At 68.8% G+C, this 113544-nt stretch carries 107 protein-coding genes, 1 pseudogene and 1 riboswitch (2 of these 109 running past the window's edge); of the genes and pseudogenes, 63 read left to right on the top strand and 45 right to left on the bottom strand.

Going from position 1 to position 113544, the window contains the following annotated elements; genetic code table 11:
• From JF543_RS00515 to JF543_RS00525, 3 genes are all read left to right on the top strand, one after another.
• Positions 1-119, top strand: partial view of a GntR family transcriptional regulator gene (locus JF543_RS00515; RefSeq protein ID WP_206551081.1) — the final stretch only. 658 nt of this gene lie to the left of the window's left edge; only the last 119 of its 777 coding nucleotides appear in the window; the start codon falls outside the window, past its left edge; its stop codon occupies positions 117-119.
• Positions 120-141: 22 nt separating this feature from the next.
• Positions 142-1194, top strand: coding sequence for a PLP-dependent cysteine synthase family protein (locus tag JF543_RS00520; protein WP_206822435.1), 1053 nt, complete (start codon positions 142-144; stop codon positions 1192-1194).
• 149 nt (positions 1195-1343) lie between these two features.
• On the top strand, positions 1344-1853 hold the full coding sequence (locus JF543_RS00525; RefSeq protein ID WP_179409816.1) for a glycine cleavage system protein R: 510 nt from the start codon (positions 1344-1346) through the stop codon (positions 1851-1853).
• A gap of 22 nt (positions 1854-1875) precedes the next feature.
• On the opposite strand, the gene JF543_RS00530 is transcribed toward JF543_RS00525, so the two are convergent.
• A complete protein-coding gene (locus tag JF543_RS00530) occupies positions 1876-2574 on the bottom strand; it encodes a FadR/GntR family transcriptional regulator (protein ID WP_179409815.1) in 699 nt (232 codons plus the stop codon).
• Positions 2575-2740: 166 nt separating this feature from the next.
• Between JF543_RS00530 and JF543_RS00535 the strand changes: the two genes are divergently transcribed.
• Genes JF543_RS00535 through JF543_RS00555 form a run of 5 tightly spaced genes read left to right on the top strand, consistent with a single transcriptional unit; the run spans position 2741 to position 8612 of the window.
• Positions 2741-3976: an aminotransferase class V-fold PLP-dependent enzyme gene (locus JF543_RS00535; protein ID WP_206822436.1), complete on the top strand. Its 1236-nt coding sequence runs from the start codon at positions 2741-2743 to the stop codon at positions 3974-3976.
• Positions 3977-4020: 44 nt separating this feature from the next.
• On the top strand, positions 4021-5328 hold the full coding sequence (locus tag JF543_RS00540; RefSeq protein ID WP_206822437.1) for an ABC transporter substrate-binding protein: 1308 nt from the start codon (positions 4021-4023) through the stop codon (positions 5326-5328).
• A gap of 5 nt (positions 5329-5333) precedes the next feature.
• Entirely contained in the window at positions 5334-6299 is a 966-nt protein-coding gene (locus tag JF543_RS00545) for a carbohydrate ABC transporter permease (RefSeq protein ID WP_206824357.1), read from the top strand.
• Positions 6296-7201, top strand: a complete 906-nt coding sequence (locus JF543_RS00550) for a carbohydrate ABC transporter permease (RefSeq protein ID WP_224818046.1) — start codon at positions 6296-6298, stop codon at positions 7199-7201. Before JF543_RS00545 ends, JF543_RS00550 begins: the two co-directional genes overlap by 4 nt.
• A 22-nt stretch (positions 7202-7223) precedes the next feature.
• Positions 7224-8612, top strand: coding sequence for an FAD-binding oxidoreductase (locus tag JF543_RS00555; RefSeq protein ID WP_206822438.1), 1389 nt, complete (start codon positions 7224-7226; stop codon positions 8610-8612).
• Positions 8613-8809: 197 nt separating this feature from the next.
• On the opposite strand, the gene JF543_RS00560 is transcribed toward JF543_RS00555, so the two are convergent.
• Complete coding sequence (locus tag JF543_RS00560; RefSeq protein ID WP_206821552.1) at positions 8810-9823, bottom strand: aldo/keto reductase family protein; 1014 nt, start codon at positions 9821-9823, stop codon at positions 8810-8812.
• Between the two features lie 53 nt (positions 9824-9876).
• Here JF543_RS00560 and JF543_RS00565 point away from each other — a divergent pair, with 53 nt between their 5' ends.
• The 6 genes from JF543_RS00565 to JF543_RS00590 all read left to right on the top strand — a co-directional run bounded on the left by JF543_RS00565 (position 9877) and on the right by JF543_RS00590 (position 15084).
• On the top strand, positions 9877-10548 hold the full coding sequence (locus JF543_RS00565; RefSeq protein WP_206822439.1) for a response regulator transcription factor: 672 nt from the start codon (positions 9877-9879) through the stop codon (positions 10546-10548).
• A complete protein-coding gene (locus JF543_RS00570; protein ID WP_206822440.1) occupies positions 10545-11540 on the top strand; it encodes a sensor histidine kinase in 996 nt (331 codons plus the stop codon). The genes JF543_RS00565 and JF543_RS00570 overlap by 4 nt, the downstream gene beginning before the upstream one ends.
• A 125-nt stretch (positions 11541-11665) precedes the next feature.
• On the top strand, positions 11666-12289 hold the full coding sequence (locus JF543_RS00575) for a hypothetical protein (protein ID WP_206822441.1): 624 nt from the start codon (positions 11666-11668) through the stop codon (positions 12287-12289).
• A gap of 57 nt (positions 12290-12346) precedes the next feature.
• On the top strand, positions 12347-13756 hold the full coding sequence (locus tag JF543_RS00580) for a ferredoxin reductase family protein (protein ID WP_206822442.1): 1410 nt from the start codon (positions 12347-12349) through the stop codon (positions 13754-13756).
• A 15-nt stretch (positions 13757-13771) separates the two neighbouring features.
• Entirely contained in the window at positions 13772-14278 is a 507-nt protein-coding gene (locus JF543_RS00585; RefSeq protein ID WP_206822443.1) for an FMN-binding protein, read from the top strand.
• On the top strand, positions 14275-15084 hold the full coding sequence (locus JF543_RS00590; protein WP_206822444.1) for an FAD:protein FMN transferase: 810 nt from the start codon (positions 14275-14277) through the stop codon (positions 15082-15084). The genes JF543_RS00585 and JF543_RS00590 overlap by 4 nt, the downstream gene beginning before the upstream one ends.
• Positions 15085-15116: 32 nt before the next feature.
• Here the strand turns inward: JF543_RS00590 and JF543_RS00595 are convergent, their stop codons facing one another.
• The 3 genes from JF543_RS00595 to JF543_RS00605 form a co-directional block, all read right to left on the bottom strand.
• Positions 15117-15599, bottom strand: coding sequence for a hypothetical protein (locus JF543_RS00595; RefSeq protein WP_206822445.1), 483 nt, complete (start codon positions 15597-15599; stop codon positions 15117-15119).
• 12 nt (positions 15600-15611) lie between these two features.
• Positions 15612-17288: a DUF4407 domain-containing protein gene (locus JF543_RS00600; RefSeq protein ID WP_206822446.1), complete on the bottom strand. Its 1677-nt coding sequence runs from the start codon at positions 17286-17288 to the stop codon at positions 15612-15614.
• 90 nt (positions 17289-17378) lie between these two features.
• Entirely contained in the window at positions 17379-17699 is a 321-nt protein-coding gene (locus JF543_RS00605; RefSeq protein ID WP_206822447.1) for a hypothetical protein, read from the bottom strand.
• Between the two features lie 19 nt (positions 17700-17718).
• Here JF543_RS00605 and JF543_RS00610 point away from each other — a divergent pair, with 19 nt between their 5' ends.
• Positions 17719-19167, top strand: a complete 1449-nt coding sequence (locus tag JF543_RS00610) for a PLP-dependent aminotransferase family protein (protein ID WP_206822448.1) — start codon at positions 17719-17721, stop codon at positions 19165-19167.
• Between the two features lie 15 nt (positions 19168-19182).
• On the opposite strand, the gene JF543_RS00615 is transcribed toward JF543_RS00610, so the two are convergent.
• Positions 19183-19788, bottom strand: coding sequence for an NAD(P)H-dependent oxidoreductase (locus tag JF543_RS00615; RefSeq protein ID WP_206822449.1), 606 nt, complete (start codon positions 19786-19788; stop codon positions 19183-19185).
• 64 nt (positions 19789-19852) lie between these two features.
• Between JF543_RS00615 and JF543_RS00620 the strand changes: the two genes are divergently transcribed.
• The gene (locus tag JF543_RS00620) at positions 19853-20419 is read left to right on the top strand and encodes a TetR/AcrR family transcriptional regulator (protein ID WP_179409799.1); all 567 of its coding nucleotides are present in this window, start codon (positions 19853-19855) and stop codon (positions 20417-20419) included.
• Here JF543_RS00620 and JF543_RS00625 read toward each other — a convergent pair.
• Together JF543_RS00625 and rlmN are read right to left on the bottom strand one after the other, a co-directional pair.
• A complete protein-coding gene (locus JF543_RS00625; RefSeq protein ID WP_206822450.1) occupies positions 20408-20896 on the bottom strand; it encodes a histidine phosphatase family protein in 489 nt (162 codons plus the stop codon). The two genes, JF543_RS00620 and JF543_RS00625, sit on opposite strands and share 12 nt — an antisense overlap.
• Before the next feature lie 80 nt (positions 20897-20976).
• Entirely contained in the window at positions 20977-22245 is a 1269-nt protein-coding gene (rlmN, locus tag JF543_RS00630) for a 23S rRNA (adenine(2503)-C(2))-methyltransferase RlmN (RefSeq protein ID WP_218847908.1), read from the bottom strand.
• 62 nt (positions 22246-22307) lie between these two features.
• Between rlmN and JF543_RS00635 the strand changes: the two genes are divergently transcribed.
• The gene (locus JF543_RS00635) at positions 22308-22970 is read left to right on the top strand and encodes a bifunctional 4-hydroxy-2-oxoglutarate aldolase/2-dehydro-3-deoxy-phosphogluconate aldolase (RefSeq protein ID WP_242519355.1); all 663 of its coding nucleotides are present in this window, start codon (positions 22308-22310) and stop codon (positions 22968-22970) included.
• 232 nt (positions 22971-23202) lie between these two features.
• Here JF543_RS00635 and JF543_RS00640 read toward each other — a convergent pair whose 3' ends face one another.
• Complete coding sequence (locus tag JF543_RS00640) at positions 23203-24033, bottom strand: SDR family oxidoreductase (RefSeq protein ID WP_179409797.1); 831 nt, start codon at positions 24031-24033, stop codon at positions 23203-23205.
• 32 nt (positions 24034-24065) lie between these two features.
• Positions 24066-24827 (bottom strand): SDR family NAD(P)-dependent oxidoreductase, encoded by a 762-nt coding sequence (locus tag JF543_RS00645; RefSeq protein ID WP_206822451.1) that lies wholly within the window; start codon positions 24825-24827, stop codon positions 24066-24068.
• Between the two features lie 124 nt (positions 24828-24951).
• On the opposite strand from JF543_RS00645, the pseudogene JF543_RS00650 reads away from it, so the two are divergent.
• Both JF543_RS00650 and JF543_RS00655 read left to right on the top strand, forming a co-directional pair.
• A pseudogene (locus JF543_RS00650) lies at positions 24952-25321 on the top strand (DUF488 domain-containing protein).
• A gap of 119 nt (positions 25322-25440) precedes the next feature.
• Positions 25441-26178, top strand: a complete 738-nt coding sequence (locus JF543_RS00655) for a phosphotransferase (protein WP_206822452.1) — start codon at positions 25441-25443, stop codon at positions 26176-26178.
• 134 nt (positions 26179-26312) lie between these two features.
• On the opposite strand, the gene JF543_RS00660 is transcribed toward JF543_RS00655, so the two are convergent.
• From JF543_RS00660 to JF543_RS00670, 3 genes are all read right to left on the bottom strand, one after another.
• Positions 26313-27101, bottom strand: a complete 789-nt coding sequence (locus JF543_RS00660; protein WP_206551061.1) for an energy-coupling factor transporter transmembrane component T family protein — start codon at positions 27099-27101, stop codon at positions 26313-26315.
• Complete coding sequence (locus tag JF543_RS00665; RefSeq protein ID WP_206822453.1) at positions 27098-28570, bottom strand: ABC transporter ATP-binding protein; 1473 nt, start codon at positions 28568-28570, stop codon at positions 27098-27100. Before JF543_RS00665 ends, JF543_RS00660 begins: the two co-directional genes overlap by 4 nt.
• Positions 28571-28586: 16 nt before the next feature.
• Positions 28587-29225 (bottom strand): ECF transporter S component, encoded by a 639-nt coding sequence (locus tag JF543_RS00670; protein WP_206821536.1) that lies wholly within the window; start codon positions 29223-29225, stop codon positions 28587-28589.
• Positions 29218-29327, bottom strand: a riboswitch (TPP riboswitch). It overlaps the preceding gene by 8 nt.
• A 49-nt stretch (positions 29328-29376) precedes the next feature.
• Here JF543_RS00670 and JF543_RS14310 point away from each other — a divergent pair.
• A complete protein-coding gene (locus JF543_RS14310) occupies positions 29377-31155 on the top strand; it encodes a D-alanyl-D-alanine carboxypeptidase (protein ID WP_206822454.1) in 1779 nt (592 codons plus the stop codon).
• Positions 31156-31224: 69 nt separating this feature from the next.
• Here JF543_RS14310 and JF543_RS00680 read toward each other — a convergent pair whose 3' ends face one another.
• Both JF543_RS00680 and JF543_RS00685 read right to left on the bottom strand, forming a co-directional pair.
• Entirely contained in the window at positions 31225-33360 is a 2136-nt protein-coding gene (locus JF543_RS00680) for an ABC transporter ATP-binding protein (RefSeq protein ID WP_242519357.1), read from the bottom strand.
• Positions 33357-35084: an ABC transporter transmembrane domain-containing protein gene (locus JF543_RS00685; RefSeq protein WP_206821534.1), complete on the bottom strand. Its 1728-nt coding sequence runs from the start codon at positions 35082-35084 to the stop codon at positions 33357-33359. The genes JF543_RS00680 and JF543_RS00685 overlap by 4 nt, the downstream gene beginning before the upstream one ends.
• Positions 35085-35220: 136 nt before the next feature.
• Between JF543_RS00685 and JF543_RS00690 the strand changes: the two genes are divergently transcribed.
• A complete protein-coding gene (locus tag JF543_RS00690; RefSeq protein ID WP_242519358.1) occupies positions 35221-36438 on the top strand; it encodes a glycosyltransferase family 4 protein in 1218 nt (405 codons plus the stop codon).
• A 118-nt stretch (positions 36439-36556) separates the two neighbouring features.
• Here the strand turns inward: JF543_RS00690 and JF543_RS00695 are convergent, their stop codons facing one another.
• Entirely contained in the window at positions 36557-37615 is a 1059-nt protein-coding gene (locus JF543_RS00695) for a 3-hydroxyisobutyryl-CoA hydrolase (protein ID WP_206822455.1), read from the bottom strand.
• Positions 37616-37751: 136 nt separating this feature from the next.
• Between JF543_RS00695 and JF543_RS00700 the strand changes: the two genes are divergently transcribed.
• Positions 37752-40043, top strand: coding sequence for an ATP-binding cassette domain-containing protein (locus JF543_RS00700; RefSeq protein ID WP_206822456.1), 2292 nt, complete (start codon positions 37752-37754; stop codon positions 40041-40043).
• 19 nt (positions 40044-40062) lie between these two features.
• On the opposite strand, the gene JF543_RS00705 is transcribed toward JF543_RS00700, so the two are convergent.
• The 11 genes from JF543_RS00705 to hemE all read right to left on the bottom strand — a co-directional run bounded on the left by JF543_RS00705 (position 40063) and on the right by hemE (position 49501).
• Complete coding sequence (locus JF543_RS00705) at positions 40063-40509, bottom strand: hypothetical protein (protein ID WP_179409788.1); 447 nt, start codon at positions 40507-40509, stop codon at positions 40063-40065.
• A 213-nt stretch (positions 40510-40722) separates the two neighbouring features.
• Positions 40723-42039, bottom strand: coding sequence for a glutamate-1-semialdehyde 2,1-aminomutase (gene hemL / locus JF543_RS00710; protein ID WP_206822457.1), 1317 nt, complete (start codon positions 42037-42039; stop codon positions 40723-40725).
• A gap of 60 nt (positions 42040-42099) precedes the next feature.
• Positions 42100-43086 carry a porphobilinogen synthase gene (hemB, locus tag JF543_RS00715; RefSeq protein ID WP_179409786.1) on the bottom strand — a complete coding sequence of 329 codons (987 nt, stop codon included), beginning with the start codon at positions 43084-43086 and terminating at the stop codon, positions 42100-42102.
• Positions 43083-43880 (bottom strand): uroporphyrinogen-III synthase, encoded by a 798-nt coding sequence (locus JF543_RS00720; protein ID WP_179409785.1) that lies wholly within the window; start codon positions 43878-43880, stop codon positions 43083-43085. Before JF543_RS00720 ends, hemB begins: the two co-directional genes overlap by 4 nt.
• Positions 43881-43885: 5 nt before the next feature.
• The gene (hemC, locus tag JF543_RS00725; RefSeq protein WP_206822458.1) at positions 43886-44878 is read right to left on the bottom strand and encodes a hydroxymethylbilane synthase; all 993 of its coding nucleotides are present in this window, start codon (positions 44876-44878) and stop codon (positions 43886-43888) included.
• Complete coding sequence (gene hemQ / locus JF543_RS00730) at positions 44875-45552, bottom strand: hydrogen peroxide-dependent heme synthase (RefSeq protein WP_206822459.1); 678 nt, start codon at positions 45550-45552, stop codon at positions 44875-44877. The genes hemC and hemQ overlap by 4 nt, the downstream gene beginning before the upstream one ends.
• A gap of 58 nt (positions 45553-45610) precedes the next feature.
• On the bottom strand, positions 45611-45898 hold the full coding sequence (locus JF543_RS00735; RefSeq protein ID WP_179409782.1) for a hypothetical protein: 288 nt from the start codon (positions 45896-45898) through the stop codon (positions 45611-45613).
• The gene (locus tag JF543_RS00740) at positions 45885-46292 is read right to left on the bottom strand and encodes a phage holin family protein (protein ID WP_206821528.1); all 408 of its coding nucleotides are present in this window, start codon (positions 46290-46292) and stop codon (positions 45885-45887) included. Before JF543_RS00740 ends, JF543_RS00735 begins: the two co-directional genes overlap by 14 nt.
• A gap of 1 nt (position 46293) precedes the next feature.
• Complete coding sequence (locus JF543_RS00745; RefSeq protein WP_179409780.1) at positions 46294-46671, bottom strand: hypothetical protein; 378 nt, start codon at positions 46669-46671, stop codon at positions 46294-46296.
• Positions 46672-46823: 152 nt separating this feature from the next.
• Entirely contained in the window at positions 46824-48353 is a 1530-nt protein-coding gene (locus JF543_RS00750; protein WP_206822460.1) for a protoporphyrinogen/coproporphyrinogen oxidase, read from the bottom strand.
• Between the two features lie 134 nt (positions 48354-48487).
• Positions 48488-49501 (bottom strand): uroporphyrinogen decarboxylase, encoded by a 1014-nt coding sequence (gene hemE, locus JF543_RS00755; RefSeq protein ID WP_179409778.1) that lies wholly within the window; start codon positions 49499-49501, stop codon positions 48488-48490.
• 79 nt (positions 49502-49580) lie between these two features.
• On the opposite strand from hemE, the gene JF543_RS00760 reads away from it, so the two are divergent.
• The 4 genes from JF543_RS00760 to JF543_RS00775 all read left to right on the top strand — a co-directional run bounded on the left by JF543_RS00760 (position 49581) and on the right by JF543_RS00775 (position 53913).
• The gene (locus tag JF543_RS00760) at positions 49581-50870 is read left to right on the top strand and encodes a glutamyl-tRNA reductase (protein ID WP_206822461.1); all 1290 of its coding nucleotides are present in this window, start codon (positions 49581-49583) and stop codon (positions 50868-50870) included.
• 360 nt (positions 50871-51230) lie between these two features.
• Positions 51231-52922 carry a TIR domain-containing protein gene (locus tag JF543_RS00765; protein WP_242519359.1) on the top strand — a complete coding sequence of 564 codons (1692 nt, stop codon included), beginning with the start codon at positions 51231-51233 and terminating at the stop codon, positions 52920-52922.
• Entirely contained in the window at positions 52919-53494 is a 576-nt protein-coding gene (locus JF543_RS00770) for an HhH-GPD-type base excision DNA repair protein (RefSeq protein WP_206822462.1), read from the top strand. The genes JF543_RS00765 and JF543_RS00770 overlap by 4 nt, the downstream gene beginning before the upstream one ends.
• The gene (locus JF543_RS00775) at positions 53491-53913 is read left to right on the top strand and encodes a DUF1801 domain-containing protein (protein ID WP_179409774.1); all 423 of its coding nucleotides are present in this window, start codon (positions 53491-53493) and stop codon (positions 53911-53913) included. Before JF543_RS00770 ends, JF543_RS00775 begins: the two co-directional genes overlap by 4 nt.
• Before the next feature lie 47 nt (positions 53914-53960).
• Here the strand turns inward: JF543_RS00775 and JF543_RS00780 are convergent, their stop codons facing one another.
• Both JF543_RS00780 and JF543_RS00785 read right to left on the bottom strand, forming a co-directional pair.
• On the bottom strand, positions 53961-55244 hold the full coding sequence (locus JF543_RS00780; protein WP_242519360.1) for an alpha-L-fucosidase: 1284 nt from the start codon (positions 55242-55244) through the stop codon (positions 53961-53963).
• A 38-nt stretch (positions 55245-55282) separates the two neighbouring features.
• A complete protein-coding gene (locus tag JF543_RS00785) occupies positions 55283-55759 on the bottom strand; it encodes an adenylyltransferase/cytidyltransferase family protein (protein ID WP_206822464.1) in 477 nt (158 codons plus the stop codon).
• Positions 55760-55851: 92 nt separating this feature from the next.
• On the opposite strand from JF543_RS00785, the gene JF543_RS00790 reads away from it, so the two are divergent.
• Both JF543_RS00790 and JF543_RS00795 read left to right on the top strand, forming a co-directional pair.
• Positions 55852-57153 (top strand): glycoside hydrolase 5 family protein, encoded by a 1302-nt coding sequence (locus JF543_RS00790; RefSeq protein ID WP_206822465.1) that lies wholly within the window; start codon positions 55852-55854, stop codon positions 57151-57153.
• Between the two features lie 37 nt (positions 57154-57190).
• On the top strand, positions 57191-60196 hold the full coding sequence (locus JF543_RS00795; protein WP_206822466.1) for an alpha-mannosidase: 3006 nt from the start codon (positions 57191-57193) through the stop codon (positions 60194-60196).
• A 549-nt stretch (positions 60197-60745) separates the two neighbouring features.
• On the opposite strand, the gene JF543_RS00800 is transcribed toward JF543_RS00795, so the two are convergent.
• The 3 genes from JF543_RS00800 to JF543_RS00810 form a co-directional block, all read right to left on the bottom strand.
• A complete protein-coding gene (locus JF543_RS00800; protein ID WP_179409769.1) occupies positions 60746-61396 on the bottom strand; it encodes a hypothetical protein in 651 nt (216 codons plus the stop codon).
• A 214-nt stretch (positions 61397-61610) separates the two neighbouring features.
• Complete coding sequence (locus JF543_RS00805; RefSeq protein ID WP_179409768.1) at positions 61611-62996, bottom strand: glycine--tRNA ligase; 1386 nt, start codon at positions 62994-62996, stop codon at positions 61611-61613.
• 123 nt (positions 62997-63119) lie between these two features.
• Positions 63120-63809 (bottom strand): GNAT family N-acetyltransferase, encoded by a 690-nt coding sequence (locus JF543_RS00810; protein WP_206822467.1) that lies wholly within the window; start codon positions 63807-63809, stop codon positions 63120-63122.
• A 94-nt stretch (positions 63810-63903) separates the two neighbouring features.
• Here JF543_RS00810 and JF543_RS00815 point away from each other — a divergent pair, with 94 nt between their 5' ends.
• On the top strand, positions 63904-64149 hold the full coding sequence (locus JF543_RS00815; RefSeq protein WP_206822468.1) for a hypothetical protein: 246 nt from the start codon (positions 63904-63906) through the stop codon (positions 64147-64149).
• The gene (locus JF543_RS00820; protein ID WP_206822469.1) at positions 64146-65132 is read left to right on the top strand and encodes an SRPBCC family protein; all 987 of its coding nucleotides are present in this window, start codon (positions 64146-64148) and stop codon (positions 65130-65132) included. Before JF543_RS00815 ends, JF543_RS00820 begins: the two co-directional genes overlap by 4 nt.
• 139 nt (positions 65133-65271) lie before the next feature.
• Here JF543_RS00820 and JF543_RS00825 read toward each other — a convergent pair whose 3' ends face one another.
• A complete protein-coding gene (locus JF543_RS00825) occupies positions 65272-66591 on the bottom strand; it encodes an alpha-hydroxy-acid oxidizing protein (protein WP_206822470.1) in 1320 nt (439 codons plus the stop codon).
• Positions 66592-66636: 45 nt separating this feature from the next.
• On the opposite strand from JF543_RS00825, the gene JF543_RS00830 reads away from it, so the two are divergent.
• The 3 genes from JF543_RS00830 (at position 66637) to JF543_RS00840 (ending at position 70688) form a co-directional block, all read left to right on the top strand.
• A complete protein-coding gene (locus tag JF543_RS00830) occupies positions 66637-67440 on the top strand; it encodes a TspO/MBR family protein (protein WP_179409764.1) in 804 nt (267 codons plus the stop codon).
• A gap of 239 nt (positions 67441-67679) precedes the next feature.
• A complete protein-coding gene (locus JF543_RS00835; protein ID WP_206822471.1) occupies positions 67680-69122 on the top strand; it encodes an MFS transporter in 1443 nt (480 codons plus the stop codon).
• Between the two features lie 96 nt (positions 69123-69218).
• Complete coding sequence (locus JF543_RS00840; RefSeq protein WP_179409762.1) at positions 69219-70688, top strand: peptide MFS transporter; 1470 nt, start codon at positions 69219-69221, stop codon at positions 70686-70688.
• Between the two features lie 81 nt (positions 70689-70769).
• Here JF543_RS00840 and JF543_RS00845 read toward each other — a convergent pair whose 3' ends face one another.
• From JF543_RS00845 to JF543_RS00855, 3 genes are all read right to left on the bottom strand, one after another.
• Positions 70770-71705 (bottom strand): serine hydrolase, encoded by a 936-nt coding sequence (locus tag JF543_RS00845; protein WP_179409761.1) that lies wholly within the window; start codon positions 71703-71705, stop codon positions 70770-70772.
• A 116-nt stretch (positions 71706-71821) separates the two neighbouring features.
• The gene (locus tag JF543_RS00850) at positions 71822-73786 is read right to left on the bottom strand and encodes a M13 family metallopeptidase (RefSeq protein ID WP_206822473.1); all 1965 of its coding nucleotides are present in this window, start codon (positions 73784-73786) and stop codon (positions 71822-71824) included.
• Positions 73787-73840: 54 nt separating this feature from the next.
• Positions 73841-74407: a DUF1992 domain-containing protein gene (locus JF543_RS00855; RefSeq protein WP_206822474.1), complete on the bottom strand. Its 567-nt coding sequence runs from the start codon at positions 74405-74407 to the stop codon at positions 73841-73843.
• Between the two features lie 93 nt (positions 74408-74500).
• Here JF543_RS00855 and JF543_RS00860 point away from each other — a divergent pair, with 93 nt between their 5' ends.
• Positions 74501-75835 carry an MATE family efflux transporter gene (locus tag JF543_RS00860; protein WP_179409758.1) on the top strand — a complete coding sequence of 445 codons (1335 nt, stop codon included), beginning with the start codon at positions 74501-74503 and terminating at the stop codon, positions 75833-75835.
• Between the two features lie 376 nt (positions 75836-76211).
• On the opposite strand, the gene JF543_RS00865 is transcribed toward JF543_RS00860, so the two are convergent.
• Positions 76212-77927: an acyl-CoA dehydrogenase gene (locus JF543_RS00865; RefSeq protein ID WP_206822475.1), complete on the bottom strand. Its 1716-nt coding sequence runs from the start codon at positions 77925-77927 to the stop codon at positions 76212-76214.
• A gap of 183 nt (positions 77928-78110) precedes the next feature.
• On the opposite strand from JF543_RS00865, the gene JF543_RS00870 reads away from it, so the two are divergent.
• Positions 78111-78356 carry a hypothetical protein gene (locus JF543_RS00870; RefSeq protein WP_206822476.1) on the top strand — a complete coding sequence of 82 codons (246 nt, stop codon included), beginning with the start codon at positions 78111-78113 and terminating at the stop codon, positions 78354-78356.
• Positions 78357-78372: 16 nt separating this feature from the next.
• Here the strand turns inward: JF543_RS00870 and JF543_RS00875 are convergent, their stop codons facing one another.
• Positions 78373-78999, bottom strand: coding sequence for a TrmH family RNA methyltransferase (locus tag JF543_RS00875; RefSeq protein WP_179409756.1), 627 nt, complete (start codon positions 78997-78999; stop codon positions 78373-78375).
• 80 nt (positions 79000-79079) lie between these two features.
• On the opposite strand from JF543_RS00875, the gene JF543_RS00880 reads away from it, so the two are divergent.
• Genes JF543_RS00880 through JF543_RS00915 form a run of 8 tightly spaced genes read left to right on the top strand, consistent with a single transcriptional unit; the run spans position 79080 to position 83931 of the window.
• The gene (locus JF543_RS00880) at positions 79080-80024 is read left to right on the top strand and encodes a metal ABC transporter solute-binding protein, Zn/Mn family (RefSeq protein WP_206822477.1); all 945 of its coding nucleotides are present in this window, start codon (positions 79080-79082) and stop codon (positions 80022-80024) included.
• Positions 80021-80776, top strand: coding sequence for a metal ABC transporter ATP-binding protein (locus tag JF543_RS00885; protein ID WP_206822478.1), 756 nt, complete (start codon positions 80021-80023; stop codon positions 80774-80776). Before JF543_RS00880 ends, JF543_RS00885 begins: the two co-directional genes overlap by 4 nt.
• On the top strand, positions 80773-81639 hold the full coding sequence (locus tag JF543_RS00890; RefSeq protein WP_206822479.1) for a metal ABC transporter permease: 867 nt from the start codon (positions 80773-80775) through the stop codon (positions 81637-81639). The genes JF543_RS00885 and JF543_RS00890 overlap by 4 nt, the downstream gene beginning before the upstream one ends.
• A gap of 50 nt (positions 81640-81689) precedes the next feature.
• Positions 81690-82049 carry a Cd(II)/Pb(II)-sensing metalloregulatory transcriptional regulator CmtR gene (gene cmtR, locus JF543_RS00895; RefSeq protein ID WP_179409752.1) on the top strand — a complete coding sequence of 120 codons (360 nt, stop codon included), beginning with the start codon at positions 81690-81692 and terminating at the stop codon, positions 82047-82049.
• Positions 82046-82741 carry a cation transporter gene (locus tag JF543_RS00900; RefSeq protein WP_179411747.1) on the top strand — a complete coding sequence of 232 codons (696 nt, stop codon included), beginning with the start codon at positions 82046-82048 and terminating at the stop codon, positions 82739-82741. Before cmtR ends, JF543_RS00900 begins: the two co-directional genes overlap by 4 nt.
• A 36-nt stretch (positions 82742-82777) precedes the next feature.
• Entirely contained in the window at positions 82778-83107 is a 330-nt protein-coding gene (locus JF543_RS00905; protein WP_206821501.1) for a hypothetical protein, read from the top strand.
• Positions 83108-83110: 3 nt separating this feature from the next.
• Positions 83111-83743 carry a metal-dependent transcriptional regulator gene (locus JF543_RS00910; protein ID WP_179409750.1) on the top strand — a complete coding sequence of 211 codons (633 nt, stop codon included), beginning with the start codon at positions 83111-83113 and terminating at the stop codon, positions 83741-83743.
• Between the two features lie 23 nt (positions 83744-83766).
• A complete protein-coding gene (locus tag JF543_RS00915; RefSeq protein ID WP_179409749.1) occupies positions 83767-83931 on the top strand; it encodes a hypothetical protein in 165 nt (54 codons plus the stop codon).
• A gap of 42 nt (positions 83932-83973) precedes the next feature.
• Here JF543_RS00915 and pyrE read toward each other — a convergent pair whose 3' ends face one another.
• Positions 83974-84534, bottom strand: coding sequence for an orotate phosphoribosyltransferase (gene pyrE / locus JF543_RS00920; protein WP_206551014.1), 561 nt, complete (start codon positions 84532-84534; stop codon positions 83974-83976).
• A 75-nt stretch (positions 84535-84609) separates the two neighbouring features.
• Here pyrE and JF543_RS00925 point away from each other — a divergent pair, with 75 nt between their 5' ends.
• From JF543_RS00925 to JF543_RS00990, 14 genes are all read left to right on the top strand, one after another.
• Positions 84610-85146 carry a YbhB/YbcL family Raf kinase inhibitor-like protein gene (locus JF543_RS00925; RefSeq protein ID WP_179409747.1) on the top strand — a complete coding sequence of 179 codons (537 nt, stop codon included), beginning with the start codon at positions 84610-84612 and terminating at the stop codon, positions 85144-85146.
• A gap of 148 nt (positions 85147-85294) precedes the next feature.
• Positions 85295-88744 (top strand): S8 family serine peptidase, encoded by a 3450-nt coding sequence (locus JF543_RS00930; RefSeq protein WP_206822480.1) that lies wholly within the window; start codon positions 85295-85297, stop codon positions 88742-88744.
• Between the two features lie 159 nt (positions 88745-88903).
• Complete coding sequence (locus JF543_RS00935; RefSeq protein WP_206821498.1) at positions 88904-89098, top strand: hypothetical protein; 195 nt, start codon at positions 88904-88906, stop codon at positions 89096-89098.
• Between the two features lie 99 nt (positions 89099-89197).
• Positions 89198-90040 carry an exodeoxyribonuclease III gene (locus JF543_RS00940; RefSeq protein ID WP_179409744.1) on the top strand — a complete coding sequence of 281 codons (843 nt, stop codon included), beginning with the start codon at positions 89198-89200 and terminating at the stop codon, positions 90038-90040.
• A gap of 8 nt (positions 90041-90048) precedes the next feature.
• Positions 90049-90858, top strand: coding sequence for a Cof-type HAD-IIB family hydrolase (locus JF543_RS00945; RefSeq protein ID WP_206822481.1), 810 nt, complete (start codon positions 90049-90051; stop codon positions 90856-90858).
• Positions 90859-90914: 56 nt separating this feature from the next.
• Complete coding sequence (locus JF543_RS00950; protein ID WP_206822482.1) at positions 90915-92501, top strand: N-acyl-D-amino-acid deacylase family protein; 1587 nt, start codon at positions 90915-90917, stop codon at positions 92499-92501.
• A complete protein-coding gene (locus JF543_RS00955) occupies positions 92498-93748 on the top strand; it encodes an alanine racemase (RefSeq protein WP_206822483.1) in 1251 nt (416 codons plus the stop codon). Before JF543_RS00950 ends, JF543_RS00955 begins: the two co-directional genes overlap by 4 nt.
• A 52-nt stretch (positions 93749-93800) precedes the next feature.
• On the top strand, positions 93801-94202 hold the full coding sequence (locus JF543_RS00960) for a RidA family protein (RefSeq protein ID WP_179409741.1): 402 nt from the start codon (positions 93801-93803) through the stop codon (positions 94200-94202).
• 29 nt (positions 94203-94231) lie between these two features.
• Positions 94232-95548, top strand: coding sequence for a sensor histidine kinase (locus tag JF543_RS00965; protein ID WP_347401058.1), 1317 nt, complete (start codon positions 94232-94234; stop codon positions 95546-95548).
• Between the two features lie 34 nt (positions 95549-95582).
• Positions 95583-96284 (top strand): response regulator, encoded by a 702-nt coding sequence (locus JF543_RS00970; protein ID WP_179409740.1) that lies wholly within the window; start codon positions 95583-95585, stop codon positions 96282-96284.
• 2 nt (positions 96285-96286) lie between these two features.
• Positions 96287-97477, top strand: coding sequence for a benzoate/H(+) symporter BenE family transporter (locus tag JF543_RS00975; RefSeq protein ID WP_347401059.1), 1191 nt, complete (start codon positions 96287-96289; stop codon positions 97475-97477).
• 148 nt (positions 97478-97625) lie between these two features.
• Positions 97626-98519 carry an ABC transporter ATP-binding protein gene (locus tag JF543_RS00980; protein WP_179409739.1) on the top strand — a complete coding sequence of 298 codons (894 nt, stop codon included), beginning with the start codon at positions 97626-97628 and terminating at the stop codon, positions 98517-98519.
• The gene (locus JF543_RS00985; protein ID WP_206822484.1) at positions 98516-99625 is read left to right on the top strand and encodes an ABC transporter permease; all 1110 of its coding nucleotides are present in this window, start codon (positions 98516-98518) and stop codon (positions 99623-99625) included. Before JF543_RS00980 ends, JF543_RS00985 begins: the two co-directional genes overlap by 4 nt.
• Positions 99626-99859: 234 nt before the next feature.
• Positions 99860-100447: a nitroreductase family protein gene (locus JF543_RS00990; protein WP_206822485.1), complete on the top strand. Its 588-nt coding sequence runs from the start codon at positions 99860-99862 to the stop codon at positions 100445-100447.
• A 10-nt stretch (positions 100448-100457) separates the two neighbouring features.
• Here JF543_RS00990 and JF543_RS00995 read toward each other — a convergent pair whose 3' ends face one another.
• Complete coding sequence (locus JF543_RS00995) at positions 100458-101117, bottom strand: TetR/AcrR family transcriptional regulator (protein WP_206822486.1); 660 nt, start codon at positions 101115-101117, stop codon at positions 100458-100460.
• 56 nt (positions 101118-101173) lie between these two features.
• Between JF543_RS00995 and JF543_RS01000 the strand changes: the two genes are divergently transcribed.
• Both JF543_RS01000 and JF543_RS01005 read left to right on the top strand, forming a co-directional pair.
• Positions 101174-101446, top strand: coding sequence for a DUF1905 domain-containing protein (locus tag JF543_RS01000; RefSeq protein ID WP_179409735.1), 273 nt, complete (start codon positions 101174-101176; stop codon positions 101444-101446).
• The gene (locus tag JF543_RS01005; RefSeq protein ID WP_206822487.1) at positions 101443-102210 is read left to right on the top strand and encodes an alpha/beta fold hydrolase; all 768 of its coding nucleotides are present in this window, start codon (positions 101443-101445) and stop codon (positions 102208-102210) included. The genes JF543_RS01000 and JF543_RS01005 overlap by 4 nt, the downstream gene beginning before the upstream one ends.
• A 111-nt stretch (positions 102211-102321) precedes the next feature.
• Here JF543_RS01005 and JF543_RS01010 read toward each other — a convergent pair whose 3' ends face one another.
• Both JF543_RS01010 and coaBC read right to left on the bottom strand, forming a co-directional pair.
• Positions 102322-104469, bottom strand: a complete 2148-nt coding sequence (locus JF543_RS01010) for an ATP-dependent Clp protease ATP-binding subunit (protein WP_179409733.1) — start codon at positions 104467-104469, stop codon at positions 102322-102324.
• 93 nt (positions 104470-104562) lie between these two features.
• Positions 104563-105765 (bottom strand): bifunctional phosphopantothenoylcysteine decarboxylase/phosphopantothenate--cysteine ligase CoaBC, encoded by a 1203-nt coding sequence (gene coaBC, locus JF543_RS01015; protein ID WP_206822488.1) that lies wholly within the window; start codon positions 105763-105765, stop codon positions 104563-104565.
• Positions 105766-105972: 207 nt separating this feature from the next.
• Here coaBC and JF543_RS01020 point away from each other — a divergent pair, with 207 nt between their 5' ends.
• On the top strand, positions 105973-106671 hold the full coding sequence (locus tag JF543_RS01020) for an NRDE family protein (RefSeq protein WP_206822489.1): 699 nt from the start codon (positions 105973-105975) through the stop codon (positions 106669-106671).
• A gap of 95 nt (positions 106672-106766) precedes the next feature.
• On the opposite strand, the gene JF543_RS01025 is transcribed toward JF543_RS01020, so the two are convergent.
• Both JF543_RS01025 and JF543_RS01030 read right to left on the bottom strand, forming a co-directional pair.
• A complete protein-coding gene (locus JF543_RS01025) occupies positions 106767-108389 on the bottom strand; it encodes a SulP family inorganic anion transporter (RefSeq protein WP_206822490.1) in 1623 nt (540 codons plus the stop codon).
• On the bottom strand, positions 108386-109318 hold the full coding sequence (locus tag JF543_RS01030; protein ID WP_206822491.1) for an HAD family hydrolase: 933 nt from the start codon (positions 109316-109318) through the stop codon (positions 108386-108388). The genes JF543_RS01025 and JF543_RS01030 overlap by 4 nt, the downstream gene beginning before the upstream one ends.
• A gap of 95 nt (positions 109319-109413) precedes the next feature.
• Here JF543_RS01030 and JF543_RS01035 point away from each other — a divergent pair, with 95 nt between their 5' ends.
• The 3 genes from JF543_RS01035 to JF543_RS01045 all read left to right on the top strand — a co-directional run bounded on the left by JF543_RS01035 (position 109414) and on the right by JF543_RS01045 (position 113235).
• Positions 109414-110304, top strand: a complete 891-nt coding sequence (locus JF543_RS01035) for a formylglycine-generating enzyme family protein (RefSeq protein ID WP_206824163.1) — start codon at positions 109414-109416, stop codon at positions 110302-110304.
• A 112-nt stretch (positions 110305-110416) separates the two neighbouring features.
• On the top strand, positions 110417-112738 hold the full coding sequence (locus JF543_RS01040) for an arylsulfatase (protein WP_206550998.1): 2322 nt from the start codon (positions 110417-110419) through the stop codon (positions 112736-112738).
• A 122-nt stretch (positions 112739-112860) separates the two neighbouring features.
• Entirely contained in the window at positions 112861-113235 is a 375-nt protein-coding gene (locus JF543_RS01045; RefSeq protein ID WP_179409727.1) for an SHOCT domain-containing protein, read from the top strand.
• 48 nt (positions 113236-113283) lie between these two features.
• Here JF543_RS01045 and JF543_RS01050 read toward each other — a convergent pair whose 3' ends face one another.
• Positions 113284-113544: the 3' portion of a glycosyltransferase gene (locus JF543_RS01050; protein ID WP_206822492.1), read on the bottom strand. The gene runs 954 nt beyond the window's last position; the window shows 261 of its 1215 coding nt (coding positions 955-1215); its start codon lies beyond the right edge, outside the window; the stop codon is at positions 113284-113286.

Below are 113544 nucleotides of genomic sequence, written 5' to 3' on the forward strand. Positions count from 1 at the left end.
GCGATGAGAGCGGGCGGCCGATCGAATTCTTCGTGGCCTACCACCGCGGCGACCGCTCCCGCTTCGAGTTCCAGCTCGACGCCGACAGCTCGCGGGGCGAGCTCATCCGCATCCCGTGACCGCGACGACTACCCTCGAATCATGAGTGAGTGGGTCAGTTCCGCCATCCGGGTGCTCGAGGCGGATGCCAACCGCTCAGCCGATACGCATCTGCACCTGTTCCCCCTCCCGGCGGAGTGGGGCATCGACCTGTATCTGAAAGACGAGTCGGTGCATCCGACCGGGTCGCTCAAGCACCGCCTGGCACGATCGCTGATCCTGTACGGGCTGGTCAACGGCCTGATTGACGAGAACACGACGCTGGTCGAGTCGTCCAGCGGGTCGACGGCGGTGTCGGAGGCGTACTTCGCCCGGATGCTGGGCCTGAAGTTCATCACGGTCGTCCCGCGCTCGACGAGCCAGGAGAAGATCGACCTCATCGAGTTCTACGGCGGGCACTGCCACCTGGTCGATCGAGCCGAGGACATCTCCCCCGAGGCGCGGCGTCTGGCGGCCGGATGCTACGGGCACTACCTCGACCAGTTCACGTTCGCCGAGCGGGCCACCGACTGGCGGGGCAACAACAACATCGCCGAGAGCGTGTTCAGCCAGTTGGCTCAGGAGCGGCATCCGATCCCCCGCTGGATCGTCGTCGGTGCCGGCACCGGCGGCACCAGCGCCACGTTCGGACGCTACGTGCGCTACCGGCGCCACGCCACACAGGTCGCGGTCGTCGACCCCGAGGGGTCGGCGTTCTACGCCGCCTGGAAGGGCGACACCGAGGCGACCGGGCAGCCGAGCCGCATCGAGGGCATCGGGCGTCCGCGCGTCGAGCCCTCGTTCGTCCCGAGCGTCATCGACGAGATGATCGCCGTGCCGGATGCGGCCTCGGTCGCTGCCATCCGCCTGCTGCGCGAGCGCACGCTGCACCTGGCGGGCGGCTCGACCGGCACCAACCTGTACGGCGCTTTCGAACTCATCGGGCGCATGCGCGATGCCGGCGAGACCGGCAGCGTCGTCACACTGATCTGCGACAGCGGCATCCGCTACACGCAGACCTACTACTCCGACGAATGGGTCACGGCGCAGGGCCTCGATCTGGCCCCGCACCGGCAGCGGATGATCGATTTCCTCGCCGGAAGCGCCTGGGGGTAAGCGCGCGTCGAGTCGTTGGGCGCGCGGTTGCGTTCACAACTCCGGAGATTCTCGCCGAATCCGGTCATCTGAGCCGTTTTGCCACCAGACCACTGGAGTTCTCCGGAGTTGTGAACCGACAGCGACCAGCACCGGGCTACCCTGGGGCCATGACTACGCTCATCCTCACCGTCGCGGGAGCGGATCGCCCCGGACTCGTCTCTGCCGTCGCCGATGTCGTCGATGCCCACGGCGGCAACTGGGAGAACAGCAGCCTCGCCGAGCTTGCCGGAATGTTCGCGGGCGTGATCCAGGTCTCGGTCGCTGCGGACCGCGTCGATGACCTGCGCGCAGCCCTCGACGCGCTCGATGGCCTGCTGACGGTGACGGTACACGCCGGGGCGGGCAGCGGGGCCGATGCCTCGCCGCAACGGGTCTCGCTGACCGTTCTGGGCAACGACCGCCCCGGAATCGTGCGCGAGGTCTCAGGCGCGCTGGGGTCACACGCCCTCAGTATCGAGAGCATGACCACCGAGACGCGCGACGCGGCGATGGCCGGCGGCCGACTGTTCGAGTCGTCCGTGACCGCTGTCGTCCCGGCCTCGGCCGACATGGATGCCCTGCGCGCGGCGCTCGAGCGGATCGCCAGCGAGATCCAGGTCGACATCACCGTCGACTGAACGACATCGTTCGGTGCGGGCGTCAGTCCCGCACCGGCTCCGCTTCTCCGGCGGAGTGCGTCCGCACCCACGCGGCCGTGTCGGCGACGTGCGCAGACGCCGCCGCGGACGCGGCGACCGGGTCGGCCGCGGCGAGGCCGCGCAGAATGGCGCGGTGCCCGATATCGGAGTTGCGCTTCAGCTCGGCGGCATCCGCCGGGTCGGAGAGACGGTACGCGCGCGACCGGGAGCGCAGAACGTCGAGCAGGCTGGTGAGTGCGTCCTGCCCGGCGACCTCGGCGATGGCCATGTGGAACTCGTGGTCCAGGCGCGAGTGCGCCTGGAAGTCGTCGTTGGACTCGATCTCGGTGAGCAGCGCATCGAGGCGGGCGATCTCGTCCTGATCGATGCGCGCGGCGGCGAGCGCGGCGACGTGCGGTTCGAGCGCACGGCGAAGCTCGGTGAGTTCGAGCACGCCCTCCATGGGCAGCAGCCCGACGGTCAGTGACAGGCTGCTGATCAGGTCGGCGGCGCGCAGCTCGCCGACGTAGCTGCCCGATCCGTGCCTGGTCTCGAGAACGCCCAGCGCCGCCAGCATCCGAATCGCCTCGCGCAGCGAGCCTCTCGACACACCGAGTTGCTCGCACAGCTCGCCTTCGCTGGGCAGGCGGTCGCCGGGGCGCAAGGCGCCATCGGCGATCAGCGATCGCAACCCGTGCAGGGCGGTGTCGAGTGCACTCATCGGTTCTCCCCGTGTCTCCGTCGTGCTTGCAGCGAGTCTGTCGGAAGGACACCTCGGAGACTATTTGTAGAACAACTTAGTCACTAAAAGCGGATTTCCCTCGACATATCCCCGGAGCCGTGGCATGGTTGTGCAACAAGTTCTCCCCCCACCGTTGCGAGGATGCATGACCACGGGCACCACCCCACCGCCGATCCGGCTGAAGTCCTTCGAGCGCGCACGCGACGCGTGGCCGCTCGATCCGAACATCATCCACCTCAACCACGGGTCGTTCGGAGCCGTGCCCACCAGCGTCGTCGCGCATCAGGACGCCCTGCGCCGCCGCGCCGACCTCAGCCCGGTCGAGTGGTTCCCGCGCATCGCCGAGCGCGTGCGCGAAGCCCGTGAGCGCACCGCCCCGTTCGTCGGAGCGCGGGCCGAAGACACCGCATTCGTGCCGAACGCCTCGGCCGCCGCGACCGTGGTGTTCAACGCACTCGTACTGTCTGCCGGCGACGAGATCCTCGTCACCGACCACGGCTACGGCGCCGTGACCATGGGCGCACAGCGCCTGGCCCGACGCTTCGGAGCAACCGTGCGCGTGGTGCGTCTGCCGTTGCTCGCCGATGACGACGAGGTGGTGCAGCGCTTCGCCGACGCGATCAGCGCGCGCACCCGGCTGATCGTCATCGACCAGATCACCTCCGCCACGGCGCGCCGATTCCCCACCGCGCGGATCGCCGCCCTCGCCGCCGAGCATGGCGTACGCACGCTCGTCGACGGCGCGCACGCCCCCGGCCTCATTCCCGACGCCGCCGTCGCCGGCGGCGGTGACTGGTGGTTCGGCAACATGCACAAGTGGCCGTGCGCCCCGCGCGGCTCCGCCCTGCTGGTGACCACGGCCGAAGACCGCCAAGACCTCTGGCCGCTGATCGACTCCTGGGGCGCACCCGACCCCTACCCGGTCCGATTCGACACCCAGGGCACGGTCGACGCCACCACCTACCTGAGCACACCGGCATCCATCGACTTCGTCGAGAGCGAGATCGGCTGGGACGCCGCTCGCGAGGCGATCGCAGCGATGGCCGACCATGGGGCGCGCGTCATCGCCGATGCCCTGCAGCCCTACACCGAGGCCGAGGCGCTCGCGCCGCTGCCGACACCCGTGCCGTCGATGCGCCTGATCCGCCTGCCCGACGCCCTCGGCCGCAATCGCGAGCAGGCCGACGACCTGCGGATGCAACTGATCGACGCCGTCGGCGTCGAGACGGCGTTCACCAGCTTCGAGGGCGTCGGCTACTTCCGACTCTCGGCCCACCTGTACACCGAAGCATCCGACTTCGAGGCCTTCGTGGACCGCTGCATTCCCGAGATCCTTCAGCGCGCCGGCATCCGCACCCCCGCGCCCGCACACGTCATCTGACTCCCACCCGAGAACACCCAACCCTGAAAGAGAAGAGGCACCTCATGAAGCACAAGCTTCTGACAGCCGCGAGCATCGGCACCGTCGCCGCGCTCGCCCTGACCGGCTGCTCGGCCAGCAGCGACGGCGGCTCGGCCGACGGCGACGTCACCCTGCAGATGGTCGAGAGCCTGACCAACCCCGCACGCACCGACCTGCTGCGCGGACTGCTCGACGAGTTCGAGGCCGAGAACCCCGGTATCACCGTCAAGCTGGTCTCGCCGCCCACCGAGCAGGCCGACCAGAAGATCCAGCAGATGCTGCAGTCCGGCAAGGGCGTCGACGTGCTCGAGGTACGCGACCTCACCGTCGGCCCCTTCTCGAACAACGGCTGGCTCTACGACATGAAGAGCGACCTGGCCGACTGGGACGGCTGGAACGAGCTCACCGAGAACGCACAGGCCGCCGCCGACACCGACGGCAAGAGCTACTTCGTGCCCTACGGCTTCTACGGCCTGTCGCTGTTCTACCGCACCGATCTGGTGGCGGATGCCGGATTCGACGGCCCGCCGCAGAGCTGGGAAGACCTGCTCGAGCAGGCATCGGCCATCCAGGACCCGTCCAGCAACGTCTACGGCTACGCCTTCCGCGGCGGCCCCAACGCGAACAGCAACGTCGTCGCGGCCATCGAGGCGTACGTCATCGACGACCTGAACGTCGAGGACGCCTTCCTACTCAACGACGGCACCACGATATTCGCCGCCCCCGAGGCGCAGGACGCCGTGGACACCTACTTCGAGCTGTTCACCCAGGCATCGCCGCCGTCGGCCGTCTCGTGGGGCTACCCCGAGATGGTGGCCGGCTTCACCAACGGCACCACCGCGTTCCTGCTGCAGGACCCCGAGGTCATCGCCACCGTGCAGGAATCGTCGCTGAGCGAGGACCAGTGGGACACCGCTCCCCTGCTCGTCGGCCCGACCGGCAAGGCCGCGCAGCCGCTTGCCACCGCCGGATGGGGCGTGACCGAGGCCAGCGAGCACAAGGAAGAGGCGGTCAAGCTCGTCGAGTTCCTGTCGTCGTCGGGCCCGGCCACCACCTTCGCGCAGAAGAACAGCCTGGTGCCGATCATCGCCGGCGCCGCAGAGGATGACTTCTACAAGACCGGCCCGTGGACCAGCTACGTCACGATGACCGAGAACCCCGACACCTACATCAACGTCGTGCAGCCGCGCGGCGTGAGCTGGTGGACCGAATGGATCCAGAAGTCCGACCAGGACGTGCAGAAGGTGCTGCTGGGCGACATGTCCACGCAGGAGCTGCTGGCGTCGTGGGACGAGTACTGGACGGAGAAGTACGCCACGGAGAAGGGTTGACCCCGTTGGCTGCTCGCACTGTGAAGGGAGGCCCCGTCGGCGCAGCCGGCGGGGCCTCCCCCGCCCGCACGCCGGCATCCGGCTCCCGGCACCGCGTCTTCCGAGCGAAGCACGCGCTCACCCTGCTCGCCTTCATGGCGCCCGCGATCGTCTTCGTCGTCTGGTTCACCTACGTACCGATGCTGCAGGGCGCCCGCATGGCCTTCCACGACTGGAACCTCTGGGACCTCACCTCGACGCCGTTCGTCGGCTTCGACAACTTCGTCACCATGTTCACCGATCCGGTGTTCCCCACCGTCGCCTGGAACTCGGTGCTCTGGGTGGTCGGGTCGCTCGTCCCCCAGCTGGTGATCGGCTTTCTCATCGCCCTCGCGCTGCGCAAGCGGTTCCGGTTCCGCGGTGTCTACCAGGCACTGGTGTTCTTCCCCTGGGCGGTCTCGGGCTTCCTGATCGGCATGCTGTTCCGCTGGATGTTCAATGCCGAGTTCGGCGTGATCAACGACCTGCTCATGAAGGCCGGTCTGATCGCACAGCCGCTGCCGTGGCTTGCCGACCCGAAGCTGGCGATGTTCGCCGTGATCGCCGCGAACATCTGGTACGGCGTGACCTTCTTCGCGATCATGATCCTCGCGGCACTGCAGTCGGTGCCCGACGAGATGCTTGAGGCTGCGAGCATCGACGGCGCCGGCAAGGTGCGCCAGCTGTTCTCGATCATCATCCCGTACATCTCGATGACGCTGCTGCTGACCGTGCTGCTGCGCATCATCTGGATCTTCAACTTCCCTGACATCATCTGGGCGATGACCGGCGGCGGCCCCGCCAACCAGACCGACATCGTCACCACGTGGATGATCGACTTCACCCAGCAGGGCAACTACGGCATCGCCAGCGCCATCGGTCTGATCGTCGTGGCCTTCCTGCTGGTGTTCTGCGGGTTCTACCTGATGGCGATGAGGAGGATGCAACGATGAGCGCGACCATGGCCATCACGACCGCCGAGGCGACCAAGCGCTCCGGCCGCGCGCCGCAGGCACCGCGCCCGCGCCGCCGGCTCACCGTCGGCGGGGTCGTGCGCTTCACCGGGTTGGCGATCTGGCTGATCATCACCCTGTTCCCGCTGTACTGGATCGCACTGACGTCGTTCAAGTCACCGGGAACGATCAACGCGTTCCCCATCGAGTACTGGCCGAGCGAGCCGTCGCTGCAGAACTACTCGAGCCTGTTCGAGAAGAGCAGCTTCGGGGTGTTCCTGATGAACTCCGCCATCGTGGCGCTGGCAGCCGGAGCCGTGGCGACCCTGATCGCCCTGCTGAGCGCCTATGTGCTCGCACGGTTCGAGTTCCGCGGCAAGGGCCCGGTGCTGGTGGCGTTCCTGCTGACGCAGATGATCCCCGCGTTCATCGCGCTCGGACCGCTGTACTCGATGATGACCGACCTGGGGCTGGTCGACACCCGCCCCGGACTCGTGCTGGTGTACGTCGCGGTGTGCATCCCGTTCTCGACGGTGATGCTTCGGGGCTTCTTCGAGAACGTCCCGGCCGCGCTCGAAGAAGCCGCGATGATCGATGGATGCTCGCGCCTGACCGCGCTGTTCCGTGTGCTCGTCCCGGTGATGACGCCCGGCATCATCGCCGCGTTCATCTTCAACTTCGTGAACTGCTGGAACGAGCTCTTCCTGTCGGTGGTGCTGATCAACTCCGAGGAGAAGCGGACGGTGCCGTCGGCGCTGAACGGCTTCATCTCGACGTTCAACATCGACTGGGGTTCGATGTCGGCCGCCGCGGTGCTGACGATCCTGCCGACGATGGTGCTGTTCGCTCTCGCCAGTCGCTGGATCGTGGCGGGACTCACCTCGGGTGCCGTCAAGGAGTGACCTGCGGCGATAGCCTCGGATGATGGACACCGATCGTCGCGCGAGCGTTCTCGCCGCGCTCACGGCAGCGCTCCCCGAGGGAGCGCTCATCACCCACGAGGACTCCCTGCAGGCCTACCGCCGCGACCGTGCGGACGACCCGCGAGCCGGCATGCCGCTCGCGGTCGTCCGCGCCGAGTCGACCGAGGATGTGCAGGCCGCGGTGCGCATCGCGGCCCGCGAGAATCTCGCCGTCATCCCACGCGGCGCGGGCTCGGGCCTGTCGGGCGGCACGTCGGCCGTCGACGGCGCAATCGTCATCTCGCTGGAGCGGATGCGGGCGATCACCATCGACCCGGCCGTGCAGATGGCGGTCGTGCAGCCGGGGGCGTTCAACGCCGAGGTCAAGTCCGCAGCATCCGAGCACGGCCTCTGGTACCCGCCCGACCCGTCGTCGCAGGACTTCTGCTCGATCGGCGGCAACGTCGCCACCAATGCCGGCGGGCTGTGCTGCGTGAAGTACGGCGTCACCAGCGACTACGTGCTGGGCTTGACGGTGGTGCTCGCCGATGGACGTGCGGTGAAGCTCGGCGGCCCGCGTCTGAAGGATGTGGCGGGGCTGTCGTTGACGAAGCTGTTCGTCGGCAGCGAGGGGACTCTCGGAATCGTCACCGAGGTGGTGCTGCGGCTGGTGCCCGCGCAGAGCACACCGACCACGCTGGTGGCGATGTTCCCCACTCTCTCGGGCGCGGTGCAGGCCGTGGTCGATATCAAGGCCACGATGCGCCCGTCGATGCTGGAGTTCATGGACCAGGTGGCCATCAACGCCGTCGAGGACATGACGCGCATGGAGCTCGATCGCACGTCGGCGGCGATGCTGCTGGTGCAGTCCGACGAGTCAGGCGCGGTGGCAGCGGCCCAGGCCGAGGCGATCGAGCAGCTGTGCACGGAGGCCGGCGCCACCGAGGTGTACGCGACCGATGATGCTGACGAGAGCGAGGCGCTGATCGCCGCCCGCCGGATGGCCGTGCCGGCGGTGGAGCGTCGCGGAGCGCTGCTGCTGGAAGACGTCGGCGTGCCCCTGCCGCGACTCGCCGATCTGGTCGAGGGCGTGCAGGTGATCGCCGAGCGCAACGGCATCGAGATCTCGATCATCGCGCACGCCGGCGACGGCAATACGCACCCGCTGCTGGTGTTCGATCGCGAGGATGCCGATCAGAGCGCCCGTGCCGATCGCGCCTTCGGCGAGGTGATGGATCTGGCGCTCGCGCTGGACGGCACGATCACCGGTGAGCACGGAGTGGGCCGGCTCAAGCAGCCCTGGCTGGCCGCGTACCTCGGCGACGACGTGTTCGAGCTGAACCAGCGCATCAAACAGGCGCTTGACCCGCAGAACATCCTCAACCCCGGCGTGATGTTCGACGCCCCGTAGCGCCCTCCCCTCACGCGCCCCTTTCCGCCCGCGCCTCCCTCACGAGGGGTCAATAATCGTCGTGTGCAGCCCTCTGAACCCGACAGATTTTGACCCCTCGTGGATGGGAATGGGTGCGCGGGGGCGGGGCGGGGGAAGGTGTGCGGGGGCGGGGGCGGGGGAAGGCGGAGAGGGGCAGGCGGGGCGCGGCGGATGCCTCAGACGAGGCGCTGCGCGGGAGAGACGCCGTATGTGTGCTCCGGGTCGTCGTTGACGACGCCGGCGAGCGCGGAATCGATCGCGGCCATCGTGTCGGCATCCAACCGCACTCCGGACGCCTTCACCGTGTCGGCAAGCTGCTCGGGACGCGACGCGCCCACGAGCGCGGCGGCGACGTTCGGGTTCTGCAGCACCCAGGCGATCGCGAGCTGCGGCATCGTCAGACCCGCCTCGGCCGCGATCGGCTTCAGCCGTTGCACCGCTTCGAGGATCTCGTCGCGCAGGAAGCTCTGGATGAAGTGCGCCCCCGAGTGCGGATCGGTCGCCCGCGATCCCTCGGGCACCGGCTGACCGGGCAGGTACTTGCCGCTCAGCACGCCCTGGGCCATCGGCGACCAGACGATCTGCGAGATGCCGAGCTCTTCCGAGGTCGGCACGACCTTGCCCTCGATCACGCGGTGCAGCATCGAGTACTGCGGCTGGTTCGAGATCAGCTGGAACCCCAGCTGCTTCGACAGGGCGTGGCCTGCGCGCAACTGCTCGGCGGTCCACTCGGAGACGCCGATGTACAGCGCCTTGCCCTGGCGCACGACGTCGGCGAAGGCCTGCATCGTCTCTTCCAGCGGAGTCTCGTGATCGTAGCGGTGCGCCTGGTACAGGTCGACGTAGTCGGTGCCGAGGCGCGTGAGCGATCCGTCGATCGACTCGAAGATGTGCTTGCGGCTGAGTCCGGTGTCGTTCGGTCCCTTCGGCCCCGTGGGGAAGTACACCTTGGTGAAGATCTCGAGGCTCGCGCGCCGCTGACCTTCCAGAGCCTTGCCGAGCACGACCTCGGCGGCCGTGTTGGCATAGGTGTCTGCGGTGTCGAAGGTGGTGATGCCGGCATCCAACGCCGCGTGCACGGTCGCGACGGCGGCGTCGTCGCCGACCTGCGATGCGTGCGTCACCCAGTTGCCGTAGGTGATCTCCGAGACCTTGAGTCCGCTGTTGCCCAGATAGCGATAGTTGACCATGTGCCCACGCTAGTGGCGTTCCGCACCGCGTGGGGCGGTGCGACACTGGGAGCATGTCCGCCCCCGCCGATGCGCTCCCCCGACTGCTGTACGTCGAGGATGAGGTCGAGACCGCCGCGATGGTCGCCGAGGTGCTCTCCGACGAGTACGCGGTCGATCATGCCGGCACCGGTGAGGCGGGCCTCGAGCTGGCGCTCGGTCGACGCTACGACGTGATGGTGGTCGATCGGCGTCTGCCGGGCATGAGCGGCACCGATCTGCTCACCGCGGTGCGCACGGCGCACATCACCACTCCGGCGATCATGCTCACCGCGCTCGGCACGGTCGACGACCGGGTGAGCGGCCTCGATGCGGGTGCCGATGACTACCTGCTCAAACCCTTCGACTTCGATGAGCTGCGCGCCCGCCTGCGCGCTCTGCGCCGCGGCCGAGGACCTGGGATGCGGCGCGAGATGGGCGACTGGCTGTTCTCGGCATCGGCGCTTGCGCTGTACGCGCCCGACGGCGCGCGCATTCCGCTGACACAGGCCGAGGGCGATCTGCTCGAACTGCTGACCTCCAGCCCGGAGCACGTCTTCTCGCGCGACGAGATCGTCGCCAGCGCCTTTCCCGGAGGGTCGGCCAGCAGTGTCGACGCGCTGGTGCACTACGTGCGGCGCAAGTCGACACCGGAACTGATCGAGACGGTACGCGCCCGTGGGTACCGCAGCGGGATGCCACGATGAGCCGCCGAGCAGATCATGCCGTCGCCGCCGATCGCGCCCGCGTGCAGCGCTCCGCGGTGCGTTCCGGTCTCTGGGTGGGCCTCGCCTCGGCGGCGGTGGTCACTGCGGTGACCGCGACGATCATCGCGACGCTCGTCACCGCCAGTCGCCCCGACGGTCGTCCGCGGCGCGACGACGATCCCGGCGGTGGACGCCCGCGCATCCTCGATCTCGACGATGTGCTGCCGGTCGTGATCGTGATGGGCGTCATCGGCGTCCTGCTGCTGGCGGTCATCGCCTGGTACGCGTCGCGTCGGGCATCCGAGCCGCTAGCCGAAGCGCTGGGCGTGCAGCGCGCGTTCGTCGCCGACGCCAGCCACGAACTGCGCACTCCGCTGACGACGCTGAACAGCCGCATCCAGCTCGCCGAGCACCGACTGCGCGGGGGTGAGGATGTCCGGCCCGTCCTGCACGACATGCGCCGGGATGCCGAGGTGATGGACGCCGTGCTGACCGACCTGCTGCTCGCCGCCGAGACCGCGGGGGTGCGCTCCGACGACGCCGACGCCGCGGCGCCAGTGGCGGATGCCCTCGCCGACGCCGCCGCGGTGCTGGAACCGCGAGCCGCTGAACGCGACGTGCGCATCGTCAGCGATGTGCCACCCGGACTGCACGTCGCCGCCGAACCGACCGCACTGCTGAGGGCGGTGATCGCGCTGCTCGACAATGCCGTGCGGCACAGCCGCGACGGCGGAGCAGTGCAGCTGAGCGCGCGTGCAGAAGGCCGCCATGTGCAGATCCGTGTGGCTGATGAGGGCACGGGCCTGTCTGGCATCGACCCGTCGCGGGTGTTCGAGCGGTTCACCCGCTCGAACACATCGGCTCAGCGCACGGGCTTCGGGCTCGGCCTCGCGCTCGTGCGTGATGTCGCCAACCGCTTCGGTGGCTCGATCGAGGTGGAGGACACGTCACCGCAGGGCACGACCTTCTTGTTGACGCTGCCGCGCCGGTAAGTACGGGTGAGCGCCGGCAAGTGCCGGCGAGCGCCGGCTGAGAGTCGCCGATCGGTCGGCTATGAGGTCGCCGTGAGAGTCGGATTCTTGGCGTTCTCTTGGTGCGCGCGCGGGACAGTTCCCTCATGACAGAGAACAACGACACACCCGCCACTCCCGCTTCGGACGACGCTGCGACCGCGGATGCTACGCAGACCCAGAACGACGGTGCGACGCTGCCGCTGACTCCGCCTGCGGATACGGCGCAGCAGACACCCCCGGCCGCCGGCGCGGCGGCAGCCGATGCCGCACCACAGGCATCCGCACCACAAGCATCTGCGGAGTCCCGGCCGTTCTGGAGCCGTACCGGCGTGCGCATCGCCGCGGCCGGCGTCGCCGGGGTCGCGCTCCTCGGCATCGGAGCCGGCGCGGGCTGGGCCGCCCACGGTGAGCTGCAGCCTGCCGGGCAGCAGATCCAGAGCTGGGGCCCCGGCGGCCAGCCGGGCGGCGGTCAGAACGGCGAGCAGGGCGATGGCGACGGCCCCGGCCGCGGCGCATCCGGCCCGGGTGAGAACCGCGGCCCGCACGGTGATCGTGACGGGGACGGCGACCAGCGCGGTCCTGGCGATCGCGACGCCGACGGCGACGGCGACGGCACGTCGCAGGACAACGGCACCGAGCAGGACAACGACACCGAGCAGGACAACGGCACCCAGCAGGACGACGACACCGAGCAGACGCCGACCCCGCAGGAGTCCTCCGCGTCCTGACCGGCGCCATCGGACGACCTCGCAGGACTCGACAGCGACCAGAACCGGAGCACGATCATGGTGGCTTCCCCTCACGCACCAGCCTTCACAGCCCCTCGTGCGCAGAACGCGCTCCGCCGTCTCGAGGCGTGGCGGCTGGGTGCCGTCATCGTCGTCTGGTCGACGAGTCTCTTCGTCGTCGCCCTCTGGGTCGGCGGCGGAGGTGTCGATGCCCTGCTCGGCGGCGGGGCCGAGACCCTCAACGCCCTCGGACGCCTCACCGGACTGGTCTCGTCCAATCTGTTGCTGCTGCTCGTGCTGCTGATGGCGCGGATCCCGCTGTTCGAGCGGGGCTTCGGCAAGGACGGCATGACCAGGATGCACCGGCTCACGGGCTTTTGGTCGTTCGCTCTCATGCTGGCGCATCTGGCTCTGCAGACGCTCGGGTACGCCGTGGCCGCAGGTGTCGACCCGATCGCGCAGTTCGTCGGGTTCGTCGTCGACTACCCCGGCATGCTGCTGGCGCTCGCCGGCACCGTGCTGGTGGTGCTCGTCACGCTGACTTCCATTCGCCGGACCCGTCGGCGCCTGCGGTACGAATCGTGGCATCTGCTGCACCTGTACGCCTACCTCGGAGCGGGGCTCGCCCTGCCCCACCAGCTCTGGACGGGTGCCGACTTCACGGCTTCCACGGCGGCGACCTGGTACTGGTGGGGCCTGTGGATCGCCGCGGCGATCGCCGTGGTCGTCTACCGCGTGATCGTTCCGCTGGCGCGGTCGTCCCGGCTCCGGCTGCGGGTGTCCGAGGTGTCTCCGGACGGCTCCGATGGTGTCACGGTCCGCATGCGCGGCGGCGCCGTGCACCGCCTGGGCGCCCGGCCGGGGCAGTTCTTCGTCTGGCGCTTCCTCGACGGCCCCGGCTGGACGCGGGGGCACCCGTTCTCGCTGTCGGCAGCGCCGACGCGCGACGAGTTGACGATCTCGGCGCGCGTGGTCGGGGACGGCACCGAGCGCCTGACGGCGCTGACCCCGGGAACCCGGGTGCTCATCGAGGGCCCGTACGGTGCGATGACCGGCGAGCGGCGAAGCGGGCGGCGGATGCTGCTGATCGGCGCCGGCGCAGGAGTCGCGCCGCTGGTGGCCCTGCTCGAAGGCGAACAGTACGGCCCTGGCGAGGCGACCATCATCACCCGGGATTCCACTCCGGCGGTCGCCCTGCGCACGGAGGCGCTCGCGGTGCTCGAGCGCGAGCGCGGCGTGCGGCACGTCGCGCTCTTCGGAGCTCGCGCCCGGTCGGGCGCCGCCTGGCTGCCGGATAGCCACGCGGGATGGAACGGAGCAGACGCCCTGCGCTTCCTCGCGGCGGATCCCCTCGACTACGACGTGTACGTCTGCGGGCCCCCGCAGTGGATGGCTGCGGTCCTGCGCGACGTGCGCGCGGCCGGCTTCCCGTCATCGCAGGTGCACCACGAGTCCTTCACCGTCTGAGACCGAGGAGAGAACATGAAGACCAGCCCGCTCCTGCGGATCGGCTATGCCGCTCTCGCCACGATCAGCGGCCTGGTGCTGCTGTTCGGATACCGCACCTCGCACGTCGTGACCACCCCCGCGCAGGCGCTGCCGGCGTCGTCATCGTCGTCATCATCATCCGTGCCATCCGACACGAGCACGACCGCCTCCGACGGCACGGACTCTTCGTCCGAGGCGGGCGCATCATCATCCTCAGCACTTCGGGACGGCACCTATACCGGCGATGCGGCGTCGACACGCTACGGACCCGTGCAGGTGCAGATCAGCGTGAGCGGCGGCAGCATCGCATCCGTCGACGTGATCGACTATCCCGATTCCAACCACCGCGATCAGCAGATCAACAGCCGAGCCATCCCGCTGTTGGTGTCCGAGACGACCGCATCGCAGTCCTCGAGCATCGATCTGGTCTCGGGTGCCACCTACACCAGCCGCGGGTACGTGGAGTCGCTGCAGAGCGCGATCGACCAGGCACGCGCATGACCAGGCGCGCACGGCACGTCGACACGTGCGAGGTGATGGGCACGGTCGCGAGCGTGCACGTCATCGGCGCCGACCGGGCCACGGCCGCTGCGGCTGCACGCGACTGTTTCGCGGTGCTGCGCCGCGCCGACCGCGTGTTCAGCACGTACGACGACGGATCGGACGTCCGCAGGATCGCACGCACCGAGCTCGACCCCGCAGACGCGGATCCGTGGGTCGCCGATGTGCGGGCGGCGTGCCTCACGATGGCCGACGAGACCGGCGGGCTGTTCGACGCCTGGCGACACGGCTGGTTCGACCCCACCGGCCTGGTCAAGGGCTGGGCGGCCGAACGCGCCGCACGCCAGATTCTGGGCCCGCTGGTGCGACCCGGCGGAGCGGTCGCCGCCGCCCTCGACGTGGGCGGCGACATGCAGGTGTTCAGCGCGGACGATGCGGAGCACACCTGGAACGTCGGTATCGTCGACCCCTCGGACCGCCGTCGGGTCATCGCCACCGTACCGATCCGCAACGGTGCGATCGCGACCTCGGGCAGCGCGGAACGCGGTGCGCACATCATCGATCCGCGCACCGGTTCACCGGCGACCGGTATCGTCTCGGCCACCGTGCTCGCCGATGGTCTGACCCGAGCAGACGTCTGGGCCACGGCGGCCGTCGCCGCCGGGATCGATGGCTTCGCCGGTGTCCTGACGGCGCGAGAAACGTCAGGCATGACCGTGGATCGCGCCGGGCACGTGCGGCGATGGATCACCGGTACCGAAGCGGGTATCGAGGTGTGTGTCGAGACGGCCGGGAGCGGATGCTGAGATCCGCCCGGGCAGGACGCACCGTCAGCCGATCAGGCGACCGACACGGCGACCGGGCGGCTCCGCGCCAGGCGCACGACGAGCCAGACGATGCCCGCCGAGGCCAGCAAGCTCGTGATGTACAGCGGTGCGGCCCAGGGCGACGCATCCGCGCCGGAGATGAAGAACGTGTCGGCAAGGCTCATTCCCGGAGCGAACGAGGCGACGAAGAAGGCCGGAGCACCAAGCACCAAGACGATCAGGAAGAGCAGCATCAGCACCTCGGGGTCGAGGTCGGCGCGCATGCCGAGCACCGCGATGACGATCGCGATGACGACGCCGACCGCCAGCACTCCCAGCGCGAACCCGACGGGCATCGTCTCGCCGACGGCCGCCATCTCGGCATAGACCTCATCAAGTGAGAGCCCGGGGGCAGCGGCCAGCGGGTTCAGCACGAAGATCTGCACGGCCGCCCACACGGCGTACAGCGCCACCGCCACCACACCGGCCAGAGATACCATCGCGCGTCGGTTCATGGCGACAGCCTCTCAGACGCCCGCCGGTTCGCGCAGATCGGCACGCGTCATCGGCACAGTGGGCGGACCGGGATCGACGACAGGGGCGGATGCCCGGGCATCCGGCCCTCGGACAGCATCCGCCGCTCCAGTGAAGCCGACCGCAGGAGATGGCGAGGCGTTCTCGGCGACGATCGCGGCGCGATCGCGGAAGCCGTCGGCGGTCACGCGATCGAGATCGACCTGCTTGCGGATCGCTTTCGCCTTCTCGTACAGCGAGGGGTCTCCCCAGCTGGTGAGCACCTTCACGATCACCGGCAGCAGCTCGATCATGAAGAACAGCGCCGCGATCAGCACATGCGCCCACCAGATGGCGGGCTCCTTCGCGGCGAGGTTCTTCAGTCCGGTGATCTGGCTGAGCAGGCCGACGGCTTGCGCGTTGCCGGCGGCCACCGAATCGGCGCGGGCGTTGTAGGCCGCAAGGGCCTGCTCGTAGCTCTGCTGCGCGGCGGGCAACTGGTCCTGCGCCTGCTGGCGGTTGGTGGCCTCCGAGGCCGAGGTGTTCTGCTTGGCGGCGGTCTCGGCGGCGGCGAGGTCGTCGTTGGCGTCGCGCAGCTGCGCGGCGAGCGCATCGTAGGTCTGCTGGGCCTGAGCGAGCTGCGCCTTGGCGGCGTCCGAGCTGGAGCCCTCTCCGTTCACGCCCGTGCAGCCGGGCACCTCGCCGGCGCCCTCTCCGGTGAGCTCGCACTGGTACAGCGCGCGGGCGTCATCGATGACCTGCTGCTGCTCGGTCATCTTCGCGGTGACGTCGTCGACGGTCGAGGCCGCCGCGGCCGTCGACGCCGAGCCCGATTCGGTGCCGGCGACGATCCCCGTCGCGGCCTGGTTCTCGAGGGCGGCGACCCGGGCGGATGCCGCGTCGAGCGCGATCTTCTCGGGTCCCTCTTCGAGGGCGGCCTGATCGGACTGCGACTGGGTGATGTTGGTGGATGCCACCTCGCGCGCGATGTCGTTGTGAAACACCTGCAGCACGAGGGGTTCTGCCACGAGGAAGCCGATCAGTGCCGCCATGGCCACGCGCGGCACAGCGAGGGCGATCAGTTTCATGACGCTGCGCGTCGACGTCATGGTCGAGGTCAGGAACCGGTCGAGGTTGAAGATGATGCCGCCCCAGACGACGGCCAATGGCACGGCCACCCAGATCGCGACCTGCACGCCCGTGGTGAGGGCGAACATCATCGAGATCGCCGAGACGAGCGCTGTTCCCAGCAGCACGAAGAACATCTGCACGAACCGCGGGGTCTCGCCGGGCACCCGGTCGAGGATCTCCCCCTCGGCACCGCCGAGGATGGCCATGGTGCGCAGGCGCGAACCCTCGGCACGGGGCGCGCGCTCGGCACGGGGCGCACGCTGGCGACGTGGGGCGCGCTCGCGGCGGGGCGTGCGCGCGTTCGCCGGCGCGGAGTCCGGTTCGGTCTCGGGGAGCTCCGCGGGCGCGGGCTCGGCGCGCTCGGATGGGTCGGCCGGCTCGGACGGGTCGGCCGGCTCTGACGGGTCGACGGGAGTCGACGGGGCGGGCGCACCGGTCGGCTCGTAGTGTCGCAAGAAGTCGAGGTCCTCGTCGGTCACCGAGCCGTCAGACGCGTCGGTCTCCAACGAGATCCGCCCCTGGGAATCCATCCGACCAGGGCGATGTGCGGAATAGGACATCCCTCGAGGGTAGGAAACCGTGCCTGTGGGAGTCCCGGACGATCGCTGGGACGACTCCCAGGAACGCGCGTGGGTCCGCCACCCCATCGGTCAGGCGATGACCATCGTGTGATCGACCGCGGGCGCACGGCTGTCGTCGAGGGACCCGATCAGTTGCGCCACACGCAGCACGCCGGTCGGCGGATGCTGACGCACTCGCACCCCGAGAGAGCGGATGACCGCCACCGGGTGCGGCGGCCGACGCCACGGCTGCTGCGGGCTCAGGGCATCGTCGACCCGTTGCAGAGTGTCGGCGGTGAGACCGGAGGGCAGGGCATCGTGGGCCGCATAGTGGTCGAGGATCTCGTTGATAGTCCAATCAGACGTGAAATCCGCGGGATTGGCTGAAGGGCTGGTGCGTGACGGGCTCATTGGACCAGAATGTGTCGCTATGAGCACAACGAACAGTGCCAATCAGCGGCTGGTGGACCACCGCGCGGCCACGGTCGACTCGACGGCGCTGGCCGCACGTCTGGGTCGGTGGGCGCACGGCGACGGCACTCTGTCGGCGCGGCTCGCCGCCGGCATCCGTTCCCTGATCGACACGGGGGAACTGCGCCCGGGCGATCGCTTGCCGGCCGAGCGGGCGCTGGCGGCCGCCGCGGCCGTCTCGCGCGGCACAGTCGTCGCGGCTTACGGCGAACTCGCCGAGCGCGGTGCGGTCGAACGCCGCCAGGGCAGCGGCACGCGCATTGCCGGCTCGCAGCTGTCGGCTCCGGGGCGCGGCGGGCGCGGTGAGGTGCTCTTCTCGGCGCTGCCGAACTCGATCGATCTGCTGCGCACGGTGCCGCGAATCCCCGATCTGGGGGTGCAGGTGATCCGTGCGCACCACCCCGACCTCGCCACCGCCCTGCTACCCGAGACCGATCCGGCCGGCCTTCCGGCGCTGCGGGCGCTGATCGCCGACCTGTACACCTCTGAGGGCGCGGCGACATCACCCGAGCAGATCCTCGTGACCCACGGTGCGCAGCAGGCCATCAGCCTGCTGATCGACGCGCTCGTCTCTCCCGGTGATGTCGTGCTGGCCGAGGAGGTCACCTGGCCGGGCGTCACCGACAGTGTGCGCCAGCGCGGCGGCATCGTGCACGGCATCCCGATGGGAGACGACGGTCTCGACCCCGTGGCCCTCGAGGTGGCGATGGCGCGGATGCGGCCCGTGCTGGTCGCCCTGAACCCGCACCATCAGAACCCGACGGGCACGCGGCTGCCCCCGGCCGCACGACGGCGCGTCGCCGATCTGGCCGCACAGTACGGGGTGGTCGTCGTCGAGGACCGCGTGGTCGCCGGCATCGCCTTCGACGGCGTGATTCCCCCGCCGCTGGTGGCCGAGCGGGCGGATGCCCCCGTGGTGGTGGTCGAGTCACTTTCGAAATGGGCGTGGGCGGGGCTTCGGATCGGCTGGCTGCGCGCCGACCCCGTGCTCGTGCGACGCCTGCGTGGCGCCCGGCAGCTCGCCGACCAGTCCACGAGCATCCCCGGGCAGCTTCTCGCGATGGACCTGCTCGCGCACGCGGGTGAGTTGCGGCGCGAGGTGGCTCGCGAGCACTACGCCCGGCTCGGGCTGCTGCGTGAGCTCATGGCCCGCCACCTGCCCGAATGGAGCTTCGTCGAGCCGCGCGGCGGGCTCTCGCTGTGGGCGCGGCTTCCGATCGGATCGGCGGATGCCCTCGCCCGGGTCGCGGCGGTGCATGGCGTCTCGGTGGCGGGCAGTGGCGAGTTCGCCGCATCGACGTCGCCGGACGACCACATCCGCATTCCGTTCACCGCGCCCGATGACGTGCTGACCGAAGGGGTGCGCCGGCTGGGCGCCGCCTGGGCCCAGTACCGCGCGACGCTCTGACGCGCGAGGTTCCCGTCAGTGCGCGACGGCGGGTACGCGCGGGGCACCGTTCCGATCGTGCACGGCGTCGCGCTCGCCGAGCGCTGCGGCGCGGTCGAGCCAGCCCTCGATACGCGCGGGAGGTGCAGTCTTCACCCCCAGCATCCGATGCGTACGCACCGAGCGGATGCCGACCAGCTTCATCGTGTTGCGCACCACCTGGGTCTGTGCGGGCACGCCGGTGATGGGCGTGAAGAACCACGGGGTGTCGGCGAGCAACAACAGGCGGCCGCGGTTCGCGCCGACCAGACCGATCGGCAGACCCGCGGGGCTGTAGCGGTACTCCTGCTGCGGCAGGAGGGCCCGGTCGAAGAATCCCTTCAGCACCGCAGGCACACCGCCCCACCACAGCGGGGCGGCGATGACGACGTTGCTGGCCTCGTGCAGGGCGGCCTTCGCCTCGACGAGGTCGGGCTCGAGCGTCATGCGCTGCCGGTACCCGAAACGCAGGTGCGGGTCGAAGTCGAGGTCGCGCAGGGCGAGCAGGCGCGCGTCTCCGTGCGCTGCGACGTAGCGGCGGGAGAGCTCGGCGGTGAGCGAGCGGTCGTCGGGGTGGCCGTCGATGACGAGGGTGGAGGCCATGCGGATTCCAATCTTGACAGTGTCTATTTGATTGACAGTGTCAAGATAAGGAACAATGTTGCGCGTGTCAAGTTCTCGAGCGGCCTACCATCACGGAGATCTCGCGCACGCGCTGGAAGCCGCGGCGATGCAGTTGCTCGCCGACAAGCCCGCCACCGAGATCAGCCTGCGCGAGGTCGCGCGCGCGGCCGATGTCAGCCACAACGCGCCATACCACCACTTCTCCGACAGGCGCGGGCTGCTCAAGACCCTCGCCGAGCGCAGCATGGCCGAACTCGTCGACGACGTGCGGGCCACCCTCGCCGCCGCACCGGACGCGACGGCGGCACTGATCACTGGCGGACAGGCCTACATCCGCTTCGCCGTCGAACGCCCCCATGCGTTCGACGTGATCTACGACCCGACCGTGTGCATTCCCGGCGCCCCCACCGAGACCATGGCGCCGCTCATCGACGAGCTCGAGACGTTGCTCGGTGGCGCGGTTGTCAACGCCGGCCTGCACGAGAGTGCCCTCACCGCGTGCTGGGGACTCGTGCACGGACTCGGCACGCTCGCCGCGGCCGGGCACTTCCCCCTCGACGTGGCGACGACCTCGTTCGAATCCGCGGTGCGGGCGATGCTAGCGCGCTGACCGCCCCGCGGGCGTGCGCAGCTGCACCAGCCGACCCGACCCCTCGATCAGTTCGGCCCACGAGTCGACGTCGACGAGGCACTCCGCGACGGCACACGTCGGAAACTCGACGAACGCGCCGGTGAGCTCGGCGACAGCATCCTGCATGCCCGGGTTGTGCCCCACGAGCATCGCAACCTCGGCCTCATCGGGCAGGCGCGAGGCCGCCGCCAGGATCGAACGCGCCGACGCCGCGTACAGCAACGGTTCCTGCACGACCTCGACGCCCTGCGCGGCGGCGTACTCGGCCGCCGTGGTGCGTGCCCGCACGGCCGTGCTCGAAACGATGCGAGCCAGGTGGATACCCTCATCAAGCAGCCTGCGGGCCATCAGCGGCGCATCGCGCCGGCCACGGTCATTCAAGGGCCGGTCATGATCGGCCAGCGACGCATCGCCCCAGTCGGACTTCGCGTGGCGGGCCAGCAGCAGCGTCTTCACGCCACCATTGTCACACTCGACTGCCCTGGGTTCGGCAACCCTGGACTTGCCTTCCCGGGCGGTCGAGCGTCAGCATCCGATCAGGCCATCGCGGCCGCGGCGACCTCGTCCTCGCTGGTCGCGACCAACTGACCGCACGCACCGTCGATCTCCTTGCCGCGGGTGTCGCGCAGAGTCGTGGGAATGCCCGCATCGTTCAGGCGCCGCACGAACTCGTCCTGGACGGCCTTGTCGGATGCCGTCCAGATCGACCCCGGCGTGGGGTTCAACGGGATGGGGTTCACGTGCACCCAGCCGCGACCGCGCGAGTTGAGCTTGGACGCCAGCAGGTCGGCGCGCCACGGATGGTCGTTCATGTCCTTGATCAGCGCGTACTCGATCGACACACGGCGCCCGGTCTTGTCGAAGTACTCGCGGGCCGCGTCGAGCGCCTCGCCGACCTTCCAGCGCGAGTTCACCGGGATCAGCTCATCGCGCAGCTCATCGTCGGGCGCATGCAGCGAGAGGGCGAAGGTGACCGGGATGTCCTCATCGGCGAGCTTCTTGATCGCCGGCACCAGGCCGACGGTCGACACGGTGATGCCGCGGGCACTCATGCCGAGGCCATCCGGCTGCGGGCCGACCATGATGCGCACGGCATCCATCACCCGCTTGTAGTTGGCGAGCGGCTCACCCATGCCCATGAAGACGATGTTGCTGACACGCTCCATGCTGTGGTCGCTGGCCTTCTTGCCGCCCAGACCGCCCTCGGCGATCAAACGGTTCGCACGCACGATCTGCTCGATGATCTCGGCGGTCGACATGTTGCGGGTCAGTCCCGCCTGTCCGGTCGCGCAGAACGGACAGTTCATGCCGCAGCCGGCCTGGCTCGACACACACAGGGTGATCCGCCCCGGGTAGCGCATCAGCACCGACTCGACCAGGGCACCGTCGTGCAGGCGCCACAGGAACTTGATCGTGTCGCCACGGTCCGTCTCGAGGCGCTTGACCTCGGTCAGCAGCGGCGGCAGCATGCCCGCCACGAGCTCGTCGCGCTGCGCCGCAGGCAGGTCGGTCATCTGCGCGGGGTCGGACGTGTAGTGCGTGAAGTAATGCGTCGACAGCTGCTTGGCCCGGAACCCGGGCAGGCCCAGCTCCTTGACCTTCTCGACCCGCTCGGCGGGGGTCAGATCGGCCAGGTGCACGGGAGGCTTGCCGCGCTTGGGGCTGGCGAACTGCAGCAGCGGCCGACCTTCGGCATCCTTCTGCTGCGTCCATCCCTCGGTCTTGGGGCGCACCTGGGTGCGCGCAGATCCGGTGGCGCGCACCGGGGTGGAACGGGGGCGCGAGTTCTCATCGGATGCTGACATGTCTCCAGGGTACGGGAGCCACCTGCGTAAAGAACTTGTAATTACAAGTTAGGGCGGGGAGAATGGAACAGACGAACGGAGCCTTCATGACCGACCGCCTCGCCCGCACGCGCCAGACCGGCGTCCTCGCCGTCCTGCGCGCCCCCTCCCCCGAGAGCGCCCTCGACGCCGCCGAGGCGATCATCCGCGGAGGGATCACCGGCATCGAGGTGACCTACTCCACCCCCGACGCGCCCGCCGTCATCCGCGAGCTCATCGCCCGCCACGGCGAGCGCGCCCACATCGGCGCCGGCACCGTCACCACCCCCGCGCAGGCCGCGGCCGCCGCCGACGCCGGAGCAGAATTCCTCGTCAGCCCCGGCACACTGCCCGACCTCACCCGCGCGATGCTCGACACCGGCACCGTCGTCATGACCGGCGCACTGACGCCGACCGAGGTGATGACGGCGCTCGACCTGGGCGTCGACGTCGTCAAGATCTTCCCGGCATCCCTCGGCGGCCCCTCGTACCTCGGGGCGCTGCGCGGTCCGTTCCCGGACGCGCCACTCATGCCCACCGGCGGCGTGAAGCCCGACAATCTCGCCGATTGGTTCGGCGCGGGGGCCGTGGCCGTGGGCGCCGGAGGCGACCTCGCCAATGGCGCGTCGATCGCAGCATCCGACTGGGCCGATCTCGAGGCCCGCTCCGCCCGCTTCGCCGAGGCCCTCGCCGCCGTCCGCGCCTGACATCCGGCGCGGCGGCGCCACGGCGGCTGACTGGCTAGCCGGCGGGCCGCTCCGGTCGCACTTACTCCCGCATCCTCGTGCCGCCCACCCACTCCAGTCGCACTTTCTCCCGCATCCGGGCGCTCGAAGCGGGAGAAACTGCGACGGGAATGCCAGCGGCCAACGCAGACACCAGCGGCCGACGGCGCACGAAGCGCCGCCGGCCGCTGGGGTACCCGTCCGAGACGGAGCGTCAGTCCAGGAAGATGTCCGGGAACAGCCGATCGTCCGGGGTGCCGGGGACGGCCGCGTACTTCGAGAAGTCCGTGACGCCGTCGGCCTCGAGCACGTCCTCGACGATCAGCGTCTGGCCGGTGTACTCGCGCGACGGCTTGGTCAGCACGGCGTAGGCCGCGTCGGCGTAGACCTCGGGGGTGCGGCTGGCGGCCATCACCTTGTCACCACCGAGCAGGTTCTGCACCGCGGCGGTCGCGATCGTCGTGCGCGGCCACAGCGTGTTGGCGGCGATGCCGTCGGCGGCGAACTCCGCGGCCAATCCCAGCGTCGCCATCGTCATGCCGTACTTGGCCAGCGTGTAGCCGGTGTGCGCACCGAGCCACTTCGGCGAGATGTTCAGCGGCGGCGACAGCGAGAGGATGTGCGGGTTGCTCGCCTCACGCAGCACCGGCACCGCGGCGCGCGAGAGCATGAACGTTCCGCGCACGTTGACGTCCTGCATGAGGTCGTACTTCTTGGCGGCGAGATCGGTCGAACGCGACAGGTCGATGACGCTGGCATTGTTGATCACGATGTCGATGCCGCCGAACTCACCCTCGGTCTTGAGCACGGCACCGGTGATGTCGTCATCGTCGCGCACATCGCCGACGATCGGCAGCGCCTGGCCGCCGGCCGCACGGATCGCCTCGGCCGCCGTATGTACGGTTCCCTCGAGCTTCGGATGCGGGCTGTCGGTCTTCGCGAGCATCGCGATGTTCGCCCCGTCGGCCGCTGCCCGCAGCGCGATCGCGAGGCCGATGCCGCGGCTACCGCCCGACATGAGGATGGTCTTTCCTGCCAGAGACATGTTCACTCCTGTTCGTGTCGCGTGACGCGGGTTTACTTCGGGGCCATGCGGATGGCGCCGTCGAGACGGATGGTCTCGCCGTTGAGATAGCCGTTGGCGACGATGCTCTCGACGAGTGCGGCGTACTCGTCGGGCTTTCCGAGTCGCGCCGGGTACGGCACTTGCTGGCCCAGCGAGTCCTGCGCGGCCTGCGGAAGCCCCGCGAGCATCGGGGTCTCCATGATCCCGGGGGCGATCGTGCACACGCGGATGCCGTGGCGGGCGAGCTCGCGGGCGATGGGCAGGGTCATCGCGTGCACGCCGCCCTTCGAGGCCGAGTAGGCGGGCTGGCCGATCTGGCCGTCGAAGGCCGCGACGCTGGCGGTGTTGACGATGACGCCGCGGTCGCCGCCCTCGGTGGGCTCGTTCTGCGCGATGACGGCGGATGCCTGCGAGATGACGTTGAAGGTGCCGACGAGGTTGATGCGGACGACCCGCTCGAACGCATCGAGGTCGGTCGGGTTGGCGTCGCGATCGAGCACTTTGGCGGGCGGGGCGATGCCGGCGCAGTTGACGACGACGCGCAGCGGTGCGATCGCCTGGGCGGATGCCACGGCCGCAGCGATCTGGTCGGGATCGGTCACATCAGCCGGGGCGAAGATACCGCCCAGTTCGGCGGCGATCTCCTCACCGTTCGAGGTGGGCAAGTCAACGATCGTGACCTGCGCTCCGGCTGCGGCGAGCCGCCGCGCAGTGGCCAGACCGAGACCGCTGGCGCCGCCTGTGATGAGGGCGCCCTGTCCGGTGATCTGCATCGTGTTCTCCTTTGAAACGGCACGGCACCTGAGCCCGGCGTCGCGTGCGACTGAGTCTCAGCATACGTGGTTCCGAGTACCGCCACTACTGGCGGATCTCTCGCGAGGGGCGGATGCTGAGTGCATGGACCTGCGTCGCAAGCGAGCCTACGACACCCCCTCGACCGAAGACGGGTTCCGCGTGCTGGTCGACCGGCTGTGGCCGAGAGGGCTCTCGAAGCAGAACGCAGAGATCGACCTGTGGGCCAAGGACGTCACACCGACCGCCGAGTTGCGTCGGGAATGGCACGCGGCCCCGGCATCCGATTTCGAGATCTACGCAGCGCGCTATCGCGCACAGTTGGCCGCGCTCGTCCGCGAGCGCGCTGCGCGCGCTCGCGGACGAGCTGCGCGAGCATCCGGTCGTCACGCTCGTCTACGCCGCGCGTGACACCGAGCACAACCACGTCATCGTCCTGGAGCAGGCCCTGCTTTCCTCCTCTCCCTTCCGCTGAGAAACCACTTCCCGTATGAGAAATCACCTCAGACGTGGTTTCTCGAGCGGGATGTGGTTTCTTACAGCGGCGCAGGGCGCGCGGCGCAGGTGAGGGCGAGGGCGGGGAGAATGAGGGGTGTGTCGATCCCTGTGATGCCCGTCGTTGTTCCGCCGCGCGTGCGCGAGCTCGCCAGGGGTGCCGCGCTCGAATGCGTCTGGCAGAACGACCTCGGCGGCCTGACGCTGCGCGCGACGCCGCAATACGGTGAGCCGTTCTTCATCAAGTGGGGACCCCGTCACGACGAGTCGACCATGCGCGACGAGGCGGAGCGGATGCAGTGGGCGGGGCGATGGGCTCGGGTTCCGCAAGTGCTCAGTCACGGGGAGGATGCCACCGAGGAGTGGCTGGTGACGGCAGCCCTCGCCGGCGACAGCGCCGTATCGCCGTACTGGAGAGAGCGCCCCGAGACGGCGGTGCGCGCCGTCGGAGAAGCGCTGCGCGCCTGGCACGACGCGTTGCCCGTCGAAGAATGCCCGTGGGACTGGGGCGTAGCCGCCCGTATCGACGCCGCCGAGCAGCGCGGCATCCGCGTGCCCGAGAGCCTGCGCACGCCGCCGCCGGTCGACCAGCTCGTCGTCGCGCACGCCGACGCCTGCTGCCCCAACACGCTTCTCGACACGGACGGACGCTGGCTGGCACACGTCGACCTCGGCCAGATGGGCACCGCCGACCGCTGGGCAGATCTCGCCGTCGCCGCCATGAGCACCGAGTGGAACTACGGCCCCGGCTGGGACGACACGCTCATCGCCGCGTACGGCATCGCCCCCGATCCGGCCCGCCAGGCCTACTACCGCGCCCTCTGGAACGCCACCTGACCCCGCACTGCCCGACCCATTCCCCTACCCACTCCCGTGAGAAACCACTTCCCGTGTGAGACATCACGCTGGACGTGGTTTCTCAAACGGGAAGTGGTTTCTCAGCGGAAGGGAACGCGAGCGACGCGAGCGCGCTATGCGGGGCCGAGGATGAAGTTCCAGGCGCCGGTCGCGACGGCGGCGATGATGGCGGATGCTGAGATCGCCGCACCGGCGAGCAATAGCATCCACTCGCGGGCGCCGAAGCGCGCGGGGCGCGCCCACGTGCGCCGCACGTCCGCCCCGAATCCACGCGCTTCCATGGCCGTCGACAGCTTCGCCCCACGTCGGATCGACAGCACCAGCAGCGCGAACGCCATCCCCAGGAACCTGCGCACGCGCCCCCGGTCGGCGACCCCTCGGGCGCGACGCGCCAACTCGAGCGCACGCCAGTCATCGACGAACAGGCCGACCATGCGCAGGCCCGCCAGCGCCCCCAGCACGAAGCGCGCCGGGAGTCGCAGGGTCTGCGCCAGCCCATCAGCGAGGTCGGTCGGATCGACGGTGACGAAGAGCACCACCGAGGGCAGCGCGATCGCCAGCACCCGCAGCATGGTCGCTCCCGCCAACGCCAGCGAGCCGTCACTCACCCGCACCAGGAACCACTCGACATAGACCGTGCCGCTCGGCTCACCGTACAGCGCGATGGTCACACCGGTCAGCGGTGCGGCCAGCCACACCGGCCAGGTGCGCAGCCAGAACTCGCGCCAGCCGATTCCGGCGAAGAGGAAAAGCACGCACTCCAGCGCCAGGGCGACGGCGGCCGAGACCATGTCGAGCGTGAGGATCAGCGGCAGGGCGATCAGCGCACTCGCGCCCAACTTCGCCACCGGGTTGATCTGTGCCATCGCGCCCGTGCGTGCCCGGGTCTCCAGGAGCGTCATGCTCCCACCCCCAATGCGAAGCGCTCGGCATGCAGCGCGTCGACGACATCGAGGTCATGGGTGACCGTCACCAGCGCGGCGCCATCGTCGCGCAGATCGGCGAGCATGGCCACGAGTTCTTGCCAGGTGCGGGCGTCCTGCCCGAAGGTGGGCTCGTCGAGCACGAGCACCCGGGGCCGGGTGGCCAGCGCCGCAGCAACGGTGAGCCGCCGCTTCTCACCACCGGACAGCGTGTACGGGTTGGCCTTCGCGAGCCGTTCCAGCCGCAGCCGTTGCAGCAGCTCGTCGCTGCGGGCGGCGATCTCGCTCTCCGAGAGCCCGAGCGAGCGCGGCCCGACGGCGAGCTCGTCCTGCACCGTGGATGCCAGCAGTTGGTGCTCCGGCTCTTGGAACACGGTGCCGATGCGCGTCAGCAACTGCCGCGACGCCCACCGGATCGGATGCGGCCCGGCTCCGCCGGCGAGGGCATCCGAGGCCGTCACGGCGCCCGACACCGGCGGGAGGAGCCCCGCCAGGGTGAGCCCGAGCGTGGATTTTCCGGCGCCGTTCGGCCCGGTGATCGCGAGGGTGGAGCCGGCCCGCACGGCAACGTCGATACCGGATGCCACGGTCGTGCCGCGTACACGCGCCACCGCGAGGTGCTCGCCGCGCAGCAGCACGTCGCCGGGAGCGGATGCCGGTGGCGCGGGATGCTTCGGCGGAAAGCCCGGCACCCACACTCCGGCCCGCGCGAGCCGCTCACCATGCAGGTTCAGCACGGTGTCGGGATGCCCGTCGGCGATCACACCGGTGCCGCCCGACCCGTCGTCCCCGATGACGATGACCCGGTCGATCAGCGGCAACCAGACGTCGAGTCGGTGTTCGACGACGATCAGCGTGGTGCGCTGCGCTGCCAGCATCCGCTCCACGGCGTCGCGCACCTCAGCGATGCCGTCGGGGTCGAGGTTCGCCGTCGGCTCATCGAGCAGCAGCAGTCCCGGCCGCATCGCAAGCGACCCGGCGAGCGCGAGGCGCTGCTTCTGCCCACCCGAGAGCGCCTTCGTCGGGCGATCCCGCGGCACGTCGAGGCCCACGGCGTCGAGCGCGGCGTCGACGCGGCGCCAGATCTCGTCCCGGGGCAGGCCGAGGTTCTCGCATCCGAAGGCGACGTCGTCGCCGACGCGCGCAAGGATGACCTGCGAGTCGGGGTCCTGCAGCACAAGACCGGCCCGGCCCCGCGCAGCCGCGGCGGGCAGGCCATCGATGAGCAGCTCGCCCTCGGCCTCGCCCTCCTCATCGCCACCGAGCACACCGGCCAGGCCATGCATGAGCGTCGACTTACCGGCACCCGAGGCGCCGAGCAGCAGCACCCGCTCACCGGGATCGATGCGCAGCGTGACATCGCGCACCGCCCAGGCGAGGCGACTGGCGTGCCGCCAGCCCCATCCACGCGCCTCGACCGCGGCGGGCGCGATCCCTCCTGACACCATGGCGATCGCCGGTCGGTCAGACCCGCTTGCGCACCTCTCGGCCCGAGCCGAAGCGGTCGAGAGCACCGGTAGCCGCGAGGCCCCGGGCGAGCAGCCAGCCGAGCAGACCGGCGAGTACGGCGCCCGAGATGACGGTGCAGATCAGGTAGACGACGGTGAAGGCTGCGTCGGCACCCGCGAACCACAGGATCATGTTGTTGATCCCGCCCAGCAGGGCGGCGCCGGCGCCGGCGAGCATCGCCACGGGCAGCGACCAGACACGGTATGCGAAGAGCAGGAAGATCAGTTCGGCGCCGAGGCCCTGCACGAGTCCGGCCTCAATGGTGAGGAACCCGCCCCACTGCGCGCCGGCCAGGGCCGAGACGACGGCGGCGAGGGTCTCGACGTAGATCGCAGCGCCGGCCTTGCGGATGATGAGGCCACCCAGCACGCCGGCGATCAGCCACGGCCCGTCGAGCAGTCCCTGCACGCCGGGCAGCAGCGGGTCGAGCAGCGCCTTGGGGCCGAGGTAGCCAACGTTCCACAGCAGGAACAGAACACCGCAGGCGACGCCCAGCACGCTGGCGACGACGATGTCGACGATGCGCCAGCGCCAGATCTCGGGGCGCATACGCCCCGTGTTCGTGGACGCGGAACTGGACGTGGACGTGCTCATAGGAACTCCTCCCTGCGCCGGCATGATCCGGATCAGGTTCGACGGTCGAAGCGCTCTTCGCTTCCTCTCAGCCCGGCGGTCCGGACTCCCGTGGTGGTTCATCGATCATATCCCGCCGACCGCACACAGGGACGTTGGGTAGCGTGGACGGGTGACCACCTCCCCCGAGTCCACGCGCCCCGCCACGCGCCGTGAACTGCGCGAGCGTGCCCACCCGCAGACGACGGAGTCCTCTCGTGCTCCGTTGCCCGCATTCGGTGACACACTGCGCACTCCTGACAACACCGTCATTGATGACGTGCCCGCCCCGAACGACGACGCCGTCGACGACGCCGAACGCTTCTCAGACGCGCCACCCCTGGGCGACACGCGGGCTTCCGCCCCGTCGTGGGATACCGGTTTCGCCGCGTATGCCGTCGATACTGTCGCTGTGGACGCCGTCGAGAACGACCCGGAGCCGGCATTCCTCAGCGCCTTCGACGATAACGATGCTCCGACGCGCGAGAATCCGGTGCTCTCTCCGAACGCCAGCGAGCCCGACGGCACCGCCGTCGGTTCGGATGCTGCGGACGAGACCTCTGCGCCGCAAACGGCTTGGGCGGATGAGAAGCGGCCACCGACCGCACTGACCTGGCTCGATACCGCGACGTTGCAGGCTGAGTCGCTGCCGGAGCCCCTGAGCCCGCCCGACCTCTTCGACGGCGCACGTCTGGCGCCGAGCTGGCGACGCCCGGGAGTGCTGATCCCCCTCGGGATCGTCGGAACCCTGTGCGGCGCATACGTCGCCTCGACTCTGCTGTGGCCGCTCGACGCGGTCGCTCCTGCAGCGGCCGCCGTGAAGACGGAGATCGCGCCGGCAGAAGCGGCAGCGCTCACCTGGCCGGAGACCGGCAGCGCCGCCGTCGCGGTAGAGGGAATCGGGCCCGCCTCATCGACGACCGAGCGCGACGAGATCGCCAGCATCACGAAAGTCGCCACGGTGCTGATGATCCTCGACGAGCTGCCGCTGCAGCCCGGCGAGCAGGGGCCGAGCTTCGACTTCGACTACGGCGACACGCTGGAGTACTGGCAGTACCGCAACATGGACCAGTCGGCGCTCGATGTGCCGGTGGGCGGCACTCTGACCCAGTACCAGATGCTGCAGGGCATTCTGCTCGGCTCTGCCAACAACTACACCGACCGCCTGTCGGATGAGATCTGGGGTTCGGACTGGGCGTTCTCGCAGGCATCCAAGAAGTGGCTGAGTGATCACGGCCTCGGTGGGATCACTCTCGAGTCACCCTCCGGTTTCGACCGGGACAACACCGCCTCGCCCGCAGATCTGACCAAGCTGGGTCAGTTGGCCATGAAGAACCCGGTGGTCGCCGAGATCGTCGCGACGCGTTCGGCGGATATCCCTGGTGCGGGCACGGTCGAGAACACCAACGGCATGCTCGAGGATGCCGGTGTGGTGGGCATCAAGACCGGCACCCTGTCGCACTGGAACCTGCTGACGGCCAAGGACGTGCCCGTCGGCGGCACGACGGTGCGCGTCTACGCCTCGGTGCTCGGCCAGGACGACGATGACACCCGCCTCGCCGTGACGCGGCAGCTGTTCGCCGAGGTCGAGAAGTCGCTCGCCGAGCAGCCCGTCGCGGTACCGGCCGGCAGCGTGGTCGGACACGTCACCACCGAGTGGGGCGGTCGCGTCGAGATCGTGACGGATGCTGACGCCCAGGTCGTGCTCTGGAACGGCGCGACGGCCACCGCCGGCACCGAACTCGATCTCGGGGATGCCACGCAGCCCGGCACCGTGGTGGGCACGCTCACCGTCGATGGCCCGACCGGAACCGCCGAAACGTCGGTCTCGCTCGCCGATGAGGTCGCGCCGCCGAGCATCTGGTGGCGTCTGACGCACCCGATGGCGCTGTTCGGTATCGACGGAAACTGAGACTGCTCTGAGACGAGAGCGCCCGCCCCGACTTCCGGGGCGGGCGCTCTCGCGTTTAGGTTCGACGAGTCAGTCCTGGCGGGCCTCGGCGGCGCCGACCTCGACGTCCTCCGCGGCATCGCCGGTGACGATCACGGGGATCGATCCGGTCATGGCCTCTTCGGCGTCGATATCGGTCGCGGCCTGCTCGAACTGCGACTGGTACAGGCGCCAGTAGGCGCCCTGCTGCGCGATCAGCTGCTCGTGGTCACCCTGCTCGACGATGTCGCCGTGCTCCATCACCAGGATCAAGTCGGCATCGCGGATCGTCGACAGCCGGTGCGCGATCACGAACGAGGTGCGTCCCTCGCGCAGTGCCGCCATGGCGTGCTGCAGCAGCACCTCGGTGCGGGTGTCGACCGCGCTGGTCGCCTCGTCGAGGATGAGGATCGACGGCTGTGCGACGAAGGCCCGTGCGATCGTGATCAGCTGCCGCTCACCGGCCGACACGTTCGAGGCGTCCTCATCGAGCACGGTCTCGTATCCCTCGGGGAGCGAGTGCACGAAGCGGTCGACGTACGTCGCCTCGGCGGCCGCGACGATCTCGTCGTCGGACGCCGACGCGTTGCCGTAGCGGATGTTCTCGCGGATGCTGCCGCCGAACAGCCACGGATCCTGCAGCACCATGCCCGTGCGGCCGCGCAGGTCGTCACGCGTCATCTGTGCGATGTCCTGCCCGTCGAGCAGGATGCGTCCGGAGTCGAGCTCGTAGAACCGCATGATGAGGTTCACCAGCGTCGTCTTCCCGGCGCCGGTCGGGCCGACGATCGCGACGGTCTGCCCGGGTTCGACCCGGAACGACAGGTCGGTGATCAGCGGTCGGTCGGGGGTGTACGAGAACGCGACGTGCTCGAACTCGATCACGCCGTGCCCGTCGGCCACCGTCGGGGCGTCCTCGTCGTCGGGATCCTGCTCGTCCGCGTCGAGGAAGTTGAACACGCGCTCGGCAGAGGCGGTTCCCGACTGCACGACCGCGGCCATGCCGCCCAGTTCGCTCAGCGGCTGGCTGAACTGCTGCGAGTACTGGATGAACGCCTGCACGTCGCCCAGCCGCAGGTTTCCACTGGCGACCATCAGTCCGCCGAGCACTGCGATGCCGACGTAGGTGAGGTTTCCGACGAAGGTCATCGCGGGCATGATGATGCCCGACAGGAACTGCGCCTTGAAGCTCGCCTGGAACAGCTCTTCGTTCTCGGCTTGGAACTTGTCGAGGGCGTCCTGCTCGCGGCCGAACACCTTGACCAGTGCGTGGCCCGAGAACGACTCCTCGACCCGGGCGTTGAGCCTGCCGACCTTGCGCCACTGCATGCCGAAGGCCTTCTGCGAGCGCGGCCCGATGACACCGAAGATGATGCCCATCAGCGGCAGCGAGATCAGCGCGACCAGCGCCAGCTGCCACGAGATCGAGAACATCATGATCAGCACACCGATCACGGTCAGCACCGACGTGAGCGCCCCCGACAGCGACTGCTGCATCGTCTGGGTGATGTTGTCGATGTCGTTGGTGACGCGCGAGATCAGCTCGCCGCGTTGCACCTTGTCGAAGTACGACAGCGGCAGGCGGTTGATCTTCGCCTCGACGCTCTCACGCAGGCGCCACATGGTGCGCACCATGATCACGTTGATCACGTAGCCCTGGATCCAGCTCAACAGCGCGGCGACGATGTAGATCGCCATCACCGCGATGATGATCCAGCGCAGGCGCTCGAAGTCGACGCCGTCGCCGACCTGGAAGTCGGCCATCGCTCCGACCATGTTGGCGAAGTCGTCCTGGCCGGCGGCGCGCAGCGCCTCGACGACCTGATCCTTGCTGGTGCCCGGTGGGAAGCCGGGTGCGCCGCCCATTCCGGTGGCGAGCATGTTCGAGACGAAGCCCTCGTAGACGATGTTGGTCGCTTCGCCGAGCACCTTCGGGGCGATCACGGCGAGCACGACGCCGATCGCACCGAGGAATGAGACGAAGACGAACCAGACCGCCGACGGCTTGAGCAATCCGATCATGCGGGCGAAGCTCTTGCCGAAGTTGTCGGCCTTGCCCGCGGCCGGGCCGTCCCATCCGCCGCCGTCGAGGCGCGCCTGCTCGGCGAGTTCGGCCTCGTAGGCCTCGTCGCCGGTCGCGTCGGTTGCTTCGGTGGACGTCATCGTGGTGTCTTTCGCGTCGCTCATGCGTCCACCCCCAGCTGCGAATCGACGATCTCTCGATAGGTCTCGCTGCTGGCGAGCAACTCGTCGTGGGTGCCGACGCCGGCGAGTGCGCCGTCTTCGATCACGACGATGCGGTCGGCATCGGTGATGGTCGACACGCGCTGCGCGACGACGATCTTGGTCACGTCCGGCAGCTCGCGCCACAGCGCCTGGCGCAGCCGGGCATCCGTGGTCAGGTCGAGCGCCGAGAACGAGTCGTCGAACACGAGCACCTTCGGCTGATGCACGATCGCCCTGGCGATCGCGAGGCGCTGCCGCTGACCACCTGAGACGTTTGTGCCGCCCTGGGCGATGCGCGATTCGAGCCCCTCGGGCATCTCTTCGACGAAGTCACGCCCCTGAGCGATCTCAAGGGCCTTCCAGAGTTCCTCGTCGGTCGCGTCCTCGCGGCCGTAGCGCAGGTTGGATGCCACCGTGCCGGTGAACAGGAACGGACGCTGCGGCACCAGACCGATGTCCTGCCAGAGCGCGTCGACGTCGGCCTCTCGCACGTCGACACCGCCGACGCGCACGGCACCGCCGGTGACGTCGAACAGTCGCGGGATGAGCGAGACCAGGGTGGTCTTGCCCGAGCCGGTCGACCCGATGATCGCCACGGTCTCGCCGGGCGCCGCGCCGAAGCTGATGCCGCTGAGCACGGGCGCCTCGGCGCCGGGGTAGGTGAACTCGACGTCGTCGAAGACGACGGCCCCGGGCTCGGGGAACTCGGTGGTGCCGTTCTCGGGGCGGGTCATCGACGCCTCGGCGTCGAGCACCTCACCGACGCGCTCGGCCGAGACCGCAGCGCGCGGGATCATCATCGCCATGAAGCTCGACATGATCACGCCCATCATGATCTGGCCGATGTACTGCATGAACGCGAACAGGGTGCCGACCTCGACACCGCCCTGGTTGATCTCGATGCCGCCGAACCAGATCACCGCGACCACGGTGACGTTGAGGATCAGCATGAACAGCGGGAACAGCAGCACGAACAGCGAGCCGATCTTGCGGCCCAGCACCATCAGGTCGGTGTTCGCGAGACGGAACCGCTGTTCTTCGATGCGCTCGCGCACGAAGGCACGCACGACGCGCACACCCGTGAGTTGCTCGCGCATGATGCGGTTGACGGTGTCGAGCTTGCTCTGGTTCGCGCGGAACAGCGGCACCATGCGGCTGATGATCAGCACGGCGACGACGAGCAGCACGGGAACCGACACGGCGATCAGCCAGCTCAGGCCGACATCGGTCTGCACCGCCATGATGATGCCGCCGATGGCCAGCAGCGGCGCGGTCACGAACATCGTCGCGCCCATCATCGCCAGCATCTGCACCTGCTGCACGTCGTTGGTGTTGCGGGTGATCAGCGAGCCGGCGCCGAACTGCGAGACCTCACGCTCGGAGAACCCGCTCACACGCGAGAAGACGTCGGCGCGAATGTCACGGCCGACCGACATGGCGGCCTTCGCGGCGAAGTACGTCGCGATGATCGAGGCGAGGATCTGACCGAGCGAGACGGTCAGCATGAAGGCGCCGTGCGACCAGATGTAGCCGATGTCGGCACGGGCCACGCCCTTGTCGATGATGTCGGCGTTCAGGCGCGGCAGGTACAGCGATGCCATGGCGCTGGCGAACTGGAACACCAGCACGCCCAAGAGCAGCCATCGGTATCTGGAGAGATAGCGGACGAGGATTTTTCCCAGCACAGGCGGACTTCCTTGCGAGATTCAGTGGGGCCGAGAAGGGGCCACAGGTTAGCGTGCCACGATCCACCGACATTCGTATCCCCCTGGAGGATGACCTTCGCTGACAGCGAAACGCACGAATAGACTCGCTGAAGCGATGCGAAGGGAACACATGCGCGACGACGAGACGGCCGCACCCGCGGTTCTGATGGTGTGCGACTACTCGCTGCAGTACCTCGGCGGCGCGCAGACCGCGTTCCTGCGACAGGCCGAGGCGCTGGCAGATGAGGGCGTCCGCGTGGTGGTGCTCGCGCCCGATGCCGACTCCCTCGCCCTGCGCAGGGCGGACGCCGCGATGTCGGATGCCGTCCGGCATCCGATCGTCACGATCGCACCACCCCGGCGCGGGACCATCCCGGTGCTCGATCTGCCGCTGCTCGGCCGCGCCGGTGATCTCGAGCCGCTCGTGGCCGCCACCATTCGCCGGCACGGCGTCGGCGCCGTCGTCGTGCATTCGGAGTTCGCGCTGGCAGCCGCTGCGATCGCCGTCGCCGCGCGCACGGGCATCCCCTCTCTGCACACGGTGCACACGTTCTTCTGGCGCGCGCCCGCCGTTCTCGCGCCGTTCTCGCCGATCGTGACGAGGGTGCATGCGACACTCACCGGCATCCGCGAGGGCAAGCGCTTCACCGGCAGCCACCCGCTCAACAACGCGCTGCGCACGATGACCCTGCGCGTCGCCGAGCGCGCCGACATCGTCCTCTCCCCCTCCAAGCATCAGGCCGAAGCACTGCGCGAGGCCGGCGCCGGACGCGTTGAGGCGTTCTCGAACGTGGCGCAGCCGCTGCGCCTGGCATCCGCCCCCTCCGCAGACGGTCCGCTCCGGTTGCTGTGGGTCGCGCGGTTCGCGCCCGAGAAGCGCCTCGACGTCGCGCTCGACGCGATGCGTCTCGTGGTCGACCGGCTCGGCCCCGACCGTGTACGTCTCGACGTGGCCGGCGGCACGCACCGTGCCGTGCCGGGCGTCGAGTTCCACGGCCCCGTCCCGGGTGAGCGCGTGGGTGAGCTGATGGATGCCGCCGATGCCGCGCTGATCACCTCGCACGGGTTCGACAACCAGCCCATGGTCGCTCTGGAGGCCTTCGCGCACGGGCGCCCGGTCATCGTCAGCGATCCGGTGCTCGCGACAGAGTTCGGCGACGCCGCGCTGGGCACGCCGACCCCGGATGCCGCCGGGCTGGCCGATCTGATCCTGCGCCTGGAAGCGGACCGCGGTGTGCTCGCCGCGCACCGCGAGGCCGCCGTGGCCTATGCCGACGAGCGCCAGCCGGCCGCGCACGTCGCGCGTCTGCAGCAGCTCATCGCCTCGGTCTGACGCGACTCACGCCCCGCCGGCAGGTACGGATGGCGGGAGATTGAACGGTGGGCGGTGGATCCATCGGCTTCTCGCCCGCCAGTTGTGCATTCCTCCCGCCAACCGTGCGCGGCTCCGATCAGAACAGCGGCGTCTCGGGCACGAACTCGCGCGCCCCCGCGCCCGCGGCATCCGCCAGCTCGGCGATCGTCGCGGGCTGCCACTTCGGCTGACGATCCTTGTCGACGAGCTGCGCGCGGATGCCCTCGACCAGGTCGGGGTGGTGGTGGGCGAACCACATCACTCGGCGGTACTCGCCGACCAGTGCCTCACGCACGCCGCTCATCGTGCGTGCTTCGCGCACCGCGTCGAGCGTGACGGCGAGTCCGGTGGGCGAGAGCTCTTCGAGCGTCGCGAGGGCGGATGCCGCCCCCGGGGCATCCGATGCGCGCAGGCGCTCGACGATCTCACCGACAGTGTCGGCCGAGAACGCCTCGTCGACCCACGCCCGGTCATCGGGCAGCGACGACGGCTCCGGAGTCTCATCGAACAGCAGCACCAGCTCATTCGGTGTGCCGGGGTCGGCGCGGTGCGCAAGCGCGTCGCGCACGGCGTCGAGGTTCTCGGACGGCACGAAGTGATCCGCGAAGCCGAGGTGGATGGCATCCGCCCCGTTCATGCTGCGCCCGGTGAGCCCGAAGTACTCACCCATGCGTCCCGGAGCGCGACCCAGCAGCCACGTGCCGCCGACGTCGGGGGTGAAGCCGATGCGCGTCTCGGGCATCGCGAGGCGCGACCGTTCGGTGACGACCCGCACGGCGGCGTGGCCGGCCAAGCCGATGCCACCGCCCATCGTGATGCCGTCGGCGAAGACGACGACCGGCTTCGGGTACTCGGCGATGAGCGCGTTCATGGCGTACTCGGCACGGAAGAAGTCGGCCACCCGATCGGCGTGACCCGACACGATCTGGTCGTACAGCGCACGCACATCGCCGCCGGCGCACAGACCGCGATCACCCGAGCCGTCGATGAGAACGGTCTGCACATCGCTGTCGTCGATCCAGGCGATCAGGGCCGCCGTGATCTGCTCGATCATGCCCAGGTCGAGGGCGTTGATCGCCCGCGGACGGTTCAGGGTGATGCGTCCCAGGGAGTTCTCGGTGCGCACGAGGACGGTGGCTTCTTCGACGTCTGTCACGATCGTCAGGCTACTCGGCTTCGCGTTCCGCACGCATTTTCCGGTGCGGGATGGGCGTTTCCCGGCAGGTGAGCCGTCGATTCTGCAGGATTTCCGCGAAGATGGGATGAACTGGCAGACAACAGGGGGAATCACCATGCCTGAAGGACAGGTGCTTGAGTTCACCGGCGTCACCAAGCGTTTCAACACGGTGACCGCGGTCTCAGAGCTCTCCGTGCGCGTCGAACCGGGAGTTGTGACCGGGTTCCTCGGACCGAACGGTGCCGGCAAGACCACCTCGCTGCGGATCATGCTGGGCCAGATCAAACCGACCTCCGGCACGGCCACGATCGGCGGAGTCCCCTATTCCGACCTGCGCCAGCCGCTGCGCACCGTCGGCGCGGTCCTCGAAGAGTCCGCGTACCGTCCGCGCCGCTCGGCGATGCGCCACCTGCTGATCGCGGCCAAGGCCAACGGAATCCCCGTCGAACGCGTCGAAGAGGTGCTGCGCCTCGTCGGACTGCAGGATGACGCCGACACACGTCTGGGCAGCTACTCCCTGGGAATGCGCCAGCGCCTGGCCGTCGCGACCGCGCTGCTCGGCGACCCCGGCGTGCTGGTGCTCGACGAGCCCGCGAACGGACTCGACCCCGAGGGCATCCGCTGGATGCGCCTGCTGATGCGCCGGCTCGCCGACGAGGGACGCACCGTGCTCGTGTCTTCGCACGTGCTCAGCGAGATCGAACAGGTCGCCGACAACGTCGTGGTGCTCTCGCGCGGACGCGCGGTCTTCTCGGGCAGCATGGATGAACTCGCCGATCCTTCCGGCGGCGCCGTGGTCGTGGATGCCACCGACCGCGCCGCGCTGGTGACGGCGCTGACCACGGCCGGACTGAGCTTCGATCTGTTGCGCTCGGGCGTCACGGTGCGCGATTCGGATGCCGCCCGCGTCGGCGCCCTCGCCGCCGAGGCCGGCATCGCCTTGAGCACGCTCCAGCAGCGCGGCCCGAGCCTGGAAGAGGTCTTCCTCGACCTCGTCTACGGGCGCCGCGCCGACAGCCCGCGCCTGGATCAGGTCGCGAACCCCGTCGCGCACGCCCCCGAGAACTCCGCTGACCCGGTCGGCGACGCCGCACTGGTCGCGGGCGGGGTTCCGCTCGCAGGAGCGGCCGCCGTGATCGCCGACGGCGGCGTCGTCGCCGCAGCCGGCGTCGGATACGGCACCGCGCCGATCGACATCGTGCGCCCGGAGGACTCCGAATCGGATGCCGCTGAGCCAGCGGATGCTGCGGATGAGGCACCCGCCGAAGAGGCACCCGCCGAGGAGACCGAGACCGTCGGTGACGACGCCGCACCGATCGAGGGCACAGCCGCCGACGCTGGTGTGGCCGAGGACGCGTCCGAGGCCGAGGCAACCGGCACCGACGCCGCCGTACGCGAGGATGCCGCGACGCACAGCGACGACACAGAGCCGACCGGGCTCGAAACTCCTGTGATCGATGAGCAGCCGGTCACGGGCGAGACCACGGCCGTCGACGACGCAGCGCCGACTCCTACCGACGAATCGTCCCCTGCCGACGACATCTCCGCGACGGTCAGCGCGCTGTTCGGCGACGCGGCACCCGTTGCCGACGCTGCGCACCACGAGCCACTGCCGGCCGAGGGCTCTACCGCAGAAGACGCCGCCCCGAGCGACGACGCCACGTCTGACGAGTCCGCGCCCGAATCGCACGACGAGCATGATCCGGTCGACGAGACCGCCGCTGCCGACGAGAGCGACTCCACCGATGACGAGGTGCCGAGTGACGAGGCACCGGCTGACGAGGCGCCGGCTGACGAAGCAGAGCGCACCGACGAGCACGTGCAGGCAGACGGTGAGCCGAACGCCGACGCCGCACCGGTGGTCACCGAGATCATCGACGAGATCGACATCACGGAGGCGTGGGCTCCGCGTACGGCCGATGCGACAGCATCCGATGAAGCCGACGCTGAGGTTCCCGGCGTTCTGCCCCTGGCGACCGAAGCGGTCTCGCTGCCACCATCGCCCACGGTGACGTCGTTCACCGAGCTGATCACGGGAATCCCGGCCGATTCGGCCGACGAAGCCGCACCCGCGACCGAAGCGATCTCGGTCGAGGCTCTGTCGGTGCTGCACGACGACGATGACGACTCGACCGTTGATGACGACGAGGACGACCCGCGTCTCGCCGCGATGCGCACCTCACTGTCGTCGGCGGCCAGCCGGTTCTTCGATGGCCCGGCGCCGGATTACCCCTACACGCGGGCCGATATCCGCGCCAGTGCCCACGCGGCCGAGCAGGCCGCGGTCGCCGCTGAAGCCGCGCAGCCGGAACAGACCGACTCCGAGCAGACCGACTCCGCACAGGACGACTCCGCACAGGACGACCAGGCCGCAGACACGGACCGCGACGAGAACGCTCGCGACTGACAGCCGCCGCGTGCCCTGCTCAGGCGGGGCGCGGGCGGATGACCGGACGCTGGGGCTTCAGCGTGGGGATCGGCGCCGTCGAGGCGATGTCGACGACGTCCTCGGGATGCTCGGTGACGTCCAGGCGCAGGGCCTGGGTGAGCGCCAGCCCGTGTCGGGTGGTAAGGATCAGCCGCTGGTACTGCGGGTCACCGTCGAGATCGATCACGACACTCGGACGCCGGCGGCGGATCAGCACGAAATCGGTCGTCCCCGCGCCCTTCCAGGTTCCCGCGGCCAGGATGCCGGGAATGTACGTGCCCGGTCCCGGTACTCCGCGCATCCAGGTCCAGGCGTCCTCCGTCAGCTGCACCTTCGTGATGTGCTCGCGCTCGACGCGCACATTGTCGCGGTGGAACGTCGACGCCCGCTCGATCGGGGACAGCACGACTTCCAGTCGTGTCTGATCCAACAGCAACGTCACCATGTCTCCAGTGTGCCAGCGCAGTCCGGTCGGATGCTGGCGACTTGCTCACAGGACCGCAACGATACTTCTGTGGCCATCCACAACGTCGGAAATCCCAGATGATGTGATCGCCCGTCGGCGCGTCGCGCCATGACACGCCGCGTCACCGGCATCCGCTCTGGGATTTCCGACACCACCCGCACGGCGACACCACCCGCGCGGGCTGGACGACGCTCAGGCCGAAGCGGCCGCGGCAGCGGCGGCCGGCAGCGCAGCCTCGATCGCGGCGAGTTCCTGCTCGCCGTGCGCCGCGGTGAGGAACCACGCCTCGAACACGCTCGGCGGCAGCGCCACGCCCTGCTCGCGCATCGCGTGGAAGAACGGCGCATAGCGGAACGACTCCTGCGCCTGAGCCTGCGCGTAGTCACGCGGCACGTCGGCGGCGAAGGCGACACCGAACAGGTTTCCGGCGCGCGGCACGCTGTGCACGACGCCGGCGTCCGTCAGCGCGGCATCGAGAGCGGATGCCAGACGCTCGGCTGCCCGGTCGATACCGGCGTACACCTCGGGCGTCGCCAGTCGCAATGTGGTGAGCCCTGCGGCGACCGACAGCGGGTTCCCCGACAGCGTGCCCGCCTGATAGACGGGCCCCACCGGAGCGAGCAGATCCATCACCTCGGTGCGACCACCGAGCGCGGCGAGCGGCATACCCCCGCCGACGACCTTGCCGAAGGTGATGATGTCGGGCTGGTAGGTCTCGCCGGCCTCCTGCTGCAGACCCCAGAATCCAGCGGGGTGCACCCGGAAACCGGTGAGCACCTCATCGAGGATCATCAGGGCCCCGTGCGCATGCGCGGTCTCGGCGATCAGACGGTTGAAGCCCGGCAGCGGGGGCACGACGCCCATGTTGGCCGAGGCGGCCTCGACGATCACCGCGGCGATACGGTCGCCGTGCTCGGCGAAGACCGCCGCCAGCGCGTCAGGGTCGTTGTAGTCGATGACGAGGGTCTGCGCGGCGATCGGAGCCGGAACGCCCGCGGACCCGGGCAGCGCGAGCGTCGCGACGCCCGAACCGGCGGCGGCCAGCAGGCCGTCGGAGTGACCGTGGTAGTGGCCGGCGAACTTCACCAGCAGATCGCGGCCGGTGGCTCCGCGGGCGAGGCGGATGGCCGTCATCGTCGCCTCGGTGCCCGTTGACACCAGGCGCACGCGCTCGACCGAACGCGCGTCACCATGACGCACGCGCTCCGAGATCAGCTGGGCGAGTTCGACCTCACCTTCGGTGGGTGCGCCGAACGACAGCCCCCGCGTCGCGGCCTGCTGCACCGCGTCGACGACCTCGGGGTGCGCGTGGCCGAGCAGCGCGGGCCCCCATGAGGCGACGAGGTCGAGGTAGGTGCGGCCGGCGGCGTCGGTCACCGTCGCGCCGGAGGCGGATGCCAGGAATCGCGGCGTCCCGCCGACAGAGCCGTATGCGCGTACCGGCGAGTTCACGCCCCCGGGAATCACGGCACGGGCGGCGTCGAACAGGGAGTCATTGCGGTCGCTCATGATCTCCAGCGTAGGACCTGCCCCTATGCGCCCCGTCAAGGAAGCGCGGCGGGACTCGGCCTAGCGGGTACGCAGCCAGTGAGCCGCTTCGGCGGCCCAGTACGTGAGCACCGCGTCGGCTCCGGCACGGCGGATCGACGTCAGCGACTCCAGGATCGCGGCGCGGCGGTCGATCCAGCCGTTCGCGGCCGCGGCCTCGATCATCGCGTACTCACCGGATACCTGATACGCCCACACGGGCACGTCGACGGCGTCGCGCACCTCGCGCAGCACATCGAGGAACCCCATCGCGGGCTTGACCATCACGATGTCGGCGCCCTCGTCCTGATCGAACAGCGCTTCACGCACGCCCTCACGACGGTTGCCGGGATCCATCTGGTAGGTGCGTCGGTCGCCCTGCAACTGCGAATCGACGGCCTCGCGGAACGGCCCGTAGAACGCACTGGCGTACTTGGCCGAGTAGGCCAGCAGCAGCACATCGGTGAAGTCTTCTTCGTCCAGCGCCTGACGCACGGCTGCAACCTGGCCGTCCATCATGCCGCTCAGACCGAGCAGTTGAGACCCCGCTCTGGCCTGTGCGAGCGCCATGGCGGTGTAGCGCTCGAGAGTGGCGTCATTGTCGACGACGGTGCCCGATGCGCTCAGGACCCCGCAGTGCCCGTGATCGGTGAACTCATCCAGGCACAGGTCGGTCTGCACGACCAGCGCATCGCCCACCTCAGCGGCGAGGGCCTCCGTCGCGACGTTCAGGATGCCCTTCGGGTCGTCGGCGCCCGAGCCAGTGGCATCACGTCGGGCGGGCACACCGAACAGCATCACTCCGCCGAGGCCGAGAGCGGCAGCATCCGCCGCCGCCGCCTTCAGCGAGTCGAGCGTGTGCTGCACGACGCCGGGCATCGAACCGATCGCGGCGGGCTCGGTGAGCCCCTCTCGCACGAACATCGGCAGCACGAGCTGACGCGCCTCCAGCGAGGTCTCACGCACGAGCTCGCGCACGGGCGCGGACTGACGCAACCGGCGCAACCGCGCCTCAGGAAAACGGCTCACGGCGCGAACTCATCGGCGGCGTGCGGAAGCGTGAAGTGCGACACCGTCTCGATCAACGCGTCGACGGTCTGCTTGTCGGCGATGGCGGCGATGGTCAGGCCCGCACGGCGGGCGTCGTTCGCGGTGCGGGGGCCGATAGCCGCCAGCAACGTGCTGTCGGGGATCTCGGGGAACTGCTCGCGCACCTGCCCGGCGACCGAGCCACTGGTGATGAGGATCGCGTTGATCCGCCCGTTCTCGACGTCACGGCGGATGCGGTCGGTGACCGGCACGCCCACCGTGCGGTAGGCAACCACGCTGTCGACGTCGTGCCCGGCATCCTTGAGCATGACCGACAGCACCGGCTTGGCGATCTCACTGCGCAGCGACAGCACACGCCGGGGGTCGGGCTCCAGGGCGATCATCTGCTCGGCCATACCGGCCGCCGAATTGTCGAGATCGGGCACAAGCGCCACCTCGTAGCCGACGGCCTGCAGAGCGGCCGCGGTGGTCTCGCCGACGGCCGCGATCCTGGTGCTGCGCGGCACCTCCACGCGGTGTGCAAAGAGCACATCGACGGTGGTGGCGCTGGTGATGGTGAGCCAGTCGTACTCCCCCGCGGCCAGTCGCGCCAGGGCGGCGTCCAGCGCGTCCTGGTCGGTCGTGGGGGCGAAGTTGATCAGCGGTGCCACCACCGGCACGGCGCCTTGCGAGCGCAGGCTCGCAGCGACACTGTCACCCCACGGGCCACCACGGGGTACGAGAACTCGCCAGCCGTCCAGCGGCCGGGCCGTCTTTGTTTCGGAAGCAGTCATCAGGTTCACTCTCGCGGGAGAAGGTCGGCCGCTCCCTGTTCGAGCAGCCGATGGGCCGCAGATTCGCCGATGCTACGGGCTACGCGCATCGGGTCTGCACCATCGGCAGCATCCGCACCGTTGCCGCTGCCGTTTCGTCGAATATACCCCCGGTTCAGGGGCTCGGTGACATCAAGTCCGATCCGGCGGCCGCCGCCAGGTTCGTAGACCACGGCGCGCACACGGATGCTGTCGCCGGTCACCACCGCGTGGGCGGCCATCGGTGCCTGGCATCCGACGTCGAGTCCGGCGAGGATCGCCCGCTCGACCGTGACGGCGAGGCGGGTGTCTTCGTCATCGAGCTGTGCGAGCGCGGCCAACAGCTCCTGCGGGGCGTCGACGGTCGTCTCGACAGCGAGTGATCCTTGTCCGGGTGCGGTCGGCCACTCACTCAATCCGAGCTCTTCGCGGTGCAGCCGCATCTCGGGCCGCAGGCGGGAGAGCCCCGCGGCGGCGAGGATGACGGCATCCAGCTCGCCCGACGACACCCGCTCGAGGCGCGAATCGACGTTGCCGCGGATGTCGACGACGTCGGCGTGCGGTGCACGGCGACGTACCTGCGCGATGCGCCGTGGTGCGCCGGTGCCGACCTTGGCGCCGCGGCCCATCTCGTGCAACGGGGTGCCGTCGCGGGTGATGACGACGTCGCGGGCATCCGCCCTGGACGGGGTCGCCGCGATCGTCAACTCGGTCGGCATGGCGGTCGGCAGGTCCTTGAGGGAGTGCACCAGGATGTCGCACTCCCCGGCGACGAGCGCCTCACGCAGCCGGTTGGCGAAGATCCCCGTGCCGCCGATCAGTGACAGGGAAGCCCGGTTCGTGTCACCCTCCGACACGATCGGCACGAGCTCGACAGGGCGTCCCGCGACCTCGGCCAACGCGTCGGCGACATGACCGGACTGTGCCTGCGCGAGCGGGCTGCGGCGCGTGCCGAGACGGATCGGGGCCGCGGTGCTCACTGCAGCACGTCAGCGATCTCGTCGAGGCGCAGGCGACGCCCGGTGTAGAAGGGCACCTCTTCCTTCACATACTCACGAGCCTCGGTGTAGCGCAGGTCGCGCATCAGGTCGACGAGCTCGGTGGGGTCGTCGGCTTCGAGAGGCAGCAGCCATTCGTAGTCGCCCAGTGCGAAGGCAGCGACAGTGTTGGCGATCACGCCGGTGAAGGCGGCGCCGCGTCGACCGTGGTCTGCCAGCATGCGCCGGCGGTCGTCCTCGTCGATCAGGTACCACTCGGGCGTGCGCACGAAGGGGTACAGGCACAGCCAGCCCTTCGGCTCGATGCCCCGCAGGAAGCCGGGCACGTGTGTGCGGTTGAACTCGGCGTCACGGTGCACGCCCATCACGTTCCACACCGGCAGCAGCGTGCGCAGCAACTCGGTGCGACGCAGGCGCCGCAGCGCCTGCTGCAGCTCTTCGGCGGTGTCGCCGTGCAGCCACACCATCAGATCGGCGTCTGCCTTCAGCCCGCTGACGTCGTAGAACCCGCGCACGGCGACGCCGGAGTCCTCGATGTGGCCGACGATCGTCTCGAGCTCGGTCGCATCGGTCTCACGGACCGGTGCATCGGGGTTGCGGCGCCACACGGCCCACAGGGTGAATCCGGACGGGGAGTCAACACGAGGTTCCGACATGACTCCAGTGTGCCTCGTGAACGCCAGGACAGCGAACCGGGGCCGGTATCTCGGGGTTTCAGCGCGACGCGGCGCGGGCGATCAGCCAGACGATACCGCCGACGACGGCCGCGACACCGGCGACGGCCGCCGCTGCGCCCACCGGGTTGCGCTGCGCGAACGCGCGCGCCTGCACGATGCCGCGCTGCGAGGCCTTCTCGATGCGGCGTGGGAAGTTTCCGCGCACCTCGATCGCGGCGAGGGCCGCTTTGAGTTCCGCGCGAGCGGACTCCACCGGGTCGGTGATGCCGTCCGGCACTGCGGTGCGGGGAAGAGGCGTCGGATGCTGGGATTCAGAGTTCGTCATAGCCTGCCTCCTTCACCAGACGGACGTCGGTGGCGACGGCCTGCCCGGGGTTCTGTCGTTTCATGATCTTGCGGAAGCGCAGGACGCCGAGCAGCGCGAAGACGACCATCGCGAGCAGCAGGAACCCGAACACCGACAATGCGGCAACCCATGCGGGCCACCACGACGAGAGCCCGATGATCGCGAACGCGAGCAACACGGGGATCGCCCAGAACAGCAGGAACAGCGTGATGATGAACCACAGGCTGCCGAACATGCCGTCCTTGGCGGTGCGGCGCACCCAGGCCTTGGCGGCTTCGACCTCGGCGATGACGAGGTTGCGCACCAGTTCGGGCAGATCGCCGAGCAGCGTCAGCAGGCTGTCGTCGGCGCGGTCGCGGTATCCGCGGCGCATGTCAGGACCCGTTCTTCTTGGAGGTGCTCTTCTTCGCAGCGGACTTCTTCGCGTCCTCGACCGCGTCTTCGGCGGCGTCAGCGACCTCTTCGACGGCGTCCTTGGTCGCGTCGATCGCGCCGTCGAGCTTCTCACCGGGCGTGCCCGCCGACGAGACCGCCTTCACGACCTTGACGGCGCCGTTCCAGACGGCGCCGGGTACGGCCGCGGCCTGCGACTTGGCGAACTGCTGTACACGCTCGACCTGGTGCTGCACCGGATCGGTGTGCCACAGCTTCAGCCACTGCGTCTTGATCTGCTCGTAGCGCTCGCGTCCCGCGCGCGTGCCGAGCACGTATCCGACGCCGAGCCCGACGACGAGTCCGATCTTCCCCTTCATGGGAGCCTCCTGACTTCCTGTTACGGCGTCTCCACCGGGCCGGAACTCGCCGGACCCCGCGCGATCGGTCTCCAGCGTAGTCGCATATTCCTGATTCGGCATCTACGGTTGTGCGATGCCGCCCGGGGGTGTAATGCCGCGGGGTGCGGCGCTCATTCCTCCCAGAGCAGCGCGCTGCGCAACCGGTCGGTCTCGGCGATGGCATCCGGGATCACCTGCGCAAGCCCCGTTCCGGCCATCCACGCGCCGACCACGGCGAGACCCGGGATCTGCTGCACAGCCTCGCGCGCGGCGGCGCGGCGCTCGCCCGCCCCGATGAGCGAAACGGGCTGCGCCTGCACGAAGCGTGCCCGGTGCACGGCCAACAACTGCTCGGGCGCGAGATCGACCCCGAGCAGCGCGGATGCCTCAGACATCGCCAGCTCCGCTGCCGCGTCGTCATCCAGACCGGCGGTCGGCGCGGCCTCGCCCTGGGTGCCGAACGAGACGCGGACGACGTGGTGACCATCCGCGGCGTCGCGCAGCCAGCCCCACTTGGCAGTGGAGTGGGTCAGCGCCTTGGCGACGTGGCTTCCGGGTACGGTGAGCACTCCGCTCCCCCGCGGGGCGTCGTCGAGCGCGGGCGCCTGCAGCAGGAGCGTGACGAGTTCGATCTCGGGGGCGTCGCCCGAGTCGCCGAGCTGGGGCGCGTGGGCGCCGAGCAGGGAGCGCGCCGCAGGCTCGGGGGTGGCGATGATCACGCCCGTGGCGGCCAGCGACTTCTGCTCTGGCTTCGCGGTCCCGAGCGCCGCTTCTTCGTCAGCGGCGGCATCTGCAGCATCCTCGTCGGGGGCATCCGGCGTCGTCTCGTACGCGACCACCCACGCCGCGCCTTCGCGCACTACGCCGGTCACCCGCGCGCCGGTGCACACCTCGACGCCGTAGGTCACGAGGTCGTCGCGCAGCGCCTCGACCAGCCTGCCCATCCCCCCGATCAGGCCGAGCACCGCCGACCCCGGTGCCTTTCCGGGATCGCGGGCATCGCGCTGTGCGAGCAGCGTACCGACAGCACCGCTGAGCGACCCCGTGCGGGTGAGTGCGGCGTTGAGTCCCGGAGCGGCGACCTCGGTGTCGATGTCGCCGGGTAGCGCCGAATACACACCGGCGGTCACGGGCGCGACCAGTCGGTCGTGCACGCGATCGCCCATGCGGGTGCGCACCAGTTTGCCGAGACTGTGCTCGTGACCGATCGTCAGCGGGGGGCGCAGGCGATCCACGTAAGCGCGCCAGGCGCCGCGCCAGCCGATGATGCGGCGCACGTCGTCCTGGAACGGATTGGCCGGGATGCCGAGCAGACCGCCGACCGGGAGCGGAGCATCCGGGGCATCCGGAATCCCGCTCAGCCATGCCCCGCCGCCCTCGGGCGCCACCACCAGGTCGCTGAGCCCGAGCTCATCGACCAGCGCGCGCACGTGCCCGCCGCGGGTTGCGAAGCTCTCGGCTCCCGCGTCGACGACAAGGCCGTCGAGTTCAGCAGTGCGGATGCTGCCGCCGAGAGCCTCCGTTGCCTCGAGCACCGTCACACGCATGCCCACCTTGGCGCACTCGCGCGCCGCGACAAGACCACCGATGCCACCGCCGACGACGACGACGTGCTGTTCAGCGGCGCGGGCGGCCAGTGCGGGGGCGGCGTGTTCGGTCATGCTCTGATTCTTCCACCGCCGTCTATGCGAATTCCGCAGTGCGGGCCGGGCGAAAGCCCCTTTGCCCGCGCACCGAGAACAAGAAACCGCGTGGCGCCCTCGGGCACCACGCGGTTCTCAGAGAAGAGTGCGGGTCAGATCTCGCCGTGGGCGAGCCGCACGATGCGCGTCAGCTGGTCGGGGTCGGTCTCGGGCGGAACGCCGTGGCCGAGGTTGAGGATGTGCCCCTTGGCGCCGCGCCCGCGCGCGATGACGTCGCGCACGTGTGCTTCGAGCACCGGCCACGGCGCCTGCAACAGTGCCGGGTCGATGTTTCCCTGCACGGCCACGTCCGGGCCGACGATGCGGATCGCCTCATCCAAGGGCATCCGCCAGTCGACACCGACGCCGTCGACGATCCCACCGAGACGCATGTCGTCCAGGAACGGCCCCGTTCCGACACCGAAGTGGATGCTGGGCAGACCGATGCCGTCGAGCGCGGCGTGCGAGTGCGGGGCGATGTGCGCACGGTAGTCGGCGGGACTCAGAGAACCGGCCCACGAATCGAACAGCTGCACCACGGACGCGCCAGCGTCGCGCTGGATCTCAAGGAACCGGCGCGAGATGCGCGAGAGCCAGCCGGCCAGGGCGTTCCACGAGTCAGGGTCGGCGTGCATCATCGCGCGGGCACGCAGGTGCTCCTTCGACGGACCACCCTCGATCAGATAGGCGGCGAGGGTGAAGGGCGCGCCGGCGAAGCCGATCAGAGGCTTGTCGCCGAGCTCGGCCACCGTCAAGCGGACAGCTTCGGCGATGGCCGTGCCGTCGAGGTCAGCCGGGTCGATCTGTGTGATGCGCGCGACATCGTCGGCGGTGCGCACGGGGTTGGCGAACACCGGGCCGCGACCGGGCTCGATCACGACGTCGACACCGGCCAGACGCAGCGGGATGACGATGTCACTGAAGAACACGGCGGCGTCGACGTCGTGGCGGCGCACCGGCTGCAGTGTGATCTCGGCAGCCATATCGGGCGTGAGGCACGCATCCAGCATCCGCGTGCCGACGCGCAACTCGCGGTACTCGGGCAGGGACCGCCCCGCCTGACGCATGAACCAGACCGGGGTGCGCTCGGGCTTGTCTCCGGCGAGCGCGCGCAGCAGATCACTCATGCGCCTATCGTGGCATCCGCTCCTATGCGTCCGCCGGTCGCCAAGCTCGTTCAAAGATGAGAGGGGTACACTCCCCTTCGTGCTGTTCTGCGTCACGGCCAGTCACAAGACGGCCTCCTTCGATCTGCTCGAACGCCTCAGCCGCACCCCCGACACCGTCGCACCCAACCTGGTGGATGCCGGTGCGCAGGGCGCGGTCGTGCTGGCGACGTGCAACCGCTTCGAGGCGTACATCGAAGCCGACGGCTTCGAGCAGCACACCGTTGTCGAGGCGGTCGCGCTGGCCACGGGCATCCCGGCGACCGACCTGCACGGGTCGTCACGCGTCATCGGCGATCGCCACGTCGCCGAGCACCTGTTCGCCGTGGCGTCAGGACTGGAATCGGTCGTCTCGGGTGAGGGCGAGATCGCCGGTCAGGTGCGCCGTGCACTGACCGTCGCCCGCGAGGCCGGCACGACGTCGTCCGAGCTGGAGCGGCTGTTCCAGCGCGCAAGCCAGGCGCAGCGCAAGGTCAAGAACGTCACCGCCCTGCACCGCGCCGGCCGTTCGCTGGTGCGCCTCTCGCTGGAGCTCGCCGACAGCCGCATCGCCGATTGGTCCGCCGAGCGGGTGCTGCTGGTCGGCACGGGTGAATACGCGGCCGTCACGCTGGCGACGCTGCGCGAACGCGGCGCCGTCGACATCTCGGTGTACTCGCCGTCGGGCCGCGCCGAGCTGTTCGCGAAGAAGTACGGCATCACACCGGTGTTCGATGACGAGTACGCCGCTGTCGCCCAGCGGTCGACGCTGCTGATCACGTGCACCACCGCGACCGAGCCCGTGCTCGGCCCAGCGCAGTTCGCGCGCACCGCGAACGAGGCGGGCGCCGGTTGCCCGATGGGCCCGGTGACGGCGGATGCCCCGCATTCGCAGCTGGTGATCGACCTGGGCATGCCCCGCAACGTCGATCCCGCCGTCGCACAGCTCGAAGGCGTCGCGCTGCTCGATCTGGAGACCATCCGCCTGCACGCACCGCTGGAGGAGCTGCAGGCCACCGATGCCGCCCGCGTCGTGGTGCGCGAGGCCGCCGAGAGCTTCCACCTCGACGGGTCACGCCAAAGCGTCACCCCGTCAGTCGTCGCGTTCCGCACGCACATCTTCGGGCTGCTCGAAGCCGAGATCGATCGGGCACGCCGCCGCGGCGACGAAGACGGACTGGTCGAGCAGGCGATGCGCCACCTCGCCGGCGTGCTGCTGCACACTCCCACCACACGCGCGCACGAACTAGCCGCCGAGGGGCGCGGTGCCGAGTTCGCCGCGGCGATGCAGACGCTGTACGGCCTCGGGCCGGATGCTGGCGCCGACGCCACGGTGACCGCCATCGCCTGATCGACTGCGAGCTCTTCACGGATACTCGGGCGTGCGCTTCGCGCGGATTTGTGCGCTTGGCGCGGATGAACCCCCGGATTCTGTCCGCGCGAAGAGGACTTCTCCGCGACAGGCGTACGAGCGCCAGAGGCCACACCCCTGACAAAGGGAAGCACATGGCCCTCCACCTCACCGGAGACACCGCCGCCAACACCCTGCTCACTGAGAGCCCGCTCGCTCTGCTGGTGGGGACGCTGCTCGGCTGGTGGGGACGCTGCTCGACCAGCAGGTGCGGTAGGCAATGGCACCAACCGATCCGGTGCCAGGCTGACCAGAGGCGGAACGCCTGATCGTGCAACACCGAGTTCCTACCAGCCCGCTATGGTGGGTACGCGCAACGCCATCAAGGCAATCGGCACCAGTACGCTGACGCTCCACTCTTGCTGCTTTGCCTTCGATTTCGGCCACAGGCCCAACACCACCTGGAGAGCAATGACTCGGAAGCTGCATGAAGTGTTCAACGAGGCTGGGCTTCCGGAGATCACCTACGTCCCTCCGGCCGAAGCTCAGCAGTTGAAAGGCTCCCTCGCTACACCCGGCAAGCACGTCACTCTCGTCGGACCATCGGGCAGTGGAAAGTCGACAGTGGCGAACCGGGTCCTCGAGAGCCTGAGCTTGAGTTCCAACAAGGTTCATGGCTTCAGCGGTAGGAGCTACTCACAGGTCACAAGCATTCTTGAGATTCTCGGGGCAGAGTTCGACGTTGCGCCGAGTCTGGAAGAGATTGAGCCCTGGCTCAAGGCATTCGAGATCATCATGATCGATGATGTGCACCATCTCAACCTGGAAGCCCGGACAGAACTCGCTTCCCATCTGAAGCTGTGGCACGAGAAGGGCATCCGATTCTTCATGATCGGAATCGCCAAAACCAGTGAGGCAATCCTGGGACAAGACCCGGAGCTCGCTATTCGCAACGATGCCTGGAACATTGGTAAGCAAAGTCCGGAGTTTCTCGCGCGCATTGTGGCGAAGGGCGAGGATGCACTGAACGTTCGTTTCACCGAAACAGGTCGCGATTTAGCGATTGAAGCCGCTCAGGGCTCTCCGTCGATCCTGCAGGCGATCTGCAGAATAACGTGCGTCCAAGCAGACGTACTTGAAAAGGCCGAAAGCCAGGCGACCGAGATCGACGTGGACCTGCCACTCATCCGGACGGCGGTTGTTCGCCAATATGACGGCCGCTACTTGAACAAAATTGTCAGCCTCGCCCGGGGCCGCCGCCAAGCTCGCTCTGTCCACGATACGTACTTCAGAATAATTGAACAGGTCGCGGTTAGCGGCAAGGACCAAATCTCAAGAGATGAGCTTTATCACAAGATCGTTGGCAGCAAGGACGCTCGCCAAAAGTCTCAAGTGCGCAACTCTTTCTACCGCGCACTCACGAACCTGCCCACAGTTATCGAGGAAAATGGACTATCCGACATCCTGATCTACGAGAATGGCACGCTTACGATCGACGATCCGGTCTTCCGCTTCTACCTCGATCACCTCGATTTCTCTCGGGTTCGCTCGCAAGTCAATGTTCGACGCCTCGGTTATGAATTCGACGTCGCTGTTTCGTTCGCTGGGCCTGACAGGACAACTGTGGTGCGGCTCGTGGAGGCGTTGAAAGAGCGGGGCCTCGAAGTCTTCTATGACTTTGACCAGCAAGCGCTGCTCTGGGGCAAAGACCTCCGCGAAGAGCTCGGCAAGGTGTACGGACAAGAGGCGCAGTTCATGATTGTCTGTCTCTCCAAAGACTACCCGGAGCGCGATTGGACAAACTTCGAACTCGAGATCGGGCGACAGGCGGCATCGAAGCGCACGGAAGACTACCTGTTGCCATTGGTCGTCGGTGACTCCAGGCCCGCGATCGTCGGTTTGCCAGGCACTGTTGGTCACCTTTCACTCGCCGACCGCTCAATCGAAGACGTAGCTGACCTCGTGCTAGACAAGTTCCAAGCGCTACCCGCGCTCGTGCCCGAGTCGGAAGACAAGGGTGCTGAGCTGGCCAAGGCAGGGGCAAGCGAATGAGCATTCACATCACCGGAGACACCGCCGCCGACACCCTGCTCACCGAGAACCCGCTCGCTCTGCTGGTGGGAATGCTGCTCGACCAGCAGGTTCCCATGGAGACCGCGTTCGCTGGCCCGCTCAAGATCGAACAGCGCACCGGAGCGACGGATGCCGAAGCGATCGCCGGCATGGACCCGGATGCCTTCCTCGAAGCGTTCAAGCAGACGCCGGCCGTGCATCGCTTTCCCGGTTCGATGGCGGCACGGGTGCAGACGCTCTGCCAGACTCTCGTCGATGAATGGGGCGGCGACGCTGCCGCGCTGTGGACTCAGGGGAACCCCGACGGCGCCGAAGTTCTCAAGCGCCTGAAGAAGCTGCCGGGCTTCGGTGAGCAGAAGGCCAAGATCTTCCTTGCCCTGCTCGGCAAGCAGTACGGTTTCACCGGCGCGGGCTGGCGGGAGGCATCCGCCCCCTACGGCGAAGAGGGCGCCTACCGCAGCGTCGCCGACATCGTCTCGCCCGAGTCGCTCACCCAGGTGCGCGAGCACAAGAAGGCGATGAAGGCCGCCGCGAAGGCGGCGAAGCCATGAAGCCGACCGGGGGTGACGTCGCGGAGTTCATCGCGGAGGTGAGCCCTGCGAAACGGCAACGGGATGCTGAGACCCTGACGGCCATGCTGCAGGAGGTCTCGGGCCGCGAGCCCGTGCTGTGGGGAACGATCGTCGGGTTCGGCAGCTGCCACTATCGGTACCCGACCGGCAACGAGGGCAATATGCCGTTGCTGGCGTTCGCTCCGCGCAAGGCCGCCTCGACCATTTACCTGGAGTCGACGGCCGCGCACGCCGACGCGCTGGGCCGACTCGGCCCGCACACGACCGGCGTCGGCTGCCTCTACATCAAGGACCTCGAAACAGTGGATCTCGACGTCCTCCGCGGCATCCTCACCGCGTCGTTGCAGTGGTCCGAGAACGGCGGCGGCGAGTACGCGACGATCACTGTCACCGGCTGACGCCATCCACCGCCGCGTGCGGGATGCCGTCGCGCCCAACGCCCGGGTCACATCACGATGATGTCGGCCTCCGGCGCTCGATACTCCGCGACGGTCGGCATATCCGGCGCCGCAGCAACGCCGGTGCGGAACGCGCGCACGCTGCGCAGTACGGGATCGATGCCGTCGGTCTCGATCCGCAGTCTCCGCACCGCACGTTCGGTGAACGAGTGCATCCGCCGCACTCCGATGGTCCCGCCCTCGCACAGCACGTCACTATCCGCCAGCACCCGATGCGCCGCTACGCGCTGTCCGGCATCCAACGCCTCAGCCAGTTCGAGATGGTCGATCTCGACCTGGTCGGCGAACTCGGCGTCCCAGACACCGGCATCCCGTCGGATGATCCGCGCCTCCAGCGGCGCACCGAATCGCCTCGCCAGCTCGGTGGAGTACTCCTCAAGAACTGCCAGGTCGGTGCGGTCGATCAGGCCGTCGCGGTTCGGCGGTACGTTCAACAGCAGGTTCGCACCCAGCCCGACCGACCGGTAGTGGATTCCGAGCAGGTGCTCGACGGTCTTCGGTTCGTCGAACGGATGCCAGAACCAGCCGTGCCGCAGCGAGACATCGCACTCAGGCGGCAGGTAACGCGGCGCGAATCCGAGCACCGCATCGGTGTGCACGTCGTTCGGTGTCCAGTCCGCGACGTAGAGAACGGGATCCGAGGCCAGGCCGTCCTCATTGCCGACCCACCGGATGTCGGGGTCGCCCATGTTGAAGATCACCGCACCGGGCTGGTGCTCTCGCACGATCCCGGTGATGCGGGCCCAGTCGTACTCGCGGCCGGCCGATCCCGCGCCGTCGAACCACACCTCGACCAGGTCGCCGTAGCCCGTGCAGAGCTCGGTGAGTTGCGCGCAGTAGAAGTCGTCGTAGGCAGCGGCATCGGGGTAGCACGTGGCGTTGCGATCCCAGGGCGACAGGTACACCCCGAACCCCATTTCGGCTTCCGCGCACGCGTCGGCGAGCTCACGCACCACGTCGCCGTCGCCGCCTCGCCACGGGCTGGATGCCACGGAGTACTCGGTGGTGGCCGTCGGCCACAGGCAGAACCCGTCGTGGTGCTTCGCGGTCAACACGACATGCTGCGCGCCGGCGATCCTCGCGGCGGCGACCCACTGGCGGGCATCCAGAGCGGTCGGATCGAAAGACGCCGCCGGCAACGTCCCGTCGCTCCACTCCACCCCGGCGAAGGTGTTCAGCCCGAAGTGGAAGAACACCGCGACGCCGGCCTGCTGCCAGCGCAACTGCGCCGGGCTCGGATGCAACCCCACCGTGTCTTCGGAGATCGGCATGTCGGCCATGGTCAGGGCGTGCCGCTCGTGCTCGGTTGTCAGGCCCGCGAAAGGCGCTCGGCTTCTTTCGCGGCGACGATCTTGCGCAGCCCCGAGCTCGAGAAGCGGTGATTGCGGCTGTTGAAGTACAGCTCGATGCCGGCCTGCTCGCAGTACTCGCGACCGGTGAAGTCGCGGTCGATGTACTCATCGCCGACGATGCGCACGTCGAGCTTGAACGAGCGCAGGATGTCTTCGAGGTCCTGCTCGGTCGAATAGGGCACGATCTCATCGACGTACTCGCAGCCACGCAGCTGGATGTAACGCTCGACGACCGTCTGGGTCGGTGCGTTCTTCTCGGGACGATCGAGCGTCGGGTCCATCTGCAGACCGCAGATCAGATAATCGCACTGCCGCTTCGCCTCGGCGAGCATCATGATGTGCCCGGCGTGCAGCAGGTCGAAGGTAGAGAAGGTGATCCCCACCCGCGGTCCCGGGTTGTAGTCCTGGTGCTTGTTGGGTGCTGCGTCCGTCATCGTGGTCCTTTCAGGTCGTGCCGAGATGAGTCTATGCGGCCCGGACCGTAGCATTGCTGATGGATGCCTCCCAACGCCGAAAGGGTCACGCGATGTCAGCGACTCCCCCACCAGACGCGCCGCTGCGCTTCGGCGCCAACTACACCCCCTCGAAGGAGTGGATGCACTCCTGGCTCTCGCTCGATCTCGATGCCGTGCGTCGAGACTTCGCGGGCCTTGCCGAGCTCGGCCTCGATCATGTGCGTGTCTTTCCGCTGTGGCCGGTGCTGCAGCCCAACCGCACCCTGATCCGCGATGAGGCCGTCGCCGACGTGCGTGCCGTGGTCGACGTCGCCGCGGAGTTCGGGCTCGACGCCAGCGTCGACGTCATCCAGGGGCACCTGTCGAGCTTCGACTTCGTGCCGTCCTGGCTGTTCACCTGGCACGACAAGAACATGTTCACCCACCCTGACGCGCTCAGCGGACAGGTGGCGCTGGTCGAGCGCCTGGGCGCGGCAATCGGGGACGCGGGTAACTTCCTCGGGTTCACCCTCGGCAACGAGACCAACCAGTTCTCGGCGCGCAATCACCCGCATCCGTGGCCCGTGACCGAGGCCGACGCCGCCAACTGGATCACCACGCTGCTCGATGCCGCCGAGCGTTCCGCACCCGGCCAGCCGCACGTGCACAGCGAGTACGACGCCGCCTGGTACATGGACGGCCACGGCTTCACCCCCGCGCTCGCGTCGCGGTTGGGTGCCATGACGACCGTGCACTCGTGGATCTTCAACGGCACCGCTCAGCGCTACGGCGGCCGGTCGGTAGCATCCGATCGCCACGCCGAGTACATGATCGAGCTCTCACGCGCCTTCCAGACCGACGCGCGGCGACCGATCTGGTTGCAGGAGGTCGGTGCGCCGTCGAACTGCCTGAACACCGATGAAATGCCCGACTTTCTCGAAGCGACCGTGCGCAGCGCGGCGCGCACCGAGAACCTGTGGGGCGTCACCTGGTGGTGCTCACACGATGTCAGCCGCGCATTGGCCGACTACCCCGAGCTGGAATACTCGCTGGGGCTGATCGACAACGATGGCGCCGCCAAGCCCATCGGGCGCCGCTTCGCCGAGATCATCCCCGAACTGCGTGAGCGTCAGAGCACCCCGGCGCGGTCGCTGGGCATCGTCGTCGAGGTGGACGAGGGCGACGTGCCTGTCAGCCGCGCGGCGCTCAGCCCCGGCGGTGCCGTGTTCGAGGCGTGGGTGCAGGCCTGCGCATCGGGTGCGGATGCGACGTTCGTCACCTCGACCGATGCGGCGGATGCCGCCCTGCTCGCCCGCCGTGGCATCACCGAGCTGCTGGTCCCGGACTCCGCCGACGGCGTGGGCACCTACTCGTCGAACAACACCGTCGTCTGAGTAGGCTCGACCTCACACCCGCGACAAGGAGGACGCGATGCACGAAGAGACCTCGCTCACGGTCGGGCGGGTGACGCGGGTGCTCGCCGAGCGCGTGCGCCCGGCGATCCACTCGGCTCGTGTCCCGCTGCAGATCGCTTCTCATTCCCTGCCCGGTGAGCCAATCGCTCCGGCGGAGGGCCTCGCACTGGACTACGAGCCGTTCGCCGCGGGTGGCATGTGGGGGCCGGCGTGGGGCACGACGTGGTTCCGGGTGCGCGGCGAGGTCCCAGCGCGGTGGGCGGGCAAGAAGGTCGAAGCGCTGATCGACCTCGGATTCGACGTGAACATGACCGGGTTCCAGTGCGAGGCACTCGCCTACCGCCCAGACGCAACGCCGATCAAGAGCCTCAACCCGCGCAACCAGTGGTTGCCGGTGGATGCTGAGGCGGGCGGGTCGGTCGAGTTCTACCTGGAGGGTGCCTCGAACCCGGTGCTGCTCGACTACCACCCGTTCCTGCCGACGCAGGAGGGCGACGTCCTCACCTCGTCACCCGAGCCGCTGTACCGCGTGCGGCACATGGACCTCGCCGTGTTCGAGCCCGAGGTGTTCGAGCTCTCGCTCGACCTCGAGGTGCTGCTGGAGTTGCAAGGTGAGTTGCCCGAGACGTCTCCGCGGCGCATGCGCGTGTTGCAGGCGCTTGACGACGCGCTCGATGCGTTGGATCTGCAGCGCATCGTCGAGACAGCGTCGGATGCCCGTGCGCACCTGGCCGGGGTGTTGGCATCTCCTGCTGAGGCGAGTGCGCACCGCATCGCCGCCATCGGGCACGCGCATATCGATTCGGCCTGGCTGTGGCCAGTGCGCGAGACGATCCGGAAGGTTGCCCGCACCACCTCATCGATGACGGCGCTGCTCGAGGATGATCCGGATTTCCGGTACGGGATGTCGAGCGCACAGCAGTACGCCTGGATCAAGCAGCACCGCCCCGAGGTGTGGGAGCGGGTGCGTGCCGCCGTCGCCGAGGGCCGGTTTGTGCCGCTAGGCGGCATGTGGGTCGAGTCCGACACGGTGATGCCGAGCGGTGAGTCGCTGGTGCGCCAGTTCGCGTACGGCCAGCGTTTCTTCGAGCGCGAGTTCGGCATCCGCTCGAAGGGGGTCTGGTTGCCCGACAGCTTCGGGTACTCCCCCGCACTGCCGCAGCTGATGCGTCGGGCCGGGTTCGAGTGGTTCTTCACGCAGAAGATCTCGTGGAACCAGCGCAACGTCTTTCCGCATCACTCGTTCTTGTGGGAGGGCATCGACGGGTCGCGCATGTTCACGCATTTCCCGCCGATGGACACGTACAACGCGCAGCTGAGCGGCTCCGAGATCGCCAAGGCGTCCCGCCAGTTCAAAGAGAACCGGGTCGCGTCGATGTCGATCGCCCCGGTCGGTTGGGGTGACGGCGGCGGCGGAACGACCCGCGAGATGACGGGGAAGGCCGCCCGTCTGGCCGATCTGGAGGGCTCGGCGAAGGTCGAATGGAAGCACCCGGACGCGTTCTTCACCGAGGCGCGCGCCGAGCTGACCGACCCGGCCGTCTGGGTCGGCGAGCTCTACCTCGAACTGCACCGCGGCACGCTCACCAGCCAGCACGCCACCAAGGCGCTGCACCGCTGGGCCGAGCAGGCGCTGATCGAGGCGGAGCTGTGGGCGGCGACCGCCGCCGTGCAGCGCGGCACCGCGTACGACTACGACGCGTTCGACCGCCTGTGGCAGGTCGTGCTGCTGCACGAGTTCCATGACATCCTGCCCGGCACGTCGATCGCGTGGGTGCACCGCGAGGCCGTCGAGGCGCTGGGAGATGTGATCTCGGATGCCGAAGACCTGTCTGCTGCGGCGCTCGGCGCCCTGGCCGGCGAGGGTGATCGGCTGCTGCGATTCATCCCGTCGTCGGTGCGAGGGGCATCCGATGACCGCCCGCTCGGTGCGACCGCCGTCTCTGAGACGGACTCCGGTCATGCGCCCGCCACGCTGACCGAACAGGCCGACGGCTTCGTGCTCGCCAACGATCTCGTCACGGTCACCGTCTCGCACGACGGTCTGATCGTCTCGGCGATTGACAAGGCCACGGGCCGCGAGACGATCCCCGCAGGGTCGCCTGCGAACCTGTTCCAGCTGCACCAGGACTTCCCGAACATGTGGGACGCATGGGACATCGACCGGTACTACCGCAACCGCGTCGAGGACCTCACCGCGGTCTCGTCGATCTCAGCATCCGTCATCGACGGTGCGGCGACGGTTCTGATCAGGCACGAGTTCTCGCAGTCCTCGATCGAGCAGACCATCCTTCTGCGGCCTGGCTCACGCACCGTTCTGCTGCTCAACGACATCGACTGGAACGAGACCGAGAAGCTGCTCAAACTCGCCTTCCCCCTCGACCTGTTCGCCCGTGAGACTCTCGCCGAGACGCAGTTCGGCTTTCAGCGCCGCGTCACCCATGTGAACACCAGCTGGGAGGCGGCGAAATTCGAGACCTCGATGCACCGGTTCGTACTCGCACAGGAGGACGACGGGTTCGGCGCCGCGCTCGTGAACGACTCGATCTACGGCTACGACACCTCGCGCGACGTCGATGGTGACGATGTCACCACGACGATCCGGTTGTCGCTGCTGCGGGCGCCGCGCTTTCCCGATCCCGAGACCGACCACGGCGCGCACCAGATCGAGGTCGGGTTCGTGATCGGAGCGGATGCCGCCATCGCGACCGCCGAGGGCATCCGCCTCAACGCAATGCCGACACTGATGCGCGGGGCGCACGAGGTCACCCCCCTCGTGGCGGTATCGGGCGAGGGCATCATCGTGTCGTCGGTGAAGCTGGCCGACGACCGCTCGGGCGACGTCATCGTGCGGGTGTACGAGTCGCTCGGGCGCCGCGCGCGGGGTGAGCTGACGGTCGGGTTCGCGCACTCGGGCATCCGCGAGGTCTCGCTGATCGAGGACGACCTCGACGACGCGCGTGTCGGCGGCGAGCTCGCGCTGCGTCCGTTCGAGGTGCGCACGCTGCGCATCGTGCGCTGACGACGGCGCGCTTCGCGACCCCGCCTGTCACCGAGAACAGGCCGTTCACCGAGAACAGGCCGATTTCCGAGAAATCGTCCTGTTGCCACGAACGAGCCTGTTCTCAGACACTGGCGGATGCCGGCGACTGCGCGTCGATGCCAGTTATCCACAGATCTGCCGCACCCACCCCTCGACTTGCCCTTGACGAAACTTCGAATGTTCTTTCGCGCCATCCCCTGCACAAGAGCACGATTCTATGAGCGATCCTGAAATGGACCACTCGCGCAAAGGAGCCCATCGTGAACCGCAACGAGACCAACGAACTCTTCGACACCGATGCACACCTGTTCATCGGTCGCCCGCTCTGGTTCGACAAGCACCCCTCGCAGGCCGAGGGCGAAGACTACTGAGCCTGCACTGAGCGCCGCAGACCCCTCCCGAATAGCCGGGAGGGGTCTGCGGCGCTTGAGGACAGGATGGATGCCCGGCGCAGGACGGATGCCGGGAATTCACCCTGTTGTCGCGTGATCTCCTATTCCGGGCAACGGGACGGCGACGTCGAATCTGTCAGGCGTCACTCACGGGCACCGGACGCCGGGTGCGAGCGCGGATGCCGAGCACGATGGCCAGCACTCCGAGGAGGGCTGTGCTGATCACCGGCAGGTAGACGACGGTGAATCCGCCGAAGGCGGGCGCCGCCGTGAATGTCGCGGCGTAGAACGCGAAGGTGGCCCCCACCGCCCACAGCGGCGCCCAACTCCAAGGCGACGGCACCGCGCGGGCCCGGCCGATCAACGTCGCGGCGAGCAGCGTCAACACGCCGACGACCAGGAAGTACGGCAGGAAGATCGCTGACCAGGAGTCCTCCTGCGCGTACGGGTTCTGCGGGTCGTCGAGGACGAGGGTCGACAGCCACGTGGCGGCGACCGGCGCCGCGACGAAGACCTGCAGGATCACGACCAGCGTGCTGATCGGCCTGCGACCGGTGATGCTTCCCGCGCGGCCGAGTCCGATCACGAGGATCAGCACGCCGATCGCCCACAGCCAGTCCTTGACGTAATACGTCCAGTCCGGCATCGAGCCGATGATCCCGGCACGGAACAGCAGCATCCGCAGCACGACGAGCAGCGCCGACATCAGCAGCAGCGCGCCACCGATCACCCAGGTGCGCTGCCTCGCTCGGACATCGCAGTCACCGGCATCCGACGTCGCGTCCATCCGCCCACTCTAGCCAGCGGTCCCCCGCCACCCCGGCGCGCGGCGCGCAGCACGCAGGAGGACAGGACATTCGCTGAGAACAGGACGGATTACCGGCATCCGTACTGTCCTCGGCAACGAGCCTGTTCTCGACAGCCAACCACGCAGCATGAAAAGCCGAAGCCCCGATTCATACGGCATGAATCGGGGCTTCGGCGCGAGTGAAACGAGCCTGTCAGGCTCCGCGCAGGCGCTCGGCCAGGTACTGCTCGAGGGCGTCGAGCGGCACGCGCTCCTGGCCCATGGTGTCGCGGTCGCGCACGGTGACGGCGCGGTCGTCGAGCGAATCGAAGTCGACGGTGACGCAGAACGGCGTGCCGACCTCGTCTTGGCGGCGGTAGCGGCGGCCGATGGCGCCGGCGTCGTCGAAGTCGATGTTCCAGGTGCCGCGCAGGGTGTCGGCGACCTCACGCGCCAGCGGCGACAGGCGCTCGTTGCGCGACAGTGGCAGCACGGCGACCTTGATGGGCGCCAGGCGCGGGTCGAGCTTGAGCACGGTGCGCGTGTCGGTGCCGCCCTTGGCGTTGGGCACCTCTTCTTCTTCGTACGCGTCGACCAGGAAGGCCATCATCGAGCGGGTCAGACCGAACGAGGGCTCGATCACGTAGGGCGTGTACCGCTCGCCCGAGGCCTGGTCGAAGTAGGTCAGGCTCTGGCCCGATGCCTCGGAGTGGCTGGAGAGGTCGTAGTCGGTGCGGTTGGCGACACCCATCAGCTCGCCCCACTCCTTGCCGGGGAAGCCGAAGCGGTACTCGAAGTCGATCGTGCCCGCCGAGTAGTGCGCGCGCTCCTCTTCGGGAACGTCGAACTGACGCATGTTCTCGGGGTCGACCCCCAAGTCGATGAACCAGTCCCAGCAGGCCTTGACCCAGTGCTCGAACCACTCCTGCGCCTCGGCCGGAGGAACGAAGTACTCGATCTCCATCTGCTCGAACTCGCGGGTACGGAAGATGAAGTTTCCGGGCGTGATCTCGTTGCGGAACGCCTTGCCGACCTGGCCGATGCCGAACGGCGGCTTCTTGCGCGAGGCGGTGAGCACGTTCGAGAAGTTCACGAAGATGCCCTGCGCGGTCTCGGGGCGCATGAAGTGCAGGCCAGACTCGTCGTCGACGACACCCAGGTACGTCTTGATCAGGCCGGAGAACGACTTAGGCTCGGTCCAACGACCACGGGTCCCGCAATCGGGGCAGACGATGTCGGCCATGCCGTTCTCGGGCTGACGCCCCTTCTTCGCCTCGAACGCCTCGATGAGGTGGTCCTCACGGTGACGCTTGTGGCACTGCAGGCACTCGACCAGCGGGTCGGTGAAGGTCGCGACGTGGCCGGAGGCCTCCCACACGCGCTTGGGCAGGATGATCGACGAGTCGAGGCCGACCATGTCGCCACGGCCGCGCACGAAGGTCTGCCACCACTGCCGGCGGATGTTCTCTTTCAGCTCGGTACCGAGGGGACCGTAGTCCCATGCCGAGCGGGAACCGCCGTAGATCTCACCCGCTTGGAACACGAACCCGCGGTGGCGGGCGAGGGCGATGACCTTGTCAAGACGGGACTGTTCGGCCACGGTGGCTCCAATGGTCGGATGCTGCGGGGAATTCGCCCGAGAAGCGGGCATCCTCATCCTACCGGCGAGCCCCTCGCGCGGTGGCCCGCCCTCGGATGCCCTCCGAGGGTCGGAGGCCAGCGCCTACTCGCTGAAGAGGTAGCCCCGGCCGGTCTCGAACCCGGCCACGCGCAGTCCGCGCCCGAGCAACTGCTCGACCTCGCCGCGCAGGCGCAACCGCCACTCGTGCGCCGCGGCGGGGTCGGACTCCCGCATCGCCTCGACGTCGGCGGGGATCTCAAGCGTGGCGACGACCGCATCGGATGCCGGAGGCCTCGCGATATCGGCGAGCGCCCACTCGACGTCGAACCGGTCGCTCTCGTCACCGGCATCGCCGCCGCCGAAGATGCCGTACTGGTTGACGGCGTAGTCGGTGACGCGGGCGCCGAGCACGGTGAGGAAGAAGTGGGCGTTGCGCGCCACGAGCGGATCGAAGGTCCACGTGATGCGCCCGACCTCGCGCGAGAACGCCCACTGACGCTGGTGCTCCTTGAGCTCACGCCCCCAGCCGCGGCCACGGTAATCGGGAAGCAGCGCGGTGATGTGCGAGTGCATCGTGCGCCGGCCCGGCACACCGAAGAACGCCACCGAGGCGCCGACCATGCGCTCATCACCGTCGTCGCCGTCGAACAGGCCGACCACATAGTTTCCGGACTGCTGCAGAGCACGCAGTGTGCCCGCGTCGATCACCCGCTCGGGCCCGCGGATCGAATCCAGCAGCCCCTGGGCTTCGATGATCAGTTCAACAGTGTCGAGATCTCGGATGGTGCGCACGCCCCCAGTCTGCCCCTCGATGCCCCGATGCCGAAACCGGCGTGGTGAGCAACCCAGGTTGACACCGCAGTCTGTAGCAACCTAGGTTGACACCATGGAATCCACGCAGCTCGCAGCCGTAGCCGCAGACACCGCTGATCCGAAGCGGGGCCTTCGTGCCGTCGCGTCTCTGCGCGCACTGGCCGACACCCTGGAGCTGCGCCAGGTCGAAGCGGCACTGCGGTCGGGCATGACCTGGCAGGAGATCGCCGACGCCCTCGGCGTCACCCGCCAGGCCGCACACAAGAAGCACGCCAAGCGGGTCGACCCCACAATCCCCACCCCCAGGAGAAACGCATGAACAAGTTCGTCCGCGTCGCGCAGACAAGCCAATCGCTCTCACTCTCCGCCATGGAGGAGGCCTCACGAACCGGGCACCGTGAAGCCGACCTCGAACACCTCCTGCTCGCGCTGGTCATCACCGATCAGAACGCGGGGCAGGCACTGCGCGAGCTGGGCATCGACATCGAGACCGCACGCCGTGCCGTTCAAGAGCAGCATGAGATGCAGTTGGCCACCCTCGGCATCGAGACGCAACTCCCCGCTGCGGGGCCCATCGTGTTTCACGAGACCGATGGGTACACGTGGAGCAAGCGGGCCACCGACCTGCTCGCCCGTTCCAGCGGCAAAGGACGATCCGGGGATGCCGCAGCTGTTCTACGGGAACTCGTCGCAGAGCCAAGCGGCTTGATCAGTGACATCCTGCAGAGGCTCGGGACGACCCCCGCAGAAGTGACCTCGCGTCTCGACCGCATCGATGCGGCCCGTCGCACGCCCTCACCCCGTCCAAAGAAGAAGGGCCGCGCAACGATGGCATCCGAGACCTTCGTGCCTGCCCCTGTCGATGAGGTGTGGCGCTTCGTGTCCGACCCGGCGCGCGTGCCCTCCTGGGAGCCGAGCATCGGCGAGGTGGACACTACTGATCACGAGGCGCGAGTCGACTCCGTCTGGGAGGGGCGCGCCCCGGAACACCGCCCCGACGGGCGCCCCACGAAGGTCCGGCCGGACTTCAGACGACGAACCATCGAACTCGTCACCGCTCAGCGGCCCGAGCGCGCCGTCTGGCGCTTCGCCTATCCCGATGCGGCGAACGCGAGCCCGGTCACCACGACTTTCGACCTCTCCGCCACGACCGGCGGAACGCAGGTCACCATCACCCTCTCCTGGTCTCGCAGGCCGGGCTGGCGGCGCGTCGTCGGTATCGCGCTGCGCCCCGTACAGAAGTTCGTCATGTGGATAATGCTCTTCCAGATCGGCGGAGCCGTCAGCCGCGAGTTCCGTTGACGGCAGACTCGCACGCCGTTGCACCCAACTCCGGAGAAACCTCGCTGTGCAGGGCGTCAGGTGCCAGATCAGTTGCCCGCGCCCACGAATCTCCGGAGTTGTGAACCGTCGAAGGCGCCGAGGGGCCGCCGCCGCACTCTCACACGGCGCGCAACGCGTCGCGATCGAGGTCGGCCACCGAAGTCAGCCCGGCAAGGCCCAGGGTGATGTCGAGTTCGGCGAGCACGTTGCGGATCACCTCTCGCACGCCCCACTCCCCGGCGATGCCGAGCCCGTAGGCGTACGGGCGTCCGAGCGCGACCAGGTCGGCACCGAGCGCGAGGGCGATCACGGCGTCCGCACCGCCCCTCACCCCGGAGTCGAAGATCACCGGCATCCGCCCGCCGATGCGCTCGCTGATCTCGGGCAGCACGTCGAGCGTAGGCACCGAGCGGTCGATCTGCCGACCGCCGTGGTTCGAGATCCAGACGCCGTCGGCTCCGGCATCCGCCGCCCTCTCGGCATCGTCCGGATGCACGATGCCCTTCAAGATGATCGGCAGCGACGTCCATTCACGCGCTTTGGCGAGGTCGTCCCACGTGAGTGTCGGGGTCGAGAACACGTCGAGGAATGTCTCGACGGCAGCGCGCGGCAGCGGCGAGCGCAGGTTGTCGCGCAAGCTGCGGCTGCCGGTGAGAGCGGCGCCCCTGCGCGCGATCGACAGCCCGGCGGCGATCGTCTTGGGCGTCACCCTCACGGCCGGACTGTCACCGGAGGAAGCGGATGCCCGTTGCTGCACCAACTTCTGGAACACCGGGTCGGAGGTGTACTGGGCGATACCCATCCCCCTCGTGAACGGCAGGTAGGCCAGATCGAGGTCGCGTGTGCGCCACCCGAGCAGGTGCGTGTCGAGCGTGACGACGATCGCCTCGCATCCCGACGCTTCGGCGCGGGCGAGCAGTGACGCGTTGAGCTCATCGGAGGCCGACCAGTACAGCTGGAACAGTCGCGGAGCGCCCGGTGCGGACTGCGCGATCCGCTCGAGCGGGAACGACGCCTGGTTCGAGACGGTGTACGGCACACCCGCGGATGCTGCCGCCCGCGCCACGGCGAGATCGGCCTCGGGGTGCGCGAGTTCCATGACCCCCAAAGGCGCAAGCAGCAGGGGTGTGGGTCGGGTGCGCCCGAGGAACTCCACCGACAGGTCACGACTGCTCACATCGCGCAACGGACGCGGCCACACCTGCCAGCGGCCGAAGGCGGCGCGGTTCGCGGCCACGGTCGCCTCCGCGCCGGCGCCCCCGGCCACGTACGCATACGCTTCGGGCGTGAGCGCCGCCTGTGCGGCGGACTGGAGCGCGGTCGCATCGATCGGCACGGCCGGTCGTTCACCGCTGATGCCCGCACGGTAGATATCGGACTGCGTGCGGCGTGAGATGCCCCGCGCCGCCGCCGGATCGTTCGGAGCCACGTTGCTCATGCGGTCACCCTATCCTCACGGGCCGCACCCCAGTAGGGTCGTGCCATGACGAGCGCGGGCACAGCAGTACTCCGGCAGTCGACCGTCATCGCTGCGGCGGTCTTCATGCTCATTGGTGCGACCATTGGCGGCGGTGCGCTCGGGGGCACTCCGGTGCAGGATCTGCAGGACGGCGCTCTTTCCGCGCAGGGGTCATATCTTGCTCCGGCAGGACCGGCCTTCGCGATCTGGTCGGTCATCTACGTGGGCCTCATCGGGTACACGGTGTGGCAGGCGCTGCCCTCCCAGCGCGAAGACCCCCGGCAGATGCGCACCGGCTGGTGGGTGGCCCTGTCGATGCTGCTCAACGGCCTCTGGCTGGTCACCGCCCAGTTCCTCACACTGCCGCTGACCGTGCTGGTGATCGCAACCCTGCTGGCGGTGCTCGCCGTGATCATCGTGCGCCTCGACACGCCACCCGCACGCGGATGGGTGGACCGCCTGCTGCTCGATGGTGTGATGGGTCTGCACTTCGGGTGGGTGACGATCGCCACCGTTGCCAACACGGCCGCCTGGCTCACGCAGAGCGTCCCCGGCCAGTGGGCGCAGTCTGCCGATGCGTGGGGCATCGCGGTGCTGGTCGTCGTTCTCGTGATCGCCGCGCTCAGCGGGTTCGTCACCGGCAGGATCGCCCCGGCCCTGGCAACCTCGTGGGGCCTGGCTTGGCTGGCGGTGGGGCGCATCACCGATCAGCCGCACAGCGACGCGATCGGGATCACCGCGATCATCGTGGCCGGTGGCATTTTGGTGGCCGCCGTGGCCGGCAGCCTCCGGCGTCAGCGGCGCCGCGCAGCGGACGCCCCGAGCTGAGCTGCCGGCGAGCCCCGAAGGATCCGCGCCCCGAGGGGTCCGCGCCCCGAGACCCCGCCCGAGTCGATGATGATCAGCCAGCAGCGAGGTGGATTGCGTTCATAACTCCGGAGAACCCCGGCTGAAACGGCCGAGATCGGCGGTTCTGCCGGCTGTGGCATCCGATTCTCCGGAGTTGCGTGCACTCGTGGCTGTACACGACGCGGCCAGGCGTGCTCCAGTGGCGATAGCCTGTGCGAATGGATGATGCGGACGACAGAGCGAGAAAACGCCTGTCACGCGTTCCTCCCCGTGGCGCGATCGTCGCCGTGCTCGCCTTCGTCGGCCTGTGCTCGGCATTCATGTTCACGCTCGTCGTGCCGTTGCAGGCCGAGCTCCCTCGCATCCTGAATGCCTCCCGCGAGGACACCTCGTGGGTCGTCACCATCACCCTGCTCGTCGCCGCGGTCGCCACCCCGATCTCGGGGCGCCTGGGCGACATGTACGGCAAGCGCCGCGTGGTCATCGCGCTACTGATCCTGCTGATCTTCGGATCGGTGATCGCCGCCCTGTCGAACTCGATCATCGGCGTCATCATCGGCCGCGGCCTGCAGGGCGCCACCACCGGGGTCGTTCCCCTCGGCATCGCCATCATGCGTGACGTCCTGCCGCCCGAACGCCTCGGCACCTCGGTGGCACTGATGAGCGCGACCATGGGCGTCGGCGGCGCCGTCGGCATGCCCGTCGCCGCCTACCTGGCGCAGAACGCCGACTGGCACTCGCTGTTCTGGCTCGCCGCAGCCCTCGGAGTGATCAGCGCGATCCTGGTGATGCTGATCGTGCCCGATGACGTGCTGCTGTCACCGGGACGCCTCGACATCGTCGGAGCGATCGGCCTCGCCATCGGCCTGACGGGGCTGCTGCTCTACGTGTCGCGCGGCGCCGAGTGGGGCTGGACGGCTCCGGCATCACTGATCAGCCTGGTCGGCGGCATCCTCGTGCTGTTGATCTGGGGCTGGTACCAACTGCGCACCCGAGAGCCGCTGCTCGACTTGCGCGTGGCCGCCAGGCCCGCGGTGCTGTTCACCAACATCGCCGCCATCTGCATGGGCTTCGCGCTGTTCTCGTCGAACGTGACGTTCCCGCAGCTGCTCGAACTGCCCGTCGCGACCGGCTCGGGCCTGGGACTCGATATGTTCTCGGCCGCCCTGGTCGTGGCCACCTCGGGCGTGGTGATGATGATCATCTCGCCGCTGTCGGGCTTCCTCGAGCGCACGGTCGGCCCCCGCCCCCTGTTCACCGTGGGTACCGCGGCGATCGTGCTCGCCTACGTGTTCGTGTTGCTGTGGTCCACCGAGGTGTGGCACCTGCTGATCGCCAACCTCCTCATCGGCGTCGGCATCGGCTTCTCATTCGCCGCCATGCCGATGATCATCATGCGCGCCGTTCCCGCCCACGAGACCGGGGCATCGAACGGGCTGAACGCTTTGTTCCGCTCGGTGGGCACGTCGACGGCATCCGCAGTGATGGGCGGCGTCCTCGCCGCCATGAGCATCGACGTCAACGGCATGGCCGTGCCCACCCGCGAAGCCTTCGAGGTCTGCTTCTGGTTGGCGATCGCCGCGGGCATCATCGCCTTCGCGCTGACGTTCGTCATTCCGCGGCATCCGCACTCCGAGCAGCACCCCGCGCTGCCGGGCTGATTCCGCCGCGCGGCGGACGCGCCCGCGTCGGTATCGGATGCCCGGTTCGGATGCCCGGTTCGGATGCCCGGGGTCGGCGCGCGTACGCTGGAACCCATGACTTCTTCGCCGACTGAGGCCGAACCGGCCTCGCGCGACACCCGCTTCTTCGGCCAACCGCGCGCGCTCGTGCACCTGTTCGGCGTCGAGATGTGGGAGCGTTTCAGCTTCTACGGCATGCAGGGCATCCTGCTGATCTACCTGTACTTCTCGGTCGCCGACGGCGGCCTGGGTGTTCCCGAGGCGATCGCCGGTGGCATCCTCGGTGCCTACGGCGGATCGGTGTACCTGTCGACGATCCTCGGCGCCTGGCTTGCCGACCGGATGTTCGGCTCGGAGCGGGTGCTGTTCGTCAGCGCGATCGTGATCGTCGCCGGCCACCTGTCGCTGGCTCTGCTGCCGGGTCTGATCGGCGTCGGCGTCGGCCTGGTGCTGATCGCGCTCGGCTCGGGCGGGCTGAAGGCCAACGCCACCTCGGTGGTCGGCACCCTCTACTCCCCCGAGGACACCCGCCGGGATGCCGGGTTCTCGCTGTTCTACCTGGGCATCAATCTGGGCGCGTTCCTGGGTCCGATCCTGACGGGCCTGCTGCAGTCGACCGCCGGCTTCCACTGGGGCTTCGGCCTCGCCGCGGTGGGCATGACCCTGGGTCTGATCCAGTACTCCTTCGGGCGCAAGGAACTGCCTGCGAGCGCCCACGTCGTGCACAACCCCCTGCCGCGCAACCGCTACCCGCTGGTGGGCATCATCGCGATCGCCTCGATCGCCGTGCTCGCCGTGCTGGTGCTGATCGGCGTGATCCGCGCCGACAACCTGTCGGACATCGTGATCCTCGGCGCGCTGGTCGCCACGGTGGCGTACTTCGCCGTGATCCTCTCGAGCCGTCACGTCACCTCGCAGGAGCGCTCGCGCGTGTGGGCCTTTCTGCCGCTGTTCATCACGAGCGTGGCGTTCTGGTCGCTGTATCTGCAGCAGTTCACCGTACTCACGGTGTACTCCGACAAGCGCCTCGACCGTGAGATCTTCGGCTGGGAGATGCCCATCCCGTGGGTGCAGTCGATCAACCCGGTCTTCATCATCCTGCTCTCGGGCGTCTTCGCGGCCCTCTGGTCGCGCCTGGGCACACGGCAGCCGTCGACTCCGGTCAAGTTCGCGCTCGGCACCGCCATCATGGGCGGGGCGTTCCTGCTGTTCCTGCCCTTCGCGAACGGTGGCCCCGGCTCGACGCCGCTGCTGGCGATCGTCGGCATCCTGTTCATCTTCACCGTCGCCGAGTTGCTGATCTCGCCCATCGGGCTGTCGGCGGCGACCAAGCTGGCGCCGGCCCGTTACCAGACGCAGATGGTGGCGCTGTTCTTCCTCTCGATCGCGCTGGGATCGGCCATCTCGGGCTGGCTGGTGCAGTTCTACGACCCAGCCAATGAGGCACCGTACTTCTCGATCCTCGGCGGCATCGCCATCGTGGTCGGGGCGGGGCTGCTGCTCGCGGCGAAGCCGGTGCTGACGCTCATGCGCGGAGTGCGCTGAGCACACACACTCGACGATGAAAGGGGCCCGGTGGTGCGTTCAGCACCGCCGGGCCCCTTCGTCAGAGGACGCGCCCTCTGATCAGTGCGCGTACTCCATGAGGTCGGTGCCGAGAATGCGGAAGGCCTCATGCGCCCGCAGGCGGTGGCTGATCGAGAGGTCATCGAAGCAGACCGTGAGCGCATAGGCGACACCGGCGCGCGGACCACCCAGCACACCGGCCTCAGCGCGCACGCCGCGGTCACGTCCGGTCTTGTTGATGAACAGCAGCCCGTGGGCGTCCTGATCATGGGCGAACGGGTCGAGCCCCGTCGCCGAAGCGACCAGGCTCAGGTCGTGGTTCAAGCTCAGCCATTCCGAGACCTGTGCACTGACCGCGGCGTTGACGACCTTGGAGTTCACCAGGGCGGCCATGAGCCCGGCGAACTCACGCGTCGTTCCGACCGCGACGTGCGGGGCGTCGTCGGGGCCGCGCTTGTCGCGGAATCTGTCGAGAACGGCGCTACGCGGCATGCCGAGGCTCACCATACGGGCACGCACCTGGTCATGACCGACGACGTCGAGTAGCGCGTTGGCCGCGTTCGGATCGCCGGCGGCCGCCGCGAGCACCGCGAGGTCGACCATCGGCAACGCCGGTGCACGCAGACTGCGCCACAGGCCGGAGCCCGCGACGAACTGCGCACGGACACGGTCGATGATCTGCAACGGCTCGATCCGGCCGGTCTCCAGACCTGCCGCCGTCTCGACCAGCACGGGCACGACGCCGAGCCCGGCGATGGGCAGCGCGACGTGGTCGTCTCCAGAGAGCACAACGTCGCCGGTGTCGAGGTCGGCGACGTGCACTGACACCTGGGCGCCGGACTGAGCGAGCTCCTGCAGTGCGCGCAGACTCGACCCGAACGAACGACGACCGACCGCGGCGCGACGGGGCGCGCGACGCCCACGGTGCCGCGCACGGCGCAACGACGCGCGGGCGCCTTCGACGGGCTCGGGAACAGAAGAGGAGTGCGGGGACACGCAGTTCCTAACGGGGGATGGGGGAGGTCACGGCCTGTGGAACCGCCGTCCCCCCGGCGGCGGTTCCAGCCGTAGTGCTCATCGTAGTCCGCTCCCCCGTGCCCCTCTACAGCACGTCACCAGATCGTGACGCGCTGCTGTTCGGGCAGGTAGAGGGCGTCGCCCTCGGAGACCTCGAACGCCGTGTAGAACGCGTCGACATTGCTGAGGATCTGGTTGCAACGGAACTCGTTCGGCGAGTGCGGGTCGATCGTCAGCAGGCGGATCGTCTCGGCGTCGCGGCTCTTCTGCTGCCACACCTGCGCCCAACTCAACAGCAACCGCTGTACGCCGCTGTACCCGTCGATCACAACGTCTTCCCCACCCTGCAACGACAGCTCGTAGGCCTTCAGTGCGATGCCGAGCCCACCCAGATCGCCGATGTTCTCACCGATCGTGAGGGCGCCGTTGACCTTGTGCTCGTCATCGAGGCCCAGCGGGGTGAGAGCGTCGTACTGGGCGATCAGAGCCTTGGTGCGCTCCTCGAACGCCGCGCGATCCGCGTCGGTCCACCAGTCCTGCAGACGCCCGTCGCCGTCGTAGCGGCTGCCCTGGTCGTCGAAGCCGTGCCCGATCTCGTGACCGATCACCGAACCGATCCCGCCGTAGTTCGCGGCCGCATCGCGGTTGGGATCGAAGAACGGGTACTGCAGGATCGCCGCCGGGAACACGATCTCGTTCATCAGCGGGTTGTAGTAGGCGTTGACCATCTGCGGCGGCATGAACCACTCGTCGCGATCGATCGGCTTGCCGACCTTCGAGATCTGGCGGTCGTGCTCGAACCGGGTCGCTCGGCGCGCGTTGCCGATCAGGTCGTCGGCAGCGATTTCGACGGCGTCATAGTCGCGCCACACGTCGGGGTGGCCGATCTTCGGTCGGAAGGTCGCGAGCTTGGCGAGCGCCTTCTCACGCGTCTCAGGGCTCATCCACTCGAGCGTCTCGATGCTCTGGCGGTAGGCCTCGATGAGGTTGGCGACCAGCTCGTCCATCGCGGCCTTCGACTCGGCCGGGAAGTGCCGCTCGACGTAGATCCGCCCGACGGCATCGCCGAGAGCGCCCTCGACGAGTGACACGCCCCGCTTCCAGCGCTCACGGATGCTCGGGGTGCCGGTCAGCTCGGTGCCGTAGAACGAGAAGTTCTCGTCGACGAACTCGTCGGTCAGGTACGCGGCGACGCCGTGCACGACCTTCGCGCGCAGCCAGGCCTTCCAGTCCTCGAGTCGCGCGTCGGTGAGCAGCGCGCCGAGCCCCTCGAAGAAGCTGGGCTGGAAGACGACGAGCTCATCGAACGCCGCCGGGTTCACCTCGGCGACCGCGTCGCGCCACGGCGAGAGATCGACGCCGACGAGCTGTTCGAACTCGCCCCACGTCTTGAGGTTGTAGGTCTTCACGGCGTCGCGCGATGCGACGTTGTCCCAGTGGTGACCGGCGATCTCGTGCTCGAGCGCGAACGCCCGGTCTGCGGTACCCGCAGCATCGGCGACGGATGCCAGATTCAGCAGCCGCTCGAGGTGCGCCCGGTAGGCGGCCCGGGTTCCCTCGAAGTTCTCCAGGCGGTAGTAGCTCTCATCGGGCAACGACAGACCGGCCTGAACGGCAAACGGCACGTACCGCTCGGGGTTGCCGGGGTCGGGCTCGACGAAAACGCCGATCAGCGCGGCGACGCCGTCGCGATCGAAAGCCCCGACCGTGGCGAGGAATGCGGGAATGCTGTCGATCGCGTCGACCTTGGCCAGCTGCTCGGCAAGCGGTGCCGTACCGAGGGCCGCGATGCGCTCGGTGTCCATGAAGCTGGTGAACAGGTCGCCGACCTTGCGGGCAAGCGTGCCGGGCTCGGCCGACTGCGATTCCTCGACGATCGCGTGCACATCTTTCTCGGCCTGCTCGGCCAGCATGTGGAACGATCCCCAGCGTGCCTTGTCGGCGGGGATCTCGGCGGCCTCCAGCCACGTGCCGTTCACGTGACGGTAGAGGTCGTCCTGCGGACGGATGTCGTGGTTGAACTCGGAGACGGCGAGGCCGGAGGGCAGAACGTCTGTCATGGCATCCACCCTATGCGCCGGGGGCGACACGAGCGGCAGGTCCATTTCGGCTCGTCACCGGCGTCGGAAGAGTCGGCGTCGTCGTCGAGGCTCGTTCGCAGCATCCGCCCTCGCCGCCTGCGTCTCGGCGACCCGTGCGGCCTCACGACGCTCCCGCCAGGCCGAGATCTCGGCGTCGACGTCGCGCGTGCGCGTGACGACCGGCGGGCCGCCGTTGAGTTGCCGGCGCGCATCGATGACACGGCGGTTGAAGTCCTCGACAACGTCACGCACGTCCTGCTCGTTGGTGAGCCGATCGAGATCGTCGGCGAGCCCGCGGTCCTCCACGCGCAGCATCAGCGCGGGCGGCCCCAGACCCGACAGGTTCTCGGTCTCGATCTTGCGACGGATCCACCAGTCGGGATCATGATGCGTGCCCAGCCCCTCCAGCGGCTTGCCCGCACCGGGCAGGTCATCGAACTGCCCCTGTCGGATCGCGATCTGGATCGCCGTCTCGACGAACTCCGCCTTGTTCTGAGCGTTCAGCGTCATGGGCGGCGGCGTGTCGGCATCCGCCTCCGGCGCCTCACCGGCCGCCTGGTGGGCGCGGTACCGAGCCGCCTCTCCCATCGCGTCCGACATGGCCATCACCTCCGGTGCCACCAGGGTACGTCGTCAAGCGGCGAGCAGGCGCGGGTGGCATCAGAAGATGTCTGCACCACACCATAGGGTCGAATGGTGGCATCCACTCCCCCACCCGCGACGCTGAACCGCGAGATTCTGCGCCTCGCCGTGCCCGCGCTCGGCGCACTCGTCGCCGAGCCGCTGTTTCTCATCATCGACGCCGCGATGGTCGGGCACCTCGGCATCGTGCCGCTGGCGGGGCTCGGCATCGCCAGCGCCGTGCTGCAGACCATCGTCGGGCTGATGGTCTTCCTCGCCTACTCGACCACTCCCGCCGTCGCACGGCGATTCGGCGCCGGCAAGCCCGGAGACGCCGTGTCTGTCGGCATAGACGGCATGTGGCTCGCCCTGGCGCTCGGTGCGCTGCTCGCCATCGTCGGATCGCTGCTGACGCCGGGGGCGGTCGACCTGTTCGGCGCCACCGATGCGGTCGCCGCCGAAGCGCGCGCCTACCTCGGCATCTCGATGTGGGGCCTGCCCGCGATGCTCATCGTGTTCGCCGCGACCGGTCTGCTGCGCGGCATGCAAGACACCATGACCCCGCTGTGGATCGCCGGGCTCGGCTTCGCGGCCAACGCCGGCCTGAACTGGGTGTTCATCTACGGGCTCGGCTGGGGCATCGCCGGCTCGGCCTTCGGCACGGTCGTCGCGCAATGGGGCATGGTCGCCGCGTACGTCCTCGTCATCCGGCGCCTGGCCGTGCGGCACGGCGCATCTGTCCGGGCCCAACGCGGTGGCCTCGGCGTGACGGCCCGCTCCAGCGGCTGGCTGTTCCTGCGCACGGTCAGCCTGCGGGTGGCACTGTTGGTGACCGTCGGGGTCGCCACCGGCATCGGCACGCAGGAGCTCGCGGGGTGGCAGATCGCGTTCACCATCTTCTCGACCGCGGCCTTCGCGCTCGACGCGCTGGCGATCGCCGCGCAGGCGCTCGTCGGCAAGGGTCTCGGCGCCGGCGACCTCGACCAGGTGCACCGCGTACTGCGCCGCACCGTTGCGTGGGGCGCGTGGTTCGGAGTGCTCGTGGGCGTCATCATCGCCGCATCGTCGCCGGTGATCGGTCTGCTGTTCACGGGGGATGCAGAGGTGGCCGCACTCATACAGCCCGCCCTCATCGTGCTCGCCATCGCCCAGCCGATCGCCGGCGTCGTGTTCGTACTCGACGGGGTACTCATGGGGGCGAACGACGCCCGCTACCTGGCGATCGTCGGCGTGCTCAACCTCGTGCCCTTCCTGCCGGCGCTCTGGATCATCGCCGCCACCGGCGTCGACGGTGCCGCAGGGCTGGTCTGGCTCGCGGTCGCTTTCTTCGGCGTCTACCTGCTGGCCAGACTCGGCACCCTCAGCTGGCGCGTACGCACCGACGCCTGGACGAAAGTGGATGCCTGAATCGGGTCAGCCCCGCTGACCGGCTGCGGCCGGCGCCGAGACTCGGTCGAAACGCCGACTGAGTTATCCACCTGTGGATAACTAGGTGGATAACTTGTGCGAAACGCGCTGCCTGCCTGTGCACAGACCGGTGGAGAGCGGTGGAGAAGTGCGAAGTTCGAACGGAGCATCGAACAATCCACCCCACCGGCATGCCACGTGGGTACGCACCAGAGTGCCCGGCGCCGCAATCACTCACGCGCACCGTCGCCGACACCCCCACCTTGCGCCGAGACCCCTAGCTGTGGGCGTCCGCAGGTAGGGGTCTCGGCGAGAAGTAGGGGTGTCGGCGGGCGGGGAGCGGGAGGCAGCGCCGGGAGCGGGAGCGGGGCGGGAGTCAGGCGACCTCGCCCGCGGCGACCGTCTCGGCCAGCATGTGCACGCGCGGCAGGTGGTGTGCGCCGTAGAAGTCGGCGCTGACCAGGCGGGCCCGGTCGGTGGCATCCGCTGTCTCGTGCGCGAGCACGGCGACGACCGCGAGCGCGTGCATCCATCCGCCGGCGAGGGTGCCCAGCAGCATCAGATACGGCACGCTGACGCCGTAGGAGTCTCGCGTCATGCCGAAGCCGAGCAGCGAGCCCGTAGCAGCACGCGCCGCGGCGATCGCGCGGTCGAGGCGGTCGGCCGTGCGCGTCGCGACCGGGTCGCCCAGACCACGCAGTGTCTCGACGGTCGCGGCCATCTCGGCGAACAGCGCTTCGGCGGTCGCTCCACCGTTGCGGATCAGCTTGCGACCGATCAGGTCGTTCGACTGGATCGCCGTCGTGCCCTCGTAGATGGGCATGATGCGGGCATCCCGGTAGTGCTGGGCGACGCCGGTCTCTTCGATGAAGCCCATGCCGCCGTGCACCTGGATTGCGTCGCTGGTGATCGCCACGGCATCCTCAGTGGCCCAGCCCTTCAGGATCGGCACGAGGAACTCGGCGAGAGCGCCGGTGCCATCGGTCTCGGCACGGTCGAACAGGTCACCGAGGTACACGCCCAGGGCGCGCATCGCGAAGATGCGGCTCTGCATCGACAGCAGCAGGCGCCGCACGTCGGGGTGCTCGGCGATCTTCGTGCCCGCCGGTCGGTCCATCACGGCGCCCTGCAGGCGGTCCTCGGCGTAGGCGACGGCCTGCTGGTAGGCGCGGTCCGAGATGCCGGTGGCCTGGAAGCCCATGCCGGCGCGAGCGGAGTTCATCATCACGAACATGCCGGCCAGTCCCCCGCCGACCTCACCCACGAGGTACCCGGTGGCGTCCTCGTACGCGAGCACGCAGGTGGGGCTGCCGTGGATGCCGAGCTTGTGCTCGAGCGCGACTGTCGTGACGGTGTTGCGGGCGCCCGGCGTGCCATCGGCCTCGGGCAGGAACTTCGGCACGACGAACAGCGACAGACCCTTGGCGCCCGCGGGGGCGTCCGGGGTGCGGGCGAGCACGAGGTGCACGATGTTCTCGGCGACGTCGTGGTCGCCCCAGGTGATGAAGATCTTCTGCCCGCTGATGCCCCACGAGCCGTCGGCGCGCGGCGTCGCCATGGTGCGGATCGCGCCCAGGTCGGTACCGGCGTCGGGTTCGGTGAGGTTCATCGTGCCGGTCCACTCACCCGAGACGAGCTTGGTGAGGTACGTGGCGCGGATCTCATCGGATGCCACGGCGTCAAGCGCATGGATCTGACCCGCTGTCAGCAGCCAGCACAGTGCGAAGGCGGCGTTGGAGCCGTTCCACAGTTCGCCGAGCCCTGCGCGGATCGATCCGGGCAGCCCGTCGCCGCCGGCAGACTCGGGCGCTTCGGCGGTGATCCACCCGGCGTCGACGAACGCGCGGTACGCCTCGGCGAATCCGGCCGGGAGGGTCACCTGGCCATCTTCGAGGCGCGCGCCTTCGCGGTCTCCGACGGTCTCGAGGGGCGCGAGCACGGATGCGGCGAACTCACCGGCGCCCGCGATGATCTCGGCGGCGTCATCGGCGCTGAAGGCGCCGTCGGTCGCGCGTGCGGGCAGGTCGAGCCCGAAGGCCTCTCCGAAGAGGAAGGCGTAGTCGTCGACCGGCGGGGTGTAGTCGGATGCCATCGTGCACTCCAATCACTGAGACTGAGAGTCAGTGTACGCGAGACTGCGTCTCAGCGGCTAGTGACGCCCTACACATTCCGCCGATTGCGACCGTTTTCCCCAGACGGTGAGCCTTCGGGACTCCGAGGTCGGCGACCCCTGGCATCCTCGATCGAAACGGGTGATGATGGAGAGGTGCTGACGATGACGGAACCCCAGGTCTGGACGCTGATCGGCGTGTTCGCCGCCGGGCTGTTCGGCATGCTGACGCTCATGTCGACGATGTTCGTGCGCGTCGTACGCACCGAGATCGGCTCGGTCCGCACCGAGATCGGCTCTGTACGCACCGAGATACGATCCGGGTTTGACGGGGTGCATCAGCGCATCGACCGACTCGACAACGACGTCAACGCCCTGATGAAGCACACCTTCGGCATCCAGCGCGACTGACCGCGTCTCATGCAGTTCAGGCGTACCGCCGGCACCATTCGTACATCACGACCGCACCGGCCGCGCTGGCGTTGATCGAGCGCGTCGATCCGTACTGCGTGATCTCGATGTGCGCGGATGCTGCCGCGAGCGCCTCATCCGAGAGCCCCGGCCCCTCCTGCCCGAACAGCAGCACGCACCGCTCGGGCAGTTCAGCTTTGTCGACCGGAACGGCCTCGCCGACATTGTCGACGGCGAGGATCGGGATGCCTTCGGCGGCCGCCCAGTCGGCGAATGACGCCACATCCGGATGGTGGACGACATGCTGGTATCGGTCGGTGACCATCGCGCCGCGCTTGTTCCAGCGGCGACGGCCGATGATGTGCACGGTGTCGGCGAGGAACGCGTTAGCGCTGCGCACGATCGAGCCGATGTTCATATCGTGCTGCCAGTTCTCGATCGCGACGTGGAACGCGTGGCGCTTGGTGTCGAGGTCGGCGACGATCGCCTCCATGCGCCAGTAGCGGTAACGGTCGATCACATTGCGGGTGTCGCCGTTCTCGAGCAGCTCCGGGTCGAAGTGCTCTTCGGTGGGCCAGGCCTCGCGCCCGCCGGGATAGGGGCCGACCCCGTGTGTGGTGTGCTCGGGGGTCTGCTCGTCCATCCCGTCAGCGTATCCGGCGCACGCGCATCACCGAACGGCGCGGGCTTTTAGGTGCACCGAAAACCGGCTAATCTTTCGGTGTGCCTAAAACCAGTTCCCTCCTCCGCGCGGGCGCCACAGGTGCCGCCCTGGTACTCGCCGTGACACTGTCCGCGTGCGCCCCCGACTCCGGCGCCCCCGCAGGGCAAGAGCCTGCCGATGAGCGACCGACCGTGCTGACGACGTTCACCGTGCTCGCCGATATCGCACAGAACGTCGCCGGTGACCATCTCGCGGTCGAATCGATCACCAAGATCGGGGCCGAGATCCACGGCTACGAACCCACTCCGCGTGACGTCGCGAAGGCATCTGACGTCGGCCTCATCATCGACAACGGGTTGGGCCTGGAGGCCTGGTTCGCGCAGTTCGTCGACAACGTCGACGTGCCGCACGTGGTCGTCTCGGACGGTATCGAGCCGATCGACATCGCCGCCGACGCGTACGCCGGCAAGCCCAATCCGCACGCCTGGATGAGCCCACTCAACGTGCAGATCTATGTCGACAACATGGTCGAGGCCTTCAGCGACCTCTCACCCGAGCATGCGGCCGACTTCACCGCGAACGGCGAGGCCTACAAGAGCGAGCTGCAGCAGGTGCACGATCAGCTGGTCACCGAGCTGCAGACCATTCCCGAGCAGCAGCGGGCGCTGGTCACGTGCGAGGGCGCTTTCTCGTACCTCGCGCGCGACGCCGGCCTCACCGAGATCTACATCTGGCCCGTCAACGCCGAACAGCAGGCGACGCCGCAGCAGATCACCGCGGCGATCGAGGCAGTGCGACGCGATGACGTTCCCGCCGTGTTCTGCGAGTCGACCGTGTCTGACAAGCCGATGCAGCAGGTGGTCGAGGCGACGGATGCCACGTTCGGGGGCGTCCTCTACGTCGATTCGCTCTCCGAACCCGATGGGCCGGTGCCGACCTACCTCGACCTGCTGCGGCACGATGTCGACACGATCACCACGGCACTGCGCGGTGACACGCCATGAGCGCCGTTCCCGCCGAAGAAACCGCGATCGCGGTGCACGGTGTGTCGGTGCGCTACGGCGACGTGCGCGCCCTCGACGACGTCTCTCTGACGATCCCGGCCGGACGCGTGACGGGCCTGGTGGGCATGAACGGGGCTGGCAAGTCCACGCTGTTCAAGACGCTCACGGGGAGCATCCGCCCCTCGCACGGAACGGTGCGCGTCGGCGGACGCACCCCCGCCGAGGCGCGGCGGCGGCGCCTGATCGGATACATCCCGCAGAGCGAGGAGGTCGATTGGGCCTTTCCGGTGTCGGTGCGCGATGTCGTCATGATGGGGCGCTACGGCGGGCTCGGACTCACGCGTCGGCCGAGGCGCGTCGACCACGTGGCGGTCGACGAGGCGGTCGACCGCGTCGAGCTGGCGGATCTCGCCGACCGCCAGATCGGTCGACTCTCGGGTGGGCAGCGCAAGCGCGCGTTCGTGGCGCGCGGACTTGCGCAGGGCGCCGACATCCTGCTGCTCGACGAACCGTTCGCCGGCGTCGACAAGCGCTCCGAGGCCATGATCGTGCGCCTGCTGCGCGATGTCGCAGCCGAAGGGCGCACGGTACTGGTGTCGACGCACGATCTGCATGCTCTACCTGCGCTGGCCGACGAGGCGGTCCTGCTGCGCCACCGAGTGATCTTCCACGGCGACGTGCGCACGGCTCTCGCGCCGCAGAACCTCGCGAGCGCCTTCGGCCTCGACGTGTTGGAAAGGGACGACTCATGACCCCGATCGACCTGCTGCTGGAGCCCTTGCAGTACGAGTTCATGGTGCGCGCCCTGGCCACCACGGTGATCGCCGCCATCGTGTGCGCGATCCTGTCGTGCTGGCTGGTACTGATCGGCTGGTCGCTGATGGGCGATGCGGTCTCGCACGCCGTCCTGCCCGGTGTCGTGCTCGCCTACATCGTGGGGGCGCCGTTCGCCCTCGGGGCGCTGGTGTTCGGATTCCTCGCCGTCGGCCTGATCGGACTGCTGCGCGGCACCAGTCGCGTCAAGGAGGACGCCGCGATCGGCATCGTCTTCACCACCCTGTTCGCCCTCGGGTTGGTGCTGATCTCGGTCACACCGAGTCAGACCGACTTGAACCACATCATCTTCGGCAACATTCTCGGCGTCTCGGCGGATGACCTCGTGCAGGTGGGCGCGCTCGCGGCGATCGCGTTCGTCGTGCTTATGCTCAAGCGCCGCGATCTGACCCTGTTCGCTTTCGACCCCGCGCACGCGTTCGCGATCGGGCTGTCACCCCGCCTGCTCGGGGCCCTGCTGCTGGGCATGCTCGCCCTCACCGCGGTCGTCGCCCTGCAGGTGGTCGGTGTGATCCTGGTCGTGGCGATGCTGATCATCCCCGGCGCCACCGCTCATCTGCTGACCGACCGGTTCGGCACGATGCTGCTGATCGCCCCGATCCTGTCAGCCTCAGCCTCGGTCATCGGCATCTACCTCAGCTACTGGCTGGACGCCTCGCCCGGCGGCCTGGTCGTGCTGGTTCAGGGGGCGGTGTTCGCGCTCGTCTATCTGTTCAGCCCGAGGCAGGGAGTGATCGGCCGGTATGTCCAACGTCGGAGGGTGGCGACCTTCGCGGAGTGACTCGTTCCGCGGGGATCAAACTATTCAGCGCTCGCTGTACAATAAGTCATATGCGTGTACTTGCCTCGCGACTGGATGTCATGAACCGGCTCGGCCGCGCCATGGCGGATCCGACCCGCTCCCGAATCCTGCTGACCCTGCTGGACGGGCCGAACTATCCGGCGGTGCTGTCACGCAACCTCGAGCTGACGCCCTCGAATGTCTCGAACCACCTGGCCTGCCTGCGCGACTGCGGAATCGTCGTGACCGAGAAGGAAGGGCGGCAGAATCGCTACGCGATAGCGGACCCGCATCTCGTGGCAGCGCTCGCCGCGCTCGTTGACGTGACGCTGTCGGTCGACGAGAGCGCACCGTGTATCGACCCCGAATGCCCAGTCCCCGGCTGCTGCTCGACGGGGGAGCTCCGATGACTGCGGCCACCCTGGCGCCAGAGCGCAGAGACCTCCTCCGCCGCCGCATCAGGATCATCGTCGCGATCACCATCACCTGGAACGTCATCGAAGCGATCGTGGCGCTGACCGCAGGCGGCATTGCATCATCGGCGGCGCTCGTCGGATTCGGACTCGACTCAATCGTCGAGGTGCTTTCTGCCGCGGCAGTTGCATGGCAGTTCGCAGCCCCCGCCCCGGAGAGGCGAGAGAAGATCGCACTTCGCGTGATCGCGGTGTCGTTCTTCGCCCTCGCCGTGTATGTGACGATCGATGCCGCACTGTCGTTGCTCGGTCTGCGCGAACCCGAGCATTCGCCAGTCGGTATCGCAATCGCGGCTCTAAGCCTGGCGGTGATGCCTTTCCTGAGCTGGTTTGAACGGCGCACGGGGCGCGAGCTGGGTTCGGCTTCCGCCGTCGCCGACTCGAAACAGACACTGATCTGCACGTATCTGTCGGCGGCGTTGCTCGTCGGCCTGCTGCTGAACAGCCTGCTGGGTTGGGCGTGGGCGGACTCCGTGGCGGCATTGGTGATCGCCGTGTTCGCAGTCCGCGAGGGCGTCGAGGCGTGGAAGGGCGATGTGTGCTGCGCTACCCCCGTCGCAGCCCTCACGGGCGAACAGCAGACCGACACGTGCGAGGACAGCTGCTGTCGGACGAATGCCACTGCCTGACGCTTCGCCCGTGCAGCGGTTGAGTAGGCTCGACGTATGCCCTCAGCACGATCCAACAAGCCGTCGCGCGACGATTCCGAGGCCCGCCGGGCGATGCGTCTGAGCACCTGGTTCGCGCTGGGCGCCGGGGCACTCGGTGTCGTGCTGATCGCCTGGCCTCACCTGCTGCCGGCCGGTGGCCCCTGGGTGCAGTTGGCTCTCGGCGCGATGACACTGTTCCTCGCGTTCCGCGCCCGCGCAATCGGCACCCGCGGCGTCGAGGACTACGACGGCCGCCTGTCACTGCTGGCCGCGATGGCCGGCTTCGCCATTCTGTTCTTCGCCGGCGGCGAGGCGTTCCGCCTGTTGGCGGCACTGGGCGGCTGAGCCATGGCATCCCCCGCGTACGACGACTACCTGAAGACCGTCTACTCGCACACCGAGTGGCAGGATGCGCCGATCACGCCCTCGCAACTGGCGGCGAAACTGGGCATCGCCCCGTCGAGCGTGACCGAGATGGTCAAGAAGCTGGCCGCGGCCGACCTCGTCTCGCACGTTCCGTACGGCGCGGTACGACTGACGGATGCCGGACGCGCCCGCGCCCTGCAGATGCTGCGCCGCCATCGGCTGATCGAGACGTGGCTCGTGCGCGAGTTCGACTACGCCTGGCATGAGGTGCACGACGAAGCCGAGGTGCTTGAGCACACGATCAGTGATCGGATGCTGGATGCCATCGATCAGCGCCTCGGTCGCCCGCGGTTCGATCCGCACGGCGATGCGATCCCGGATGCTGAAGGGAACGTCGACCGCGAACCCTTCGTGCTGCTCGCCGACGCACCCGCCGGGCACCGCGGTCGGGTGTTGCGGGTCAGCGACCGCGACCCCGATCTGTTGCAGCGGCTCGAGGGGATCGGCGTCGCCGTCGGCGCAGTGGCCAGCGTTGATGCCGATGGGATCGTGCTCGACGGCATCCGCCATGCCCTGCCCGAGGGCGCGGCAGAGGCGATCTGGCTGAGCGCATAGGCACGGAACGTAGGCTGACCCACATGACTCAGGACGACCTGCTGTTCCTGGTGCTGATCAGCATCGGGCTGACCACGCTCGCGCTGTTCTCGTTCCGTCTGCTGCGCCGCGACAAGCGCGACAACCGCGGCGAGTGGTACGAGGGCCCCTGGGATGACGACGACCGTCACCGCGGGCCCCGCAGCTGACAGCATCCGATCGCGAGGCGGCACGCGCCACCGCGGCGCGGGCTACTGCGGGTCGAGCCCCAGGTCGTCCAGGTCGTAGGCGGCCAGCCACTGCAGACCCTCGGCCTCGATGGCGGCCTGCGCGCCGGTCTTGCGATCGACGATCACGGCGACCGCGACGACCTCGGCACCCTCGCGGCGCAGAACCTCAACGGCCTTCAGCGCCGACTGACCCGTGGTGGAGGTGTCTTCGAGCACCACGACGCGCTTACCGGCAACATCGGCGCCCTCGATCTGACGACCGCGGCCGTGGTCCTTGGGCTCCTTGCGCACGACGAACGCGTCGAGCGGACGTTCGGTGGCCACCGAGGCGTGCATCACCGAGTTCGCGATCGGATCGGCACCGAGCGTGAGCCCGCCGACCGCCTCGACGTCGAGGTCGGCGATGAGGTCGAGCATGATTCGACCGATGGCGGGAGCGGCCCGGTGGTCGAGGGTGAGCTTGCGCATGTCGACGTAGTACGTCGCCTTCTTGCCACTGGAGAGCGTGAAGTCACCGTGGAAAACGGCCTCGGCCGTGATCAGATCGAGCAGGGCCTGGCGGTCGGATGCGAGTTCGGTCACGGCATCCAGTCTATTCGGCGTGCGCCCGATCCCGGATGCCGGATGCTGTCCTACGGTGGAAGAAGGAGGCCACACATGTTCTCGTACGACCCCTACGCCGCCCTCGCCGAGCTGCGCCCCGTCGCGCCGCTCGAGCTGCACAGTCCGGACTTCGCGCCCGGCGGGGCGCTGCCCGGTTTCGCCTGGTCATCGGAGCGCGCCGGCGAAGACCGGCATCCGACGTTGGAGTGGTCGCAGCCGCCGGCCGGCACCCTCAGCTTCGCCATCTCGTGCTTCGACCCGGACGCCCCGACCGGTTCGGGCTTCTGGCACTGGGCGGCATACAACCTGCCCGCCGATCTGCGCTCGCTCGAGAGCGGCGACGGCACGGCGCAGAGTCTGCCCGCCGGCGCCGTCGTGCTGCCTAACGAAGCGCGCCTGGAGCGCTACATCGGCGCCGCTCCACCGGTCGGCACCGGTGTGCACCGCTACTTCTTCGTGGTGGATGCCCTCGATGTCGAGCACCTCGACCTCGAGGCGGGTTCGACACCGGGCGTGCTCGGCTTCAACCGTCACTTCCACACGCTGGCCCGCGGCATCCTGATCGGCACGGGCGACCCCGCCGAGCGCTGAACATGCGCCTCCGCTGAACGGCGCAGTCTATCGGCGCTCGAGCGGACGCGACAAGCCGTAGCGCATCCACCGTCTCTCCCTATACCGTTCGGGGCGAACGTGACGAACCCGACCGGGGCTCGCCACAGCAGCCTCACAAGGGAGTGAAATGCGCAGTTCGAACGGACGAAGTAATCGGATCTGGGCGGTGGCCGCGGCGACGACCGCCCTTCTGATGGCCGGTGGCGTCGCCCCGGCCGTCGCAGAGGATGGCGACGACGACACGGGACGCTTCAGCGCGACGCCGTTGACACCGGACAACAGCTTCAGCAACAACGCCAAGTCCGCCTCTGGTCGCCTGGCCACCAACGACGACGAGCTTCTCAAGCGCTCGGATGCCGACCAGGTCGCCGTCATGGTGAAGGTCGACGTCGACCCCGTCGCCTCGTACACCGGCTCGATCGACGGCTACGCCGCGACGAGCCCCGAGGTCACCGGTGTTCCGATCGCCGAGGGCAGCGCCGCCATCGACGCCTACACCGAGTACGTCACCAAGGCCATCGCCGATGCGAAGAAAGAAGTCACGGGGCTGATCGGCTCGGCAACGCTGATCTCGGACTATGTGACGGTGTACGGCGGCTTCTCGGCCATGATCCCCGCCAAGAGCGCCAAGGACGTGCTGACGCTGGGGTCGATCGCCGCGGTGCAGTCCAATGAACTGCGTCAGACGACTGGCTCGGTCGATGCATCATCGCTCACGACGGGGACGATCTCGGTTCCGTTGACGGTCACCTCGGACTTGGCGGATGCTGCCGAACTGCCCGAGACAACCCCGGCTGCCGACAACGACGCGACGACGTTCATCGGCGCCGACGCCGTATGGCCGAGCCTGGGTGGTCGCGATCGCGCCGGCGAGGGCGTGATCGTCGGCGTGATCGACACGGGCATCTGGCCCGAGCATCCGATGCTGATCGACAACGGCCTGGGTGCGCCGGACGGCGGGCCCTGGGCGTGCGAGTTCGGCGACGGCACGGTCGGCGACGAGTTCGACTGCAACAACAAGCTCATCGGCGCCTACGCCATGCTCGACGTCTACCAGTCCACCTCGGGCGCGGCCGGCGCCGACGCGTACTGCGACGGCACGCTGTGCTCGGCGCGTGACGCTGAGGGCCATGGCACGCACACGGCGACCACCGCGGTGGGTGCCAACGTCGAGTCGGCCGAGATCCTGGGCATCGAACGCGGACCGTTCAGTGGCGTCGCCCCCGGCGCCTCGGTCATCGCGTACCGCGCGCTCGGTCCGGCCGGTGGCTACGAGGGCGACCTGGTCGCCTCGATCGGTCAGGCCGTGCTCGACGGTGTCGACGTGATCAACTACTCGATCAGCGGCAGCGCCGACCCGTACGACTCGACGGAGCTGGCGTTCCTCGACGCGTTCGCGGCGGGTATTGCCGTCAACTCCTCGGCCGGCAACTCGGGACCGGGAGCGGCGACGGCCAACCACGCCAGCCCGTGGACGACCACGGTCGGCGCCTCGACCTCCGACCGCGCGTTCGGTTCGGCTCTGGTGCTGGCCTCGACCGACGGCGAGACCCTCGTCAAGGAGGGCACGACGATCACGCAGGGTGTGAGCGATGTACCGGTCGTGCTGGCCGCCGATGTCGCGGGCTACAACGATGAGCTGTGCACCGAACCGATGCCGGCCGACTCGGTCACCGACCAGGTCGTGCTGTGCATGCGCGGCGAGGTCGGTCGCATCGCGAAGGGCTACAACGTGCTGCAGGGCGGTGCGGCGGGAATGATCCTGGCGAACCCCGAGCCGATGGATCTGCAGACCGACAACCACTTCTTGCCGGCGATCCAGTTGGAGGGCCCCAACGACGACATCGTGTCGTTCATCAGCGAGCACGCCGGCGTCACCGCCACGTGGGCGCAGGGGACCGCGAACGTCGCCCCGGGTGACGTGATGGCCGGCTTCAGCTCGCGCGGACCGATCGGCCCGTTCCTCAAGCCCGACATCACCGCACCGGGCGTGCAGGTGATCGCCGGGCACACGCCGACGCCGATCGGCATCGACGGTGGGCCCACGGGCGAGCTGTACCAGGCGATCGCCGGCACCTCGATGTCGGCACCGCACGCGGCGGGCGTCTCGGCGCTGCTCGTGGCCGCGCACCCCGATTGGACGCCAGGGCAGATCAAGTCGGCGCTGATGACGTCGTCGGTGCAGGACGTGGTCAACGTGGACGGTTCGGATGCCGGTGTGTTCGACCGCGGCGCCGGCTCGATCCGCGCGGACCGCGCCATCGCGCCGCTGGCGACGATCAGCGAGTCGGCCGAGGCCTTCGCGGCGAGCGCCGCGGATGCCAAGACCCGCATCGATCTGAACCTGCCGAGCATCAACGCCGATCCGCTGCCGGGCGCGGTGACGACGACCCGTACGGTGACGAACGTGAGCGGGCAGACGCAGGTCTTCCGCACCGCGGCCAGCACCGATGGTGAGTTCGACATCACGGTCTCACCGAAGACGCTGACGATCCCGAGCGGGCAGTCGCGCGAGATCACGGTCACGATCAACACGATCGGCGCCTCGGACGGGTGGCATGAGGGTCAGGTGACTCTCACGCCGCGCAAGGGCGATGCGCTGGTGATCCCGGTTGCCGCGAATGCCGTCGATGCCGGTATCAACCTGACGCAGAGTTGCACGCCGACGACGCTCAGCCCGCGCGAGGTGGCCGATTGCACGGTGACCGCGTCGAACTTCCTGCCGGTCGAGGTCGATGCCACGATCGAGGTGGCCGCGGACGGCAAGCTGAAGGTCGAGTCGGTTGAGGACCCGCTGCGCAAGAAGGGCAACACGGCCAGCTGGAGCGGTACGCTCGGCGCCGCCGTGGCGCCGCAGATCACCGGGTTCACTGCTGATCTCGGTCCGGGCGACGGCTACCTGCCGCTGTCGCTCTTCGGCATCAGCCCGGTCGGTATCGGCGACGAGGACATCGTGAACTTCAACGTTCCCCCGTTCCTCTTCGGCGGCGAGACCTATAGCCGCATCGGTGTGGTGTCGAACGGGTACCTCGTGATCGGCGGCGGTACAGATGCCGATATCTGGTACCAGCCCCGGCCGATGCCCGACCCGGCTGCGCCGAACAACGTGCTCGCGCCGCTGTGGACGGATCTCGATCCGTCGCAGACATCCGGCAGCGGAGGCGTGCGCGTAGGCGTTCTCGGCGACGGCGACGGCAATAGCTGGATCGTCGTCGACTGGGCAGAGGTGCCGACCTACTCGGGCAATGCGACCAACACCATGCAGACGTGGCTCCAGACCGGAGCCACCGAGGGCGTGTGGTTCACCTATGGACAGGACGGCGCGGCCGATGACGCCACGGCGGCGGCCACCGCGGCCGAGAACCGCAACGGCACCAGTGCCGCAGTGCTCGACGGTCTGCCGTCGGCCGACGAGGGCTACGCCGTCGGCACGACGCCTCCGACCGCGGGTGGCACGGTGACGCTGGAGTACTCGGTGCGGGCTCAGGCGAAGGGCGAATGGGGAGCCGTGGCCACCCTCTCGTCCGACGCGCTGCGCACGACTCCGACGGCGCGCACGCCGATCGTCGTCGAGTAGACCGCTATCGCAAGACTCAGGGGGCGGATGCTGCAGCATCCGCCCCCTGAGGCGTCTGCGCACGAAGATAGGGCATTCGGTCGATCCGCCGGCCGCCCCTCAGAGCGGAGAGTCGTTCTCATCACCCACCGCGACAGCGGTGCGAACGAGGAGAACATCATGAACGAGAGCATCTACGTCGACTCGATGATCGACCAGCGCCGCACTGCCGATCTGAACCGTCGGCTGGAGTACCGGCGCATCGCACTCGAACGCGGCACAATGCCGCCCACCCGCAGGCACCTGTTCGCCCGGTTCGTCGAGCTGGTGGCTCACCGCCCACGCAACCCCCGGCACCGGGTACGGCACGCCTAGCCGACGCCGTCGTGGCGCTCTGGGCGCACAACTGGAATCGGCACTGCCCGCGGCCGCCGGGCGGAACTGGGTGTCGGCGGGCCCGAATAGGCTGGATGCATGCGTCTGGCCACCTGGAACATCAACTCGATCCGCACGCGCGTCTCGCGCGCCGTCGACTTCGCGGTGCGCGAAGACATCGACGTGCTCGCCTTCCAAGAGATCAAGTGCAAGCCCGAGCAGTTCCCCTACGAGCCGTTCGAGGCCGCCGGGTACCACGTCGAGGCGCACGGCCTGAACCAGTGGAACGGCGTGGCCATCGCCAGCCGCCTTCCGATCACCGATGTGCGCACCTCGTTCGCCGGCCAGCCCGGCTTCGCGAAGGGGCACGAGGGGCCGGACGCGCCGCTGGAGGCCCGCGCGCTCGGGGTCATGGTCGACGGTGTGCGCGTCTGGAGCCTGTACGTGCCGAACGGTCGAGCGCTGGGCGATGAGCACTACACGTACAAGCTGCACTGGCTCGAGGCGCTGCGTACCGCGACGGCCGCCGAGTTGGCCGCCAACCCCGACCTGCCGCTCGCGCTGGTGGGCGACTTCAACATCATTCCGTTCGACCACGACAACGGTGACCCGTCGATCGTCGAGGGCGTCTCGACCCACGTCTCGCCCGCAGAGCGCGAGGCGTTCTTCGCGCTTGAGAAGGCCGGTGTCACCGATGTGGTGCGGCCGTTGATCCCCGAGGGCTTCACGTACTGGGACTACCAGCGGCTGAAGTTCCCCCGCAATGAGGGCATCCGCATCGACTTCGTGCTCGGGTCGCGCACGTTCGCCGAGGCGGTGACCGGCGCGTCGATCCATCGCGATGAGCGCAAGGGCGAGCAGCCCAGCGACCACGTCCCGGTGGTGGTCGACATCGACCGGGGCGACGAGGACGACGACGACCTGCCGATGATCTTCGCCTGACGATGACGATGCCCCGGCTGATCGCCACCGATCTCGACGGCACCCTGCTCGATTCCGATTCATCGGTCAGCCCGCGCACACGCCGCGCGCTGGATGCGGCCCGAGACAGGGGCATCCACGTCGTGCCGGTGACGGCGCGCCAGCCGATCGGACTGCGCGCTCTCGCCGGCGACGCCGGCTTCGAGGAGTGGGCGCTGTGCGGCAACGGGGCGTTCGGCGTGCACCTGACGACGGGGCGGATGCTGTTCGCCGAGGAGCTGCCGTCCGAGACGATCCGCACGCTCGCCGATGCGCTGCGGGAGACGATCCCCGATCTGCTGTTCGCCAGTGTGCGCGAGGGCGGGGAGTCGTTCATCGCCCAGCACGGCTACGCCGAGGTCGCCGCGCTCTCGGATCACAAGCGTGACCCGCGCACGATGGGCGGAGTCGACCTCGACCAGGTGTTGGCCGCACCCAGCCTGAAGCTCGTGATCCGGCATCCCGAGCTCGCCCCGAGTGCGCTGTTCGAGGCACTCACGGCGCTCGGGATGACCGGCTTCGAGGCGACACTGTCGGGTGCGCCGTTCGTCGAGGTGATGGCGCAGGGAGTGACCAAGGCGACCGGCCTCGCCCGCTTGTGCGCGCACCTCGGCGTGCAGCAGCATGACGTGCTCGCGTTCGGCGATGCGTTGAACGATCTCGAAATGCTGCGGTGGGCGGGGCACGGCGTCGCCGTCGCCAACGCTGTCGACGTGGTGCGCGCGGCGGCCGACGAGGTCTCGGTCACCAATGACGAGCACGGCGTCGCGACAGTGATCGAGCGGATGCTGGCGATCTGACGCCCTGGGCGGCGTGAGACACTGTAAGTACACGTCGCTAACAAAAGGGGTTGAGCATGACCGGGTCGGCACAGCGACCGCTCGCCATCCGGGATGCGCGCTTCCCGACCGCCGGAACGGCGGACCTCGACCGCGGAACCGTGCTCATCGCCGACGGGCGCGTGGCCGACGTTCTTCCTGCCGGCGCCAACGACCTGCCGGAGGGCACGGCGGTGATCGACGCCGCCGGTCGTGTGCTGATGCCGGGCTTCATCGACGCGCACAGTCACGGCGAGGGCGCCCTCGGACGGGACGACCGCGAGCTCGCCCTGCTGCGTCAGGGCCTGACCGGTGTGGTGCTCGGCCAGGACGGTGTCTCGTTCGCACCGACGACGCCGCAGACCGCACCGCTGAACGAACGCTACTTCGCCGCCGTCAACGGTCCGCTGCCCGCAGAACACCCGCACGGCATGAGTGCGGGACGCATGCTGGCGCACTTCGCACGGGTGTCGCGCCTGACGAGCACCCTGCTCGTGCCCGCCGGCACGGTGCGCACGGCGATCAGCGGATTCTCGGCCACCCCGCTCACCGCCCGCCAGCTCGACGAGAGCGAAGAGATCACTCGCGCGGCGATCAGCGAGGGCGCGACCGGCATCTCTCTCGGCTTGGAGTATGTGCCCGGCGGATTCGCCGACCCTGCCGAGTTGCGGCGTTACGCCGAGATCGGTGCCGATACCGGACTGCCGCTCGTCGCGCACGTGCGCGGATACGAAGCCGATGCGCCCGCGGGGCTCGGCGAGCTGATCCCCCTGGCCCGTGACACCGGCGCCCCGGTGCATGTGGCGCACCTGCACGCTCCGGCCGACCTGGCGCTGCCGATCGTCGACGCGGCACTCGACGAGGGCATCGACCTGACGTTCGACGCCTACCCGTACCGTCGCGGCAACACGATCCTCGCCATGCTGGCGATCCCCGCCGCCCTGCAGCAGGAGGGCCCGCACCGCACGCTCGCGGTGCTGGCCGACGCGGCGACACGCGAGCGCCTGGAACGCGAGTGGTTCCCCGGCATCGCCGATCTGCTCGGCCGCGTCACCATCAGCGTCGCCGACCACCCCGACTGGGTCTGGGCCGAAGGGCTGCCCCTGCCCGTGATCGCCGAGCGGGTCGGCCGCCCGATCGGTGAGACGGTGTGCGATCTGATCGTCGCAACCGGTCTCGGTGCCGGCGCGATCGTGCAGCAGCCGGCCGCCAACCGACTCGAAGACGTTCGTGCGATCGCCAACCACCGCGCGCACCTGGGCAGCTCCGACGGCATCTTCCTCGGCGGGCATCCGCACCCCCGCGGCTGGGGCAGCTTCTCGCGGATGCTGCGCAGACACGTGATCGACTGGCAGGACTGGACCTGGTGGGAGGCCGCCGAGCACCTGTCCCTGCGCGCAGCGCGGCGGTTCGGTTTCGGCGACCGAGGCCTGGTGCGACCGCACTCGCGCGCGGACTTCTGCCTCGTCGACCCGGCCGCGGTCACCGACCGCGCGACCTACGACGAACCGACGCTGCTCGCCGAAGGCATCGCCGACGTCATCGTGGGCGGCACCCCTGTTCTCGCGGGTGCGGAACTGTGCACGATGGGTGCCAGCACCCTCACCGAAAGGCCCTCACGATGATCGAATCCGCACCGCTGCGCCTGACCAAGGGCCTGGGCCCGAGCCTCGACGATGCCGGCACGGCCGATCTGCACGGCACCTCGCTGTTCGCCGCCGACCGCGACTTTCCGCAGCTCACTCTGGACGAGTCGGCGATCGCGCACAACATCGCCCAGATGATGACGTACGTACGATCACGCGGTGTGGCGCTCGCCCCGCACGGCAAGACCGCGATGTCGCCCGCGTTGGCGTGGCGGCAGATGGATGCCGGCGCGTGGGGCATCACGGCGGCGACCCCCACGCAGCTGCGCGTGTACCGCGCGGCGGGGCTGCCGCGCCTGCTGCTGGCGAACCAGCTCGTCGAGCCCGGAGCCATCGCCTGGCTGCGTGGCGAACTCGCCGCCGATGCGGAGTTCACGTGCCCGGTGTACGCCGACTCCTTCGACGGCCTCGCGCTGCTCGCCGGCCCCGCCGATCAGCGTCCCCTCGACGTGCTGCTCGAGGTGGGGCACCCCGGCGGACGCACCGGCGTGCGCGGCGCGGACGCGCTGCGTGCCCTGACCGAGCAGGCCGCCCGCACCCCGGGCATCCGCGTCGTCGGTATCGCGACCTACGAGGGCACCCTCGCGGGTGACACCGAAACCGCCAAAGCCGACAACGTGCGCGATTTCGCGCGCGAGCTCGCCGCACTGACCCTCGCACTGCACGATGAGGGACTTCTGCCCGAAGACGGCATCGTGTCACTCGGCGGCAGCGCGTACTTCGACGCAGCGGTCGACGGCCTCATCGACGGCGGTTTCCCCGCCGCGCGCATCCTGCTGCGCAGCGGTGCGTACCTCACCCACGACGACGGACTCTACGCTCGCACGACGCCCCTCACCCGCGCCAGCGCAGGCAGCCCCGAACTGCGCTCCGCGATCCGGGTGTGGGCGCCGGTGCTCAGCATCCCCGAGCCGGGCCTCGTGATCGCACTGTGCGGACGACGCGACGTCGGCTTCGACCAGGACCTACCCGTCGTGCTCGGCGTGCGCGGCCGCGACGGCTCCGCCCCCCGCGCATTCGCCGGCCGGATCGAGCAGCTCGCCGACCAGCACGCATTCATCCGATTCGACGCGGATGCCCCCGGTGAGACCGCTGCCCCCAGGGTCGGCGACCTTCTCGAGCTGGGCATCTCGCACCCGTGCACCACCCTCGACCGGTGGGGACTCGTTCCGCTCGTCGACGATGACCTGCGCATCCGCGAGCTGATCAGACTGCACTTCACCTGAACGCCGATCGTCACCAGAACGCCGAACTTCACCAGAACCGCCAAGGAGAGAAATGACCGACACCACCGTCATCCGCACCGACGCCGCCCCGGCACCCGCCCACGTGTTCTCGCAGGGCCTGCGCAAGGGCAACATGCTGCAGGTCTCGGGCCAGGGGCCGATGGACCCCGAGACGAACACGTACATCGCTGAGGGCGACGTGCACGCGCAGACGCTGCGCACGCTCGAGAACGTGCGCGCGATCCTCGAGGCCGGCGGCGCCTCTGTCGAGGACGTGCTGATGTTCCGTGTCTACCTCACCGACCAGGCGAACTTCCCGGCGATGAACGAGGCCTACGGCGAGTTCGTGCAGAAGTACGTGCCCAGCGGCGCGCTGCCCTGCCGCACCACGGTGTTCACCGGCCTGCCTCACCCCGAGATGCTCGTCGAGATCGACGCCCTCGCCGTCGTCTGAGCGCAGTCCCCCTCGCGGTGGATGCCGACGTGAGCCCCACGCTCTACGGTGGTCTCATGTCGGCATCCTCCCCCCTCGTGCGCACCCCGACCCCGCGGGAACTGCGACAGGACCTGCTCCTGGCCGGAGCGCTGCTGCTCGGCGGCATCATCAGCGCCGGTCTGACGAGCGTCGCGGGCTTCTACGGCGACGAACAGGCACCCCTGTGGACCGCACTGCTGTTCGTCCTGGGCGTCACCGCTCCCCTCGCCCTGCGACGCCGCTGGCCGGCGCTGGTCGCCGTGTTCATCGCAGTGCTGTTCTTCGTCAGCGTCTCGCTGCGGGCGCCCGAGGTGTACGTCATCAATATCGCGATGTTCATCGCGATCTACACGGTGGGCGCCTGGATGAACAACCGGCGAGCGGCTCTGTGGGTGCGTGTCGGCATCATCGTCGGCATGTTCATCTGGCTGATCGCGGTGATGTACCGCGAGGTCCTCACCGGAGCGGATGAGGCCGACGTCACCGCCGGCGCGTTCTCACCCGTGCTGGCCTACATGATGATCCAGGTGCTCATCAACGCGCTCTACTTCGGCGGAGCGTACTACTTCGGCGAGCGCTCGTGGACCGCCGCCCAGCAGCTCATCGCGCTCGAAGAGCGCACCCGCGAGCTCGAGCACGAGCGCGAGGTGACCGCAGCACAGGCCGTGGCCCTCGACCGCGTGCGCATCGCCCGCGAACTGCACGACGTCGTCGCGCACCACGTCTCGGTGATGGGAGTGCAGGCCGGCGCCGCACGGCTGGTCGTCGATCAGGACCCCGCCCGCGCCAAGACCATGATGGCCGCGGTCGAGGAGTCCTCCCGCGAGGCGATCGGCGACTTCCGCCGGCTGCTCGAGACGCTGCGGGCCCACGACGACGAGCACGACGACTCGGCCGCAGCGCTCACCCTGACCGACATCGAACACCTCGTGCAGGCGTCTCGGGATGCCGGTCTGCCCACCGCCTACACGGTGATCGGTGAGCCGGTGGCAGTCCCCAGCACGGTCGCCGTGAACCTGTACCGGATCGCCCAGGAGGCGCTGACGAACGCCCGCCGGCACGCCGGGAGCGGCGCCACTGCCGACGTGCGCGTGCGCTACGACGCCGATGCCGTCGAGCTCGAAGTGCTCAACTCGGGGCGGGTGATCTCAGCACCGCGCGCCGGTCTCGGACAGATCGGCATGCGTGAACGTGCGCTGGCGTCGGGCGGCACGATCGAACTGCTGCCCCGCCCGCAGGGTGGCTTCCGCGTGCGCGTCACGGTTCCCCTCACCACCGCATCGCCGGCGACATCGGCTACCCGCTCCCCCGTGGTCGCGCGCTGATGCCCGCCCGCCGCCACCGCTCTCGAAGGACGCCATGACCGACTCTCCGATCCGCGTGCTGATCGTCGACGACCACAGCATGCTGCGTGCCGGGTTCCGCGCGATTCTCGGCACCCAGCCCGACATCGACGTCGTCGGCGAGGCCGCGACCGGCACCGACGCGGTCGACCTCGCGGCCCGGCTGGCACCCGACGTGATCACCATGGACGTGCAGATGCCCGACATGGACGGCCTCGAAGCCACCCGCCGCATCGTCGGCGCAGGGCACGTGGCATCCGCCATCGCGATCGTCACCACCTTCGACCGCGACGAGTACCTCTTCGCCGCGCTGGAGGCCGGGGCCAGCGGGTTCCTGCTGAAGAACGCCGGCCCCGAAGAGCTCATCTCCGCCGTGCGCGCACTGGCCTCCGGCGACGGGATGCTGGCGCCCGAGGTCACGCGCCGTGTGCTGGCCCGCTTCGCAGCATCCGCCACCCCCGCGCCCGCCGCTCCGCCCGTTCGTGCCGCGGCGCCCGCGCACCCCGCGACCGCGCTCGTCGCGACCGAAGCGCTCACCGAGCGCGAGAGCGACGTGCTCGCACTGATGGCGGATGCCCGCAGCAACGCCGAGATCGCCTCGGCCCTGTTCATCGGCGAGGCGACCGTGAAGACCCACGTGTCGCGCATCCTGCAGAAACTCGGCGCACGGGACCGCGTGCAGGCCGTCGTGATCGCCCACCGGCAGGGACTGGCCTGACCGTGACGCGATCGGGTTCCACCTCGCTGTCGCGCCCCATCGTGGCGGGCATCGTCACGGCCCTGGTCGGATTCACCAGCTCGTTCGCCGTGGTGCTCACCGGACTCGACGCGGTCGGGGCGAGCCCGGCACAGGCGGCGAGCGGCCTGCTGATGCTGAGCCTCACGATGGGCCTGGCCTGCGTCGTCCTCGCGTGGCGGTACCGGATGCCGATCACCGCCGCCTGGTCGACGCCCGGTGCCGCACTGCTGGCCGCCGTCAGCGCTACCGAGGGGGCACCCGAGCAGCGCTGGTCGGCGGCGGTCGGGGCGTTTCTGGTGGCCGCGGCGTTGATCCTGCTGACCGCCCTCGTACCCCGGCTCGGCGCCCTGATCGCGGCGATCCCACCGTCGATCGCCCAGGCGATGCTCGCCGGCGTGCTGCTGCCGCTGTGCCTCGCTCCCGTCACTGGAATCGTCGTCAACCCCTGGGGCGTGGTGCCGGTGGTGCTCACCTGGTTGCTGCTGGTGCGGATCGCGCCGCGCTGGGCGGTGCCCGGGGCGTTCGCCACAGCGACCGTCGTCGTGGTCGTCGGCATCGTGAACTCGGGCACGGCGGTCGAACCGGCGCAGCTGCTCCCCACCCTGACGCTGACGGCGCCGACATTCACCGTGGGTTCGATCATCGGCATCGCGCTGCCTCTGTTCATCGTCACCATGGCGTCGCAGAACGTACCGGGCATCGCCGTCATGCGCAGCTACGGCTATGAGGTCCCGTGGCGTCCCGCGATGCTCATCACCGGTATCGGCTCAGCGGTGGGCGCACCCTTCGGCGGGCACGCGATCAACCTCGCCGCGATCAGCGCGGCCCTGGCCGCGGCTCCCGATGCCGAACCCGATCCGGCACGACGCTGGGTGGCCGGCGTCTCGACGGGAGTGTCGTACATCGCGCTCGGGGCGTGCTCGGCGGTGTTCGTCACCCTGGTGCTGCTCGCCCCGGCCGCGGTGATCCCCGCGGTGGCAGGGCTCGCGCTGCTCGGGGCGTTCGGATCGTCGGTGCAGCAGGCGATCGATGACCCCGGCGAGCGCCTACCCGCCGTCGTCACGTTCCTGGTGGCGGCATCCGGCATCGCGGCATTCGGCATCAGCGCGGCGTTCTGGGCACTGGGAGCCGGCCTGATCGTGCGCGGCGTGCTGCACGTGGGGCGGCGCTGAGGGCATCCGCCGTTCCGCATCCGACGTTTCGGCGTCCGCCGGTCACCCGTACGACGGATGCCGCAGAATCCACCCGGCGGGGGATGCCACCGAGCACCGCCGATTCGTAGCGTGGAGGCATGCGCTGCACTGAGTGGACGGAGTCGACGTGGCAACACATCTGAGCCTGGACGGCATCACCAAGAGCTATGGTTCCCGGGCGGTGCTCGACAGCATCCGATTCGACGTCGCCCCGGGGCGACTGACGGGCTTCGTCGGCGGCAACGGCGCCGGTAAGACCACCACGATGCGCATCATCCTCGGTGTGCTCGCGGCCGATGCCGGCACCGTCAGCATCAACGGCGCTCCGGCCACCGCCGCCGACCGTCAGCTGTTCGGCTACATGCCCGAAGAGCGCGGCCTGTACCCGAAGATGAAGGTGCTCGAGCAGGTCGTCTACCTCGCGCGACTGCACGGATTCAGCAAAGCGGATGCCACCGAACGCGCCACCGCGCTGCTGACCGAACTCGGTCTCGGCGAACGCCTGGACGACAAGATCGAGGCGCTGTCGCTGGGTAACCAGCAGCGCGCGCAGATCGCCGCCGCTCTCGTGCACGACCCCGAGGTGCTGATCCTCGACGAGCCGTTCTCGGGTCTCGACCCGCTCGCGGTCGATGTCGTCGCCGGTGTGCTGCAGACGCGCGCCGCGCAGGGCGCCGCCATCCTGTTCTCGTCGCATCAGCTCGATGTCGTCGAGCGGCTGTGCGACGACCTGATCATCATCGCCGACGGAACGATCCGCGCGGCGGGTCCGCGTGCCGACCTGCGCGCAGAGCACTCCGCACCGCGGTGGGAGCTGCAGAGCACATCGGACGTCGGCTGGCTGCGCACCGAGCCCGGCGTGACCGTGATCGACTTCGAGGCCGGCGACGCGATCTTCGACGTCGACCACGACGACACCGCGCAGCGTGTGCTGCGCCGCGCGCTGGCCGACGGCGCCGTCTCGCACTTCGCTCCGCAGCGCCCCACCCTCGCCCAGATCTTCAAGGAGGTCATCCGATGAGCATCCCGACCGCTCCGGCGCGCCCGCGTGCCCTGTCCACCTCGCGGGGTGCCTGGCTCGTCGCCGAACGCGAGATCGGCGCGCGTGTGCGCAGCAAGGCGTTCCTGATCTCGACGGTGATCCTGGTGCTGGCCGTGTTCGGTGGCATCCTCTGGATGGGCATCGCCTCCAGCAGCAGCGGCACCACCTCGATCGCCGCGGTCGGTGGCGCCGCCGATGGGCTGGCCGCATCGGACGCCTACGAGGTCACCGAGGTCACTGGGCGGGCGGATGCCGAAGAGCTGGTGCGCTCGGGTGACGTCGAGGCCGCGGTCATCGAAGACAGTGCATCGCCGACGGGCGTGATCATCATCGCCGATGAGTCGGCACCCGAAGGGCTGGTCGCGGCGCTGTCGGTTGCGCCGACCGTTGAACTGCTCACTCCCGACGCCCCCGATTTCGGGGCCCGGTACGTGCTGGGGCTGCTGTTCGGCCTGGTGTTCATGATGGCGGCGATCTCGTTCGGCACACCGATCACCACCAGCGTGGTCGAAGAGAAGCAGACGCGGATCATCGAGATCCTGCTCTCGGCCATCCCCGCACGGGTGCTGCTGGCCGGAAAGGTGATCGGCAACACCGTGCTCGCGCTCGGTCAGATTCTGCTGCTGATCGGCGTGGCCATGGTCGGGTTGATCGTGACGGGTCAGGATGATCTGCTGCGAGGTTTCGGGGCCCCGGTGCTGTGGTTCGCGGTGTTCTTCCTGTTCGGGTTCATCCTGCTGGCGGCGATGTTCGCCGCGGCCGGGTCGTTGGTGTCGCGACAGGAGGATGCCGGCGCGACCCTGACACCGGTGATGTACCTGACGATGATCCCGTACTTCCTGGTGATCTTCTTCGGCGGCAACAGCACCGTGATGACCGTGCTGTCGTACGTGCCGTTCTCGGCCCCCGTGGCCATGCCGATCCGCCTGTTCTTCAGCGAGGCCCAGTGGTGGGAGCCGCTGGCGGCGCTCGCACTGCTGCTGGCGTCGTGCGTGGCGATGATCCTGCTCGGCGCGAAGATCTACGAGAACTCGCTGCTGCGGATGGGCGCCCGCGTCTCGCTGAAGGACGCCCTGCGCGGCTAGGCGCCCCGGCGAGCCGGCTCGCGCGCTCGCCTTCCCCTGAGAAACCACTTCCCGTTTGAGAAACACGCATACACGTGGTTTCTCAAACGGGAAGTGGTTTTTCACCCAAGGGGCCGGGGCGCGTAGCGCGGGGGCACGGGAGCGCGACGAGCCCGGAATATGCGCGTGCATAGGATGGTTGCAGAGTTCGGACGATGGGGTCCTCTTTGACCGACACTCCGAAAGGACCCTCCTGTGAGCAACTCCGTCCTCGACCGCGCCGCCCAGACCGATCACCCCGTGCTCGACGTCCTCGCCGGACGCTGGAGCCCTCGCGCCTACGAGGCTGAGGCCCCCATCGACGAGGCGAAGCTGGCATCCGCTCTCGAAGCCGCACGGTGGTCGCCGAGCGCGAGCAACTCGCAGCCCTGGCGGTTCATCGTCGCCCGGCGCGGGTCGGCGGCGCACCATGGCATCCACTCGACTCTCGTCGGGTTCAACCAGACGTGGGCCGGCGACGCGGCCGTGCTGATCGTCGCGGTGGCCGAGGTCGCGGGTGCCGACGGTGCCCCGATCAGCCACGCGGTCTACGACCTCGGTCAGGCCGTCGCTCACCTGTCGGTGCAGGCGCACCATGACGGACTGCACGTGCACCAGATGAGCGGTTTCGACGCCGCTCAGGTGAGCGAGACGTTCGGTCTCGATGAGCGTTTCGCGCCGATGACGGTGCTGGCGCTGGGTGAGATCGGCGACGCCGCGCGCCTTCCCGAGGTGCTGCAGGAGCGCGAGACCGCCCCGCGCGTGCGCCGTCCCCTCGCCGACACGGTGCTCGTCGACGCCTGACGCCCACCCCTCACCGCGTGGGGGCGGAATCGGATGCTACGCCGTAGGCCGCCAGAAACACATCGAGCGCCGCAGTGACGTGCTCTTCGACCGTTCTGTCACCCAGCGCCGCGGCGTCGCCGAGCAGCATTGCCCGGTTCACCGGCTCGCCCATGACGAGCCAGTTCAGTTGCGTCGCTGCGCGTGCCGGGTCATTGACGGCGAGTTCACCGGCCGACGTCAGCGCCTCCAGACGCTGGGCCAGCGCCCGGATCGCCTGCTGCGCCCCCTGTTCGTAGAGCTCGCGAGCCAGCTCAGGAAACTGCGCCATGAGTCCGATGACCAGGCGGCGCAGCGCAAGCAGATTCGGCGCGAGCACCGTCTGCAGCTGCTGGATCAACACCCGCTCGAGTTGCTCCCGCGCGCCTTCATCGCCGCTCGCCTCTTTGCGATGCACACGCTCGGTCGCCGCACGGGTTTGCGAGCGCACGAGTTCGAGGAAGAGCGCCTCCTTGGCGCCGAAGTGACCATAGAGCGTCTGCTTGGCAACACCAGAACGACGCGCGATGGCATCCATGGTCACTCGCTCGTAGCCGTGCGCGAGGAACTCGACCTGCGCGGCATCGAGGATCGCCTCGCGCTTCGCGACGGACGAGGGGCGCAGCGCACGATTGGCGCTTGACGTTTTCATACGCATGAGTCTAGTTTGAGAGAAATCACACCGATCAGTCTTGAAAGTGGTGCTCCATGCCCTCACCATCCATGCAGTTCGACGCAGAGCTGGTCCGCGCAAGCGAGGCCGGCGGATGGATCGTGTTCGAAGCACCCGGGTCTGCCGAAGCGTTCGGCACGGGGAAGCCGGTACGCGTCGTGGGCACGTTGGACGCCGTCACGGTGGCTCTGACGCTGCTGCCCTCGGGGCACGGGTACCATCTCGGTCCGGTCAAGGCCGCGACACGCAAGATGCTCGGCAAAGATGTCGGCGACACGATCGCGGTGAGGATCGAGGCCGCAGCGTGAGCGTCCTGACCACGGTGAGAGGCGACCGCATCGCCTACGACGATTCCGGCCCGGCGGATGCCCCCGCAGTCATGTTCACCACGGGCGCCGGCCCGGATCGCGCCGGCGACCCGACCACGAGGGCCACGGCCGAACTCCTGGCCGCCCAGGGAGTCCGTTCGCTGTTCGCCGACCGCCTGGGCCGCGGCGAGAGCGTGTCGAACGGCCCCATCACACTCGACGCACAGTTGGCCGCGATCGCCGAACTCGCCGCGATCTCCCGCGCTCCTGTCGTACTCGTCGGCCACTCATCGGGGTGCGCACTCGCGATGCTCGCGGCCGCCAGAGTGCCGAACGTCGCCGGGATGTTCTTGTGGGAAGCACCACTCGGCCTCTTTCCCGAAGGAGCGGCGGCTTGGTGGGCATCGGTACGCGAATCGATCGACGCCGGCGACCTTGAGACGGCCGTCGCGCGATACATGGCCGGGATGCCACCGGAGTGGCTCGATGCGCTGAAGCAGACCCCCGAGTATCCGCGGATCGTGCTCGGCTGGGTTCCCGACGGTGAGGCTCTGGCCGCCGTCGAGCAGCGCGGGTACGCCACGTCAGCGCCGCTCGTCGCAGTCACAGCGACCGAGACGTTCCCGGGCATGGTCGCTACGGCCGACGCGTTGGCGGCCGCCGCCGCGACCGGAACCTCCGAGCGGATGCCCGGATCCGACCACTCCTGGAGTGCGGATGCCATGGCGCAACGTCTGGCCGATTTCCTGCATCCGCTCTCCTGACCATCCCCTCTCACCCCTCCCCGTCTATTCGTCACAAACCACCCGAAACCGGGCCCGATAGCGCGGGTTTGTGACGAGTAGACGGAGGCGGAAGGGGCGCGGGGTGCGGGGTCAGGACTGGCTGGTGAGCACCAGGCCGGCACCGTCGGCCGCGACGTCGACGCGCACGGTGTCGCCATCGTGCACGTTGCCCGACAGCAGCGCCGTCGCAAGCCGGTTCTGCACCTCAGTCTGGATGAGACGGCGCAGCGGGCGTGCACCGAACACCGGGTCGTAGCCGCGCTCGGCGAGCCAGGCGCGGGCATCCGGGGTGACGGCCAGAGTGAGCCGGCGATCCGCCAGCCGACGCTGCAGCTGATCCACCGACAGCTCGACGATCTGCGCCAGGTCGTCCTCGCTCAGCGCCTGGAACATCACGATGTCATCGAGTCGGTTCAGGAACTCGGGGCGGAACGACTGCCGCACCAGCGCCATCACCTGCTCGCGCTTCTGCTCGGTCGACATGATCGGGTCGATCAGGATCGGCGAGCCGATGTTGCTCGTCAGGATCAGAATCACGTTCGAGAAGTCGACCGTGCGCCCCTGACCGTCGGTCAGGCGACCGTCGTCGAGTACCTGCAGCAATACGTCGAACACCTCGGGGTGCGCCTTCTCGACCTCGTCGAGCAACACCACAGAGTACGGACGACGACGAACGGCCTCGGTCAGCTGCCCGCCCTGCTCGTAGCCGATGTACCCGGGAGGGGCACCCACCAGACGCGAGACCGAGTGCTTCTCGCCGTACTCGCTCATGTCGATGCGCACCATGGCGTGCTCGTCGTCGAAGAGGAACTCGGCGAGTGCCTTGGCCAACTCGGTCTTGCCGACGCCGGTCGGGCCGAGGAACAGGAACGATCCGGTCGGACGACCGGGATCGCTGATCCCCGCGCGCGAGCGACGCACAGCATCCGATACCGCCGTGACGGCGTCCTTCTGTCCGATCAGCCGCTTGCCCAGCTCGTTCTCGAGGTGCAGCAGCTTCTCGCTCTCACCCTGCAGGAGGCGCCCGACGGGGATGCCCGTCCACGCCGCGATCACCGCGGCGATGTCTTCGTCGCTGACCTGCTCGTTGACCATGCGACCCTCGCTGGAGACGGCGGCCTCGGCCTGCTCGGCCTCGGCGATCTCGGCCTGCAGGCGCTTGATCGTCTCGTACTCGAGCTTGGATGCCCGGGTGTAGTCGGCATCACGCATGGCGAGATCACGCTGGGTGATGGCATCGTCGAGCTTCTTCTTGAGCTCACCGACCCGGTTGAGCCCCTGGCGCTCGCGGGCCCAGCGCTCTTCGAGACCGGCGAGTTCATGCTCGAGACCGGTGAGCTGCTCGCGCAGCGCGGCAAGACGCTCCTTCGACGCGGCGTCCTTCTCGCGCTTGAGCGCGAGCTCTTCGAGCCGCATCCGATCGACCTGGCGCTTGAGCTCGTCGATCTCGACCGGCGACGAGTCGATCTCCATCTTCAGGCGCGACATGGCCTCGTCGACGAGGTCGATGGCCTTGTCGGGCAACTGCCGGCTGGGCAGATAGCGGTTCGAGAGCGAGGCCGCCGCGACGAGTGCGCTGTCCGAGATCGTCACCCCGTGGTGCGCCTCGTAGCGCCCCTTCAGCCCGCGCAGGATCGCGACGGTGTCCTCGACCGACGGCTCGCCCACGTACACCTGCTGGAAGCGGCGTTCGAGGGCGGCATCCTTCTCGATGAACTCGCGGTATTCGTTGAGCGTCGTCGCACCGATCAGGCGCAGTTCACCGCGGGCGAGCATGGGCTTGAGCATGTTGGATGCCGCCACCGAGCCCTCACCGCCGCCGGCCCCCATCAGCACGTGCAGCTCGTCGATGAAGGTGATCACCCGACCCTCAGACTCGGTGATCTCCTTCAGAACGCTCTTCAACCGCTCCTCGAACTGCCCGCGGTACATCGCACCGGCGACGAGCGCCGAGATGTCGAGCGAGATGAGCTCCTTGTCTTTGAGCGACTCGGCCACGTCTCCCGCGACGATCCGCTGAGCGAGCCCTTCGGCGACGGCGGTCTTGCCGACGCCGGGTTCCCCGATGAGCACGGGGTTGTTCTTGGTGCGCCGGGTGAGCACCTGGCTCACGCGGCGGATCTCGCTGTCTCGACCGATCACCGGATCGAGCTTGCCCTGACGGGCACGGTCGGTGAGATTGATGCCGAACTGCTCGAGGGCGCTCTGCTGCTCTTCGTTCTGTGCGGGGTTGACCATTCGTTCCTCCTGAGGAGACTCCTTAAAACTTGAGTGGGGTTGACTCAAGTTTACCCGGGCGTGTCGGAATCGGCAACCGAAGCCGGCCCGCCGTCACAGCCCGTCGGCGATGGCATCCCAGATCGCGTCGGCGACCACGCGCTTCGTGCCAGAGGCCGTCGCCAGCACCTCACCCTCGTCGCCGATGACGTGCACCGCGTTCTCGGCCGTCTCGAAGCCCCGCTGCCACCCGACCTCGTTGACCACGAGCAGGTCGGCCCCCTTGCGCTCACGCTTGCGGCGCGCACGGGCGAGCAGTTCTTCGTCGTCGCGCGGGGTCTCGGCGGCGAAGGCGACCACGAGCTGCCCGGGTCGGCGGCGGGCGGCGAGCCCGGCGACGATGTCCTCGGTCTCGACCAGTTCGATGCGTTCGAGGCCGCCGGACTCCTTGGTGAGCTTGCCCGCCGACACCTCGGCCGGGCGGTAGTCGGCGACCGCTGCAGCCATGACGATCACCGCGGCGTCATCTGAGACCGCGCGCATGAGCGCCGCGAGCTCGGCCGCCGTACCGACGTGCTCGGTGCGGATGAGCGGATGCTGCGCGGCATCCGCCAGCACGGACGCATCGATGTTCGCGGCCGCAAGCACCACTTCGGCGCCGCGGTCGGCGGCGGCGAGCGCGAGGGCGACCCCCTGCCGCCCGCTGGAACGATTGCCCAGGTACCGCACCGGGTCCAGCGGCTCTCGCGTGCCCCCTGCCGAGACGACGACGCGCAGCCCGTCGAGGTCGCGGTCGCCGATCAGCGCGAGGGCCCGTTCGATGATGTGCTCGGGTTCCAGCATCCGCCCCGGTCCGGAGTCGCCGCCGGTGAGTTCGCCGTCGTCGGGGCCGAGGATCGCGACACCGCGTGAGCGCAGGGTGGCGATGTTCGCCTGCGTCGCCGGATGCTGCCACATCTCGGTGTGCATCGCCGGGGCGACGGCGACCGGGGCCGTCGTCGCGAGCAGCGTGGTGCCGACCAGGTCGTCGGCGAGGCCCGCCGCCATCTTGGCGATCGTGTTCGCGGTGGCCGGTGCGACGATCACCAGGTCGGCGGCTTGTCCGAGCGCGACGTGTCGCACGCGGGCGACGTCCTCGTGCACGCTCGTGGTGACCTGGTTGCGGCTGATCGCCTCCCAGGTGGGCAGGCCGACGAACCGCAGCGCGTCTTCGGTGGGCACGACGGTCACCTCGTGGCCGGCCTTGATCAGCAGGCGCACCAGGTGCACCGTCTTATACGCGGCGATGCCGCCCGTGACTGCGACAACGATGTTCACGCCTCCGATTCTGCCCCACCCGCGCCGGCCGGGCATCCACGTCCGCTCGGCACCGCTGCACCCGACGGTCATACCGGCATCGCGTTCGCAACTCCGGAGAAACTTGCCGCTTGGGCCCGTTGCGGGCCTGTTGAGACCCGCACGCGGCAGATTCTCCGGAGTTGTGTACAGTCGGCCGGCGCACCGGGCGCCCATAGACTCGAGCTCATGTGCACCGTGGTGATCGACGTCGAGCCGGGGCAGGCGCGGTTGCTGGCCGTGCGCGATGAGGATCCGCAGCGGGATTGGGACGATCTGGGCACCTGGTGGCCCGAGCACTACCCGGGTGTGATCGGCATCCGCGATCGCCGTGCCGGTGGCGCGTGGTTGGCGTTCGACCCGACGACGCGGCGCCTGGCCGTACTGCTCAACCGGGCCGACCTCGTCGACCTGCCCGAGAGCGACCTGCGCTCGCGCGGCGGACTGGTGCTCGAGTCGGTCGCGGGCCGTTCGCCCGCCGCACCGGTGCGCACGCACGGATTCAACCTGCTCGAGGTGACGCCAGAGCACTCCCGCGTGCTCACCTGGGACGGCGCCGCGCTGCGCGAGACGCCGGTCGCACCCGGCGTGCACATGATCGCGCACGACGATCTCGACGACGAGGCGACGGCGCGGATCTCAGCGTGGCTGCCCCGATTCCGCGCCGAGGCGCGACAGACGGCGGATGCCACGGACTGGGCCTCTCATTGGGCCGGCCTGCTCGCCGATACGACGACGCTCGACCCGACCGATGACCGGGCGATCGTCCGCGATAACCGCGTACACGGCTATCCGACGTTGTCGCTGCTGTATTGCACGGCCGAGATCGGGGCGGGCGGCGCGGCTGTCGACTCGCACGTGCTGCCCACACCCGGCCACTGGCACTGATCCGCAGCACCACGAGCCGGCCAGCACCACGAGCCGGCCAGCACCACGAGCCAACCGCCCCGCGCCCACCCAAAGCCCACCGACCCCAGGTCGCCTCAGTCGCGCGCGGCGGCCTCCACGCTGTCGAAGACCCGCCCCTGCTCCTCCAGTCCGGCGAACCAGTCACCGCGGCGAGCCACCTCGGCGGCTCCGTCCGGAACGGCAGCCAGGCGCAGCTCGACGCCCGCCCCAGCCAGCTCGTCATCGAGCTCTCGCAGCGCGTCGAGCACGGTCACCGAGAGGGCGCGCTGCTGCGCCGCGTCGAGCACGAGCACGCGCAGCCCCGGCACGGCGGTGGCCGCATCGAGCACCGCGGACTCGTACGACAGCGCATTGGCTGTGTAGAGCGGTCCGTGCAGGTGCACGGTCAGCACACCGCCGCGGGGCTCATCGACCGCCAGCCGCACCTTGTTCAGCTCGCGCAGCACCACGACGAACGTGCCGATGACTCCGACGGCGACGGCCACGAGCAGCCCCGCGGTCAGTCCCACGGCGGTCGTCACCGCGGCAACCCAGAAGTCCGACCGGTTCAGCCGCCAGAGGCCGACCAGGCCGCGCACGTCAATCAGAGCGGCGACGGCGACGAAAACCAGCGCGGCGAGCACGGCCTGCGGCATGAGGCTGAGCACCGGCCCGAGAAACAGCGCGACGATCACCGCCATCGCGACCGTCACGAGGGCGGCCAGCTGCGAACGCGCACCGGCGGCTCGGTTCACCGCGCTCTGCGAGAACCCTCCCGCGGCGGGCAGCACCTGGAAGAACGCACCGACAGCATTGACCGCTCCGGCGGCGAACAGCTCGCGATTGCTCTCGATGGGCGGTTCGCCGGGGCGGCGGATGCTGCGCGCCACGGCACTGGATTCGAGGAACACCATCACAGCGATCGCAAACGCCCCGGGCACGAGCCCCGCCGCGTGTGCGAACGACGGAAGCTCGAACGGCGGCAGACCCTGCGGCACCGGATCGATCAACGCGACCCCGGCCTCGCGCAGCCCACTGAAGGCCATCAACGCGATGCCGACCGCGACGAGCACGAGCGGGCCCGGCACCTTCGGCGCGAAGCGCTTGAGCACCAGCAGCGCGATCACCGACCCGACCGACAGCAGCACGGTCGCTGTATTCGCGTCGGGCAGTGCCCGGATCGCGGCGAGGATCGCTCGGAGGAACCCTTCTGCCGACGGCTCGATGTTCTCGCCCAGCAGCTTGGGCAGCTGACCGATGGCGACGGTGGCCCCGACCCCGATCTGCACACCGAGGATGGTTGGCTTCGAGATGTACTCGACCAGACCGCCCAGTTTCAGCAACCGCGCCAGCAACAGGATCACCCCGACGATCAGCGTCAGTGCCATCAGGTCGGGGATCGGGTTCTCGGCATCGGCGGCGACGCCGGCCGTGAGCAGCGTCGTGGCGCTGAGCGTCGCGATGGTCGAGGTCGTCGACACGCTCATCGCGCGCGATCCGCCCAGCAGGGCGTACACGAGCATCGGCACCATGCAGGTGTACAGGCCGATCTGCACCGGCAGGTTCGCGATGGTCGCGTACGCCATCGCCTGGGGGATCACGACGGCGCCAGCCGACAGTCCGGCCACGATATCGGGACCGATCCACTCGCGCCGATATCCGCGCAGGGTGGGCGCGAGCCAGCTCAGCGCGGCAGGCCCGGAGGCCGGAGTGCTCATCCCTCACCCTGTGCGGGGAACACCTGCGACCAGTCGTCGGCGACGCTGATCACGGTGATGTCGTCGGCGGCGAGCGCCTGCTCGGCGCCCTTGTCGTACGGGGTGTCGCCGCGACCCGAGTGATCGTCGTGGTGCACCAGCAGCGCCAGTCCGCGCCGCGCCGTACCGTCGCCGACCGCGAACTGCAGCATGGGCAGGTCACCGTTCGCGTTGCCGGCGGCCAGCAGCGGGCGCCGTCCGGTGCGGCTCCAGATGCGCACCGGTTTGATGTGCCCGTCGTCGAGGTAGTCCAGGTTCGCCGAGTAGCGCACGGTGCGCGCCTCGGCGTCGTAGGTGAGGCCGTAGGCCGATCCGATGACTCGCTCCGGGGGGATGCCGTAGTACTCCTGCGTGATGCTGCGCATGAAGTCGCGTTCGCCGCCCGAGACGATGTAGCAGCTGAATCCGTGGTGCTCCAGATAGCGCAGCAGTTCGCGCATGGGCCGGTAGACGGCCCCCGAGAACGGGGTGCCGAGGGTGGGGTGGGTCGCGGTGCGGAAGAACTCCGCGACGGATGCCGCATACTCGGCCACCGGCATGCCGTCGGTCAGCCCGACCAGGGCTCCCAGCAGCACCTTCAGGTCGCTGTCGTCGCCGGCGTAGTGCTTCTCGACGGCGGCGCCGAGCCATCCGAGATCCCCGGTCGCGACGGCTCGGTATGGTTGCCGCTCAGCGAGCGAGGGGTCGCGTTTCAGCTCGGCGGCCCACTGCCCGATGATGTAGTCGAGCTGGATGATGACCGGCTTCTCGGACCACAGCGTGCCGTCGTTGTCGAACACGGCGATGCGCTCCTCGACCGGCACGGCGTCCGGGCCCGAGCTGACCGATTCGACGAAGTCGACGATCTTCTGACGGGTGACGGTGTCGTTCCATGAGGGCAGATGGGTCATGACGGCTCCTCCGGTCGTGTCTCTTGTGCATCCTGTCAGGCGCGGCGGCCGCGCGCGAGCATTACGGTGGTGACATGGCCGATGACTCACGTGAGATGGTGCTGATCCCGGCGGGCTCGTTCCGCATGGGGTCGGAGGAGTTCTATCCGGATGAGCGTCCGGTGCACGTGCGTGAGGTCGCGGCGTTCCGCATCGACCGCTTCGCGGTCACGAATGCCGACTACGCGCGCTTCGTCGACGAGACGGGTTACGTGACGGTCGCCGAGCGCCCCCTCGATCCCGCCCTGTACGCGGGGGTTGCGGCCGAGGACCGTGTGCCGGGCGCCATGGTGTTCACCCCGACGAAGGGGCCGGTCGACCTGCGCGACTGGCGCAATTGGTGGCGGTGGCAGCCCGGAGCGCACTGGCGTGCCCCGTTCGGTCCCGGCTCATCGATCGAGCGCCGCGCCGACCACCCGGTGGTGCACGTTGCGTTCGAGGATGCCACGGCCTATGCGACCTGGGCGGGCAAGCGTCTGCCCACCGAGGCCGAGCACGAGTACGCCGCCCGCGGGGGTGAGGACGGCGCCCGCTTCGCGTGGGGGCCCGATCCGTACCCGGGCGGACGTGCCCTGGCCAACTCGTGGCTGGGTCGCTTTCCGTACGACAGCCGAGGCGTCGGTGGCACCGCGCCGGTGGGCTCCTATCCCGAGAACGGCTACGGCCTGTTCGACATGATCGGCAACACGTGGGAGTGGACCAGCGACTACTACACGCCCCGCCACATCGTGCCCACCGACCGCCCCGTCGATGCCGGCAAGCGCCAGAATCTTCTCGCCGCGGGCAGCAAGGGAGAGGGTGAGCAGATCCCCCGACGGGTGCTCAAGGGCGGGTCGTTCCTGTGCTCTCCGGACTACTGCCTGCGGTTCCGTCCCGCGGCACGCTCACCACAGGCGGAGGACACCGGCATGTCGCATGTCGGGTTCCGACTGGCATCCGATCTCTGATCCCGGCGAGCGTCACCCGCCCCGGGTGACGCCCCTCCCCCGCTTCGCCCCCCTCTGACTAGCGTGATCCCCACGATGCGCGCGCTCCTGCGCGCCGTTCGAAGGGAGCACGATGACCAAGGAGTTCCGGGGCAAGATCGCCCTCGACGTCCGCGACTCGGTCGCCGACTGGGGCCCGTACGAGCGACCGAAGGCACCTGAGGGGGCGCCGAACATCCTCGTCATCCTGTACGACGACACCGGGATGGCCTCCTGGTCGCCGTACGGCGGCCGCATCAACATGCCCACGCTCGACCGGCTCGCCGCGAACGGGCTGACGTACACGCAGTGGCACACCACGGCGCTGTGCTCGCCGACCCGCTCGACGATGCTCACCGGCCGCAATCACCACGCCAACGGCTACGGCGTGATCACCGAGGCGACCAATGGCTTCCCCGGTGCTTCCGGCTACATCCCCGACGAGTGCGCGACCATCGGTCAGGTGCTGCAGCAGAACGGCTACTCCACCTTCTGGCTGGGCAAGAACCACAACGTGCCCGAAGAGGACGTCTCGACCGGTGGCAGCAAGCAGCAGTGGCCGCTGTCCATGGGCTTCGACCGCTTCTACGGCTTCCTCGGTGGCGAGACCAACAACTGGTACCCCGACCTGGTCGAGGACAACCACTTCATCGACCCGCCGGCCACGCCCGAGCAGGGGTACCACCTCTCGCAGGACCTCGCCGATCAGGCCATCCGCATGATCCGCGACCAGAACGCCTCGAACCCGTCCAAGCCCTGGTACACCTGGTTCTGCCCCGGCGCCAACCACGCACCGCACCACGCGCCGAAGGAGTACATCGATAAGTACAAGGGCGCCTTCGACGACGGGTACGACGCCTATCGCGAGTGGGTGCTCGGTCGCATGATCGAGCGCGGAATCCTGCCCGAGGGCACCGCCCTCACCCCCATCAACCCGATGCCCGACGACCAGGCGAACGCGGCCGACTACGTCAAGCCGTGGGACACGCTCTCGGATGACGAGAAGCGCCTGTTCGCCCGGATGGCCGAGGTCTTCGCCGGATTCAGCGAGTACACCGACGCGCAGATCGGCCGGGTCATCGACTACCTCGAGGACTCCGGCCAGCTCGAGAACACCCTCATCTTCTACTGCGCCGACAACGGCGCCTCGGGCGAGGGGTCGCCGGACGGCTCGGTGAACGAGAACAAGTTCTTCAACGGCTTCCCCGACGACCTGAAGGAGAACCTCGACAAGATCGGCGTGCTGGGCGGGCCCGAGACCTACAACCACTACCCCACCGGGTGGGCGACGGCGTTCTCGACCCCTTTCCAGATGTTCAAGCGCTACTCGCAGTTCTCGGGCGGCACGTGCGACCCGATGGTCATCCACTGGCCGGCCGGCATCACCGCCAAGGGAGAGATCCGGCACCAGTACCACCACTCGACCGACATCGTCGCGACCGTGCTCGATGTGATCGGCATCGAGATGCCCGAGGTGTTCCGCGGCGTCGAACAGCGACCACTCGACGGGGTGTCGATGAAGTACTCCTTCGACGCGCAGCCCGACGGGCCGACCGAGAAGAAGGTGCAGTACTACACGATGATCGGCACCCGCGGCATCTGGAAGGACGGGTGGAAGGCATCCGCGATCCATGCCCCGCTGACCGGCCACGGCCGGTTCGACGAAGACCGCTGGGAGCTCTACCACGTCGATGAGGACCGCTCCGAGTCGAATGACCTCGCCGCCTCCCACCCCGAGAAGCTGAAAGAGCTGATCGACACCTGGTTCTCCGAAGCCGAACGCAACCATGTGCTGCCACTGGATGACCGCTCGGCGCGCGACCAGCTGACGATCGAGCGGCCGCAGTCCGAACCGCCGCGTTCGCGGTATGTCTACTACCCGCACACCAGCGCGATCGCCGAGAGCGTCGCCGTGAACGTGCGCGGCCGCTCGTACAAGATCATCGCCGACGTCGACCTCGCGGCCGGCGACGAGGGAGTTCTGTTCGCGCACGGGTCGCGCTTCGGCGGGCATTCGCTGTTCATCAAGGACAATCGGCTCACCTACGTGTACAACTTCCTCGGTATTCCGCCCGAGCAGACTTTCACGTCGGGCGAGCTGACGCCGGGAAAGCACGCGCTGGGTATGGAGTTCATCCGAGAAGACGCGGGAGAGCACGGCGAGTCCCTCGGCACCTGCAAGCTGTACATCGATGACCAGGTCGTCGCCGAGGGACCGATGCGCGCTCAGGTGGGCAAGTTCTCGCTCGGTGGTGACGGGCTGTGCGTCGGCTACGACAACGGCGACCCGGTCAGCGCGCAGTACGCCAGTCCGTTCACGTTCACCGGCACGCTACTCGGTGTCGGCGTCGACGTCAGCGACGAGCAGTACCTCGACCTGGAACTGGAGGCGATGGCCGCTCTGGCACGCGAATAAGCACACCGACTGCAGACAGCGGCGCGCGTCTGCGCCATTATTGCTTTGTTGCCCGTGAAATCCCGATGATGAACGCATCGGGATCGCAGGCATCGCCGACTTTCCCAAGAAAGGAAAACACAATGGGGTTCTGGGATTTCTTCTGGTACATGATCTGGGCGTTCTTCTTCGTCGCCTATCTGATGGTGCTGTTCTCGATCATCGGTGACATCTTCCGCGACCATAAGCTCAACGGCTGGTTCAAGGCGATCTGGATCGCCTTCCTGATCTTCGTGCCGTTCCTCACCGCGCTGGTCTACCTGATCGCCCGCGGGCGGGGAATGGCCGAGCGCAGCGCCGCTTCGGCTCAGCAGGCGAAGGACGCGACCGACGCGTACATTCGTCAGGCGGCGGGAAAGAGCCCGTCGGATGAGATCGCCGATGCCGCGAAGCTGCTGACCGCAGGCACGATCACCACCGAGGAGTACGAGAAGCTCAAGGCCAAGGCTCTGGCCTGAGAATCGTCAGACACGAAGGGCGTCCGGTTGCTGCCGGGCGCCCTTTCGTCATGCCGGAAGCGGTTCGTCTCGGTAGAGCGCTTCGAACGTGTCGAGCGTGCGGTTGATGTCGTGCACGTTCACCCCGTCGAGCGATGCCCGTTGCATCCGCTCGTACTCCTCCGGCGCGGCGGTGAGCACGCGCGTGAGCTTGTCGACGAGGTCGTCGACGTTCCCCGGCTCGAACAGATAGCCGTTCTCGCCGTCGTGCACGAGGTGCGGCAGCGCGACGGCGTCGGCCCCGACGACGGGAAGAGCGGATGCCATCGC

This window comes from Microbacterium esteraromaticum (assembly GCF_017303215.1).
Classification (GTDB): Bacteria; Actinomycetota; Actinomycetes; order Actinomycetales; family Microbacteriaceae; genus Microbacterium; species Microbacterium esteraromaticum_C.

What these genes read in the sequence shown, in the direction of transcription:
- JF543_RS00520 (WP_206822435.1), top strand. Translation starts at nt 142, where the DNA reads ATGAGTGAGTGGGTCAGTTCCGCCATCCGGGTGCTCGAGGCGGATGCC.
- JF543_RS00525 (WP_179409816.1), top strand. Translation starts at nt 1,344, where the DNA reads ATGACTACGCTCATCCTCACCGTCGCGGGAGCGGATCGCCCCGGACTC.
- JF543_RS00530 (WP_179409815.1), bottom strand. Translation starts at nt 2,574, where the DNA reads ATGAGTGCACTCGACACCGCCCTGCACGGGTTGCGATCGCTGATCGCC.
- JF543_RS00535 (WP_206822436.1), top strand. Translation starts at nt 2,741, where the DNA reads ATGACCACGGGCACCACCCCACCGCCGATCCGGCTGAAGTCCTTCGAG.
- JF543_RS00540 (WP_206822437.1), top strand. Translation starts at nt 4,021, where the DNA reads ATGAAGCACAAGCTTCTGACAGCCGCGAGCATCGGCACCGTCGCCGCG.
- JF543_RS00550 (WP_224818046.1), top strand. Translation starts at nt 6,296, where the DNA reads ATGAGCGCGACCATGGCCATCACGACCGCCGAGGCGACCAAGCGCTCC.
- JF543_RS00555 (WP_206822438.1), top strand. Translation starts at nt 7,224, where the DNA reads ATGGACACCGATCGTCGCGCGAGCGTTCTCGCCGCGCTCACGGCAGCG.
- JF543_RS00560 (WP_206821552.1), bottom strand. Translation starts at nt 9,823, where the DNA reads ATGGTCAACTATCGCTATCTGGGCAACAGCGGACTCAAGGTCTCGGAG.
- JF543_RS00565 (WP_206822439.1), top strand. Translation starts at nt 9,877, where the DNA reads ATGTCCGCCCCCGCCGATGCGCTCCCCCGACTGCTGTACGTCGAGGAT.
- JF543_RS00570 (WP_206822440.1), top strand. Translation starts at nt 10,545, where the DNA reads ATGAGCCGCCGAGCAGATCATGCCGTCGCCGCCGATCGCGCCCGCGTG.
- JF543_RS00575 (WP_206822441.1), top strand. Translation starts at nt 11,666, where the DNA reads ATGACAGAGAACAACGACACACCCGCCACTCCCGCTTCGGACGACGCT.
- JF543_RS00580 (WP_206822442.1), top strand. Translation starts at nt 12,347, where the DNA reads ATGGTGGCTTCCCCTCACGCACCAGCCTTCACAGCCCCTCGTGCGCAG.
- JF543_RS00585 (WP_206822443.1), top strand. Translation starts at nt 13,772, where the DNA reads ATGAAGACCAGCCCGCTCCTGCGGATCGGCTATGCCGCTCTCGCCACG.
- JF543_RS00590 (WP_206822444.1), top strand. Translation starts at nt 14,275, where the DNA reads ATGACCAGGCGCGCACGGCACGTCGACACGTGCGAGGTGATGGGCACG.
- JF543_RS00595 (WP_206822445.1), bottom strand. Translation starts at nt 15,599, where the DNA reads ATGAACCGACGCGCGATGGTATCTCTGGCCGGTGTGGTGGCGGTGGCG.
- JF543_RS00600 (WP_206822446.1), bottom strand. Translation starts at nt 17,288, where the DNA reads ATGTCCTATTCCGCACATCGCCCTGGTCGGATGGATTCCCAGGGGCGG.
- JF543_RS00605 (WP_206822447.1), bottom strand. Translation starts at nt 17,699, where the DNA reads ATGAGCCCGTCACGCACCAGCCCTTCAGCCAATCCCGCGGATTTCACG.
- JF543_RS00610 (WP_206822448.1), top strand. Translation starts at nt 17,719, where the DNA reads ATGAGCACAACGAACAGTGCCAATCAGCGGCTGGTGGACCACCGCGCG.
- JF543_RS00615 (WP_206822449.1), bottom strand. Translation starts at nt 19,788, where the DNA reads ATGGCCTCCACCCTCGTCATCGACGGCCACCCCGACGACCGCTCGCTC.
- rlmN (WP_218847908.1), bottom strand. Translation starts at nt 22,245, where the DNA reads ATGTCAGCATCCGATGAGAACTCGCGCCCCCGTTCCACCCCGGTGCGC.
- JF543_RS00635 (WP_242519355.1), top strand. Translation starts at nt 22,308, where the DNA reads ATGGAACAGACGAACGGAGCCTTCATGACCGACCGCCTCGCCCGCACG.
- JF543_RS00640 (WP_179409797.1), bottom strand. Translation starts at nt 24,033, where the DNA reads ATGTCTCTGGCAGGAAAGACCATCCTCATGTCGGGCGGTAGCCGCGGC.
- JF543_RS00645 (WP_206822451.1), bottom strand. Translation starts at nt 24,827, where the DNA reads ATGCAGATCACCGGACAGGGCGCCCTCATCACAGGCGGCGCCAGCGGT.
- JF543_RS00660 (WP_206551061.1), bottom strand. Translation starts at nt 27,101, where the DNA reads ATGACGCTCCTGGAGACCCGGGCACGCACGGGCGCGATGGCACAGATC.
- JF543_RS00665 (WP_206822453.1), bottom strand. Translation starts at nt 28,570, where the DNA reads ATGGTGTCAGGAGGGATCGCGCCCGCCGCGGTCGAGGCGCGTGGATGG.
- JF543_RS00670 (WP_206821536.1), bottom strand. Translation starts at nt 29,225, where the DNA reads ATGAGCACGTCCACGTCCAGTTCCGCGTCCACGAACACGGGGCGTATG.
- JF543_RS00680 (WP_242519357.1), bottom strand. Translation starts at nt 33,360, where the DNA reads ATGAGCGACGCGAAAGACACCACGATGACGTCCACCGAAGCAACCGAC.
- JF543_RS00690 (WP_242519358.1), top strand. Translation starts at nt 35,221, where the DNA reads ATGCGAAGGGAACACATGCGCGACGACGAGACGGCCGCACCCGCGGTT.
- JF543_RS00700 (WP_206822456.1), top strand. Translation starts at nt 37,752, where the DNA reads ATGCCTGAAGGACAGGTGCTTGAGTTCACCGGCGTCACCAAGCGTTTC.
- JF543_RS00705 (WP_179409788.1), bottom strand. Translation starts at nt 40,509, where the DNA reads ATGGTGACGTTGCTGTTGGATCAGACACGACTGGAAGTCGTGCTGTCC.
- hemL (WP_206822457.1), bottom strand. Translation starts at nt 42,039, where the DNA reads ATGAGCGACCGCAATGACTCCCTGTTCGACGCCGCCCGTGCCGTGATT.
- JF543_RS00720 (WP_179409785.1), bottom strand. Translation starts at nt 43,880, where the DNA reads ATGACTGCTTCCGAAACAAAGACGGCCCGGCCGCTGGACGGCTGGCGA.
- hemQ (WP_206822459.1), bottom strand. Translation starts at nt 45,552, where the DNA reads ATGTCGGAACCTCGTGTTGACTCCCCGTCCGGATTCACCCTGTGGGCC.
- JF543_RS00735 (WP_179409782.1), bottom strand. Translation starts at nt 45,898, where the DNA reads ATGACGAACTCTGAATCCCAGCATCCGACGCCTCTTCCCCGCACCGCA.
- JF543_RS00740 (WP_206821528.1), bottom strand. Translation starts at nt 46,292, where the DNA reads ATGCGCCGCGGATACCGCGACCGCGCCGACGACAGCCTGCTGACGCTG.
- JF543_RS00745 (WP_179409780.1), bottom strand. Translation starts at nt 46,671, where the DNA reads ATGAAGGGGAAGATCGGACTCGTCGTCGGGCTCGGCGTCGGATACGTG.
- JF543_RS00750 (WP_206822460.1), bottom strand. Translation starts at nt 48,353, where the DNA reads ATGACCGAACACGCCGCCCCCGCACTGGCCGCCCGCGCCGCTGAACAG.
- hemE (WP_179409778.1), bottom strand. Translation starts at nt 49,501, where the DNA reads ATGAGTGATCTGCTGCGCGCGCTCGCCGGAGACAAGCCCGAGCGCACC.
- JF543_RS00765 (WP_242519359.1), top strand. Translation starts at nt 51,231, where the DNA reads ATGGTGGGTACGCGCAACGCCATCAAGGCAATCGGCACCAGTACGCTG.
- JF543_RS00770 (WP_206822462.1), top strand. Translation starts at nt 52,919, where the DNA reads ATGAGCATTCACATCACCGGAGACACCGCCGCCGACACCCTGCTCACC.
- JF543_RS00775 (WP_179409774.1), top strand. Translation starts at nt 53,491, where the DNA reads ATGAAGCCGACCGGGGGTGACGTCGCGGAGTTCATCGCGGAGGTGAGC.
- JF543_RS00780 (WP_242519360.1), bottom strand. Translation starts at nt 55,244, where the DNA reads ATGCCGATCTCCGAAGACACGGTGGGGTTGCATCCGAGCCCGGCGCAG.
- JF543_RS00785 (WP_206822464.1), bottom strand. Translation starts at nt 55,759, where the DNA reads ATGACGGACGCAGCACCCAACAAGCACCAGGACTACAACCCGGGACCG.
- JF543_RS00790 (WP_206822465.1), top strand. Translation starts at nt 55,852, where the DNA reads ATGTCAGCGACTCCCCCACCAGACGCGCCGCTGCGCTTCGGCGCCAAC.
- JF543_RS00795 (WP_206822466.1), top strand. Translation starts at nt 57,191, where the DNA reads ATGCACGAAGAGACCTCGCTCACGGTCGGGCGGGTGACGCGGGTGCTC.
- JF543_RS00800 (WP_179409769.1), bottom strand. Translation starts at nt 61,396, where the DNA reads ATGGACGCGACGTCGGATGCCGGTGACTGCGATGTCCGAGCGAGGCAG.
- JF543_RS00815 (WP_206822468.1), top strand. Translation starts at nt 63,904, where the DNA reads ATGGAATCCACGCAGCTCGCAGCCGTAGCCGCAGACACCGCTGATCCG.
- JF543_RS00820 (WP_206822469.1), top strand. Translation starts at nt 64,146, where the DNA reads ATGAACAAGTTCGTCCGCGTCGCGCAGACAAGCCAATCGCTCTCACTC.
- JF543_RS00825 (WP_206822470.1), bottom strand. Translation starts at nt 66,591, where the DNA reads ATGAGCAACGTGGCTCCGAACGATCCGGCGGCGGCGCGGGGCATCTCA.
- JF543_RS00830 (WP_179409764.1), top strand. Translation starts at nt 66,637, where the DNA reads ATGACGAGCGCGGGCACAGCAGTACTCCGGCAGTCGACCGTCATCGCT.
- JF543_RS00835 (WP_206822471.1), top strand. Translation starts at nt 67,680, where the DNA reads ATGGATGATGCGGACGACAGAGCGAGAAAACGCCTGTCACGCGTTCCT.
- JF543_RS00840 (WP_179409762.1), top strand. Translation starts at nt 69,219, where the DNA reads ATGACTTCTTCGCCGACTGAGGCCGAACCGGCCTCGCGCGACACCCGC.
- JF543_RS00850 (WP_206822473.1), bottom strand. Translation starts at nt 73,786, where the DNA reads ATGACAGACGTTCTGCCCTCCGGCCTCGCCGTCTCCGAGTTCAACCAC.
- JF543_RS00855 (WP_206822474.1), bottom strand. Translation starts at nt 74,407, where the DNA reads ATGTCGGACGCGATGGGAGAGGCGGCTCGGTACCGCGCCCACCAGGCG.
- JF543_RS00860 (WP_179409758.1), top strand. Translation starts at nt 74,501, where the DNA reads ATGGTGGCATCCACTCCCCCACCCGCGACGCTGAACCGCGAGATTCTG.
- JF543_RS00865 (WP_206822475.1), bottom strand. Translation starts at nt 77,927, where the DNA reads ATGGCATCCGACTACACCCCGCCGGTCGACGACTACGCCTTCCTCTTC.
- JF543_RS00870 (WP_206822476.1), top strand. Translation starts at nt 78,111, where the DNA reads ATGACGGAACCCCAGGTCTGGACGCTGATCGGCGTGTTCGCCGCCGGG.
- JF543_RS00875 (WP_179409756.1), bottom strand. Translation starts at nt 78,999, where the DNA reads ATGGACGAGCAGACCCCCGAGCACACCACACACGGGGTCGGCCCCTAT.
- JF543_RS00885 (WP_206822478.1), top strand. Translation starts at nt 80,021, where the DNA reads ATGAGCGCCGTTCCCGCCGAAGAAACCGCGATCGCGGTGCACGGTGTG.
- JF543_RS00890 (WP_206822479.1), top strand. Translation starts at nt 80,773, where the DNA reads ATGACCCCGATCGACCTGCTGCTGGAGCCCTTGCAGTACGAGTTCATG.
- cmtR (WP_179409752.1), top strand. Translation starts at nt 81,690, where the DNA reads ATGCGTGTACTTGCCTCGCGACTGGATGTCATGAACCGGCTCGGCCGC.
- JF543_RS00900 (WP_179411747.1), top strand. Translation starts at nt 82,046, where the DNA reads ATGACTGCGGCCACCCTGGCGCCAGAGCGCAGAGACCTCCTCCGCCGC.
- JF543_RS00905 (WP_206821501.1), top strand. Translation starts at nt 82,778, where the DNA reads ATGCCCTCAGCACGATCCAACAAGCCGTCGCGCGACGATTCCGAGGCC.
- JF543_RS00910 (WP_179409750.1), top strand. Translation starts at nt 83,111, where the DNA reads ATGGCATCCCCCGCGTACGACGACTACCTGAAGACCGTCTACTCGCAC.
- JF543_RS00915 (WP_179409749.1), top strand. Translation starts at nt 83,767, where the DNA reads ATGACTCAGGACGACCTGCTGTTCCTGGTGCTGATCAGCATCGGGCTG.
- JF543_RS00925 (WP_179409747.1), top strand. Translation starts at nt 84,610, where the DNA reads ATGTTCTCGTACGACCCCTACGCCGCCCTCGCCGAGCTGCGCCCCGTC.
- JF543_RS00930 (WP_206822480.1), top strand. Translation starts at nt 85,295, where the DNA reads ATGCGCAGTTCGAACGGACGAAGTAATCGGATCTGGGCGGTGGCCGCG.
- JF543_RS00935 (WP_206821498.1), top strand. Translation starts at nt 88,904, where the DNA reads ATGAACGAGAGCATCTACGTCGACTCGATGATCGACCAGCGCCGCACT.
- JF543_RS00940 (WP_179409744.1), top strand. Translation starts at nt 89,198, where the DNA reads ATGCGTCTGGCCACCTGGAACATCAACTCGATCCGCACGCGCGTCTCG.
- JF543_RS00945 (WP_206822481.1), top strand. Translation starts at nt 90,049, where the DNA reads ATGCCCCGGCTGATCGCCACCGATCTCGACGGCACCCTGCTCGATTCC.
- JF543_RS00950 (WP_206822482.1), top strand. Translation starts at nt 90,915, where the DNA reads ATGACCGGGTCGGCACAGCGACCGCTCGCCATCCGGGATGCGCGCTTC.
- JF543_RS00955 (WP_206822483.1), top strand. Translation starts at nt 92,498, where the DNA reads ATGATCGAATCCGCACCGCTGCGCCTGACCAAGGGCCTGGGCCCGAGC.
- JF543_RS00960 (WP_179409741.1), top strand. Translation starts at nt 93,801, where the DNA reads ATGACCGACACCACCGTCATCCGCACCGACGCCGCCCCGGCACCCGCC.
- JF543_RS00970 (WP_179409740.1), top strand. Translation starts at nt 95,583, where the DNA reads ATGACCGACTCTCCGATCCGCGTGCTGATCGTCGACGACCACAGCATG.
- JF543_RS00985 (WP_206822484.1), top strand. Translation starts at nt 98,516, where the DNA reads ATGAGCATCCCGACCGCTCCGGCGCGCCCGCGTGCCCTGTCCACCTCG.
- JF543_RS00995 (WP_206822486.1), bottom strand. Translation starts at nt 101,117, where the DNA reads ATGAAAACGTCAAGCGCCAATCGTGCGCTGCGCCCCTCGTCCGTCGCG.
- JF543_RS01000 (WP_179409735.1), top strand. Translation starts at nt 101,174, where the DNA reads ATGCCCTCACCATCCATGCAGTTCGACGCAGAGCTGGTCCGCGCAAGC.
- JF543_RS01010 (WP_179409733.1), bottom strand. Translation starts at nt 104,469, where the DNA reads ATGGTCAACCCCGCACAGAACGAAGAGCAGCAGAGCGCCCTCGAGCAG.
- JF543_RS01020 (WP_206822489.1), top strand. Translation starts at nt 105,973, where the DNA reads ATGTGCACCGTGGTGATCGACGTCGAGCCGGGGCAGGCGCGGTTGCTG.
- JF543_RS01025 (WP_206822490.1), bottom strand. Translation starts at nt 108,389, where the DNA reads ATGAGCACTCCGGCCTCCGGGCCTGCCGCGCTGAGCTGGCTCGCGCCC.
- JF543_RS01030 (WP_206822491.1), bottom strand. Translation starts at nt 109,318, where the DNA reads ATGACCCATCTGCCCTCATGGAACGACACCGTCACCCGTCAGAAGATC.
- JF543_RS01035 (WP_206824163.1), top strand. Translation starts at nt 109,414, where the DNA reads ATGGTGCTGATCCCGGCGGGCTCGTTCCGCATGGGGTCGGAGGAGTTC.
- JF543_RS01040 (WP_206550998.1), top strand. Translation starts at nt 110,417, where the DNA reads ATGACCAAGGAGTTCCGGGGCAAGATCGCCCTCGACGTCCGCGACTCG.
- JF543_RS01045 (WP_179409727.1), top strand. Translation starts at nt 112,861, where the DNA reads ATGGGGTTCTGGGATTTCTTCTGGTACATGATCTGGGCGTTCTTCTTC.